This is a genomic window from Pseudomonas sp. MEJ086 (genome assembly GCF_030209025.1).
Lineage (GTDB): Bacteria > Pseudomonadota > Gammaproteobacteria > Pseudomonadales > Pseudomonadaceae > Aquipseudomonas > Aquipseudomonas fulva_A.
On the sequence record NZ_JARVSV010000007.1, the window covers coordinates 115,344 to 230,686 of the forward strand.

105 protein-coding genes, 3 tRNA genes, 1 pseudogene and 1 riboswitch (2 of these 110 cut by a window edge) are annotated in these 115,343 nt (G+C 62.6%); of the genes and pseudogenes, 50 read left to right on the top strand and 59 right to left on the bottom strand.

Annotated elements, in window-relative coordinates; translation table 11 throughout:
• From QRN22_RS04710 to QRN22_RS04720, 3 genes are all read right to left on the bottom strand, one after another.
• Positions 1-701 carry the 5' portion of an AI-2E family transporter gene (locus QRN22_RS04710; RefSeq protein WP_042552627.1) on the bottom strand. Its footprint begins 364 nt before the window's first position, so the window shows 701 of its 1,065 coding nt (coding positions 1-701); the start codon lies at positions 699-701; its stop codon lies off the left edge, out of view.
• Between the two features lie 93 nt (positions 702-794).
• The gene (gene ctpM / locus QRN22_RS04715) at positions 795-2,477 is read right to left on the bottom strand and encodes a methyl-accepting chemotaxis protein CtpM (protein ID WP_042552626.1); all 1,683 of its coding nucleotides are present in this window, start codon (positions 2,475-2,477) and stop codon (positions 795-797) included.
• Between the two features lie 118 nt (positions 2,478-2,595).
• Positions 2,596-3,918 (bottom strand): Na+/H+ antiporter family protein, encoded by a 1,323-nt coding sequence (locus QRN22_RS04720; protein WP_042552625.1) that lies wholly within the window; start codon positions 3,916-3,918, stop codon positions 2,596-2,598.
• A gap of 240 nt (positions 3,919-4,158) precedes the next feature.
• On the opposite strand from QRN22_RS04720, the gene QRN22_RS04725 reads away from it, so the two are divergent.
• Positions 4,159-4,755, top strand: a complete 597-nt coding sequence (locus QRN22_RS04725) for an NADPH-dependent FMN reductase (protein WP_042552624.1) — start codon at positions 4,159-4,161, stop codon at positions 4,753-4,755.
• 104 nt (positions 4,756-4,859) lie between these two features.
• Here QRN22_RS04725 and QRN22_RS04730 read toward each other — a convergent pair whose 3' ends face one another.
• Genes QRN22_RS04730 through QRN22_RS04745 form a run of 4 tightly spaced genes read right to left on the bottom strand, consistent with a single transcriptional unit; the run spans position 4,860 to position 7,471 of the window.
• Positions 4,860-6,182 carry a sensor histidine kinase gene (locus QRN22_RS04730; RefSeq protein ID WP_042552623.1) on the bottom strand — a complete coding sequence of 441 codons (1,323 nt, stop codon included), beginning with the start codon at positions 6,180-6,182 and terminating at the stop codon, positions 4,860-4,862.
• Positions 6,179-6,847 (bottom strand): response regulator transcription factor, encoded by a 669-nt coding sequence (locus tag QRN22_RS04735; protein WP_042552622.1) that lies wholly within the window; start codon positions 6,845-6,847, stop codon positions 6,179-6,181. The genes QRN22_RS04730 and QRN22_RS04735 overlap by 4 nt, the downstream gene beginning before the upstream one ends.
• A 1-nt stretch (position 6,848) precedes the next feature.
• Entirely contained in the window at positions 6,849-7,127 is a 279-nt protein-coding gene (locus tag QRN22_RS04740) for a PepSY domain-containing protein (RefSeq protein WP_373565145.1), read from the bottom strand.
• A 35-nt stretch (positions 7,128-7,162) separates the two neighbouring features.
• A complete protein-coding gene (locus tag QRN22_RS04745) occupies positions 7,163-7,471 on the bottom strand; it encodes a PepSY domain-containing protein (protein ID WP_042552620.1) in 309 nt (102 codons plus the stop codon).
• Positions 7,472-7,600: 129 nt separating this feature from the next.
• Between QRN22_RS04745 and QRN22_RS04750 the strand changes: the two genes are divergently transcribed.
• From QRN22_RS04750 to QRN22_RS04775, 6 genes are all read left to right on the top strand, one after another.
• Positions 7,601-8,680, top strand: coding sequence for a patatin-like phospholipase domain-containing protein (locus tag QRN22_RS04750; protein WP_042552619.1), 1,080 nt, complete (start codon positions 7,601-7,603; stop codon positions 8,678-8,680).
• Between the two features lie 344 nt (positions 8,681-9,024).
• On the top strand, positions 9,025-9,294 hold the full coding sequence (locus tag QRN22_RS04755; RefSeq protein WP_042552618.1) for a hypothetical protein: 270 nt from the start codon (positions 9,025-9,027) through the stop codon (positions 9,292-9,294).
• Between the two features lie 294 nt (positions 9,295-9,588).
• Complete coding sequence (locus tag QRN22_RS04760; protein ID WP_042552617.1) at positions 9,589-10,614, top strand: DNA topoisomerase IB; 1,026 nt, start codon at positions 9,589-9,591, stop codon at positions 10,612-10,614.
• A 93-nt stretch (positions 10,615-10,707) separates the two neighbouring features.
• Positions 10,708-11,718: a GlxA family transcriptional regulator gene (locus QRN22_RS04765; RefSeq protein WP_042552616.1), complete on the top strand. Its 1,011-nt coding sequence runs from the start codon at positions 10,708-10,710 to the stop codon at positions 11,716-11,718.
• A complete protein-coding gene (locus tag QRN22_RS04770; protein ID WP_042552615.1) occupies positions 11,711-11,962 on the top strand; it encodes a DUF1272 domain-containing protein in 252 nt (83 codons plus the stop codon). The genes QRN22_RS04765 and QRN22_RS04770 overlap by 8 nt, the downstream gene beginning before the upstream one ends.
• On the top strand, positions 11,949-13,112 hold the full coding sequence (locus QRN22_RS04775) for an MFS transporter (protein ID WP_231570114.1): 1,164 nt from the start codon (positions 11,949-11,951) through the stop codon (positions 13,110-13,112). Before QRN22_RS04770 ends, QRN22_RS04775 begins: the two co-directional genes overlap by 14 nt.
• A 4-nt stretch (positions 13,113-13,116) precedes the next feature.
• Here QRN22_RS04775 and QRN22_RS04780 read toward each other — a convergent pair whose 3' ends face one another.
• The 5 genes from QRN22_RS04780 to QRN22_RS04800 all read right to left on the bottom strand — a co-directional run bounded on the left by QRN22_RS04780 (position 13,117) and on the right by QRN22_RS04800 (position 19,474).
• Entirely contained in the window at positions 13,117-14,073 is a 957-nt protein-coding gene (locus QRN22_RS04780) for a GGDEF domain-containing protein (RefSeq protein ID WP_042552613.1), read from the bottom strand.
• 5 nt (positions 14,074-14,078) lie between these two features.
• A complete protein-coding gene (locus QRN22_RS04785; RefSeq protein WP_042552612.1) occupies positions 14,079-15,080 on the bottom strand; it encodes a response regulator in 1,002 nt (333 codons plus the stop codon).
• 202 nt (positions 15,081-15,282) lie between these two features.
• A complete protein-coding gene (nfuA, locus tag QRN22_RS04790) occupies positions 15,283-15,867 on the bottom strand; it encodes a Fe-S biogenesis protein NfuA (RefSeq protein ID WP_042552611.1) in 585 nt (194 codons plus the stop codon).
• Between the two features lie 71 nt (positions 15,868-15,938).
• The gene (locus QRN22_RS04795; RefSeq protein ID WP_042552610.1) at positions 15,939-16,958 is read right to left on the bottom strand and encodes an acyltransferase family protein; all 1,020 of its coding nucleotides are present in this window, start codon (positions 16,956-16,958) and stop codon (positions 15,939-15,941) included.
• Between the two features lie 236 nt (positions 16,959-17,194).
• Complete coding sequence (locus tag QRN22_RS04800; protein WP_042552609.1) at positions 17,195-19,474, bottom strand: fatty acid cis/trans isomerase; 2,280 nt, start codon at positions 19,472-19,474, stop codon at positions 17,195-17,197.
• 197 nt (positions 19,475-19,671) lie between these two features.
• Between QRN22_RS04800 and metH the strand changes: the two genes are divergently transcribed.
• From metH to QRN22_RS04815, 3 genes are read left to right on the top strand one after another with little or no spacing between them, the layout of a single operon-like run.
• Complete coding sequence (metH, locus tag QRN22_RS04805; protein WP_156152660.1) at positions 19,672-23,388, top strand: methionine synthase; 3,717 nt, start codon at positions 19,672-19,674, stop codon at positions 23,386-23,388.
• A complete protein-coding gene (locus tag QRN22_RS04810) occupies positions 23,385-23,705 on the top strand; it encodes a DUF5629 family protein (RefSeq protein WP_042552608.1) in 321 nt (106 codons plus the stop codon). The genes metH and QRN22_RS04810 overlap by 4 nt, the downstream gene beginning before the upstream one ends.
• Positions 23,706-23,731: 26 nt before the next feature.
• Positions 23,732-24,151, top strand: a complete 420-nt coding sequence (locus QRN22_RS04815; protein ID WP_042552607.1) for a hypothetical protein — start codon at positions 23,732-23,734, stop codon at positions 24,149-24,151.
• Between the two features lie 38 nt (positions 24,152-24,189).
• On the opposite strand, the gene QRN22_RS04820 is transcribed toward QRN22_RS04815, so the two are convergent.
• The 3 genes from QRN22_RS04820 to QRN22_RS04830 all read right to left on the bottom strand — a co-directional run bounded on the left by QRN22_RS04820 (position 24,190) and on the right by QRN22_RS04830 (position 26,312).
• Positions 24,190-24,492, bottom strand: a complete 303-nt coding sequence (locus QRN22_RS04820) for a DUF1883 domain-containing protein (protein ID WP_042552606.1) — start codon at positions 24,490-24,492, stop codon at positions 24,190-24,192.
• A 39-nt stretch (positions 24,493-24,531) separates the two neighbouring features.
• A complete protein-coding gene (locus tag QRN22_RS04825; protein ID WP_042552605.1) occupies positions 24,532-25,242 on the bottom strand; it encodes a substrate-binding periplasmic protein in 711 nt (236 codons plus the stop codon).
• Positions 25,243-25,385: 143 nt separating this feature from the next.
• Positions 25,386-26,312, bottom strand: a complete 927-nt coding sequence (locus QRN22_RS04830; protein ID WP_042552604.1) for a ZIP family metal transporter — start codon at positions 26,310-26,312, stop codon at positions 25,386-25,388.
• A 634-nt stretch (positions 26,313-26,946) separates the two neighbouring features.
• On the opposite strand from QRN22_RS04830, the gene QRN22_RS04835 reads away from it, so the two are divergent.
• Together QRN22_RS04835 and QRN22_RS04840 are read left to right on the top strand one after the other, a co-directional pair.
• On the top strand, positions 26,947-28,605 hold the full coding sequence (locus QRN22_RS04835; protein ID WP_042552603.1) for a nitrite/sulfite reductase: 1,659 nt from the start codon (positions 26,947-26,949) through the stop codon (positions 28,603-28,605).
• On the top strand, positions 28,589-29,086 hold the full coding sequence (locus QRN22_RS04840; protein WP_042552602.1) for a DUF934 domain-containing protein: 498 nt from the start codon (positions 28,589-28,591) through the stop codon (positions 29,084-29,086). Before QRN22_RS04835 ends, QRN22_RS04840 begins: the two co-directional genes overlap by 17 nt.
• 50 nt (positions 29,087-29,136) lie before the next feature.
• Here QRN22_RS04840 and QRN22_RS04845 read toward each other — a convergent pair whose 3' ends face one another.
• Complete coding sequence (locus QRN22_RS04845; protein WP_042552601.1) at positions 29,137-29,355, bottom strand: hypothetical protein; 219 nt, start codon at positions 29,353-29,355, stop codon at positions 29,137-29,139.
• Positions 29,356-29,600: 245 nt separating this feature from the next.
• On the opposite strand from QRN22_RS04845, the gene QRN22_RS04850 reads away from it, so the two are divergent.
• The gene (locus QRN22_RS04850; protein ID WP_042552600.1) at positions 29,601-31,979 is read left to right on the top strand and encodes a catalase; all 2,379 of its coding nucleotides are present in this window, start codon (positions 29,601-29,603) and stop codon (positions 31,977-31,979) included.
• Between the two features lie 138 nt (positions 31,980-32,117).
• Here QRN22_RS04850 and QRN22_RS04855 read toward each other — a convergent pair whose 3' ends face one another.
• Entirely contained in the window at positions 32,118-33,110 is a 993-nt protein-coding gene (locus tag QRN22_RS04855) for a YhdH/YhfP family quinone oxidoreductase (RefSeq protein ID WP_042552599.1), read from the bottom strand.
• A 37-nt stretch (positions 33,111-33,147) separates the two neighbouring features.
• A complete protein-coding gene (sohB, locus tag QRN22_RS04860; RefSeq protein ID WP_042552598.1) occupies positions 33,148-34,167 on the bottom strand; it encodes a protease SohB in 1,020 nt (339 codons plus the stop codon).
• A gap of 209 nt (positions 34,168-34,376) precedes the next feature.
• On the opposite strand from sohB, the gene QRN22_RS04865 reads away from it, so the two are divergent.
• The 4 genes from QRN22_RS04865 (at position 34,377) to QRN22_RS04880 (ending at position 37,501) form a co-directional block, all read left to right on the top strand.
• Positions 34,377-35,075, top strand: coding sequence for a histidine phosphatase family protein (locus QRN22_RS04865; protein ID WP_042552597.1), 699 nt, complete (start codon positions 34,377-34,379; stop codon positions 35,073-35,075).
• 57 nt (positions 35,076-35,132) lie between these two features.
• Positions 35,133-35,444 (top strand): SCP2 sterol-binding domain-containing protein, encoded by a 312-nt coding sequence (locus QRN22_RS04870; protein ID WP_042552596.1) that lies wholly within the window; start codon positions 35,133-35,135, stop codon positions 35,442-35,444.
• A 197-nt stretch (positions 35,445-35,641) separates the two neighbouring features.
• Complete coding sequence (locus tag QRN22_RS04875) at positions 35,642-36,709, top strand: phosphotransferase family protein (RefSeq protein WP_042552595.1); 1,068 nt, start codon at positions 35,642-35,644, stop codon at positions 36,707-36,709.
• A 24-nt stretch (positions 36,710-36,733) separates the two neighbouring features.
• Positions 36,734-37,501, top strand: coding sequence for an SDR family oxidoreductase (locus QRN22_RS04880; RefSeq protein ID WP_042552594.1), 768 nt, complete (start codon positions 36,734-36,736; stop codon positions 37,499-37,501).
• An 11-nt stretch (positions 37,502-37,512) separates the two neighbouring features.
• Here QRN22_RS04880 and QRN22_RS04885 read toward each other — a convergent pair whose 3' ends face one another.
• Positions 37,513-38,160: a hypothetical protein gene (locus QRN22_RS04885; RefSeq protein WP_042552593.1), complete on the bottom strand. Its 648-nt coding sequence runs from the start codon at positions 38,158-38,160 to the stop codon at positions 37,513-37,515.
• 98 nt (positions 38,161-38,258) lie between these two features.
• Between QRN22_RS04885 and QRN22_RS04890 the strand changes: the two genes are divergently transcribed.
• On the top strand, positions 38,259-39,044 hold the full coding sequence (locus tag QRN22_RS04890; protein ID WP_042552592.1) for a TSUP family transporter: 786 nt from the start codon (positions 38,259-38,261) through the stop codon (positions 39,042-39,044).
• On the opposite strand, the gene nudC is transcribed toward QRN22_RS04890, so the two are convergent.
• From nudC to QRN22_RS04925, 7 genes are all read right to left on the bottom strand, one after another.
• Entirely contained in the window at positions 39,012-39,842 is an 831-nt protein-coding gene (nudC, locus tag QRN22_RS04895) for an NAD(+) diphosphatase (protein ID WP_042552591.1), read from the bottom strand. The genes QRN22_RS04890 and nudC overlap by 33 nt on opposite strands.
• Entirely contained in the window at positions 39,842-41,500 is a 1,659-nt protein-coding gene (locus tag QRN22_RS04900) for a FimL-related protein (protein WP_042552590.1), read from the bottom strand. The genes nudC and QRN22_RS04900 overlap by 1 nt, the downstream gene beginning before the upstream one ends.
• 38 nt (positions 41,501-41,538) lie before the next feature.
• Positions 41,539-42,351 (bottom strand): crotonase/enoyl-CoA hydratase family protein, encoded by an 813-nt coding sequence (locus tag QRN22_RS04905; RefSeq protein WP_042552589.1) that lies wholly within the window; start codon positions 42,349-42,351, stop codon positions 41,539-41,541.
• Between the two features lie 201 nt (positions 42,352-42,552).
• Positions 42,553-44,811, bottom strand: a complete 2,259-nt coding sequence (locus tag QRN22_RS04910) for an Orn/Lys/Arg family decarboxylase (RefSeq protein ID WP_042552588.1) — start codon at positions 44,809-44,811, stop codon at positions 42,553-42,555.
• A gap of 115 nt (positions 44,812-44,926) precedes the next feature.
• Positions 44,927-45,670: a DNA polymerase III subunit epsilon gene (dnaQ, locus tag QRN22_RS04915; RefSeq protein WP_082045724.1), complete on the bottom strand. Its 744-nt coding sequence runs from the start codon at positions 45,668-45,670 to the stop codon at positions 44,927-44,929.
• The gene (gene rnhA / locus QRN22_RS04920) at positions 45,663-46,115 is read right to left on the bottom strand and encodes a ribonuclease HI (RefSeq protein WP_042552587.1); all 453 of its coding nucleotides are present in this window, start codon (positions 46,113-46,115) and stop codon (positions 45,663-45,665) included. Before rnhA ends, dnaQ begins: the two co-directional genes overlap by 8 nt.
• Before the next feature lie 45 nt (positions 46,116-46,160).
• Positions 46,161-46,922 (bottom strand): class I SAM-dependent methyltransferase, encoded by a 762-nt coding sequence (locus QRN22_RS04925; protein WP_042552586.1) that lies wholly within the window; start codon positions 46,920-46,922, stop codon positions 46,161-46,163.
• Between the two features lie 102 nt (positions 46,923-47,024).
• Between QRN22_RS04925 and gloB the strand changes: the two genes are divergently transcribed.
• The 7 genes from gloB to QRN22_RS04960 all read left to right on the top strand — a co-directional run bounded on the left by gloB (position 47,025) and on the right by QRN22_RS04960 (position 56,968).
• Complete coding sequence (gene gloB / locus QRN22_RS04930; RefSeq protein ID WP_042552585.1) at positions 47,025-47,798, top strand: hydroxyacylglutathione hydrolase; 774 nt, start codon at positions 47,025-47,027, stop codon at positions 47,796-47,798.
• A gap of 99 nt (positions 47,799-47,897) precedes the next feature.
• Positions 47,898-49,454 carry a LysM peptidoglycan-binding domain-containing protein gene (locus tag QRN22_RS04935; RefSeq protein ID WP_042552584.1) on the top strand — a complete coding sequence of 519 codons (1,557 nt, stop codon included), beginning with the start codon at positions 47,898-47,900 and terminating at the stop codon, positions 49,452-49,454.
• A gap of 107 nt (positions 49,455-49,561) precedes the next feature.
• Positions 49,562-51,394, top strand: a complete 1,833-nt coding sequence (locus QRN22_RS04940) for an extracellular solute-binding protein (RefSeq protein WP_042552583.1) — start codon at positions 49,562-49,564, stop codon at positions 51,392-51,394.
• Between the two features lie 23 nt (positions 51,395-51,417).
• The gene (locus QRN22_RS04945) at positions 51,418-53,241 is read left to right on the top strand and encodes an extracellular solute-binding protein (protein WP_231570113.1); all 1,824 of its coding nucleotides are present in this window, start codon (positions 51,418-51,420) and stop codon (positions 53,239-53,241) included.
• The gene (locus tag QRN22_RS04950; RefSeq protein ID WP_042552581.1) at positions 53,242-54,330 is read left to right on the top strand and encodes a microcin C ABC transporter permease YejB; all 1,089 of its coding nucleotides are present in this window, start codon (positions 53,242-53,244) and stop codon (positions 54,328-54,330) included.
• 3 nt (positions 54,331-54,333) lie between these two features.
• A complete protein-coding gene (locus tag QRN22_RS04955; RefSeq protein WP_042552580.1) occupies positions 54,334-55,353 on the top strand; it encodes an ABC transporter permease in 1,020 nt (339 codons plus the stop codon).
• Position 55,354: 1 nt separating this feature from the next.
• On the top strand, positions 55,355-56,968 hold the full coding sequence (locus QRN22_RS04960; protein ID WP_042552579.1) for an ABC transporter ATP-binding protein: 1,614 nt from the start codon (positions 55,355-55,357) through the stop codon (positions 56,966-56,968).
• Between the two features lie 131 nt (positions 56,969-57,099).
• On the opposite strand, the gene QRN22_RS04965 is transcribed toward QRN22_RS04960, so the two are convergent.
• The 9 genes from QRN22_RS04965 to QRN22_RS05005 form a co-directional block, all read right to left on the bottom strand.
• Positions 57,100-58,959 (bottom strand): SurA N-terminal domain-containing protein, encoded by a 1,860-nt coding sequence (locus QRN22_RS04965; protein ID WP_042552578.1) that lies wholly within the window; start codon positions 58,957-58,959, stop codon positions 57,100-57,102.
• 217 nt (positions 58,960-59,176) lie between these two features.
• Complete coding sequence (gene hupB, locus QRN22_RS04970) at positions 59,177-59,449, bottom strand: nucleoid-associated protein HU-beta (RefSeq protein ID WP_003239952.1); 273 nt, start codon at positions 59,447-59,449, stop codon at positions 59,177-59,179.
• 136 nt (positions 59,450-59,585) lie between these two features.
• Entirely contained in the window at positions 59,586-61,982 is a 2,397-nt protein-coding gene (gene lon / locus QRN22_RS04975) for an endopeptidase La (protein WP_042552577.1), read from the bottom strand.
• 149 nt (positions 61,983-62,131) lie between these two features.
• On the bottom strand, positions 62,132-63,412 hold the full coding sequence (clpX, locus tag QRN22_RS04980; RefSeq protein WP_042552576.1) for an ATP-dependent Clp protease ATP-binding subunit ClpX: 1,281 nt from the start codon (positions 63,410-63,412) through the stop codon (positions 62,132-62,134).
• Positions 63,413-63,523: 111 nt separating this feature from the next.
• Positions 63,524-64,159 carry an ATP-dependent Clp endopeptidase proteolytic subunit ClpP gene (gene clpP / locus QRN22_RS04985; RefSeq protein ID WP_042552575.1) on the bottom strand — a complete coding sequence of 212 codons (636 nt, stop codon included), beginning with the start codon at positions 64,157-64,159 and terminating at the stop codon, positions 63,524-63,526.
• 94 nt (positions 64,160-64,253) lie between these two features.
• Positions 64,254-65,564, bottom strand: coding sequence for a trigger factor (tig, locus tag QRN22_RS04990; protein WP_042552574.1), 1,311 nt, complete (start codon positions 65,562-65,564; stop codon positions 64,254-64,256).
• A 126-nt stretch (positions 65,565-65,690) separates the two neighbouring features.
• A tRNA-Leu gene (locus tag QRN22_RS04995) sits at positions 65,691-65,775 on the bottom strand.
• A 63-nt stretch (positions 65,776-65,838) separates the two neighbouring features.
• Positions 65,839-65,914, bottom strand: a tRNA-His gene (locus QRN22_RS05000).
• A gap of 39 nt (positions 65,915-65,953) precedes the next feature.
• Positions 65,954-66,030, bottom strand: a tRNA-Arg gene (locus QRN22_RS05005).
• Positions 66,031-66,298: 268 nt separating this feature from the next.
• Between QRN22_RS05005 and folD the strand changes: the two genes are divergently transcribed.
• Positions 66,299-67,153, top strand: a complete 855-nt coding sequence (gene folD / locus QRN22_RS05010) for a bifunctional methylenetetrahydrofolate dehydrogenase/methenyltetrahydrofolate cyclohydrolase FolD (protein WP_042552573.1) — start codon at positions 66,299-66,301, stop codon at positions 67,151-67,153.
• 44 nt (positions 67,154-67,197) lie between these two features.
• Here the strand turns inward: folD and QRN22_RS05015 are convergent, their stop codons facing one another.
• From QRN22_RS05015 to QRN22_RS05025, 3 genes are all read right to left on the bottom strand, one after another.
• Entirely contained in the window at positions 67,198-69,120 is a 1,923-nt protein-coding gene (locus tag QRN22_RS05015) for a UvrD-helicase domain-containing protein (protein WP_042552572.1), read from the bottom strand.
• 79 nt (positions 69,121-69,199) lie between these two features.
• Complete coding sequence (gene cysS, locus QRN22_RS05020; protein ID WP_042552571.1) at positions 69,200-70,585, bottom strand: cysteine--tRNA ligase; 1,386 nt, start codon at positions 70,583-70,585, stop codon at positions 69,200-69,202.
• The gene (locus QRN22_RS05025) at positions 70,586-72,265 is read right to left on the bottom strand and encodes a glutamine--tRNA ligase/YqeY domain fusion protein (RefSeq protein WP_042552570.1); all 1,680 of its coding nucleotides are present in this window, start codon (positions 72,263-72,265) and stop codon (positions 70,586-70,588) included.
• 180 nt (positions 72,266-72,445) lie between these two features.
• Here QRN22_RS05025 and QRN22_RS05030 point away from each other — a divergent pair, with 180 nt between their 5' ends.
• Both QRN22_RS05030 and lpxH read left to right on the top strand, forming a co-directional pair.
• Positions 72,446-72,940, top strand: coding sequence for a peptidylprolyl isomerase (locus QRN22_RS05030; RefSeq protein ID WP_042552569.1), 495 nt, complete (start codon positions 72,446-72,448; stop codon positions 72,938-72,940).
• Positions 72,937-73,659 (top strand): UDP-2,3-diacylglucosamine diphosphatase, encoded by a 723-nt coding sequence (lpxH, locus tag QRN22_RS05035; RefSeq protein WP_042552568.1) that lies wholly within the window; start codon positions 72,937-72,939, stop codon positions 73,657-73,659. The genes QRN22_RS05030 and lpxH overlap by 4 nt, the downstream gene beginning before the upstream one ends.
• 77 nt (positions 73,660-73,736) lie before the next feature.
• Here lpxH and QRN22_RS05040 read toward each other — a convergent pair whose 3' ends face one another.
• Together QRN22_RS05040 and copM are read right to left on the bottom strand one after the other, a co-directional pair.
• Complete coding sequence (locus QRN22_RS05040; protein WP_042552674.1) at positions 73,737-74,345, bottom strand: MiaE family protein; 609 nt, start codon at positions 74,343-74,345, stop codon at positions 73,737-73,739.
• Between the two features lie 162 nt (positions 74,346-74,507).
• The gene (copM, locus tag QRN22_RS05045; protein ID WP_042552567.1) at positions 74,508-75,179 is read right to left on the bottom strand and encodes a CopM family metallochaperone; all 672 of its coding nucleotides are present in this window, start codon (positions 75,177-75,179) and stop codon (positions 74,508-74,510) included.
• A 161-nt stretch (positions 75,180-75,340) separates the two neighbouring features.
• Here copM and QRN22_RS05050 point away from each other — a divergent pair, with 161 nt between their 5' ends.
• Positions 75,341-76,204: a universal stress protein gene (locus QRN22_RS05050; RefSeq protein WP_042552566.1), complete on the top strand. Its 864-nt coding sequence runs from the start codon at positions 75,341-75,343 to the stop codon at positions 76,202-76,204.
• On the opposite strand, the gene QRN22_RS05055 is transcribed toward QRN22_RS05050, so the two are convergent.
• Complete coding sequence (locus tag QRN22_RS05055) at positions 76,205-76,438, bottom strand: DUF3820 family protein (RefSeq protein ID WP_042552673.1); 234 nt, start codon at positions 76,436-76,438, stop codon at positions 76,205-76,207.
• A 114-nt stretch (positions 76,439-76,552) separates the two neighbouring features.
• Between QRN22_RS05055 and QRN22_RS05060 the strand changes: the two genes are divergently transcribed.
• The gene (locus QRN22_RS05060) at positions 76,553-76,921 is read left to right on the top strand and encodes a glutathione S-transferase N-terminal domain-containing protein (RefSeq protein ID WP_042552565.1); all 369 of its coding nucleotides are present in this window, start codon (positions 76,553-76,555) and stop codon (positions 76,919-76,921) included.
• A 64-nt stretch (positions 76,922-76,985) separates the two neighbouring features.
• Here the strand turns inward: QRN22_RS05060 and cadR are convergent, their stop codons facing one another.
• Entirely contained in the window at positions 76,986-77,432 is a 447-nt protein-coding gene (gene cadR / locus QRN22_RS05065) for a Cd(II)/Pb(II)-responsive transcriptional regulator (protein WP_042552564.1), read from the bottom strand.
• Positions 77,433-77,847: 415 nt separating this feature from the next.
• Here cadR and QRN22_RS05070 point away from each other — a divergent pair, with 415 nt between their 5' ends.
• Positions 77,848-79,962: a heavy metal translocating P-type ATPase gene (locus tag QRN22_RS05070; RefSeq protein WP_499115822.1), complete on the top strand. Its 2,115-nt coding sequence runs from the start codon at positions 77,848-77,850 to the stop codon at positions 79,960-79,962.
• A 271-nt stretch (positions 79,963-80,233) separates the two neighbouring features.
• Here QRN22_RS05070 and QRN22_RS05075 read toward each other — a convergent pair whose 3' ends face one another.
• Complete coding sequence (locus QRN22_RS05075) at positions 80,234-80,836, bottom strand: glutathione S-transferase family protein (RefSeq protein ID WP_042552563.1); 603 nt, start codon at positions 80,834-80,836, stop codon at positions 80,234-80,236.
• 23 nt (positions 80,837-80,859) lie between these two features.
• On the bottom strand, positions 80,860-82,026 hold the full coding sequence (locus QRN22_RS05080; RefSeq protein ID WP_042552562.1) for an aminotransferase-like domain-containing protein: 1,167 nt from the start codon (positions 82,024-82,026) through the stop codon (positions 80,860-80,862).
• Positions 82,027-82,107: 81 nt separating this feature from the next.
• Between QRN22_RS05080 and QRN22_RS05085 the strand changes: the two genes are divergently transcribed.
• From QRN22_RS05085 to dapF, 4 genes are all read left to right on the top strand, one after another.
• A complete protein-coding gene (locus QRN22_RS05085) occupies positions 82,108-82,554 on the top strand; it encodes a MarR family winged helix-turn-helix transcriptional regulator (protein ID WP_042552561.1) in 447 nt (148 codons plus the stop codon).
• A gap of 96 nt (positions 82,555-82,650) precedes the next feature.
• Complete coding sequence (locus QRN22_RS05090) at positions 82,651-83,265, top strand: LysE family translocator (protein ID WP_042552560.1); 615 nt, start codon at positions 82,651-82,653, stop codon at positions 83,263-83,265.
• Positions 83,265-84,458 (top strand): benzoate/H(+) symporter BenE family transporter, encoded by a 1,194-nt coding sequence (locus QRN22_RS05095; protein ID WP_042552559.1) that lies wholly within the window; start codon positions 83,265-83,267, stop codon positions 84,456-84,458. The genes QRN22_RS05090 and QRN22_RS05095 overlap by 1 nt, the downstream gene beginning before the upstream one ends.
• A 29-nt stretch (positions 84,459-84,487) precedes the next feature.
• Complete coding sequence (gene dapF, locus QRN22_RS05100; protein ID WP_042552558.1) at positions 84,488-85,348, top strand: diaminopimelate epimerase; 861 nt, start codon at positions 84,488-84,490, stop codon at positions 85,346-85,348.
• Here the strand turns inward: dapF and QRN22_RS05105 are convergent.
• Positions 85,345-86,241, bottom strand: a complete 897-nt coding sequence (locus tag QRN22_RS05105) for a bile acid:sodium symporter family protein (protein WP_042552557.1) — start codon at positions 86,239-86,241, stop codon at positions 85,345-85,347. The genes dapF and QRN22_RS05105 overlap by 4 nt on opposite strands.
• 195 nt (positions 86,242-86,436) lie before the next feature.
• On the opposite strand from QRN22_RS05105, the gene QRN22_RS05110 reads away from it, so the two are divergent.
• The 3 genes from QRN22_RS05110 (at position 86,437) to QRN22_RS05120 (ending at position 89,620) form a co-directional block, all read left to right on the top strand.
• Positions 86,437-87,441 (top strand): NADP-dependent oxidoreductase, encoded by a 1,005-nt coding sequence (locus QRN22_RS05110; RefSeq protein ID WP_042552556.1) that lies wholly within the window; start codon positions 86,437-86,439, stop codon positions 87,439-87,441.
• A gap of 166 nt (positions 87,442-87,607) precedes the next feature.
• On the top strand, positions 87,608-88,015 hold the full coding sequence (locus QRN22_RS05115; RefSeq protein WP_042552555.1) for a hypothetical protein: 408 nt from the start codon (positions 87,608-87,610) through the stop codon (positions 88,013-88,015).
• Positions 88,016-88,480: 465 nt separating this feature from the next.
• Entirely contained in the window at positions 88,481-89,620 is a 1,140-nt protein-coding gene (locus QRN22_RS05120) for a mechanosensitive ion channel family protein (protein ID WP_042552554.1), read from the top strand.
• A gap of 51 nt (positions 89,621-89,671) precedes the next feature.
• Here the strand turns inward: QRN22_RS05120 and QRN22_RS05125 are convergent, their stop codons facing one another.
• The 6 genes from QRN22_RS05125 to QRN22_RS05150 all read right to left on the bottom strand — a co-directional run bounded on the left by QRN22_RS05125 (position 89,672) and on the right by QRN22_RS05150 (position 94,618).
• On the bottom strand, positions 89,672-90,058 hold the full coding sequence (locus QRN22_RS05125) for a hypothetical protein (RefSeq protein ID WP_419761274.1): 387 nt from the start codon (positions 90,056-90,058) through the stop codon (positions 89,672-89,674).
• A 67-nt stretch (positions 90,059-90,125) separates the two neighbouring features.
• Positions 90,126-91,349, bottom strand: coding sequence for an MFS transporter (locus tag QRN22_RS05130; protein ID WP_042552552.1), 1,224 nt, complete (start codon positions 91,347-91,349; stop codon positions 90,126-90,128).
• 7 nt (positions 91,350-91,356) lie between these two features.
• Positions 91,357-91,791 (bottom strand): pseudoazurin, encoded by a 435-nt coding sequence (locus QRN22_RS05135; protein ID WP_042552551.1) that lies wholly within the window; start codon positions 91,789-91,791, stop codon positions 91,357-91,359.
• Positions 91,792-91,806: 15 nt separating this feature from the next.
• The gene (locus QRN22_RS05140) at positions 91,807-92,574 is read right to left on the bottom strand and encodes an ABC transporter ATP-binding protein (RefSeq protein ID WP_042552550.1); all 768 of its coding nucleotides are present in this window, start codon (positions 92,572-92,574) and stop codon (positions 91,807-91,809) included.
• Entirely contained in the window at positions 92,571-93,605 is a 1,035-nt protein-coding gene (locus QRN22_RS05145) for a FecCD family ABC transporter permease (RefSeq protein WP_042552549.1), read from the bottom strand. The genes QRN22_RS05140 and QRN22_RS05145 overlap by 4 nt, the downstream gene beginning before the upstream one ends.
• The gene (locus QRN22_RS05150; protein ID WP_042552548.1) at positions 93,602-94,618 is read right to left on the bottom strand and encodes an ABC transporter substrate-binding protein; all 1,017 of its coding nucleotides are present in this window, start codon (positions 94,616-94,618) and stop codon (positions 93,602-93,604) included. Before QRN22_RS05150 ends, QRN22_RS05145 begins: the two co-directional genes overlap by 4 nt.
• Positions 94,619-94,793: 175 nt before the next feature.
• Positions 94,794-94,989: riboswitch (cobalamin riboswitch) on the bottom strand.
• A 280-nt stretch (positions 94,990-95,269) separates the two neighbouring features.
• On the opposite strand from QRN22_RS05150, the gene QRN22_RS05155 reads away from it, so the two are divergent.
• Both QRN22_RS05155 and ykgO read left to right on the top strand, forming a co-directional pair.
• Positions 95,270-95,530 carry a type B 50S ribosomal protein L31 gene (locus tag QRN22_RS05155; RefSeq protein ID WP_042552547.1) on the top strand — a complete coding sequence of 87 codons (261 nt, stop codon included), beginning with the start codon at positions 95,270-95,272 and terminating at the stop codon, positions 95,528-95,530.
• A complete protein-coding gene (gene ykgO, locus QRN22_RS05160; protein ID WP_042552546.1) occupies positions 95,527-95,682 on the top strand; it encodes a type B 50S ribosomal protein L36 in 156 nt (51 codons plus the stop codon). The genes QRN22_RS05155 and ykgO overlap by 4 nt, the downstream gene beginning before the upstream one ends.
• 750 nt (positions 95,683-96,432) lie before the next feature.
• Here ykgO and QRN22_RS05165 read toward each other — a convergent pair.
• From QRN22_RS05165 to QRN22_RS05200, 8 genes are all read right to left on the bottom strand, one after another.
• Complete coding sequence (locus tag QRN22_RS05165; protein WP_042552544.1) at positions 96,433-96,726, bottom strand: DUF971 domain-containing protein; 294 nt, start codon at positions 96,724-96,726, stop codon at positions 96,433-96,435.
• On the bottom strand, positions 96,723-97,703 hold the full coding sequence (locus QRN22_RS05170; RefSeq protein ID WP_042552543.1) for a HEAT repeat domain-containing protein: 981 nt from the start codon (positions 97,701-97,703) through the stop codon (positions 96,723-96,725). Before QRN22_RS05170 ends, QRN22_RS05165 begins: the two co-directional genes overlap by 4 nt.
• Positions 97,700-98,554 carry an ABC transporter ATP-binding protein gene (locus QRN22_RS05175; RefSeq protein WP_042552542.1) on the bottom strand — a complete coding sequence of 285 codons (855 nt, stop codon included), beginning with the start codon at positions 98,552-98,554 and terminating at the stop codon, positions 97,700-97,702. Before QRN22_RS05175 ends, QRN22_RS05170 begins: the two co-directional genes overlap by 4 nt.
• Complete coding sequence (locus tag QRN22_RS05180) at positions 98,554-99,336, bottom strand: ABC transporter permease (RefSeq protein ID WP_042552541.1); 783 nt, start codon at positions 99,334-99,336, stop codon at positions 98,554-98,556. The genes QRN22_RS05175 and QRN22_RS05180 overlap by 1 nt, the downstream gene beginning before the upstream one ends.
• 50 nt (positions 99,337-99,386) lie before the next feature.
• Positions 99,387-100,793: an ABC transporter substrate-binding protein gene (locus QRN22_RS05185; protein WP_042552540.1), complete on the bottom strand. Its 1,407-nt coding sequence runs from the start codon at positions 100,791-100,793 to the stop codon at positions 99,387-99,389.
• 261 nt (positions 100,794-101,054) lie between these two features.
• Positions 101,055-101,300, bottom strand: a complete 246-nt coding sequence (locus tag QRN22_RS05190) for a 4Fe-4S dicluster domain-containing protein (RefSeq protein ID WP_042552539.1) — start codon at positions 101,298-101,300, stop codon at positions 101,055-101,057.
• 128 nt (positions 101,301-101,428) lie between these two features.
• The gene (locus tag QRN22_RS05195; protein WP_197076959.1) at positions 101,429-103,153 is read right to left on the bottom strand and encodes a fumarate reductase/succinate dehydrogenase flavoprotein subunit; all 1,725 of its coding nucleotides are present in this window, start codon (positions 103,151-103,153) and stop codon (positions 101,429-101,431) included.
• 2 nt (positions 103,154-103,155) lie between these two features.
• Positions 103,156-103,905 carry a GntR family transcriptional regulator gene (locus QRN22_RS05200; RefSeq protein ID WP_042552537.1) on the bottom strand — a complete coding sequence of 250 codons (750 nt, stop codon included), beginning with the start codon at positions 103,903-103,905 and terminating at the stop codon, positions 103,156-103,158.
• Positions 103,906-104,128: 223 nt separating this feature from the next.
• On the opposite strand from QRN22_RS05200, the gene QRN22_RS05205 reads away from it, so the two are divergent.
• From QRN22_RS05205 to QRN22_RS05250, 10 genes and pseudogenes are all read left to right on the top strand, one after another.
• Positions 104,129-105,022 (top strand): LysR family transcriptional regulator, encoded by an 894-nt coding sequence (locus QRN22_RS05205; protein ID WP_042552536.1) that lies wholly within the window; start codon positions 104,129-104,131, stop codon positions 105,020-105,022.
• A gap of 356 nt (positions 105,023-105,378) precedes the next feature.
• Positions 105,379-106,578 (top strand): acyl-CoA dehydrogenase family protein, encoded by a 1,200-nt coding sequence (locus tag QRN22_RS05210; protein WP_082045723.1) that lies wholly within the window; start codon positions 105,379-105,381, stop codon positions 106,576-106,578.
• Positions 106,575-107,525 (top strand): D-isomer specific 2-hydroxyacid dehydrogenase family protein, encoded by a 951-nt coding sequence (locus QRN22_RS05215; RefSeq protein ID WP_042552535.1) that lies wholly within the window; start codon positions 106,575-106,577, stop codon positions 107,523-107,525. The genes QRN22_RS05210 and QRN22_RS05215 overlap by 4 nt, the downstream gene beginning before the upstream one ends.
• Positions 107,526-107,556: 31 nt before the next feature.
• On the top strand, positions 107,557-108,351 hold the full coding sequence (locus QRN22_RS05220) for a class II aldolase/adducin family protein (protein WP_042552534.1): 795 nt from the start codon (positions 107,557-107,559) through the stop codon (positions 108,349-108,351).
• A gap of 82 nt (positions 108,352-108,433) precedes the next feature.
• Positions 108,434-109,192: pseudogene (locus QRN22_RS05225) on the top strand (ABC transporter permease); the annotation flags it as partial.
• A 3-nt stretch (positions 109,193-109,195) separates the two neighbouring features.
• Positions 109,196-109,990 (top strand): ABC transporter ATP-binding protein, encoded by a 795-nt coding sequence (locus QRN22_RS05230; protein WP_042552532.1) that lies wholly within the window; start codon positions 109,196-109,198, stop codon positions 109,988-109,990.
• A gap of 15 nt (positions 109,991-110,005) precedes the next feature.
• Positions 110,006-110,137, top strand: coding sequence for a hypothetical protein (locus QRN22_RS05235; protein ID WP_257026851.1), 132 nt, complete (start codon positions 110,006-110,008; stop codon positions 110,135-110,137).
• Between the two features lie 202 nt (positions 110,138-110,339).
• Positions 110,340-112,847 carry a TonB-dependent receptor plug domain-containing protein gene (locus tag QRN22_RS05240; RefSeq protein ID WP_042552531.1) on the top strand — a complete coding sequence of 836 codons (2,508 nt, stop codon included), beginning with the start codon at positions 110,340-110,342 and terminating at the stop codon, positions 112,845-112,847.
• An 86-nt stretch (positions 112,848-112,933) separates the two neighbouring features.
• Complete coding sequence (locus QRN22_RS05245) at positions 112,934-114,562, top strand: ABC transporter substrate-binding protein (RefSeq protein ID WP_042552530.1); 1,629 nt, start codon at positions 112,934-112,936, stop codon at positions 114,560-114,562.
• Positions 114,559-115,343, top strand: the 5' portion of a protein-coding gene (locus tag QRN22_RS05250) for an ABC transporter permease (RefSeq protein ID WP_042552529.1). The gene runs 166 nt beyond the window's last position; 785 of the gene's 951 nt are visible here — the first part of the coding sequence; its start codon is at positions 114,559-114,561; the stop codon falls past the right edge of the window. Before QRN22_RS05245 ends, QRN22_RS05250 begins: the two co-directional genes overlap by 4 nt.

A 115,343-nucleotide genomic window follows, 5' to 3' on the forward strand; every position in this document is an offset into this window, starting at 1 on the left:
CCCAGCACCCAGAAGATCAGACCACCCAGGGCGCCCTGTACCGCAGCGACCACGATGTTGCCTTTGACCGTAGCGCGAACCACTCGGGTGAATTTGATCTGCAAGCGACGTTTGGTGTTGTCGCCCAGCGGGACTGCCATGCGGATATCCCGCACCAGTTCCTGGCCATCGCGCAGCAGGAAAAACAGCAGATAGAGCATGATGAAAAAGCTGATCACGAACTGAATGGTGCCCTGACCAATGGAGAACACCTTGGTCGCCAGGTACTGGCTGCCCGCCGCGGCGCCGCTGGAAATCTGCTCACGCAGGCCGTCCAGATTACCCATACCGATACGATCGATCTGCTGCTGCATGAACGCGGGGAGCATCTCCTTGGTACTGGTGACGTAGGCGCCGACATCCAGATCGCCCGATTCGATGCGCTGATAGATGCTGGTGCCCTCGGCAACCATCGCCGAGGTGATGAAGATCACCGGTAGAATCGCCACCAACAGGCAAATGACCAGCGTCAGCAAGGCCGACAGGTTGCCGCGCCCGCCAATGCGCCGGGCCATGCGCCGCTGCAGGGGGGCGAACACCACCGCCAGCGCCACCGCCCAGAACACCGCCCCGTAGAACGGCAGCAGGATCCAGATGAAAGCGATCGTCACCAGGACGAGCAGCAGGATGAAGGTTTTCTTTTCGAGGGAGGTAGTCGGCATGGTCGGATCACAGGAGGGGTATGCCCGTTAGTGTGCTGTGGTCCGAACAAAGTGCGAGAAACTTCTCGAGAAGGGCATCCCTGCCCACGCTACTCAGATTCTGAACTGGCGTACCAGTTGCTCCAGGCCCTGCCCCAGCTGTGCCAGGCTGCGTGCGGTCTGTGCGCCCTGGCGGGTTTCGTCGGCGACGCTGTCCACTGCGCCGGCAATCTGATGCACGCTGCGGTTGATCTCCTCGGCGACCGCGGTCTGCTCTTCGGCGGCGCTGGCGATCTGCGCGTTCATGGCGTTGATGGTGCCGATCAGCCCGGCGATGGCGTCCAGCGAGGTGCCGGCCTTGTTGGCCTGTTCGCTGGTGATATCGCCGGCATCGCTGGACTGGCGCATGGCGTTGACCGCATCGCGGGTGCCGCTCTGCAGGCGGTCGATCATGCCCTGAATCTCCTGGGTGCTTTGCTGGGTACGGCTGGCCAGCGCCCGAACCTCATCGGCGACCACGGCGAAACCTCGGCCAGCCTCACCCGCACGCGCCGCCTCGATGGCCGCATTGAGGGCCAGCAGGTTGGTCTGTTCGGCGATCGAGCGGATCACGTCGAGCACGCTGACGATGGAGTGCACGTCCTTCTGCAGGTTGTCGAGTGAAGTGCCGCTGCCGCGAATGTCGCCAACCAGAGAGTGGATGCGGGCGATGCTGCCGTCGACCACCTGCTTGGCCGCCTGCCCTTCACGATCGGTCTGCTGGGCAGCCTCAGCCGCACCCTGGGCGCTTTTCGCCACCTCGTGGGCAGCAGCGGACATCTCGTTGATCGCCGTGGCAACCTGATCCGTCTCATGGCGCTGACGCTCCATGGCCTGTTCGGAACGTTGCGCCTGGGCGGCAACCTGGCCGACCAGTTCGGTCAGTTGCCCGGTCATGTCGACGATCTGCCGTACCAGGCCATGCACCTTGTCGACGAAACGGTTGAACGAGCCGGCCAGCTCGCCCAGCTCGTCGCGGCTGGTTACCGGCAGGCGACGGGTCAGGTCGCCATCGCCAGCCGCGATGTCGTCCAGATTGGCCTTGATCTGCTGCAGGGGGCGCAGGAAGGTGTTGGCGAGAATCGCCCCGATCACGCCGAATACCACCAGCAACACCACGGCGATTACCAGGATGCTGGTGATGATGGTGCTCACGCGCTGATCGATGCCCTCGCGAACGGTCGTGATCTGCGCCTCCACACCGTCCAGATTGATCGCCGTGCCCAGGGCCATGTCCCACTTCGGCAGGTAATAGCTGTAGGCGAGCTTGGGCACCTGAATCGATTCGTTACCCGGCAGCGGCGAGGAATAGTTGACGTAGTTGCTGTTGTCCTTGGCGACGCGCACCAGCTCGCGGTTGACGTAGACGCCGTTGACGTCACGCCGATCGTTGAGGCTCTTGCCGACATCCACGGGGCTGTCGCTTCTGAACAGCCGGACCACGTTGGAGTCATGCCCGAAGAAGTAACCATCCTGGCCGTACTTGATCTTCGACAGGATGGCGATGGCCTGCGCTCGGCTGGCCAGATCCCCCTGGGGAGCGGCATCGTAGAGCGTCTGTACGGCGCCCATGGCGATCGAGCTGTAGTTCTTCAGTTCGTTGCGCTTCTCGTCCAGCAGGCGAGCACGGGTCTCGGTGACCTCCTGCTCCGCCAGACCGTACAGCACCTTGGCGGCAGCGCCGCTGAGCACCAGGGCGAACAGCAGAACCGGAACCAGTGCCAACAGCACGACTTTGGACTTCAAGGTCAGGCGCATTTTTATTTTCCTTGTGGCCAGGCGAAGCCAAGGGGAGAAGGCTTCTACTCAGGTCATCGGCAGGCCCCAGCGAAACCTTAAGCTCGCCAGTGGCCGTCTGGAAATTGCGCCTGCGGCGTTACAGCACCATCGCCGCAACCCAGCCGAACACCAGCAGCGGCAGGTTGTAGTGCAGGAAAGTGGGCACCACGGTGTCCCAGATATGGTTGTGCTGGCCGTCGACGTTGAGGCCGGCCGTCGGGCCGAGGGTCGAGTCCGACGCAGGCGAACCGGCATCGCCGATGGCGCCGGCAGTGCCGACGATGCACACCGTGGCCAGCGGGCTGAAGCCCAACTGCACGCACAGCGGCACGAAGATCGCGGCAATGATCGGCACCGTGGAGAACGACGAGCCGATGCCCATGGTCACCAGCAGGCCGACCAACAGCATCATCAGCACACCCAGGCCCTTGCTGTCGCCGATCCATTCGGCGCTGGCGTCTACCAGCCCTTTCACCTCTCCCGTCTCGCGCATCACTTCGGCGAAACCCGAGGCGGCGATCATGATGAAGCCGATCATCGCCATCATCTTCATGCCTTCGGTGAACAGGTCGTCGGTTTCCTTCCAGCGCACGATGCCCGAGGCGGAGAACACCACGAAACCGAGCAGCGCGCCGATGATCATCGAGTCGAGCCACAGCTGTGCGCCGAACGCGATGGCCACCGCAATACCTGCCACTGCCAGGCTACGGCGGTTGTAGGCGACATCCACACGTTCGGTTCGCTCGACCAGGGCCAGGTCGTAACTGCGCTTGCGCCGATAACTGTACAGCGCCAGCAACAGGCCGGTGACCATGCCCATGGCCGGGATCAGCATGGCGTGGCTGACGTTCACACCGGTCACGTCCACGCCACTGCGCACCACGTTGGCGAGCAGAATTTCGTTGAGGAAGATGTTGCCGAAGCCCACCGGCAGGAACATGTAGGGAGTGATCAGGCCGAAGGTCAGCACGCAGGCGATCAGCCGGCGATCGAGCTGCAGGCGAGTGATGACGTACAGCAGCGGTGGTACTAGCAGCGGAATGAAGGCGATGTGAATAGGCAGGATATTCTGCGAGGAGATCGCTACCACCAGCAGTAGTCCCACCAGCATCCACTTCAGCGAACCGCCGCCACCACCGCGTGCGTCCTGACGGCCGACCAGCACCAGCGCCTTGTCGGCCAGGGCATGGGCCAGCCCGGATTTGGCGATGGCCACGGCGAAGGCCCCGAGCAAGGCGTAGGAAAGCGCTACGGTAGCGCCGCCACCCAGTCCCTTGTTGAACGCGGCGAGGGAACCCTCTATGCCCAGACCGCCGATCATCCCGCCCGCCAGCGCACCAACGATCAGCGCCACCACCACGTGGACCCGGCAAAGGCTGAGGATCAGCATGATGCCGACGGCGGCGATAACTGCGTTCATTGATGGCTCCTGGAATCGCCGCGCAAGCCACGGCCCATTGGGTGACCGCCAAGGAGCGGCAGGCCACAAAAAGCGTCGCACTCTGCCGGAAGCTGACCTGGGTGTCAAAAAACCGAGCGTGCGCTTGCAGCTGGATCGATGCGGCCGATTCGAGAACGGTTCTAAGCAAATAGCACAAACGTCCTTTGCGATTTCAGTCGCGAAGGTTAGCCTCACGCCTTTTACCCATGGAGGATGCACATGCTCGATATCGTTCTGGTTGCCGGCTCAAGCCGCCCTGACAGCCAATCCGCGAAGGTTGCCCATTTTCTGCGTCAGCGTCTGATTGCACTGGGCAAGACCCGCGCCGAGCTGAGCCAGGTCATCGATCTGGGCACCGGCCCCCTGCCCTTGTGGCCAGCCGAAGACAACGGCACCTGGCCGGATTACAGCCAGCGCCTGAAAAGCGCCGATGCGGTGGTGGTGATCGCCCCCGAGTGGAACGGCATGGCCGGGCCGGCGATCAAGAACTTCTTCATCTACGCCAGCAAGGCCGAGCTGGCCCACAAGCCGGGTCTGCTGGTGGGGGTCTCTTCGGGCATTGGCGGCGGCAGCCCGATCGCCGAGCTGCGCAGCTCGAGCTACAAGAACTGCCGCGTCAACTACCTGCCGGAACACCTGATCATCCGTCAGGTGACCAAGGTGCTCAACGACGAACAGCCAGCCAGCGAAGACGACGGCCGCATTCGTGCACGTATCGACTACGCTCTGGACATCCTCGCCCAGTACGGTGAAGCGCTTAAGCCGGTACGGGCCAATATCGACCTGAGCGATCCGGCGTTCACCAACGGCATGTAAGCAACAGCGAGGTATTCGTCGATCGATGCCTCGCACTGCAACCAGGCCAGGAGCCGGGTTGGAACCGAGGAAAACCCTGGTCACAACGCTCAGTGCAATAGCGATCAGCGGCCGCGCAGCGGCAACTCGATTCTCACCCGCAGCCCACCCAGATCACTGTCGTGCAACGATATCGTGCCGCCCCAGGCGTCGACGATATCACGCACGATGCCCAGCCCCAGGCCGTGCCCGGCTGTCTGCTCATCCAGACGAATGCCGCGGCTGAGCACCTCCTCGCGCCGCTCGCTGTCGATCCCCGGGCCATCGTCGTCGACATCCATCACGTAGGCGTCGGCCGTGCGCCCGATATGCAGGCGCACCTGGCTGTCTGCCCACTTGCAGGCGTTGTCCAGCAGGTTGCCGAGCAGTTCCAGCAGATCTTCGCGGTCCCGTGGCAGACGCAGGTCCGGCGGCGAGGCCTGCCAGCTCAGGTCCAGGCCGCTATCGTGGATCATGCCCAGGGTGGCGAACAGCCCAGGCAACTCTTCTCTGCAATCGAAATGCGCGCCGGGCAAGGCCTCTCCGGCCAGCCGGGCACGGCCCAGCTCGCGGGCGATACGCTGCTCGATCTGCTGCAGGTGTTCGATCAGGTTGTCGCGCAGCTCCGGATGGGCGCGCAGTTCTTCCCGCGAAGCCAGGTTGACCAGCACCGCCAGCGGCGTTTTCAGGGCATGCCCGAGGTTGCCCAGGGCATTGCGTGAACGCTTCAGGGTTTCTTCGGTGTGGGCCAGCAGATGGTTGATCTGCTCGACCAGGGGCTCGAGTTCCTCGGGTACCTGCTCATCCAGTTCCGAACGCTGGCCTTGCTGGAGTTGGGCGATTTGCACCCGGGTCTGCTCCAGCGGGCGCAGTGCGCGGCTGACGGCAAGCCGTTGCAGCAACAGGATCAGGGCCAGGCTGCCCAGGCCCAGGCCCAGGCCGATGCGCTGCACGCGCCGGAAGCTTTCCAGAACCGGTGTGTAATCGCGAGCCACTGAAATGTTCAGTTGCTGGCCAAAACGCCGGTAATCGCCGCGAAATGTCACCAGCAATTGCCCCTGGGGGCCATCCTGCAGCTCGGGCTGCAGGCCATCCACATCGCTGGGCTGCAATTCGCTGTCCCACAGCGAACGCGAACGCCAGCTCTTGTCGGCGAAGTCGATGCGAAAATAAAGGCCGGAGTATGGGCGCTGGAACGCCGCACTGAGCCGCGACTCATCCAGCTGGATGCCGGAGGGCCCTCGCACCAGTGCAACGAGAAGCGATTGCGCCTCCTCCTCCAGGCCGGACTGCATGTAGCGCCGCAGGCTGTTGTCGAACAGCCACAGGCAGGTCTGCGCCAGCAGCAGGCCGATGATCAGCAGGACGCTGATCAGGCCGAGACTCAGGCGCCGCTGTATCGACCTCAAGCGGCGCTACCGCTGAACCGGTAGCCCTGGCCGCGTCGGGTTTCGATCACTTCGCGGCCGAGCTTGCGGCGCAGGTGATTGACGTGAACCTCGATGACGTTGGAGTCACGCTCGGTTTCACCATCGTAGAGATGCTCGGCCAGGTGACTCTTGGAGAGAATCTGCCCGGCGTGCAGCATGAAGTAGCGCAGCAGGCGAAACTCTGCAGCGGTCAACTCGATCTCCTGCTCGCCACGGCTGACGCACTGCCGGCCTTCATCCAGGTGCAAGCCGGCAGCCTGCAACTGTGGCTGGTTGGCCAGCCCGCGGGCACGGCGCAGCAGCGCCTGAATGCGCAACTGCAGCTCTTCGGGGTGAAACGGCTTGGTCAGATAATCGTCGGCACCGACCTTCAGCCCTTCGATACGCTCGGCCCAGGAGCCACGAGCGGTGAGCACCAGCACCGGGGTGGCAAGGCCACCCTTGCGCCATTCCTGCAGCACCTCTAGCCCCGGCTTGCCAGGCAGGCCGAGGTCGAGAATGATCAGGTCATAGGGCTCACTGGCCCCCTGATAGACGGCATCGCGGCCATCGGCCAGCCAGTCGACCGCGTAGCCCTGGCGGGTCAGCGAAGCGATCAGCTCATCGGCGAGCGGTACATGGTCTTCCACCAGCAACAGGCGCATGTCAGTCGTCTACCTCATCCTTCAGTATCCGCCCGTCGTGGGCGTCCAGTTCCAACTCGCGAACCACGCCCTCCCGGGTCAGCAGTTCCACTTCGTAAACGAAGACATCGTCCTCTTCCTCCAGCTCGGCCTCGAGCAGGGTCGCGCCGGGATAACGCTCCAGCGCTTCACGCATCAACTGGTCGAGCGGCAGGATCACGCCGCTCAAGCGCAGATCCCGCGCCTCGTCCTGATCGAGGTCACGCGCACTGGCGGCGCAAGTCAGCGTCACCAGCAGCATGATGGAAATGAAGCGTAAAAGCGGATTGCCTTTCATCAATCATCCTGATGGTTCTTGAGGATGGTGCCATTGGTCGCGTCGAGTTCGACATCCCATTTGCGGTTCTGGGCGTCACGCACTTCTACCTGATAGAGGTAGCGACCATATTCTTCCTCGAGTTCGGTGCCCTCCAGTTTACCGCCCGGATGCTCGGCAAGGGCAGCCTCATTGAGTTTTTCGAAGGACTGGATGGTACCGGCGTCACGCAGCTTGAGTGCCTCGTCCGGACCCAGGTCACGGGCCTGGGCGATCCCGGCGGTGGCGATGAGAGCGGCAGCGGCGAACAATGCGGTCAATTTCTTCACGGTTAACTCCTTGGTGAACTGTTTCGACGGTGTTCAGATTAAGGGAAGCGACTTAACTCAAACTGAATTGCTGCACAGACCGGCCGGCACCGCACGCCTTATACTGGCGCCTTGCCGCCGGAGCCCCCCATGAGCGCCATTCAGATCAAGTACCCTGCCCTTACCCTCAAAGCGGGCCGCCGTGCCTTGGCGCGCATTCGCGAGCGTCATCTGCAGCCAGCGGATGTCGGCACCCTGCCCGGTGCCGCAGGTGGCCCCAAGGCGCTGGGCATCCAGGGGCTGGATATCGCGCTGTTCGGCGACTGGCTGGCGCGTGCCCCGCGGGAGCGCTCGCTGATCGGCGCCTCGATCGGCTCCTGGCGCTTCGCCAGTGCGTGTCTGCCAGAGCCAGCGGTGGCCTTGCGACGCCTGGGCGAGCTGTACACCGGCATGCGCTTCGCGAAGGGCGTGAGCATGCTCGAAGTGTCCCGGCGCTGTGCGCAGATGCTCGATGAACTGCTGCAGCAGCAAGATGCTGCAGTGCTCGACAATGCCCACTACCGGCTCAATATCGTGGTGGTGAAAAGCCACGGTCGGCTTGCCGAAGATGGCCGACGCGCGCTAGGGCTGGGCCTGTCGTCGGTGATGGGTAGCAACATCCTCGGGCGCCCGCGTCTGGCCCGCCACTTCGAACGGGTGATTCTCCACGACGCGCGCCTGGCACCACCGCTGCACCCGCTCACCGATTTTCCTTCACGCTGCCTGCCGCTCGATGTCGGCAATCTGCGCCATGCCCTGCTGGCATCCGGCTCGATCCCCTTCGTGATGCAGGGCGTACGCGACATTCCTGGTGTTGGGCCAGGCACCTATCGCGATGGCGGCCTGCTCGACTATCACCTGGACCTGCCATACAGCGGTGACGACATCGTGCTGTACCCGCACTTCACCGATCGCGTCATTCCCGGCTGGTTCGACAAGGGCATGCCCTGGCGTCGCGGTGACGCCACACGCCTGCAGGATGTCCTGCTCCTGGCGCCATCGCGGGAATACCTGGCGCGCCTGCCCTTCGGCAAGCTGCCGGACCGCAAGGATTTCAGCCGTTTTCTCGGCGATGACGCCGGGCGTGAGCGCTACTGGCGCCTGGCAATGGACGAAAGTCAGCGCATGGGCGATGAATTTCTCGAACTGCTCGAGACCGGCAGCCTGGCAGACCGACTGCAGCCGCTCTAGGCGGTAGCGGCATGGACGCCGGAAAACCGGCAGAAAATCTTCCGCTGCGCTTAAGCGCTTGCCGTTGTTGATAAAAAATACGGAACCAAACGGAACCGAATACCCGGGTTATTTTCCTATTAACTGTTGGTGTCGTTTCAATGGTCGGTACGTAACTACGTACAGGAACCCTTGAAAACTTTGATGCTCGTCAACTTCACAATTTAATTTTCGGTTTTTTGAAAAATTAATTGATTCGGATGTGACTTGCAGGGCTCATCGAAACATCAACAGCTATGAACGTCAGCGTTAACACACGATGCTGACACTATGAATCATTGGGAAAACCTCGGAGAACCGACCCCATGAACGCTTCGCTGCGTTTCAATGATGCACTGCTGATTGCCGATCGTGCCTTTCAACCTTTTCACTGTGTCGCCTGGGCTCCCCAGGACGGTACCGGCGTGCTGAGCCTTACGGTCGTAGACCGCACCAGCACTCGCCTGATCGATCGTACGCAACTCACCAGCAGCATTTACAGCGATCCGCTAGAACTGGCCAAGGCACTGAAAAAGTCCCGTGACGAGCTGAGCAGCAAAGGCTTCGACCTCGCCCCGTGGAGCATGCCGGAATAGAGCGCCAGTCGCTGACTTTCGTTATTGCCATGAAAGTTGCCGCACCTCGGGTGCGGCAACTTGTCTCTGGATTGAAACATCCCCCTTCCGCGTTATCCGCCCCACTCACCGTATCGGTAAAAGACTGAACTTCCTGTCGTGTTCGGCTGGCTAAGTCTTTATCCGTCGCAACGAGCTGGCCGGCATGCATTACGTCGATGAAGTACAGCGGTTTCCGGTGACGTATTGCGTCGCCCTCCCCTTGGTTGGCATCACGCTCACCACCTTCTCCGTTGCCGCAGCGGAGGGCCGTCGATGAGCGATTCGTCGTTGATCCCCGAGCTACCCAACGACCTGCACTACGTCGATGACGGCGGCCCGGGGATCACCCGGCGCAAACTGCGCGGCAAGTTCTGCTACTTCGAGCCTGGCGGTGAACGCATCCGCAATGCCGAGCAAATCGCGCGCATCAACGCACTGGCCATCCCGCCCGCCTACGTCGACGTATGGATCTGCCCGGATCCCAAGGGCCACCTGCAGGCTACCGGCCGCGACGCGCGAGGTCGCAAGCAATACCGTTATCACCCCCGCTGGCGCGAAGTGCGCGACACCGACAAGTACGCCAATCTGCTGCTGTTCGGCAAAGCCCTGCCGAAACTGCGCCAGACGGTGGAGCAACACCTGCTGTTGCCCGAGCATGGTCGGGAAAAGGTCATGGCCACGGTCATTACCTTGCTCGACAACACCCTGATCCGTATCGGCAACGTACGTTACGCCAAGGAAAACCGCTCTTACGGCCTGACGACCCTGCGCAACCGCCACGTCGAAGTACAGGGTAGCGCCATACGTTTCCACTTCCGCGGCAAGAGCGGCATCGAGCACGAGGTGGAGGTCAGTGACCGGCGCCTGGCACGCATCATCCGCCGTTGCCTGGAGCTGCCGGGGCAGCATCTGTTCCAGTACCTCGACGCGAATGGCGAACGCCATACCGTGACATCGACCGACATCAACAACTACCTGCGCGAGCTCACGGGTGCCGATTTCACCGCCAAGGATTACCGCACCTGGGCGGGAAGCGCTCTGGCGCTGACCCTGTTGCGTGAACTGGAGTGGCAGCCGGAGAGCTCGGCCAAGAAGCACGTGGTGGCGATGGTCAAGCAGGTTGCCGAAGAGCTGCGCAACACGCCGGCGGTGTGCCGCAAATGCTACATCCACCCGGCCTTGATAGATGCCTTCCACTGCGGTGAGCTCGCCGATTTGCGCCTCGCTGCGGCGCGCAAGGGGCTGCGATCAGAGGAAAGCCTGCTGATGCGGTTTCTGGAAAAGATCCCAGTGCCCTGAGCCCCTTCAATGTGGCGAGATATGTGGGAATAATGTCATTGCCGCCACTCTCTCGCCCGCGCACACTGCGTCCATGTTCCCCGAGGGATTGTCATGGACGAAAGCAGATGCATCGCCGCACTGGTCTACACGGACTTCATGAGTCTCGACGTGGTCGGCCCCTTGCAGGTATTCGCCTCCGCCAACGTTGAGCGCAATCGCCAGGGGCTGGGCGATGCCTACCGCTTGCTGATGCTCGCCGAGCAAGCCGGGCAGGTGCGCAGCTCTTCTGGCATGCGCGTGGTGGCAGACGCCGCCTGGGCCGACTGTGACCCCGCCAGCCTGGACACCCTGCTGATTCCCGGTGGTATCGGTGAAACCGTTCAATGTGAAAACCAGGCCCTGCTGAGCTGGCTGCGCGGTGCCGAGCCCAGCATACGCCGCCTGGGATCGGTCTGTTCGGGCGCACTGATCCTGGCGCGTACCGGCCTGCTCGACGGCCAACGGGTGACGACGCACTGGGCGGATATAGACACCCTTCGCCAACACGGTAAGTTACGCGTCGACAGCAACTGCCTGCACACCTACGACCCCGCTGGCGCCGGTGGCAGCGGCCATCTGTTCACCTCCGCCGGCGTCACGGCCGGTATCGATCTGGCCCTGGCGCTGGTGGAGGCCGACCTTGGCCGCAGCATGGCACTGGCCGTAGCGCGCCGCCTGGTGATGTTCCTGCGCCGCCCTGGCGGCCAGGCGCAGTTCAGCGCCCTGCTCGCCCCGGAACCCAGCCGCACGCCTAGGCTTGCCGAGCTGCTCGACTGGATTCCCGCCAATCTGGGGGCAGACCTGTCACTGGAGGCGCTGGCCAGCGAAGCGAAGATGGCGCCACGCACCCTTTCCCGGGTTTTCGCCAGGGAGCTGGGCACCGGCCCGGCACGTTACGTGGAGCGCATTCGCCTGGAAGCCGCCCGCGCGCTACTCCAGGACGCCCAGGCCTCCGTGGCGACGGTCGCACGCCTTACCGGCTTCGGCCACCCGGAGAACCTGCGCCGGGTCTTTCAGAAGCACCTTTCCATCAGCCCCCAGGAATACGCCGAACGTTTCGGCCAGGAGACATCCCATGCTTGAACTGCGCCCCAACTGCGAATGCTGCGACCGCGACCTGCCACCCGAGTCCTGCGACGCGCGCATCTGCTCGTTCGAATGCACCTACTGCAGCGATTGCGCCGACACCCACTTGCAAGGCCACTGCCCGAACTGCTCGGGCGAACTGGTCCGCCGCCCGATCCGCCCGGCCGCGAAGCTGCCTGCCAACCCGCCGTCGACGTTGCGGGTGCTCAAGGCTGGAGGATGCGATGCTGCTACTGCGTAACCGCGCGCTACTGATCCTGTTCTTCGCTCAGGCGCTGTATTGGAGCTGCTCGCTGATTGGCATCACCCTCACCGCCCTGATCGGTATGCAACTGTCTCCGTACAACAGCCTGGCGACATTGCCGCTGGCTCTGCTGGTGCTGGGCAATCTGCTGGCCACTCATCCGCTGTCGCTGTTCATGCAGCGTCATGGCCGCCGTCCCGGGCTGACGCTCGGCGCCGCAGCCGGAATTCTCGGCGGGCTGATCAGCGCCCTTGGCGTGTGGTTGGCGGATTTCAATCTGTTCTGCCTGGGCGCCTTGCCAATCGGGGTCTACCAGGCGTCCGCCATGTACTACCGTTTTGCTGCGCTGGAAACGGTGGATGAGGCACACAAGGGGCGCGCTGCAGCCTGGGTGATCGGTGGCGGTGTCTGTGCCGCCCTGCTTGCCCCTACCTTGACGCTATGGGCACGCAATGCATTGAGCACGCCTTTCGTCGGCGCTTACCTGCTGCTTGCGGTGCTGGCATTGCTGGGGTTTTTGCTGCTGAGCGCACTGCGCGAAGGGGCAATCCCCGCCGCTCCTCGTGGCAATATGCGCGAGCTGCTGGCTCGCCCGGCAATCCGCTCTGCGCTTGCCATTAGCGCCATCGGTCATGGCCTGATGATTCTGGTGATGAATGCCACACCGCTGGCCATGAGTTTTTGTGGTCTTTCAGTGGAAAGCGCGGCGCAGGTAATCCAGTGGCACATGCTAGGCATGTTTCTACCTGCGCTGATCGCTGGGCCGCTGGTGGACCGTCTCGGTGGCCGACGTATCGCGATGACTGGTGTCGCGCTGCTCAGCAGCAGCGCCTTGATCGCACTGACCGGTGAGACACAGCCATATTTCCTGATTTCATCGCTGCTACTTGGGATCGGCTGGAATCTGATGCTGGTAGCCGGCACCACGTTGCTGGTCAGCGCTCACAGCGCCGAGGAGCGTGGCAGGGCTCAGGGGTTGATGGAGCTGGCCAATGGCAGTGTTGCCGCCTGTGCGGCATTCGCATCCGGTGCGCTGATCACCGGACTGGGTTGGAGCCTGGTCAACCTGGCCATGCTGCCGGTGCTGGCAATAGCCGTCGTGGCGTTGCTGGGCCGATCGGCTCCAAGAGCGCCACTGGCAGGCTGAGCCATCAGGCACCGAAAACGGTCACCTGGTTACGACCGTTGCGCTTGGAGGTGTAAAGCGCCTGATCGGCCCACTGCAGCAGTTGCAGGTGGTCGTGGCTGGGTTCGCTCAGGTCTGCCACGCCAAGGCTGATGGTGAAGGGAATCACCTGCCCCTCGTGACTGATCTGCAGATGCTCGACCACGCCACGCAGGCGCTCGGCGAAGACTCGCCCACCTGCACAGTCGACGTCAGGCAGCAATACCACGAATTCCTCGCCACCGTAGCGCCCGGCAATGTCGGTATCGCGGATCTGCTCGCTGACCACCTTGGCCAGGCCCTGAATCACCGCATCGCCTGCCTGGTGGCCATAGGTGTCGTTGACCTTCTTGAAATGATCGATATCGAAGATCACCAGCGAGGCACTGCTGCCGTAGCGACGATGGCGGGCATGCTCGCGCTTGAGCTCTTCTTCCCAGTGCCCGCGATTGTTCAGGCCGGTCAGTCGGTCGGTACGCGACAGGTGCTTGAACTGATCGCTCATCGACTGCAACTGGCGCTTGTTCACCGCGACGCTGGTAACGTCATAGATGATCAGGCACAGGTGCTCGATCTTGCTGTTGGTGGCCTGCAGCGGCAGCACGGTGGTGTTCTGGTACATGAAATCTTCCAGGCCGGTAATCGGCTGGTAGTTCTTGAAGCGCACCAGATAAGGCCGCTGCTCCCAGATGGTGAAAGCCGGCGTGCCAAGGGTGGCGACGCTATCCACCTTGCGGCGAAACCAGCCTTCCTCGACCTCGGGAAACAGTTCGAAGAAAGAGCGCTCGGCAGCATCCTGCGCGGTACGCCCGGAGTGATTCTCCATGAAGCTGTTCCATACCTCGACCCGGTAGTCGCGATCCAGCACCACCACACCGACGTCGATGCTCTGCACGATCGCCAGCAGCCAGTGGAACTCGTTGAAATCCATGTTCGCGACCATGTCTGTCATTCCATCAGGTAGGCGAGTTTTTTGGTCAGCAGCGGCACCGAGTCCTCGGTGAACAGCAACAGCAGGTCGAAGTGGATATTGTGCCCTTCGATGCTGTAACTGACTTCCACGGCTAGGGTCTTGCGCCAGCGCTGACCGTTGAGGCGGATCAGTTCGTCGATCGAGGCATGCTCACCGAGCACCTGCGGGTGGCCCTGGGAGAAGCTCACGTCGAGCTGCTCGGCGATGCCGCTCAGGCACGCGCCGATGATCACGCTGGACATGTCCAGGAGCATTTCCATGGACGAATAATTCTGCTGCTGCCACTGCATCAGCCTGGCCATGTCCCCTACTTCCGAGTCATGGAAGATGAGCAGGGCTTCACCGCTGATGCCGCCACCGATATAGCCCTGGCACACCGCAGTCAGCCCGTTGCCGCGCTGGGCATCGGCCAGCGCCATGTGCAGCTCGCTGACTTCGAGAATGTTCACGTTGGGGATCGGCAACTGCACGAACACACCCAGTACCCGCGCCAACAGCGCTGCCGCCTGGCCCATGGCGACGTTGACCACTTCGCGGAAAGCGTCGCGGAACGATACCTTGGGCTCTCCCAGCGCTGCCACGGGCGCCGTGGCCGGCGCGGAAGGCGCGCTGAGGAAGCCCAGACGGTCGAGGGTCTGGCGCAGCAATTCGGGATCGGCAGGTTTTTTCAGAAAGGCCAGCGCGCCGAGCTCCTGAACCCGGCGCACGGCTTCTTCCTGAACGTCACCGGAGACAACGATGACCTTCTGGGCAAGACCTTCGGCCTTGAGCGCGGCCAGCACGCCATAGCCGTCGAGCACCGGCATGGTCAGGTCGAGCAGCAATAGATCGAAATGCGCCGCACGAAGCTGCTCGAGGGCTTCCTCACCATTGCTGGCCTGGCTGACCGTTACCGGCCAATCCGTGGGCAAGGCGCGCAGCAGTTGCTTGCGTGCCATGTTCGAATCGTCGCAAACGAGAAGAGATGCTTCCGGCATCGGTACGCCTCGAGAAGGTGAGCCAGTTCCGGCTTGTTACGCTGCGGTGAAATGCCGACAACGATGGCGCCATCCTAGAGCGTTCCTGACAATCTATAGCAGAATGCCATTACGCTTTTGTTTTTTTATCCTGCTTTCGTGAACCGTAGCACCCTGAAAACGGACAAGGCGACCGAAGTCGCCTTTTGCAGCAAGCCGATGATCAGTAGTACGCGTTTTCGCGATTGCTGTGATCGGTCACGTCACGCACACCCTTGAGCTGCGGAATGCGTTCGAGCAAGGTCTTCTCGATACCTTCCTTGAGGGTCAGGTCGGCCTGGCCGCACCCCTGACAACCACCACCGAACTGCAGTACGGCGATGCCTTCGTCGACCACGTCGATGAGCGTCACCTGGCCGCCGTGGCTGGCCAGACCGGGATTGATCTCGGTTTGCAGGTAATAGTTGATACGCTCGTTGAGCGGGCTGTCTTCGTTGACCATCGGCACCTTGGCATTTGGCGCCTTGATGGTCAGCTGGCCACCCATGCGATCGGTGGCGTAGTCGACCACGGCGTCTTCAAGAAACGGCTCGCTGACGGCGTCGATCCACGCGGTGAAGCTAGCCAGGCCGATGGCCTGATCTTCCGGCTTCTGCTCACCGGGCTTGCAGTAGGCGATGCAGGTTTCCGCGTACTGGGTACCGGGCTGGGTGATGAAAACGCGAATGCCGATTCCCGGAGTATTCTGCTTGTTCAGCAGGTCTGCCAGGTAATCATGGGCGGCATCGGTAATGGTAATAGTGCTCATGGCAACTCCTCACGGTCATGTGCTGAATTGTACGCCAAATGGCGGCCCCGGACAAAGTCCTACTATTTTACTCAGGATAGCGCCTGAACACGGCCGCTGCCCGTGCGTTCGGCGATCCATACCTTGGCCTGCACGAAAAAGCGCTTTTCGATCAACTCGTAGCTGCCCCAGGACGCCAGGGCGATCAGCGGCATGCACGCGGCGATCACCACATAGGGATTGAGATCCAGGCTGGCCTGTAGGTACCAGCCCAGCGACAGCACGATCACGTGCAGCAGATACACCGAGTAGGAGCAGTCGCCCATTCGCGCCAGCAGGCGATTGTCCTTGAACCAGGGCTCCATGGCGATGCAGGCGGCGACGATCAGCGCACTCGGCACGCCCCAGTGCAACAGGCGCATGGAGTTGTCCAGGTGATAGATGGCCAGCAGCGAGCCGGCGATGAGCAGCAGTGGCAGCCACAAGCCCTGGCGGATCCAGCCGCGGTTGTAGACCATGCCCAGCAGCACGCCGAAGAGAAACTCGTAGACGATGCTGTTGCGGTAGAAATCGCTGACCCAGGGCTGCGTCGCCAGTAGCCCGAAAACCAGCAAGGTGCTGGTGATCAGCAGCAGGCGAAAGCGCTCTGGAACCATGAAGGCCAGCGCGAACAGCAGGTAGAAGAACATCTCGTAGTTCAGTGTCCAGCCGACGTTGAGCGTGGGGTACAGACCGAAACCAGCGGGGTTTTCTGCGGGGATGAACAGCAGCGACATCATCAGGTGCTGCATATCGAATGCCTGGGTCGGCATCACCGGGTTGGCGAAGGCGATGATCAGGGCTGCGATCAGCGAATACAGCCAGTACGCCGGGACGATACGCAGCGCGCGGTTGAGCATGAAGCGCCAGGGGGTGATGCTCTTGCCCTGGGTAGAGAGGTAGATCACCAGCCCGCTGATGACGAAGAAGATATCGACACCGACGGCTCCCTTGTCGGTGAACAGATAGCCCAAGAAGCTATCTGCCTTGAAATCGAAGAACACCTGCATGACATGGTGAAAGACCACTACCCAGGCTGCCAACGCCCGCAATGCCTGCACTGAAATCAGCATAGAACCGCCATTCTCCCTCTCGTTGAAACCGATACGGGTGGCCCGGAATCAGACCACCACAGGGTCCGACCGCAGCGGTTTGAGAAAGGTCGAGAGAAATGCCCCTAGGTGCCCGGCAGGCCACGGCTGCCCGCCGGATTCCACGCTGCGCAGGTGCAGCTCGGAGGCGACGGCGCTGGCGATGCGGCCCGTGCTTTACAGGCATTGCAGCGCTCGGCGCCAAGCGCTGCACGGGGTCAGAGGTTCTCGTAGCGATTCATGTCCAGCACGCCGGCTTCCACTGGATCGTGCTCGCGGATATGCGCGCTCAGGTCGTGAAAATACCGCCAGAACTGCGGATGGGTACGACGAATGCCCCAGCGCTCGACCATCTTGTCGAAGCTGGCGGAATTGTCGACCTGCTCCAGAGCGTCAACGAAATCCGCCACCTGACTGGCCTGCACCGAGAACATGAAGTTCGGGTAGCTGGTCATCACCTCCGGATAGAGGGTCAGGGTGTCCAGGCGTGGCTGGTAACGCAGATCCTCGCCAAGCATGAAGGCCACGTTGCTGTGCGCGCGGTTGCGCAACAGACTGTAGACCTCGCGGCGGCCATTGCCAGCCTCGACACGCAACACGGTCGCTTCCGGCAATTGGTGGATCACCTTGAGTTGCGAGGCAGGCCTTGAGGCCAGGCGACTCAGTGCCTGTTCCGCCTGCTGCAGGTCGGCTGGCAGGCCATCGCGATGGCAGTGCTGACCGGTACAGCGATTGATCGGGTCAGGCCGTGCATTGAGGGCGGCGAAGCGCTGCAGCAACTGCTCGGCGAACTGCCGCTTGGGATCCTCGCCGGAGAGTGGCAGGCCACTCGGGGTTTTCCGGTCCAGCGGGTAGTAATCCATCCACGCCTTGAGCTTGCCGCTCTTCTGATACCAGTCGCCGAACAGCCCGGAACGCGCGTCGGCTGGCATCAGGCGCAGGAAATTCTGCTCCGCTCCGTTGCGGATCAGGTCGAAGTACAGGCGAGTCTGCGCCTGATGCGAGACATTGCCGAATACATCGAAATTCACCACCAGTTGGTAGTAGGTACGCTCGAGCAGCGGGTAATCCATCCACCACAGGGTCTGCGGAATTTCACCGACCAGCCCTTTGCGAACCGAGGCGCTGTCGTGCTGACGGAAGATCGACAGCAGCGCGTTGTCGTTGCCGCGCCAGATGTGTGACCAGTCAGGCGCAGGCGCCTCGGCATAGCCGGAGGTGCGCAGGGCCTCGTAATCGTTGCGCTTGTTGCGGTAGGCGCGCCACAGGCCCAGCAGGTCGCCGATCTGGTCGAGCTGGCCAGGCATGGACAGCAACGGTGTCGTCTCGCCCCGATAAGCTGGGTCGGTGATGTACAGATCATGCTGCGGGTCCTGGAAGACCACCCAGAAGTTGTCGCGAATCACGTCGGTAGCGATCTGCCCACGGCATACCGGCCCGCGGATGAAGGTGCGCACGAAGTATTCGGCGTTATCGAGCATGAACTGATAACGCGCCTGAGCCGGAATCGCCTCGAAGGTTTCGAACGGGTTGGAGCGGCGCTGCACCCCGTAGCCCGGCACCACGCCCACCTGCCAGTCGCTACCGAAAAACAGCGATTTGACCCGGGCCAGCTTCTCGGCGCTCAGCGGGTAGGTGATGTGAGTCTTGTGGACGATCACGCCCTGGATCGGCATCAGGCGGTAATGGACGGTGGTACCGGGATCGTCATTGGGACGTCGGGTGGCGATGATGTCCACCGGCTGGCCGCTGGGCGTGCGCGAACGCACCAGCTGGAAGAAGTGCCCGGGCTCGCCACCTTTGAAATGCAGGTGCGCGAGAAACAGATGCTCATACAGCCAGCGGCTGACCAGGCCCTGCTCGTCACCCGGGGCGTTGAGAAAACGCTCCCACTCGGCGATCTGCCGCGCTTCGCCTGCACTGGGTTGCAATGCCTGCTCGTCGAGCGGCGCGCCCTGCTCCAGCCAGCGCTGCACCGTTTGGTAGTCCTGCGCGGTCAGGCCGGTGACCGCGAACGGCATGCCGGCCATTGGGTTCTTGGCCGCGAACGCCTCGAACTCGCCGGGCAACGGACACTGGTTTTCCCGGTCGATGCCAATGGCCAGGTCCTTGGGCAGCTTGCTGTTGGCGGGTAAAGGCGTGGCATGCCCGAGCTCGAGCATGCGCGCCATCAACGCAGCCTGGCCGCCCTGCTGTTCGAGTACCGAGTGGAAATCCTTGCGGCGCCAGGCCGGCTCGCCGTGGGCGTCCATGAACAGCCGTGTGGTGGCCTGGGTCTTGGTGCGCGTGCCGTCATAAACGGTGGCCTTGCTGGCACCGCGCTCGACGCCTTCGCCACTGCCCAGGTTGAGCTGGCACGGCGCGTCGTAACAGGCATGACAGGCCACGCAGTTCTGGGTGAAGATCGGCTGGATGTCGCGGGTATAAGAAACCGACTGCGCCACCGCCAACGGGCTGATCAAGGCAAGACAAACACTCAACAGCAGCCGGTAGCGCATGGTCGCAAATCCAAAAAAATAGCCAGCCATTCTAGCCGTCTCGCTTGTGCTATCGCTATGCCTGCATCGAGCGAAAATGGCAGGTCCGCCCCCGCGAACATGAGCATATTTCATGCACAACCGCGCAGCGCAGAAAATCCGCCAAGGTTTGTTATCATCTGCGGTCTTGTCGTAGCCTCCCGTTCAGAGCCTTTTCCATGCCCTTGTCAGATCGTAACGCCCGCTTTCAAGCACTTCAGCAAGCCCTCAAGAATCGCATCCTGATTCTCGACGGCGGCATGGGCACCATGATCCAGAGTTACAAGCTGGAAGAAGCCGATTACCGCGGCGAGCGCTTCGCCGACTGGCCGAGCGACGTCAAGGGCAACAACGACCTGCTGCTGCTCAGCCAGCCGCAGATCATCGCGGCCATCGAGAAGGCCTACCTGGATGCCGGCGCGGACATCCTCGAAACCAACACCTTCAACGCCACCCAGGTGTCCCAGGCCGACTACGGCATGGAGTCGCTGGCCTATGAGCTGAACCTGGCCGGAGCCCGGGTGGCCCGCGAGGTGGCCGATGCCAAGACCCTGGAAACCCCGGATCGCCCGCGTTTCGTCGCCGGCGTACTGGGCCCTACCAGCCGCACCTGCTCGATCTCTCCGGACGTCAACGATCCGGGCTACCGCAACGTCACCTTCGACGAGCTGGTGGACAACTACACCGAGGCCACCCGCGGCCTGATCGCGGGCGGCGCCGACCTGATCCTGATCGAGACCATCTTCGACACCCTCAATGCCAAGGCGGCGATCTTCGCCGTACAACAGGTGTTCGACGAGGATGGCGTCGAGCTGCCGATCATGATCTCCGGCACCATTACCGACGCCTCCGGCCGCACGCTGTCCGGGCAGACCACCGAGGCGTTCTGGAACTCGGTCGCCCACGCCAAGCCGATTTCCGTGGGCCTCAACTGCGCCCTCGGCGCCGCCGACCTGCGGCCCTATCTGGAAGAGCTATCGAACAAGGCTGGTACTCACGTTTCCGCGCACCCCAACGCCGGTCTGCCCAACGCGTTCGGTGAATACGACGAGACCCCCGCGGAAATGGCCGCGGTGGTCGAAGAGTTCGCCGCCAGCGGCTTCCTCAATATCATCGGTGGTTGCTGCGGCACCACGCCTGGGCATATCCAGGCCATTGCCGAGGCGGTCGCCAAGTACCCGCCGCGGCCGATCCCGGATATTCCGAAGGCCTGCCGTCTGTCCGGCCTGGAGCCGTTCACCATCGACCGCAAGTCGCTGTTCGTGAACGTCGGCGAGCGCACCAACATCACCGGTTCGGCCAAGTTCGCCCGGCTGATCCGTGAAGAGAATTACACCGAGGCACTGGAAGTCGCCCTGCAGCAGGTGGAAGCCGGCGCCCAGGTGATCGACATCAACATGGACGAGGGCATGCTCGATTCCAAGGCGGCCATGGTCAGGTTCCTCAACCTGATCGCCGGCGAGCCGGACATTTCCCGCGTGCCGATCATGATCGACTCGTCCAAGTGGGAAGTGATCGAGGCAGGCCTGAAGTGCATCCAGGGCAAGGGCATCGTCAACTCGATCTCCATGAAGGAAGGCGTCGAGCAGTTCAAGCACCACGCCAAGCTGTGCAAGCGTTATGGCGCTGCCGTCGTGGTGATGGCCTTCGACGAGGTCGGCCAGGCCGACACCGCCGCCCGCAAGCGCGAGATCTGCCAGCGCAGCTACGACATTCTGGTCAACGACGTGGGCTTCCCGCCGGAAGACATCATCTTCGACCCGAACATCTTCGCGGTCGCCACCGGCATCGAGGAGCACAACAACTACGCCGTGGACTTCATCGAAGCCTGCGCCTTCATTCGCGACAACCTGCCCTACGCACTGAGTTCGGGCGGGGTATCCAACGTGTCGTTCTCGTTCCGTGGCAACAACCCGGTGCGCGAAGCGATCCACTCGGTGTTCCTCTACTACGCCATCCAGAATGGCCTGACCATGGGCATCGTCAACGCCGGCCAGCTGGAGATCTACGACGAGATTCCCAAAGAGCTGCGCGACAAGGTCGAAGACGTGGTGCTCAACCGCACCCCAGGGGGCACCGATGCGCTGCTGGCGATCGCCGACAACTACCGGGGCGGTGGCGCGACCAAGGAAGTCGAGAACGAAGAGTGGCGTTCGCTGCCGGTCGACAAGCGCCTGGAACACGCCCTGGTCAAGGGCATCACCGCGTTCATCGTCGAAGACACCGAGGAGTGCCGTCAGCAATGCACGCGGCCGATCGAAGTCATCGAAGGGCCGCTGATGAGCGGCATGAACATCGTTGGCGACCTGTTCGGCTCGGGCAAGATGTTCCTGCCCCAGGTGGTGAAGTCCGCCCGCGTGATGAAACAGGCCGTCGCCCACCTGATTCCCTTCATCGAAGCCGAGAAAGGCGACAAGCCGGAAGCCAAGGGCAAGATTCTCATGGCCACGGTAAAGGGCGACGTGCATGACATCGGCAAGAACATCGTCGGCGTGGTGCTCGGCTGCAACGGCTACGACATCGTCGACCTTGGCGTGATGGTGCCGGCAGAGAAGATCCTGCAGACCGCCATCGCCGAGAAGTGCGACATCATCGGCCTGTCCGGCCTGATCACCCCGTCGCTGGACGAAATGGTGCACGTCGCCAAGGAAATGCAGCGCCAGGGCTTCACCCTGCCCCTGATGATCGGCGGCGCAACTACCTCGAAAGCGCACACCGCGGTGAAGATCGACCCGCAGTACAGCAACGATGCGGTCGTCTACGTCACCGACGCCTCACGCGCCGTGGGCGTGGCGACTCAGTTGCTGTCCAAGGAACTCAAGCCCGACTTCGTGCAGCGCACTCGCGACGATTACGTGGTGGTGCGCGAACGCACCTCGGCCCGTGCCTCGCGCACCGAGCGCCTGAGTTACGACAAGGCCATCGCCAACAAGCCAACGTTCGACTGGGCCGGTTACACCGCGCCGAAGCCGAGCTTTACCGGCGTGAAGGTGCTCGATGACATCGACCTCAACGTGCTGGCCGAGTACATCGACTGGACGCCTTTCTTCATCTCCTGGGACTTGGCCGGCAAGTACCCGCGCATCCTCACCGACGAGGTGGTCGGCGAAGCGGCCACCAGCCTGTTCAATGACGCCAAGGTGATTCTCAGGAAGCTGATCGACGAGAAGCTGATCAAGGCCCGCGCCGTATTCGGCTTCTGGCCGGCCAACCAGGTACGCGACGACGACATCGAAGTCTATGGCGACGACGGCCAGCCGCTTGCCACCCTGCACCACCTGCGCCAACAGACCATCAAGCCCGACGGCAAGCCGAACCTGTCCCTGGCCGACTTCGTCGCGCCGAAGGACAGCGGCATCAGCGACTACGTCGGCGGCTTCATCACCACCGCGGGCATCGGTGCCGAGGAAGTGGCCAAGGCCTACGAGGCCAACGGCGACGATTACAACTCGATCATGGTCAAGGCGCTGGCCGACCGCCTCGCCGAAGCCTGCGCCGAATGGCTGCACGAATGCGTGCGCAGGGAGCACTGGGGCTATCAGCCGGATGAGCACCTGAGCAACGACGATCTGATCAAGGAAGCCTACAAGGGCATCCGCCCTGCCCCCGGTTACCCGGCTTGCCCGGATCACACCGAGAAACGAACCCTGTTCAACCTGCTCGACCCGGAGGCCGACTACCACAAGGCGGGCCGCAGCGGCGTGTTCCTCACCGAGCACTACGCCATGTTCCCTGCAGCGGCTGTCAGCGGTTGGTACTTCGCCCACCCGGAGGCCCAGTACTTTGCCGTCGGCAAGGTCGACAAGGACCAGATCGAGCAGTACAGCGAGCGCAAGAATCAGGACATTACCGTCAGCGAACGCTGGCTGGCACCCAACCTGGGATACGACGAATGAGTGATCAACCTTACCTGCTCGACCAGCTGGAAACCGCCGACATGCTGGAGATCGACGGCCTGCATGTCTTCGACTTCCAGCTCGACGACAGGTTGCTCGACCAGGCCGAGGCTGCCGCCGAAGCCGATCAGCCGTTCGCCAGCGAAGCCACCGTCCTGACCATCGAGGTGCAGGACGGTCGTGAGCGCAAACGCTGGCAGTTCAGCTATAACGCAGTGATGGAGGCCGAGTATCGCTCTGCCAATGACAGCTGGACGCTGGGTGATCATCAGCTCCGCTGTTTTGCCGCGACCGCAGCCAGCAGCGACGACGAGTAGCAGCCCACCCTCAAGGAGAAGCCCACGTGCTGAAGATGACCCGCATCGACCCGCCGCACTGGGCTCCCGACTACGCACGCCACGTGACCGACTACCTCGGCGATGATGGCGAGGCCAGCCAGCGGGCTTTCGAGCCGCTGCTGGAGCGGATTCACGCCAGCCTGGACGAGCGTATCAATGCGTTCGTCAACGACCCTCGGCAGTGCTTTGGCGATGAGGAGCAATTCCCCAGCCGCAGCCGTCTATCGGGCCAGTACTACATTGGCTCGCAAACGTTCGAAGGCTATCGCGATGACGGTGACTACCAACTGTGGATCCAGATCCGCTGCCTCGAAGAGGACGCTCACGAGTCGGCCGATTATCTCGGGCTGGAAGTTATCTGCAGCTTCACGCCCGCCACGGGTGAACTGCTTATCGAGGAAGGCTTCAATACCAGCGTGATTTAGGGCCTCGCCGCCAGGCTGCATGGCGAGACCTGGCGGTATCAGGACAGATCGGAAGAAGAGCGGCGCACGATCTTGATGGAATGCTTCAGCGTCGGCTTGCGGGTGACGCTGATCGCCTTGCGGGTCACGGTATCGATGGTGATATTCCAGAAACCACTGCTGGGCACGGTGATCTTTGCAGGGAATTTATCGAAAGCCCCGCCGTGATAGGTATGCCGGCCACCATTCTTGAAGCTGCGAAAATTCGCGTCGCTCATCAGGCGGATATTGCAGGGTTGCGAGCATTCGATGACGACCAGATCGTCTTCGTTGAGGTGCTCGCGCTGGTGTATGAACTTCATCAGGCGCTCCACGCGGTGTTTTCAGGGCGATAGCATGACTCACCAGCCGTCCGACAGCAAAGTCTGTGACTTTTCCAGGCCCAGATAGCTCGCCAATATGCGCTGCCAACTGCCGTCGCTGCGCATTTGCGCGAAGGCGTCGCTCATTCTCTGGCGCAAGGCTTGCGCGCCATCGAACCTGAGGCTGGCGGCGATATGGCTGCGCGTCTGGCTGAGTGGCTTGCCGAATAACAGCGGCGCCTCGTACCCCAACTCACGCCACAGATACAGCGCACGCAGGTCGATCTCGAACCAGGCGACCACCCGGCCGCTGTGCAGCAGCTGAGCAGCCTGCTGTGGATCGGTGACTTCGACGACCCGCTGCCCCGAGGTACGAATGGCATTGATATCGTTGGCTCTGGGTGTCCCCCCCATGACCGCTACCGGGCCAGCCTTCAGCGCCTCGGCCAGGCTGTTGTAAGGGTGATCGACGCTGGCCAGCACGTAGGGAGTGGGCAGCACATCGAGCAGCCAGGCGAAATCGCCCTCACGCTCGGCAGTACGCCCGAGGTTCAGCACGATGCCGTGCTCATCGTCGCTCGCCTCGCTCAACACCCGGCGCCAGGGTACGCTGCGAAAAACGCATTGTTGCTCGGTACGAGCGCACAATTCCCGCATCAGATCGCCAAACAGCCCCGCTCGGTCGGCCACGCCATCGGCGAATGGCATCTGCCCCTGACCGACATAGATATTCAACGGCTCGGCTTGCACGCTGCCTGCACCCCATAGCGCACCGACAACCAGGAGTGCGCAGCCAGCCCGGAGACAGCACGCCCTCACATCACTTATCCGCACACGCGCCCCCCTATCCGACCGCTCGGCTGCAGTGTGCATCAGGTGCGCAGAAACGCCAATCAGCCCAGTGCCGTATCCAGGAACATCATCACAGCAAATCCGCCCATCAATCCGAGTGTCGCAGGCGTCTGATGACCGTTGCGATGGGTTTCCGGGATGATTTCATGGGACACCACGAACAGCATGGCCCCGGCAGCCAGCCCCAGGCCGATCGGATAGGCGAGCGCATAGCTGCTGGACATGCCAACGCCAACCAGAGCCCCCAGTGGCTCCATCAGTCCACTGGCCGCCGCGATCAGCGCCGCCTGCCAGGCCGACAGGCCGGTGGTACGCAGCGCCAGGGCGACCGCAAGGCCTTCGGGAATATCCTGAATGGCAATGGCGGTGGCCAGAGGAATCCCCACTTTCATGTCGTCGCCGGCGAAACCGACACCAACCGCCATACCTTCCGGCAGGTTGTGCAAGGTGATGGCGAAGACGAATAGCCATACGCGGTTCAAGCGTTCGCTCTGCGGCCCGAGCGGCCCGGTACTCTCGTGCTCGTGCGGGGTGAAGTGATCGAGGCCCAGCATCAGCAGGACACCAAGGGCCAAGCCGACCACCACGGTGGCGGCGCCGAGCATGCCGCTGCCGGTGATGCTTTCGGCAGCCTCCAGGCCCGGGATGATCAGCGAGAAGGAACTGGCGGCGAGCATCATGCCCGCGGCGAAGCCAAGCAGGCTGTCCTGGGTTCTTACGCTGATGGTGCCAAGCGCCAGCGCCGCCAACGCCCCCAGGGCGGTGGCGGCGAAGCCAGCTCCGCCACCGTATAGCGCATGACGCACACGCTCGGGGTGCCCGTCTTCGTATACGTTGAAAAGGCTGCTTATCAGTAACCAGAGCACGACCAGCAGGGCAACCGCGAGCCCGGCGGCGACCCAGGGCGATGCCCGCACCTGAGTGAGCCAGGCCTGCAGAAAACTGGTGGGCTGCGAAAGCGTTTGCATGTAACCCCTCTGACCGAATGAACGAAGACGTTGATATCCACTTGATAGCTGCGACAGCCCGATGATCCGCGGCGTTTCATCTTAACGTTGCATGCCGGCCGTCTAACCGGAGATCAGCGCACTATCTTCAAGCCAGGGTCGGCGTATGATCGAATCGGCATCCACCCGATCATCGGTTGCCAGCATCTGCTGACTCCCAGGCGATGGACATGCTGCTCGGGGTCACCGGACAGTCTGTTCGCCAGATCTGCAAGCGCTTGTTTTATCGGGCTATTGCGAACCATTCCCGAGTGGCGCCCGACCAGGGCGAGCGATTCGGCCCGGCCCCGGTGCTGGCTCGCCCCGTGCAGTTATGCATGCACTGTTGCTTAGTACCAAAAGTTCTTTTCATATATTAAAACGTCACTTTTGCGCATAAACCTGAACTGGTATCTTCCCCCGGCTCCGCCTGGAGTGCGCGGCCGTGCGCGCAGATTTGCTGTAACAGGTCATCGAGAACGTTGCGAGCGACGGCTAGCCAGGAACGGAATCAGTAAACGGACGGTTAACCGTCGCGACGCCGATTCCAATACCGCACAGCTGCGCGCAGTAGCCTTTCACCGATCTGGCAAGCAGCCTGATAACAGGATTCTCCATGTACGTATACGACCAGTACGACCAACAAATCGTCGAGGACCGCGTCAAGCAGTTCCGCGATCAAACCCGCCGGTATCTCAGTGGCGAACTGAGCGGTGAAGAATTCCGTCCGTTGCGCTTGCAGAACGGTCTGTACATTCAGCGTTTCGCGCCCATGCTGCGCGTCGCCGTCCCCTACGGCCTGCTGTCTTCCACGCAGGTGCGCAAGCTGGCACAGATCGCCCGCGATTACGACAAGGGCTATGCCCACATCAGCACCCGTCAGAACGTCCAGTTCAACTGGCCGGAGCTGGAAGACGTGCCTGAAATTCTCGCCGAACTGGCTACCGTGCAGATGCACGCGATCCAGACCAGCGGCAACTGCATCCGTAACACCACCACCGACCAGTTCGCCGGTGTTGCCAAGGACGAACTGATCGATCCACGCCCCTGGTGCGAGATCATCCGTCAGTGGTCGACGTTCCATCCCGAGTTCAGCCATCTGCCACGCAAGTTCAAGATTGCCGTCAATGGCTCGACCAGTGACCGTGCGGCCATCGAAGTGCACGACATCGGCCTGGAAGCGGTGAACAACGAAGCCGGTGAGCTGGGCTTCCGCGTAGCAGTGGGCGGCGGTCTCGGACGTACCCCTATCGTTGGCAGCTTCATCAACGAATTCCTGCCGTGGAAGCATTTGCTCTCCTATCTCGACGCCATCCTGCGTGTGTACAACCGCTATGGCCGTCGTGACAACAAGTACAAGGCGCGCATCAAGATCCTGGTCAAGGCGCTGACCCCCGAAGTGTTCGCCGAACGCGTGAACGCCGAGTGGGCGCACCTCAAGGACGGCCCGACCACCCTGACCGATGCAGAGGTGGCGCGCGTCGCCGCTCACTTCGTCGACCCGGCCTACAAGGCGCTGCAGGATCAGGACGCCCTCCTCGCTGGCCATGACGCCGAGCATCCAGGCTTCGCCCGCTGGCGCGAGCGCAACACCTTCGCCCACAAGAGGCCGGGTTACGTCGCCGTGACGCTGTCGCTCAAGCCGACTGGCGTAGCGCCGGGCGACGTGACCGACAAGCAGCTCGAGGCCATCGCCGAGCTGGCTGACCGTTACAGCTTCGGTGAGGTGCGCAACAGCCACAACCAGAACATCATTCTCGCGGACGTCGAGCAGGAGCAGTTGTTCACCCTGTGGGGCGAGCTGCGCGAGCAGGGTTTCGCCACGCCGAACGTGGGCCTGCTGACCGATATCATCTGCTGCCCGGGTGGCGACTTCTGCTCCCTGGCCAACGCCAAGTCGATTCCGGTCGCCGAAGCCATCCAGCGGCGCTTCGACAACCTCGACTACCTGTTCGACATCGGCAACATCGACCTGAACATCTCCGGTTGCATGAATGCCTGCGGCCACCACCACGTGGGCCACATCGGCATTCTCGGCGTGGACAAGAAAGGCCAGGAGTTCTACCAGGTGTCGCTCGGCGGCAGCGCCGGGCGTGACGCCAGCCTGGCGCAGATCCTCGGCCCGTCCTTCGCTCAGGACGACATGCCGGACGTGATCGACAAGATCGTCAACGTCTACGTCGAACAACGTACCGAAGAAGAGAGTTTCCTCGACACCTTCCGCCGTATCGGTGTCGCCCCGTTCAAGGAGCGCGTATATGCAGCGAATCATTAAGAACGGCCAGATCGTCGACGAAAGCTGGCACCTGCTGCCGAAGGAAACCACCTTCGAAGAGCTGTCCAACTGCGACGACCTGATCGTCCCGCTGGCACTCTGGCTGGAGCATGGCAACGCGCTCAAAGCGCGCGACGGCGGCTTGGGCGTGTGGCTGGATGCCGAGGAAGAGATCGAGTCCATCGTCGACGCGCTGGACGATTTTCAGCTCATCGCGCTGAACTTCCCGGCCTTCACCGATGGTCGCCACTCCTCCTCCGCCTACCTGTTACGCACCCGCTACGGCTTCAAGGGTGAGCTGCGCGCCATCGGCGATGTGCTGCGTGACCAGTTGTGGGCGCTCAAGCGCTGTGGCTTCGATGCCTTCGCCCTGCGCGAAGACAAGGACCCCGAAGACGCGCTGAAAGCCTTCGAGGAGTTCGCCGAGGTCTATCAGGCCTCCAGCGACCAGCCGGTACCTCTGTTCAGGCGCCGCGCCTGAAACCAGGAGCCCCGCCAATCGGCGGGGCTTTTTTCTGTGCGCTGTCCGCCCTACCGATCCAGCTTGCCGAACTGCTCGGCAAGCTCATCGATTCGTTCGGGAATCTGTGGTTGCCTGGAGAGGATGAAGGCTTTCTGGTTGCCCACCAGGGTCTCCAGAAGATAGAGCCTGTCACCCACGTCGACGCCAAGTTCCTGCAACGCCTCATCGGGCAGCCGTATGGCACCGTCGCCATCCCAGTCCTCGATCGTAACCGCCATCGTATCCATGGTATTTCCTGTATCGGTGAATAATCGTGCGGGGGGCATCGTTGCATCCTCTCCAAGGTGGCACAAGGCCGGTGACCGTTGAGGACTTTACCCTGAACCTAACTCGCGTCAGGTCATTCGTACCCATAGGCCTACCAAGGCCATGGGCGTCGAGCCAGAGCAACTACTACAAATCGCTCGGCCGCCCTTGTCTGCAATTAGCTGCGCACAACCGATGCGTGGCAGCCCTGATGAGGATAAAGCAAATGGCTTCGCGCAAAACCTCCACCCCGAAATCCTCCGCCGCCGACAGCGCCTATCTGAAAAGCGATAGCGCCGCCGCTGCGGCGCCGCCTGCCGGAACCGGCAAGGCAGTCATCGAACAGAAGCGTGCCACCGGCGAAACCGTCGATGCCATGCCGCACAACGCCAACAAGGCCGATGAATACGGTGAGGCCTCCAGCAAGCCCCGCCAGGGTGCTGCGGTCGGCTGCCCCTTCAGCGTGGGCGCCAGCACCGTCAGCGAGACCAATACCAACGAGAAGACCGGTGACGCGCCCGAACAGGGCGTCAATGCCGCCAGTGGCCATTTACCGAGAGTCCGTGCCGACAGCGGCGGCCAGGGCATGACCACCAACCTCGGCGTGCCCATCGCGGACAATCAGAGCTCGCTCAAGGCGGGGCTGCGTGGCCCGGCGCTGCTCAAGGACTTCATCCTCCGCGAGAAGATCACCCATTTCGACCATGAGCGGATTCCGGAGCGCATCGTCCACGCTCGCGGCTCGGCAGCCCACGGCTACTTCGAGAGCTACGATTCGCTGCAGGACCTGACCTGCGCCTCGCTGTTCGCCGAAGCCGGCAAGCAGACTCCGGTCTTCGTGCGTTTCTCCACCGTGGCCGGCGAGCGTGGCTCCAAGGACACCGCCCGTGATGCCCGTGGTTTCGCGGTGAAGTTCTACACCGACCAGGGCAACTGGGATCTGGTGGGCAACAACATCCCGGTGTTCTTCATTCAGGACGCGATGAAGTTTCCCGACCTGGTCCATGCGGTCAAACCCGAACCCCACCACGGCATGCCGCAGGCAGCGTCGGCCCATGACACTTTCTGGGATTTCATCTCGCTGATGCCGGAGTCGGCGCACATGATCATGTGGGTCATGTCCGATCGCGGCATCCCGCGTAGCTACCGGATGATGCAGGGCTTTGGCGTGCACAGCTTCCGTTTCGTCAACGCCGCAGGGGAATCGCACTTCGTCAAATTCCACTGGAGCCCGAAGCTCGGCACCCACTCCCACGTGTGGGACGAGGCGGTGAAGATTTCCGGCGCCGACCCGGACTTCCACCGCCGCGATCTCTGGGAAGCCATCGAGGCCGGCGAGTACCCGGAATGGGAGCTGGGCGTACAGGTCATCTCCGAGGCCGAGGCGGAATCCTTCAGTTTCGACATTCTCGACTCGACCAAGCTGATTCCCGAGGAACTGGTACCCGTGCGCCCGATCGGTCGCATGGTACTGAACCGCAACCCGGACAATTTCTTCGCTGAAACCGAGCAGGTGGCCTTCTGTACCGCACATGTGGTGCCAGGCATCGACTTCAGCAACGACCCGCTGCTGGCCGGGCGCATCCACTCCTACGTGGATACCCAGATCACTCGCCTGGGTGGTGCCAACTTCCAGGAGTTGCCGATCAATGCCCCGGTTGTGCCGGTACACAACAATCAACGCGACGGCATGCATCGGCAGACCATCCACCGTGGTCGGGTGGCCTACGAGCCGAACTCCCTGGCGGGTGGCTGCCCGTTCCAGAACGGCGAGATGGGCTTCGTCCCCTTCCCCGAGCCGATTCAGGGTGACGAAGTGCGTGGCAAGCCAGAGAAGTTCGCCGAGCACTACAACCAGGCCAGCCTGTTCTTCAACAGCCAGGCGGACCACGAGCAACAGCACATCATCGATGCGCTGCGCTTCGAATTGAGCAAGGTGACTGTGCCTGGTATTCGTAACCGTACCCTGGCGATGCTGCGCAATATCTCGGAAACCCTGGCCCAGGGCGTCGCCGATGGTCTCGGCATGCCATTGCCGGAGCCGTTGCCAAAGGCCAACCCGCAGCCCATAGCGGCTGAAATAGAGGACTCTCCTGCCCTGTCGCTGCTGGCACGACCAGGCGATGGCAGCATTCGTACCCGCCAGGTGGCGATTCTTCTGGCTGCCGGTGTAGACGCCACTTCACTGCATGCGGTGTCTAGCGCCCTGCAGGCCGAAGGCGCGGTGGTACGCCTGGTTGGCCCACGGGTAGGTCCGTTCAACGCCGCTGACGGCAGTGTCATCGAAGCCGACTGCTCGCTGGAAAACCAGCCGGCACCGCTCTTCGATGCGCTGGTGGTACCCGATGGCCAGGATGCCAGCACCGCATTGCAAGCGGATGGGCGCGCGCTGGAGTTCGTGCGTGACAGCTTCCGCCACGGCAAGAGCATTCTCGCCATCGGTGCCGGCACTCAGTTGCTCGAGAAAGCCGATGTGCCGCTGCAGAGCGCGCCTGCCGGGGTCTACGACGGCAGCAGTGCGGATCAGACGCTCATCGATCAACTGATCGCCGGTATCGCCCAGCACCGCCATCCATCCCGCGAGACCAACCCACCGCAAGTCTGATACCCGCACCATCTAGCCCGGCACCCGCCGGGCTTTTTTTGCCCTGATCCGCGGCGCGGATCGACGCAACCCGCCACAGGGCAGTTGACATGAAAACGCCCGGCGATACCGGGCGCTTCGTTCACAAAGCCGCTGACGTCAGTCCAGCCTGACCAGTATCCGCCCGACCTGACCACCTTGCAGAATTCGCTCGATCGCCTCGGGCAACTGCGCCAACCCCACTTCGCTGACCAGATCATCGAGGTTCGGCAGTTTCCACTGCAGCGACAGCTTGTCCCACATCGATGCCTTGACCACCAGTGGCAGCTCGACCGAGTCGACGCCCAGCAGATTCACACCACGCAGGATGAAGGGCAGCACGCTGGCCTGAAATTCGACGCCCGCAGTCAGCCCGCAGCAAGCGACGCTGCCGCCGTACTGGGTGGCCTTGAGAACGTTGAAGAGGATGTCGCCCCCGACCGTATCCACCGCACCGCTCCATTGTTCGCGCAGCAGCGGTCGATCGGAGCCTGCCTGCAGCTCGAGACGCGGAATCACCTGGGTGGCACCGAGGCGGGTCAGCAGTTCGCTTTCCTGCGCCTTGCCGGTCGCCGCCGTCACCTGATAGCCCAGCTTGCTCAGCAACATCACCGCGATGCTGCCCACACCGCCCGTAGCGCCAGTCACCAGCACCGGACCGTCGTCCGGGGCTAGACCGGCACGTTCCAGCTTGTCGACGCACAGGGCGGCAGTCAGGCCTGCGGTACCGAGAATCATCGATTCACGCAGTGACAGCCCCTGGGGCCGCTTGATCGCCCAGCCGGCGGGAATACGGATGTATTGGCCAAAACCGCCAGCGGTATTCATGCCGAGGTCGTAGCCGGTGACGATCACCTCGTCGCCCTCGTTGAATTCCGCGGCGCTGGAATGCTCCACCACACCCGCCGCATCGATGCCCGGGGTATGCGGGTAATGACGGCTGACACCCCGCTGCCCACTGGCCGAGAGCGCGTCCTTGAAGTTGAGAGAAGAGTACTGAACGCGGATCAGCAGCTCGCCCGCCGGCAAGTCGGCGACATCGCGCTCGACCACCTGCTGGGCGAAGGTGCCACTTGCATCCGGGGCTGCCTGTAGAGCGAAAAAACTCGTCATCCAAACCTCCTTCATCCGCCTTGGCGGAACGTAGCGGTTACCAGAAGCGTTGCTGACCGAGACGGCCTAGCCAGGTCAGTGCAAAGCGATCCAGCGCCACGCTGGCAGCCAGACCGACACGCTCCTGCAGGGATTTCTTCTGCACGAAGTGCAGTTGGAACAGATCGGCGTCGCGGGCACGCTCGGCCAGGTACTCGTCACTGGTTTTCAGCTCATCGACCAGCTGTTTCTCCAGTGCAGCCATGCCCAGCCAGACTTCGCCGGTGGCAATTTCATCGATCTCCAGCTGTGGGCGGTAGCGAGCGACGAAGTTCTTGAACAGCTCGTGGGTGGTTTCCAGGTCTTCCTGAAACTTCTCCCGGCCCTTTTCGGTATTTTCGCCGAACACCGTGAGGGTGCGCTTGTATTCGCCAGCGGTCAGCACCTCGAAGTCGATATCGTGCTTCTTCAGCAGGCGATTGACGTTCGGCAACTGGGCGACCACGCCGATGGAACCGAGGATGGCGAAGGGTGCGGAAATGATCTTCTCGCCAATGCAGGCCATCATGTAGCCGCCGCTGGCCGCGACCTTGTCGATGCACACCGTCAGCGGCACGCCGGCCTGGCGGATACGCGCCAGCTGCGAGGATGCCAGCCCGTAGCTGTGTACCATGCCGCCGCCACTTTCCAGGCGCAGCACGACCTCATCCTGAGGCGTGGCCAGGCTCAGCAGCGCGGTGATTTCGTGCCGCAGGCCGTCGGTCGCCGAGGCTTTGATGTCGCCATCGAAATCCAACACGTAAACCCGGGACTTCTGCTGCGGCTTCTTCTTGGCAAGTTTGGCCGACTTGGCTTCCTCCTTGCTCAGGGCCTTGAGTTGATCCTTGTCCAGGATCGACTGCTCCAGGCGCTGACGCAGTGCCTTGTAGAAATCGTTGAGTTTGACCACCTGCAGTTGGCCACCACCACGGCGACCACGGCTGCGCACTGCGACGAGGGCGACCAGTACGACGATGAAGGCCACCACCAGCGTGACCGTCTTGGCCAGAAACCCTGCGTAATCAGCAAGAAACTCCACACACTTCCCCTCTATCCAATCGATGGCCTCTCATAGAGACCTTGCGTTACCCAAGCATACCGGCGCCACCTGGGCACGGCCAGACAGCTTCGCGGCTTTCAGCGGATGCATGCCATACGAATTCAAACAAACGTATGAATTTTCGTTGACAGCCTCGGGCCACCCTCCTACCCTCGGCAAACATTCAAGGTTCCCGGGTTGCAGCGGACGTGGGCAGCATCTACCTGATTCGACATGGCCAGGCTTCGTTCGGTGCAGAGGATTACGACGTTCTCTCGCCCTTGGGCGCGCAGCAGTCCAGCCTGCTTGGCAGCCACCTGGCGCAAACCGGGCTACGCCTTGATCGGGCGATCAGCGGCAGCCTGCTGCGCCAGTCCCACACCGGGCGGTTGGTACTCGAACAACTGGAGCAGGCTCCTGCGCTGGAAACCGATCCGGCATTCAATGAATTCGATGCCGAGGGCGTTATCCGCGCCCTGCTCCCGGCACTGCTACCCCATGAGCCGAAGGCCGTCGAGATCATGCGTGACGCCGCGCACAACCGCGCCGAATTCCAGCGCCTGTTCGTGCGGCTGCTGGAAACCTGGATAGGTGGCGATTACGACGCCCCGGCGCTGCAAAGCTGGCAGGCTTTCGTCGACCAGGTGGACGGCGGCTTGCAGCGCCTGCTCGGCAGTGCAACATCCAGAGAGAAAATCGCCGTGTTCACCTCCGGCGGCACCATCACCGCGTTGCTGCACCTGCTGACCGGCATGCCGGTCGCCAGTGCCTTCGCGATGAACTGGCAAATCGTCAACACCTCGCTAAGCTGCCTGAAGTTTCAGGGCGAGCGGGTGACCCTGGCTTCGTTCAACAGCCACGCCCATTTGCAGCTGTTGAATACACCGTCGCTCATCACCTATCGCTGAGCTTCGGTCAACGTACCCGCGAGGGTGCAGAACACCCCGAAAACAAAGGAAACCACCATGAGCGTCGCAGACATCGTCCAAACCATGCAGGCCAAGTTCAACCCCAGCGCCGCCGAAGGCCTGGACCTGGTCTTCCAGTTCAATATCGAAGATGCCGACAACCACTACCTGATCGTCAAGGACGGCACCTGCGACGTCAAACAGGGCGACAGCCCGGACGCCAACGTCACGCTGATCATGGACAAGGAAACCTTCAAGGGCATCACCACCGGTGAAACCGACGGCATGCAAGCATTCATGGCCGGCAAGCTGCGCGCCGAGGGCGACATGATGCTGGCGCTCAAGCTGAGCGAACTGTTCCCGGTCTGAGACCGCAGCGACAGGTTCGGCAGCCAAAACCGGAGTCTTGCGATTCCGGTTTTTTTTCGTCTGCCAGGGACGCATCAGCGGCCTTGATCCGCTACCAACAGCCATATCGATAAGCCGGTGATGTGCTTGTGGCCCCGGGCCGGGCTGATTAGATTGGCCAGATCATCACCGCCAACGACAACTAGAAAGGGATAGGGATGACACTCACCGACCGATCCAGTGCCATTCGCCAGGGCGAGGAACTCGACGCCACTGCCATCGACGTCTATCTCAAGGCGCATATGCATGGTTTGAGCGGCACACCGCAAATCAGCCAGTTTCCCGGCGGCGCCTCGAACCTGACCTACCTGCTGCGCTATGCCGATCGGGAACTGGTGCTGCGTCGCCCGCCGTTTGGCAGCAAGGCGAAGTCGGCCCATGACATGGGCCGCGAATTCCGCATTCTCAACAGGCTCCGTGACGCCTTCCCCTATTGCCCACAAGCCTTCGTGCACTGCACCGATCCGTCGGTCATCGGCGCCGAGTTCTACGTCATGGAGCGGGTCGAGGGCATCATCCTGCGCGCCGATCTGCCTGCCGAGCTGCAGTTCACGCCTGCGCAGACCACCACCCTGTGCGAGAGCTTCATCGACCGTCTCGTGGAACTCCATCAGGTCGATTATGCCGCCTGCGGCCTGGCCGATCTCGGCAAGCCGGACGGCTACGTGGCGCGGCAGATCAGTGGCTGGAGCGAGCGCTACGATAACGCCCTGACACCCGACGCACCGCTCTGGCAAGAGGTCAGGCGCTGGTTGCAGGAGAAGATGCCGGCCGACCACCCGCAACCGGCAATCGTGCACAACGACTATCGCTTCGACAATGTGATTCTCGATCCGCAGGATCCCATGCGCATCATCGGCGTGCTCGACTGGGAACTCACCACCCTGGGCGACCCGCTGATGGATCTGGGCAACACCCTCGCCTACTGGATCGAGGCAGACGACCCGCCCGCCGTGCAGATGATGCGCCGCCAGCCGAGCAATGCCCCCGGCATGCTGACTCGCCAGGCCTTCGTCGATTACTACGCGCAACGCGCCGGCATCGAGATCGAGTGCTTCGACTTCTATTACATCTACGGCCTGTTCCGCCTCGCCGGAATCGTTCAGCAGATCTATTACCGCTACTACCACGGTCAGACCGCCGACAAGCGCTTCGCCTCCTTCGTGCAGATGAACGCATTGCTGGAACAGATGGCTCTTGGGGTCATCGCTCGCTCGTCACTTTGACGTCACCCATTCAGAGAGGCTCACATGTCCAAGACCCAGTTGTTCGACCTCGATGGCAAGATCGCCTTCGTATCCGGTGCCAGCCGCGGGATCGGTGAAGCGATCGCCCATCTGCTGGCCCAGCAAGGCGCCCAGGTGATCGTCGCCAGCCGCAAGCTGGACGACTGCCAGACGGTGGCGGATGCCATCATTGCCAAAGGTGGCAAGGCAGTGGCGATGGCTTGCCACATTGGCGAGATGGAGCAGATCCAGGCGGTATTCGCACAAATCCGCGAGCGTTTCGGCCGCCTCGACATTCTGGTCAACAACGCCGCGACCAACCCGCAGTTCTGCAACGTGCTGGATACCGATCTCGGCGCCTTCCAGAAGACGGTCGACGTGAATATCCGTGGCTACTACTTCATGTCCATCGAAGGCGGCAAGCTGATGAAGGAAAGCGGCGGCGGCAGCATCATCAACGTGGCATCGATCAACGGCGTATCACCGGGTGAGTTCCAGGGCATCTATTCGGTCACCAAGGCTGCCGTTATCAGCATGACCAAGGTGTTCGCCAAGGAATGCGCGCAGTTCGGCATCCGTTGCAACGCCCTGCTCCCCGGGCTCACCGATACCCGCTTCGCCTCGGCGCTGACCAAGAACGAGGCGATCCTCAACTTCGCCCTGCAGCGCATTCCGCTCAAGCGCGTCGCCGACCCGAGCGAAATGGCCGGCGCGGTGCTCTACCTGGCCAGCGACGCGTCGAGTTACACCACCGGGGTGTCGCTGAATGTCGACGGTGGCTTCCTGTCCTGAGGCTACGCGCCCTACTGCCAGTCCTGCAGCGCCTGGTGGGCGGCCTGATTCATCGGCTGGGCCAGCAACCCGGTAGGCGTCAGGCTGATGTTGAATACCGCCCCATCGGCCATCGGCAGATAGGTTACACGGCGGGCCTGGGCATCGAACATGAACAGATCATGCTGGCCCAGGCGCAGCCAGCGCCACAGATCGACGCCATACAGGCTCTGGGTCAGCTCCACCTGGGTGTAGCGAGCCTGGCTCTGCTGCTCGATGGCCAGGAAACGGCTGTTGAGCTTCTCCAGGCGATAGCCCGGCTCGAGGCCGATCAGGTCCGCCAGCCCCTTCCATTGCAACAGGCGCGCATCCAGCTGCCACAGGTCGCCCTCCAGATTGACGCTGCGCTGGGCAGCGCCCTCGGTGATATCGACCTGATAGACATTGCCCGCACGATGAAAACTCAGGGTCAGCAGTGGCTTGTCCGCCGGCCATGGTTCGTAACGGCTCAGGTCGTAGGCCACCAGCCCGACCAGCACTGCGGCGAGCAGAAATACCAGCCCGCAGGTGCCGCGTAGCCAGGCCAGGAACCAGCGCCCGCCGAACAGGATACGCACCGCGACGAAGAGCACCAGCAACGCCAGCAGAGCCGTCGCCCAGGCAAGACCGTTGTACTGCATGGAATCAATTCCTTGTACGTGAAAATGTCGGCATTATGCGCAGCGCATTCGCATGCGAATAGCGCCGACACCGCACAATCGGATACAGGTCGCCTTTTATGTCCCTCCCGTTCGAAATGGCCGTCGATCCCACGACGTTGCTGCTGCTCGCCCTGGTTGCCTTCATCGCCGGATTCATCGACGCCATCGCCGGGGGCGGCGGCCTGCTGACCATTCCCGCGCTGCTCACCACCGGCATGCCACCGCACCTGGTGCTGGGAACCAGCAAACTCTGTGCGACCTTCGGCTCCGGTACTGCGGGCTATACCTTCTATCGGCGCAAGCTGTTCACCCCGGCCAAGTGGCGCAACGCGATGATCGGCACGGCCATCGGCGCCATTGCCGGTGCCGTGCTGGTGCACTGGATGCCCGCGGAGTGGATCAACAAGATGCTGCCGGTGGTGGTGTTCGCCTGCGGCCTCTATCTGCTGTTCGGCAAGACCCCCAGCGCTCCGCTGGACGCCGACCTGCCGATCGCTAAAAAACGCCAGTGGCCGCAGAGCCTGACCCTGGGTTTCTACGACGGCGTGGCCGGCCCCGGAACCGGTGCCTTCTGGACGGTCAGTACGCTGCTGATGTACCCGCTGGATCTGGTCCGCGCGAGCGGCGTGGCGCGCTCGATGAACTTCATCAGCAATGCCTGTGCGCTGGCGGTGTTCATCGCGGCGGGTCAGGTAGCCTGGGTGCTGGGGCTGTGCATGGGCTTCTCGCTGATGGCCGGCGCCTTTCTCGGCGCGCGCACCGCCATAGGCGGCGGCTCCCGGTTCATCCGCCCGGTGTTCATTCTGGTGGTTCTGGGGCTGACTACGCGGCTAGTCTGGCAGAACTGGTTCAGCGCGGCCTAAGCGGCGCGCCACATACAGATCGATCAGGTATCGAGCGATGGACCGAGACGCCGGTAATGGTGGCAGCTCATGCACCGAGAACCATTGCGCGTCCTCGATCTCCTCCTCCTGTCTGACGATCTCGCCACTGGCATAGCGAGCATGGAAGCCGAGCATCAGCGAGTGCGGAAACGGCCAGTTCTGGCTGCCCTGGTACTCGATGTCGCACACCTCCACACCCACCTCTTCGCGCACTTCCCGGGCGACGCACTGCTCCACCGACTCGCCGGGTTCGACGAAGCCGGCCAGGGTGCTGTACACGCCGGTGACGAAGCGCGGTGAGCGCGCCAGCAAGACCTGGTCACCGCGCGTGACCAGCACGATCATGCTCGGCGACAAACGCGGGTACTGACGAAGGTTGCAGCGCGGGCAGTGCATGGCCCGCTCGCCAGCGACGGATTGCATGGCCGTGGCACAGCCACCACAGAACCGGTTGTCACTGGCCCAGGTGCCGATCTGCGCCGCATAGCCGAGCATCTGGAACAACTCGGCGTCGCCTTCGAGCATGACCTGGCGCAGGCCCTGCCAACTGCACCCCGGCAGCTCCGCCTTGCCATCGAGCTCGAGGAGGTAGAGCGGCTCACCGCGAAAATGGCCGAGACCATGCTCGGCGATCACCGGCAGGCTCTGACTCTTCAGCCAGTCACGGGGAAACAGCAGGCCATGGGCGTCGCCCAGAAAATGCTGGCGATGGTGTGCCAGCACCAGGCCGCCAGGCTGCCGGCAATCCAACAGTTGAGGAACCCAGCCCGAACGCATCAGGCGGCCACCGGCTGACCCAGGGCGCGCACGCTTTCCGTGGCCAGATCCAGCACGCTTGGCTGCGCCAGACCGTTGTCGGCTTCCAGGTAGTATTCGAGGCTGCTCAGCGCGTCGGCGAGCACCTCCAGGCGTGTTTCGGCAGGCATCTGCTCGGCATCGAGCATCTGCGTCTGGATGTAGTCGGCACAGGCACCCACCAAGGCCGCAGCGCGTTCCTGGCCGAGGAACCACAGGCCGCCGCGAACCGCCTGCAGGCTGAACGGCACGTTGGCCAGGTGCATGCGATCACCGGCGGCTTCGAGGTAGGCAGTGATCGCACGCTTGGCCAGGGCGAGACCGGCACGCGCCTCGTCCAGCACCACGATGCGCGCTTCGAAGAGCTGATGCTGCGCGAAGGTGCATACTTCTGGCTCCGGCCGTGGCGTGACCACTCGCTCGCCACGTTCGAGGGTGGCCACCATCCCTTCGACATAGAGCACGGCATCGGCCAGGGTGATCAATTCGTCCGGCTGGGCCGCAGCGCCTTCGCACCAGGCAGCGACAGTTGGCAACTGGTTGGCCAGGGAGTTGCCTGCGGAGCTGAGGCCGACCATGGCGAGGGTCTTGCTCAGCTTGCCCAGCAGCGCATGCAAGCTGCTCAGCCCGTCACCCTGCAACGTACCGCGCTCGATCAGATCGAGCAGGTCCTTGACGCTGGCCAGCTCTTCACGGATGGCCGAGCTGAGCGAACGCATGACCGCCTTGCCGGGCCCGGATAGCCGTTGATATTCCTCTTCCAGCAGGTGATCGGTGAACGGCAACGGAGTGATGCCGAACAACTCGCGCACCTCGGCTGCCAGTGCCCCTTGGCCGCCGGACAACGCGACCAGGTAGAGCAACTCCTTGAGCAGGCTGCGCGGCGGTTCGTAGGCACCGTTGGCGAGGATCTGCCGCAATTCGCGGTCGATCCGCGAGAACAGCTGCTTGCGCGATTTGCGCGGCAACAGCTGACCATCGTTCTGAGCCTCCAGGGCAGCCGCCCCCAGCCAGCACAGACGACCGCGCGGTTCGTTGGCGAACAGCCCGTCAAGGCGGCTCATCGCGCGGCCCATCAGGCGCATGCTGGCGGCCGGGTTCTGTTCGCGGATGAAGCCAAGCAAACCGACCTGGTACATCTGTCGCAGGCGGCGGCCTTCGTTTTCCTTGGCGGCTGCGTCCAGCGCAGGCGGCACCATGCGCGGCCTGGCCTGGTCGAGGCGTACGCTGAAGAAGAAGCTCTCCGGTAGCGGCGGCTGCTTGCAGGCGTGGCGCAGATCGTTGATCGCCGGCAGCAGCAGTTCGGGCATTTCCTGGCGATGCGCGTCAAGGCCTTCCAGATACCGACGCAGCACATGCAGAGCATTGCTCAGCGCCGCCAACTGGGCGTCACGTTCAGGGCCCACACCAGCGGGAATGTCTGTGGCCTGGTCGAGCACTTCCTGGGCCAGCAGCTCGGCACCGGTGAGCTCGATCAGGTTGAGCGTGCCACGCACCTGTTGCAGGTTGTCCACGGCCTGTTGCAGCAAGCTGCCGTTATTACGCTCGACGATGAACTGTTCGAGGCTCGCTTCGGCCTCTTCGATCGTGGCGAACAGTTCGTCGCGAACCAGCCCCAGTGACGATGCTCCAGAAACCATTCGCTATTGTGCCTCCCGCACAGGTGATAGAACCGCAATCAATCAGCGAACTCGGGGTTCTGCTTGTTCATATGGGCCGCCATGGCCACACGCAGGTCAGCGGATTGCAACATGGCAGCATTCCAGGTGGCGACGTATTCGAGGCCGTCGTCGACGCGATGATCGCGCATATAGCGGATCATTTCCTTGGTGCCGCGCACGGCAACCGGCGATTTTGCGGCGATCACGCGCGCAATGTCCATCACCCCGGCGAGCAATGCGTCGAAATCGCCGTATACCTGGTTGACCAGGCCAATCTCCCGGGCCTCTGCCGCGCCCACGCTACGCCCGGTGAACGCCAGCTCGCGCAGCATGCCATCACCGATGATCCGTGGCAGACGCTGCAGGGTGCCGACGTCGGCGGCCATGCCGATATCGATCTCCTTGATGGCGAACTGGGCATCCTCGGCGCAGTAACGCATGTCGCAGGCCGACACCAGATCGACCGCGCCGCCCAGGCAATAACCGTGAATGGCGGCCAACACCGGCTTGCTGCAGCCGTCGACGGCATTGAACGAGGCCTGCAGGTCGAGAATCTTGCGTCGCAGCGTCCGCGCGTTACGGCCGGGGTCCTTGCCCAGCTGCGTGCCGACCTGGGCCAGCAGGCTGAGATCGATGCCCGAGGAGAAGTGCTTGCCGGCACCGGACAACACCACAGCTCGAATTTCGTCGGTCTCGTCGATCCAGCGGAAGATCTCGATGATCTCCGTCCAGAAGGCGGCATTCATCGCATTGATCTTGTCGGGGCGGTTGATCACCACGTGGGCGACCTTGTCCAGCAGCTCGACACGAAAGGCCTGATATTCGGGCATTGCAGTCATCCTCGGCAGACGGCGCTGGGCGCCCGGGGTACGTTGAACGGATTCTTGTCAGCGGCTCTGAGAGCGCCGCCAAGGCAGCTGCTTGCAAACCGGGCAACTATAGCAAGCAGCGCCTGAAAGTCGATCACGCCCGGTGTGACGTGGAGCACGCCTGGCCCAAGCGGGTGTTTCAGCATGACGGCTGCGCCCGGTTCATGCCTCGATGATGCAATCCACGGTGTAATAACTGCCCTGCTCGCCCTCGTGACGCTGCAGCCCATGCACATCGGCGTCGAAACCCGGGAAGCGCTGCTCGAAGGCCTGTGCGAAGCGCAGGTAATCGATGATCGAGCGGGTTTCCGTGGTGAATCGCTCACCCGGCATGATCAGCGGAATACCCGGCGGATAAGGCACCAGCATCACTGCAGCGATGCGCCCCTGCACGTCGTCGACCAGCACCTCCTCGACCTCGCCACGTACCAACTGGTTATAGGCATCGGCGGGCTTCAGGGCAATCTGCGGCAACACGGTGTACATACGCTTGAGAGATTTGGCGGTGGCGTTTTCCCGGTAGCAGTCGTGCAAGGCGTCGCACAGATCACGCAGGCCCATGCCCTGATAGCGGCCTGCGCCTTCCCGGGCGATGGACGGCAACACGGCGCTCAACGGCAGGTTGGCGTCATAGCTGCGCTTGAATTCCAGCAACTCGGTCAGCAGGGTGCTCCATTTGCCCTTGGTGATCCCCATGGAGAACAGCACGAGGAACGAATACAGCCCCGTCTTTTCGACCACCAGGCCACGCTCCCAGAGAAACTTGCTGACCACCGCGGCAGGAATACCACGCTCGTCGAGACGACCGCCTGCGGTCAGTCCTGGCATCACCAGCGTCACCTTGATCGGGTCGAGCAGCACGTAATCCTCGGCCACATCGCCGAAACCGTGCCAGTCGGCCTCGGGCTGCAGCAGCCAGTCGGGCGTCGACACGTCGTCGGCACCTTCGGTCTGCGGCGGCTGCCAGATGCTGAACCACCAGTCCTCGCTGCTCAAACTCTGACCGAGGTTGGCCAGCGCGCGACGGAAACTCAGGGCTTCGTCGAAGGTTTCCTGGATCAGCGAGCGCCCGGCCGGCCCTTCCATCATCGCCGAGGCCACGTCCAGCGAGGCAATGATGCCGTACTGCGGCGACGTGGAGATATGCATCATGAACGCTTCGTTGAAGCGGTCACGGTCGAGCTTGCGCACGCCACCATCCTGCACGTGAATCATCGACGCCTGACTGAAGGCCGCCAATAGCTTGTGAGTCGAATGGGTGGTGAACACCATGGGCCCACCCGCCTCACGGGTGGTGCCCATACCGTAGCGACCGGCATAGAACTCGTGGAAGGCGGCGTAGGCATACCAGGCTTCGTCGAAGTGCAGAACCTCCACCGAATCGCCCAGGGTGCGCTTGATCAGCTCGGCGTTGTAACACAAGCCGTCGTAGGTCGAGTTGGTCACCACCGCCAGCTTGACCCTGGGCGCACGGCCCCGAGCCAGCGGGCTGGCATCGATCTTGGCCTGGATCGACTCGCGGGAGAACTCGCTCAGCGGAATCGGCCCGATGATGCCCAGCTCGTTACGTTCCGGCGACAGGTACAGCGGAATGGCGCCGGTCATGATGATCGCGTGGAGAATCGACTTGTGACAGTTGCGATCGACCAGCACCAGGTCATCGCGGCCGACCATCGAGTGCCAGACGATCTTGTTGGCGGTCGAGGTGCCGTTGATCACGAAGTAGGTGTGATCGGCGCCGAAATTGCGGGCGGCCCGCTCTTCGGCGGCGGCCAGCGGGCCGGTGTGATCGAGCAGCGACCCCAGCTCGGGCACCGACACCGAAAGGTCGGAGCGCAGGGTGTTCTCCCCGAAGAACTGGTGAAAGGCCTGCCCGACCGGGCTCTTGCGATAGGCCACGCCACCACCATGGCCCGGTGTGTGCCAGGAATAATTGGACTGCGAGGTGTGCTGCACCAGGGCCTTGAAGAACGGTGGCAGCAGGCCATCGAGGTAATTACGGGCAGCACGTGCCACCTGGCGGGCCAGAAACGGCACGGTGTCTTCGAACAGATAGAGAATGCCGCGCAGCTGGTTGAGGTCAGCCATGGCTTCGGCCGGTGCATTTTCGATGGTGACCTGCTCGCCGAGCGCGAAGATCGGCAACTGTGGCGCACGCCGACGGGCGATGCGGATCAGCGCGACCATGTCCTGAAGCAGATGGCGATTTTCCCCGGCGCCCTCGGCGGCAACGAGGATGCAGGCCAGGCCATGATGGGTCGAGGCGACGATGTGCCCTTCCGCCGAGCTGGCGGTGGAGAGGATGGTGAAACCGTCCTGCTCCAGTTCCTGGGCGATGGCCCGTACCCGCTCGCCGGCCACGGTATCGGCCTTGATATCACGATGAACGATGAGTACGGGGAACTTGAGGTCTTTGTACATCAGCAACACCTGAGGTCACACGGGATTGGCCCGCTGTGCCCTCAGGGTAGAGGCTCGCCGGAAAGGACGGAACCCCTCGCGGGCGCGGCTATACGAAAAGGTCGCAATTCGCCGCTCAGGAGGCGGAAGTGTCCTGCTCCATCTGCGCCCATACGGCCGGCGCACCAGCGGATTTCTCGATGGCGGCCAGTCGTGCGACATGTGCGGCAAGGTCGTCGGCGCTGGCGGCGATCACCGCCCCCCGAGCACGGTCGGCCGGTAGGCGACGGATCGGCGTCGGCTGCTGACGGCCATTGCCGTCGCCTTCGGAACCATCACCCGCCAGGGACAGGTTGGTCTGCCCACCGGTCATCGCCAGGTAGACGTCGGCGAGAATCTCCGAGTCGAGCAAGGCGCCGTGCAGTTCGCGGCCGGAGTTGTCGACGCCATAGCGCTTGCACAGCGCATCGAGGCTGTTGCGCTGCCCCGGATGACGCTCGCGGGCCATTTGCAGGCTGTCGAGCACGTCGCAGTAGGAGGCCAGATCGGCGCGATCGTGCTGACCGATCAGGGCGAACTCGTTATTGAGGAAGCCCACGTCGAACGGCGCGTTGTGGATGATCAGCTGCGCGCCCTTGATGAACTCGTAGAACTCGTCGGCGACTTCCTTGAAGCGCGGCTTGTCCTTGAGGTCTTCGCTGGTGATGCCGTGAACCGCGATGGCGCCTTCGTCGATCTCGCGATCCGGCTGCAGGTATACATGGAAGTGGCGTCCGGTCAGGCGGCGACCCTCGACCTCGACGCAGCCGATCTCGATGACCCGGTGGCCATCGCTGACCGGCATACCGGTGGTTTCAGTATCCAGTACGACTCTACGCACGCTTCATGCTCCTGATGTCTTCGACGCCGCGGTTGGCCAGTTGGTCCGCACGTTCATTGCCGGGGTGGCCGATGTGGCCGCGCACCCATTGCCAGGTCACGTTGTGCCGGTTCACCTGCTCGTCGAGTTGCTGCCACAGGTCGGCATTCTTCACCGGCTCTTTCGCGGCGGTTTTCCAGCCACGCTTCTTCCAGTTGGGCATCCATTCCTGAATGCCCTTCATGACGTACTGCGAGTCGGTGACCAGGCGTACGTCACAGGGGCGCTTCAGTTCGGCCAGGCCGCGGATCGCGCCCATCAATTCCATGCGGTTGTTGGTGGTCACGGCTTCACCGCCCCACAACTCCTTCTCCACACCCTGGAACACCAGCAATGCGCCCCAGCCACCGACGCCGGGATTGCCCTTGCAGGCACCGTCGGTGTAAAGCTCAACTTGTTCGGACATTCAGCGCCTTTCTATCTATGGTCTGATTCGAGAATGCAACAGCGCTCAGGGCGCGTCGCTATCGCGACGGCTGACCTTGGCTACCGGCATGGGCACCAGCTTGCCCATCGGCTCGCGACGGGACTGGCGCAGCGGGCGCAGGCCGACCACCAGCTTGCGCGCTACCAATACGTAAAAACCGCCACCCGGCGACTGCCAGGCTCCGCCCCAGCGTTCCAGAGGGGCTAGCCGAGCCTGCCAGGCAGCGGAAGCAAGCGGCGGACGATAACATCCGAAGCGCCGTTTCTCCAGCGCGAAGCCAAGCAGGTTGAGCCAGTCGCCAAGGCGCCTGGGAGCGATGCAGCGCGCGTCGTGGAGGATGTCATGGGCGAACAGATGGCGTACTCCCCAGGCACTCAGCGGGTTGATCCCCACCACCAGCAGATGGCCGCCAGGGCGCACGCTGCGTGCAGCTTCGCGTAGCAGCCCATGGGGTGACTGGCAGAAATCCAGACCGTGCTGCAGCACCACCACATCGGCGGCATGCTCGACCAGCGGCCAGGACTGTTCCTCGCAGACGATCTCGACCCCCGCGAATGGCGCACCAAGGCGCACGCTGCGCTGAATCTGCTGGGTTTCGATGGCGGTTTCGGCACAGGGGCCGTAATGCACCAGATAGCCGCCGAAGAAGCGTGCCAGTTCTTCATCGAGCAGGCGCTGCTCCTGCTCCAGCAGCAGACGCCCCAGCGGGCTGGTGAACCATTCTCGGGCAGCACCGATCAGCTGGAGCCAATCGGCATCGGCCTGGGCAAAGGGATTGTCGCTCATGGACGCTTGCTCACGGACTCTTGTTCATAGGGATCACCTGCATGGCCATCTTCAACAATGACACCTAAGATGCACCTTTGTCCCCAACTTGGCGACCACCTGATGATCAAGATCGAAGCCCTGAGTGCATTCTCGGACAATTACATCTGGCTGCTCCAGGATGAGCCGCGCAAGCGTGTCGCCGTGGTCGACCCCGGTGATGCCGCGCCCGTGCAGGCCTGGCTGCACGCTCATCCCGACTGGACCTTGAGCGACATCCTGATCACCCACCATCACCCCGACCATGTTGGCGGCGTCGAGCAATTGCGCCGTGACAGCGGTGCCCGCGTCTATGGCCCTGCCAGGGAAAACATCCCCGCCCGCGACCAGGCGCTGGTCGATGGCGAATGTATAGAAGTGCTTGGCCTCTGCTTTCAGGTGATCGACGTACCGGGCCATACCCTTGGCCACATTGCCTTCTACCAGGGCGACCATCACTGGCTGTTCAGTGGCGACACCCTGTTCGCGGCAGGCTGTGGCCGGCTGTTCGAAGGAACGCCAGCGCAGATGCACCATTCGCTGCAACGCCTCGCCGCATTGCCGGATGACACCCTGATCTACTGCGCCCACGAATACACCCTGAGCAACCTGCGCTTCGCCCACGCGGTCGAACCCGAGAATCCGGCGATCTCCGAACGCCTGCAACAGGTCACCGAATGGCGTGAGCAGGGTCGTATCAGCCTGCCTTCCTTGCTGGAACTGGAACGGGCGACCAACCCCTTTCTGCGCGGCGCTGAAACATCGGTTAAAGAAATGATCGCCAGCCGCGAGGGTCGCCCGATCGACAGCGAGGCCGAGGTTTTCGCCGCGTTGCGCGCCTGGAAGGATCGCTTCTGAAGCGCCGACTGAGCCGCAAAATTCTGGTCAAAACTTGACCACCCCTGGATCGGTTTCTAGAATCCCCCGACTTTCGATCCAGGACGCCCCCACCAACCAATGCCTTCGCAACCTTGTAACTCATTGAATTCAAAGGCATTGGCCTTGCGCTACCCGGCGCTCGCCGTGGCCATCTGTGCCGTTCTCAGCGGCTGCCAGAGCCTGGATCAACAGAACGTTGACTCAGCCCCAGCGGTCGATTTGAGCGGCAGAACGCCGCATGAGCCCCTTTGGATCAATGGATCGGCCCAGGCCGAGCAGCCCAAGGACATCTGGGAGCGGGTACGCGCGGGTTATCAGTTGCAGGACAACATCGGCGTCAACCCGCGTATCGAGCAACAACGCCTGTGGTTTGCCAGCAACCCGTCGTTCGTCGAGAAATCCGGCGAGCGCAGCAGTCCCTACATCCATTACATCGTCGAGCGCCTGCAGGAGCGCAACATGCCGATGGAGCTGGCGCTGCTGCCGATGATCGAAAGCGCTTACAACCCCTTCGCCTATTCCCCAGCCGATGCGGTGGGTCTGTGGCAGTTCATCCCCTCCACGGGGCGCAACTTCAACCTGCGCCAGACCAGCTGGTACGACGGCCGTCGCGACGTCACGGCATCCACCCAGGCCGCCATGAACTACCTGGCCCGCCTGCACGAGATGTTCAACGGTGACTGGCTGCTGGCCCTGGCTGCCTACAACGCCGGTGAAGGTCGAGTCAGCCGGGCCATCGAGCGCAACCAGAAGCTTGGCTTGCCCACCGATTACTGGAACCTGTCGCTGCCTCAGGAAACCCAGAATTACGTGCCCAAGCTGCTTGCCCTTTCTCAGGTGATCATGGCACCCAACGCTTACGGCGTGAGCCTGAGCCCGATCGCCAACGAACCCTACTTCGAGGAGGTGGAGCTCAAGCAGCGCATGGATCTTTCCCGAGTCGCCGCACTCGCCGAAGTCGATGAAGACGAGCTTTACCTGCTCAACCCGGCCTTCAAGAAGCGCATCACCGTCGACGGCCCACAGCATCTGCTGGTGCCGACGCAGAAAGTCGAACTGCTGACTGCCAACCTGTCGACTCTCAAGCCCGAGGATCTGCAGAACTGGCAGGAGTACGTGGTGCGTCCGGGCGATAACCTGCACGGCATCGCCAACCGCTACGAGCTGAGCGTTGCCAGTATCAAGGAGCTCAATCAGATCGCCGGCAACACCCTGCGCGTCGGCCAGCACCTCAATCTGCCCAGCACGGCGCAACCGGCACCGGACTCGACGCCGCAACGCACGGTCAATACCGCCATCGCCTCGCGCAGTTATCAGGTGCGCAACGGTGACAACCTGTGGCAGATCGCCAAGGCTCACAATGTCTCGGTTACCGACATCCGACGCTGGAACGCGCTCAAGGGCAACGCCCTGCGCGTCGGCCAGGACCTCAAGCTGCAGGGGGGCGCGAGCACCCAGGCAGTCGCCCGCGCCGAGCGCGACGACGTGACCTACTACAAGGTACGCAAGGGTGATTCGCTGCACCTGATCGCCAAGCGTTTCAACGTGCAGATGAAGAACCTGCAGAGCTGGAACCCGAGAACCGGCAAGGCGCTCAAGCCAGGCCAGGTCCTGACCCTGCGCCTGCCTGACTGAAGCGCATTGCAACACACTTGATGCACACCGCCGGGGCCGGTCTTTTTCCTGTACAGACAAGCTGTTACTGTACGGAGACCTTTGCCGCCCCGGACCGGATATTGCACTTGAGACGCCCTCTCCTCTCGCTGATTTTCGGCCTGGCCACCAGCTTCCCGGCCCTGGCAACGCTCAGCGAAAGCCACGGGTATGCGCAGTTCGGTGCGCTCAAGTATCCAGCCAGCTTCACCCACTTCGACTGGGTCAACCCCGAGGCCCCCAAAGGCGGCACCTTGCGGATCATGGCATCCGGCAGCTTCGACACGCTCAATCCCTACACCTTCAAGGGCACCAGCCCGGTCGCCACGGCCAACTTTCTGCAATATGGCGTGAACGAACTGAACGAGCCGCTGATGGTCGGCACCGGAATGTACGACCCCTCCGGTGATGAACCCGCGTCCAGTTACGGGCTGATCGCCCAGTCGGTGGAGTACAGCGAGGATCGCAGCTGGGTGGTGTTCAATCTGCGTCCGGAGGCACGCTTCCATGATGGCAAGCCGATTACCGCCTACGACGTGGCTTTTTCGTACCGCCTGCTGCTCAAGGAGGGGCACCCGCAGTACCGCACCAACCTGCAGGAAGTGAAGCGGGTCGACATCCTCAATCGCCATCGCGTGCGTTTCGTTCTCAAGCGCTCGAACAATCCGCTGCTGATCCTGCGCCTGGGCGAGTTGCCGGTGCTGCCGCAGCATTACTGGAAGGACCGCGATTTCAAAGCGACCACCTTCGAGCCACCACTGGGCAGCGGCCCTTATCGAATCACCCGGGTCAACCCCGGACGCAGCCTGAGCTTCGAGCGGGTCGAGGACTGGTGGGGCGCCTCGTTGCCGGTCAACCGCGGCAAGTACAACTTCGATCGCGTCGAGGTGGATTTCTACCGCGACAGCCATGTCGCCTTCGAAGCCTTCAAGGCCGGTGAGTTCGACCTCTACATCGAACAGCAGGCGAAGAACTGGGCCAACAGCTACCGCTTCCCCGCCGTCACTCGTGGCGATGTGGTACGTGCGGAAATTCCTCACCAGATCCCTACTCAGACTCAAGCGCTGTTCATGAACACGCGCCGTGGCACTTTCGAAGACGTGCGAGTCCGTGAAGCCCTGGGCCTGATGTTCGATTTCGAGTGGACCAACCGCACGCTCTTCAACAGCTCCTACACCCGTGCAGCAAGCTACTACCCGAACAGCGAGTTCTCTGCCAAGGGCAAGCCGGAAGGAGCAGAATGGCTGCTGCTGTCGCCCTTTCGTGCACAACTGCCGCCGAAGCTGTTCACCGAACCGTTCCAGATGCCGGTCACCGATGGCCGCGGCATCCCCCGCGAAACCTTGCGCCATGCCCTCGGTCTATTGGCCGACGCTGGCTGGAAACCCTCTGGCCAACGCTTGCTGAACGACAAGGGACAGGCGCTGCGTTTCGAGATCCTGCTGGTCAATCCCAACCTCGAGCGTATCCTTCAGCCCTTTACCGAAAACCTCGCGAGCATCGGCATACAGGCCAACCTGAGAACCGTGGATCGTGCCCAGTACAAGCAACGTCTGGATCAGTTCGAATTCGACATGATATTGCTGACCCTGCCGCAAACCCTCAGCCCAGGCCTGGAGCAGTCACTGTACTTCCACTCCAGCCAGGCCAGCGTCAAGGGCGGGAAGAATTACGCAGGCATCAACGACCCGGTGGTCGACGCCCTGCTGGAAAAACTGCTCTCTGCCCGCAGCCGCGACGAACAGGTGGCCGCTACCCGCGCCCTGGATCGGGTGATGCTCTGGCAGTACTACACCATTCCAAACTGGTACATCGACTATCACCGCCTGGCGTACCGCAATCGCTTTGCATTCGTCACCACGCCGCCCTACACGCTGGGGCTGCGCACCTGGTGGCTGAAAACCACGGAGAACGCCCGATGACGCATCCACTGCGCTCATTTCTGATGCATGGCAGCGCCCTGCTGCTGCTTGGCCTTGCCAGCCTGTCCCAGGCTGCCCCACAGCATGCCCTGACGCTTTACGGCGAGCCGCCGAAGTACCCGGCCAACTTCAAGCATTTCGACTACGTCAATCCCGATGCGCCCAAGGGTGGCATCCTGCGTCTGCCAGGCCTCAATGGCTTCGACAGCTTCAACCCGTTCATCCCCAAAGGTAACGCGGCCGACCGTGTAGGGCTGATCTACGACACCCTCACCTACCACTCGCCGGACGAGCCTTTCACCGAGTACGGGCTGCTGGCGGAAAAGGTCGAAAAGGCCGCAGACGACAGCTACGTACGCTTCTTCCTCAATCCCAAGGCGCGCTTCCACGACGGAGAGCCAGTGACCGCCGAGGACGTGATCTTCACCTTCAACGCGCTTCTCGAACATGGCGACCCCATGTACCGGCACTATTACGCCGATGTCGCCAAGGTCGTCGCCGAGAACGAACGCACCGTGCGCTTCGACTTCAAACACGCCGGCAACCGCGAGCTGCCGCTGATTCTCGGCCAGTTGGCGGTGCTGCCCAAGCACTGGTGGGCGGAGCGTGACTTCTCCCGAGGCAGCCTGGAAATTCCTTTGGGCAGCGGCCCGTACCGCATCGCGGGTTTCTCGCCGAACAGTTCGATCCGCTTCGAGCGCGTCAAGGACTGGTGGGCCAAGGACCTGCCCGTGGCCCGCGGCCAATACAACTTCGACGAGATTCGCATCGAGTACTTCCGCGACATGGCGGTGGCCCTCGAGGCGTTCAAGGCTGGCCAGTTCGACGTCAACCTCGAGTACTCGGCCAAGGATTGGGCCACCGGCTACAACTCACCGGCCCTGCGCGCCGGGCGCTTCGTGCAGGAGGCTTTCCCCAACCGCAATCCGGCCGGCATGCAGGGTTTCGTGTTCAACATCCGTAAGCCGATGTTCCAGGATCCACGCGTGCGTGAGGCGATCGCGCTGCTGTTCGATTTCGAGTGGGCCAACAAGCAGCTGTTCTACGGCGCCTACAAGCGCACCAACAGCTACTTCGAGAACTCGGAAATGGCTGCCACCGGTCTGCCCAGCGAAGCTGAGCTGAAGCTGCTGGAGCCACTGCGCGGGAAGATCCCGGAAAAGGTGTTCACCGAGACGTTCAAATCACCGGTCAGCGATGGCAGCGGCATCATCCGTGACCAGGCGCGCCGCGCGTATCAGTTGCTCACGGAGGCAGGCTATCGCATCGAGAACGACAAGATGGTCGACGCCAACGGCAACCAGCTGGCCTTCGAGTTTCTCAATCACCAGGCCAACTTGGAGCGGGTGATCCTGCCGTTCAAGCGTAATCTCGCGGAGCTGGGCATCGACCTACAGATCCGCCGCGTCGACGTATCCCAGTACATCAACCGCCTGCGCTCGCGGGACTTCGAAATGACCTCGACGATCTGGCCGCAGTCCAGCTCTCCAGGCAACGAACAGCGCGAATTCTGGCACTCCAGCAGCGCCGACAACCCAGGCAGCCGCAACGTCATCGGCTTGCGCGATCCGGCAATCGATCAACTGGTAGACGGCTTGATCCGCTCCGACTCGCGGGCGTCGCTGATCACCCATACCAGAGCGCTGGATCGCGTTCTGCTATGGGGCAACTACGTCGTGCCCAACTATTACGTCGACGCCTACCGCGTGGCCTACTGGAAGCGCTTCGGGCATCCGGAAAAATCGCCGTTGTACGATTACGGCCTGATGACCTGGTGGCAGGAAAAACCCGTCGGCGAAGTGGTCACCCCTGAAGAAGCGCCCACCACCGAGCAGGAAGAACGCTAGATGCTGTCCTATATCCTGCGGCGCCTGCTGCTGATCATTCCGACCCTGTTCGGCATTCTGGTGATCAACTTCGTGATCATCCAGGCCGCCCCCGGTGGCCCGGTCGAGCAGATGATCGCCAAACTCGAAGGTTTCGATGCCGCCTCCGGTGGGGCCACCGGAAGAATCTCCGGAGGCGGCGGTGGCGAGGTGTCCACCGCCGGTTCCAATTACCGCGGCGCGCAGGGCCTCGACCCCGAGCTGATCGCCGAGATCGAGAAGATGTACGGCTTCGACAAGTCGGCGCCCGAGCGTTTCTGGATCATGCTCAAGAACTACGCCCAACTGGATTTCGGCGAGAGTTTCTTCCGTGACGCCAAGGTCATCGACCTGATCATGGAGAAGATGCCCGTATCCATATCCCTCGGGCTATGGAGCACCCTGATCATGTACCTGGTATCCATTCCGCTGGGCATTGCCAAGGCCACCCGACACGGCAGCGCCTTCGACGTCTGGACCAGCTCGGCGATCATCATCGGCTACGCGATTCCGGCATTCCTGTTCGCCATCCTGCTGATCGTGCTGTTCGCTGGTGGTAGCTATTACGACTGGTTCCCGCTGCGCGGACTGACCTCGAGCAACTTCGACGAACTGAGCTTCAGCGGCAAACTGCTGGACTACTTCTGGCACCTGGCACTGCCGGTCACGGCGCTGGTGATCGGCAACTTCGCCACCCTCACCCTGCTGACCAAGAACAGCTTCCTCGACGAGATCAACAAGCAATACGTGACCACCGCCAGGGCCAAGGGCCTGAGCAACACCCGCGTGCTCTACGGCCACGTGTTCCGCAACGCCATGCTGCTGATCATCGCCGGTTTTCCGGCCGCCTTCATCGGCATCTTCTTCACCGGATCCTTGCTGATCGAGGTGATCTTCTCTCTCGACGGCCTCGGCCTGCTGAGTTTCGAGGCGGCGATCAACCGCGATTATCCGGTGGTCTTCGGCACCCTGTTCATCTTCACCTTGCTGGGACTGGTCGTGAAACTGATCGGCGACATCACTTACACCCTGGTCGATCCGCGTATCGACTTCGAAAGCAGGGAGGCCTGACTCATGGCCCTTTCCCCGCTCAACCAACGCCGATTCGAACGCTTCAAGGCCCACAAACGGGGCTGGTGGTCGCTATGGATCTTCCTTGCGCTGTTCTTCGTGACCCTCGGCGCCGAGCTGATCGCCAACGATAAACCACTGGTGGTCAGCTATGACGGCGAGCTGTATTACCCCGTGCTCAAGCGCTACCCGGAAACCACCTTCGGTGGCGAGTTCCCGCTGCAGGCCAATTACAAAAGCCCGTATATCCGCGATCTGATCGAGCAGAAGGATGGCTGGATGGTCTGGCCGCCGATTCCCTACAGCTACTCCAGCATCAATTACGACCTCAAGGTACCCGCCCCCGCACCGCCCTCGGCGGACAACTGGCTGGGCACCGATGACCAGGGGCGTGACGTGCTCGCCCGGGTGATCTACGGCTTCCGGGTGTCCGTGCTGTTCGCCCTGACCCTGACGCTGGCGAGCTCGGTGATCGGCGTTGCCGCGGGCGCCTTGCAAGGCTTCTATGGTGGCTGGGTCGATTTGACCGGGCAGCGCATTCTGGAAATCTGGTCAGGCCTACCGGTGCTGTACCTGCTGATCATCCTCGCCAGCTTCGTGCAGCCCAACTTCTGGTGGCTACTGGGGCTGATGCTGCTCTTCTCGTGGATGAGCCTGGTGGATGTGGTACGGGCTGAATTCCTCCGTGGCCGCAACCTGGAGTACGTGCGCGCTGCCCGTGCGCTAGGCATGCGCAATGGCTCGATCATGTTCCGACACATCCTGCCCAACGCCATGGTGTCGACCATGACCTTCCTGCCCTTCATCCTCACTGGCGCCATCGGCACCCTCACCGCGCTGGACTTCCTCGGCTTCGGCCTGCCTGCCGGCGCCCCGTCGCTTGGCGAGCTGGTCGCCCAGGGCAAGTCCAACCTGCAGGCGCCATGGTTGGGGATCAGCGCCTTCGCCGTGCTGGCCATCATGCTCAGCCTGCTGGTGTTCATTGGTGAGGCCGCTCGCGATGCCTTCGACCCGAGGAAATAAGATGACCCATCCCGAAAACCTCGTCGAAGTCCGTGACCTGTCCGTTGCATTCGTCAATGGCGACAGCCACCGGCAGGTGGTCAACACCATCAGCTTCGACATTCGCCGGGGCGAAACCCTGGCTCTGGTCGGTGAAAGCGGCTCTGGCAAATCGGTTACCGCCCATTCGATCCTGCGTTTGCTGCCCTACCCGCAGGCGCAGCACCCCAGTGGCAGCATTCACTACGCCGGTGAGGATCTGCTCAAGATCAGCGAGAGAAAGCTGCGCGGCATTCGTGGCAACCGTATCGCCATGGTGTTTCAGGAACCGATGACCTCGCTGAACCCGCTGCACAGCATCGAGAAGCAGATCAACGAGGTGCTTGCCCTGCACAAGGGCCTGAGTGGCAAGGCAGCCACACGGCGCACCCTGGAGCTGCTCGAGCTGGTCGGCATACCGGAGCCGCAGAAGCGCCTCAAAGCCCTTCCCCACGAGCTCTCTGGCGGGCAACGGCAACGGGTGATGATCGCCATGGCCCTGGCCAACGAGCCGGAGCTGCTGATCGCCGACGAGCCGACCACCGCCCTCGACGTCACCGTGCAATTGAAGATTCTCGAATTGCTCAAGGAGCTGCAGGCGCGTCTGGGCATGGCCATGCTGATCATCAGCCACGACCTCAACCTGGTGCGACGTATCGCTAACCGCGTCTGCGTGATGCAGAACGGCGAACTGGTCGAACAGGCTCAATGCGAGGCGCTGTTCACGAGCCCGCAACACCCCTACACCCGCGAACTGCTGGCCGCTGAACCGGATGGCAACCCGGTGGCCACGCAAGCCGCCGAAACCATGCTCGAAGTGGATGACCTGCGCGTCTGGTTTCCGATCAAGAAAGGCCTGCTGCGCCGCACCGTCGATCATGTAAAAGCGGTGGATGGCATCAATTTCAGCCTGCAGCGCGGCCAGACGCTGGGTATCGTCGGCGAAAGCGGCTCCGGAAAATCCACGCTGGGGCTGGCCATTTTGCGTCTGATCGGCAGTCAGGGCGGCATACGCTTCGACAAGCAGTCACTCGATGGCTTGTCGCAAACGCAGGTGCGTCCATTCAGGCGACAGATGCAGGTGGTGTTCCAGGATCCCTTCGGCAGCCTCAGCCCGCGCATGACGGTGGCCATGATCGTTGGCGAAGGCCTGCGTATCCATGGCATCGGCAATGCTGGCGAACAGGAGCAGGCGATCATCGACGCGCTTCAGGAAGTCGGTCTGGATCCCGAAAGCCGCCACCGCTACCCCCACGAGTTCTCCGGTGGACAGCGGCAACGTATCGCCATCGCTCGCGCCCTGGTGCTCAAACCGGCGCTGATTCTGCTGGATGAACCTACGTCGGCACTGGATCGTACCGTGCAACGTCAGGTCGTCGAGCTGCTGCGTTCGCTGCAGACCAAGTACAACCTGACCTACCTGTTCATCAGCCATGACCTTGCAGTGGTACGAGCGCTCAGCCATCAGTTGATGGTGGTCAAGCAGGGTCAGGTGGTCGAGCAAGGCGACGCCGAGGCGATCTTCCGGGCACCACAGCACGCCTACACCCAGCAACTGCTGGAAGCGGCGTTTCTGTCGCCGGCCAACAGCGCATAAACCTGCGGTAATGCAACGCAAAAGGCCCCGCTGTCCTGCGACGCGGGGCCTTTTCTTTGCGCCGAGACAGGTCGGCAGAAACACAAAGGCCCCGAAAACCGGGGCCTTTGCTCACTGGCGGACAGCGGCGCTTAGAAGCGCTCGATGTCTGCCTTGCTCTCCAACTGCTTGCGGAAGGCTGCAAAGTCCTGCTGGCCACTGCGCGAAGCGAGGAAACGGCGGTACATCGCCTTCTCCTCATCACTCAGTGCCTGCTCAGGCTCGCTGACACCCTTCAGGCGTACCACCACGAAGTCACCATTGCCCAGCGTAACGCCAGTGAACTCGGAAGCGTCACCAGTCGGCTTGGGCATGCGGAACAGCGCCTGCAGCACGGCCGGGTCGACACCTTCCTGGTTACGGGTAGCGGCTTCCACCACCTGCCAGTCACCGCCCTCTGCCTGCGCCTTGCCGTCACGCAGCTCGGCGACCAGCGCCTCGCCAGCGGCCTTGGCCGCTTCGCTGGCACGGGTCTGGGTCAGTTGGCCACGGATGCTGTCGCTCACCTGCTCCAGCGTCAGCTGTTGCGGCTTGCGGTGCTCCTTGACGCGAACGACCACCAGTGTGCTCGGGTCGAGCTCGATGGCACCGCTGTTGCTGCCATCTTCCAGGACTTCCTGACTGAATGCAGCCTGCAGCACCTGACGGTTGCTGGCGAGGCCCTGGCCACCCTGACGACCGAACGGCTCGCTGGTCTGCACTTTCAGACCGAGTTCCTGAGCTGGCTGAACCAGATCGGAGGACTCGAATGCGGCGTCTTCCAGCTGCTTGGTAGCTTCGACGAAACGCTGCTCGACACGCTGCGCCTTGAGATCGGCCTCGAGCTTGTCCTTCATGCTGGCGAGCGTCGGGACCTCAGGCGCCTGTACGCCCAGCAGCTTGATCAGGTGCCAGCCGAATTCGCTGCGTACCGGTGCCGATACTTCGTCCTTGTTCAATGCGTACAGGGCATCCTCGAAGGCAGGGTCGTAGACACCCTTGCCTGCGTAACCGAGATCACCACCTTCGTTGGCGGAACCCGGGTCCTGGGAGAACTCCTTGGCCAGCGCAGCGAAGTCTTCGCCTTGCTGCAGACGCTTCTGCACGTCGTCGATCTTGGCTTTGGCCTGCTCGTCGCTGATGTCGCCGCCGACCTCGATGAGGATATGGGCTGCCTGGCGCTGCTCTGCCAGGTTGGCGATCTCCGACTCGTAGGCAGCCTTCAGCTCTTCGTCGCTGACGGATATTTCCGAGAAGAAGGCATCCTTCTTCAGCTCGACGTACTCGAGTACCACCTGCTCCGGGCTCATGAACTGAGACTGCTGGGCGTCGTAGTAAGCTTTGACGTCGTCGTCGCTGACCTGCACCGAGCCGGCATCCACCTTGATGGTGCGGGTGGCGAAATCGCGGGTCTGCTTTTCCAGGCGAGCGAATGCCGTCACTTCTTCATCGGTGACGAAACCGCTACCGGACAGACCTGCACGCAGCTGGCCGATCAGCATTTCCTGCTCGAGCATCTGACGGAACTGCATACGGGTGTAGCCAAGCTGGCGGATCACCTGATCGAAACGCTCGGCGTTGAAGCGGCCATCCACCTGAAATTCAGGTGTCTGCACGATTACCTGATCGAGAGCGGGTTGAGAAAAGGCGAATTTGGCATCCGCAGCGCCCTGCAGCAGCAGAGAACGCTCGATCAAGCCTTTCAGCGAAGCCTCACGCAGCAGATTTTCGTCCAGCAGAGATGGGTCGAATTCCTGGCCGAGCTGCTGCAACAGCTGACGGCGCTGCATTTCCACAGCTTGATTGAGTTCGTTCTGGCTGATCGCCTGGCCATTCACTTCGGCAGCATTCTGGCTGTTGCTGGCACCCGTGATGATGGCGTCAACGCCGGTCAACGCCATGAGGACGACGATCAGGCCGATGATGGTTTTGGCAATCCAACCCTGTGAATTGTCCCTGATATTTTGCAGCATGCTTCCCCCAGAACGACCACGTACTAAGAATGGCCGCGCAGCGTGGGTAAAATCCGGATAGAAGAAAGGCGCATCCTGGGATGCGCCTTCTCGTAACGTGCGAAGCGGATCGGGATCATCAATCTACAATCCCCGGCGTTACGGACCAGAAGGTCCTATTGCCGCTCCGCAACCGAGCCGGGGTTAACCGACCCGGCGGGCAAAAGCCCGAAGACGCTTAGTTGACGGCGTCTTTCAGTGCTTTACCAGCTTTGAAACCTGGGATCTTGGCAGCAGCGATGCTGATCGGCTTGCCAGTCTGCGGGTTACGGCCAGTACGAGCAGCGCGCTCTTTGACAGCGAAAGTACCGAAGCCTACCAGTACCACGGAGTCACCAGCTTTCAGAGCGCCAGTAACGGATTCAATCACTGCGTCCAGCGCACGGCCAGCAACAGCTTTCGGGATATCAGCAGATGCAGCGATGGCATCGATCAGTTCCGACTTGTTCACTCTAAGTCCCCTTAATTTCGGTTGAGTTTGTTTCTTGATTTTAATGGAAGCGAATCGGGTGCTGGATGGCTCTGCCGACACGATAAGAGCCGCTTTATAACAAGGGCTCTAAAATTGTGTCAAGGAAGCCGCCCGGCTAATGCGTGCTGATTCGCTCCTTGGAATCAGACTCGCGTTTTTCATCCTTTGCAACCAACTCCGGAGCCGCGTCTGGCAAGGGCTCCGGGGCGTATTGCAGCGCAATTTGCAGGACCTCGTCAATCCATTTAACCGGTTTAATCTGCAGGTCCTGCTTGATGTTCTCCGGAATCTCCTTCAGATCGCGAACATTCTCCTGGGGAATGATCACGGTTTTGATTCCACCACGGTGCGCCGCGAGCAGTTTTTCCTTGAGGCCACCGATCGCCAGAACCTGCCCGCGAAGGGTGATTTCCCCGGTCATCGCCACATCGGCGCGGACGGGAATCTGGGTCAGAGCGGACACCAATGCGGTGCACATGCCGACGCCCGCACTGGGGCCATCCTTCGGCGTAGCCCCCTCGGGCATGTGGATGTGAATATCGCGTTTCTCGTAGAAATCCGGGGCCACTCCAAGGCTCTTGGCACGGCTGCGGACCACTGTTTGCGCGGCTGTGATCGATTCGACCATGACATCGCCAAGCGAGCCGGTCTTGATCAGATTGCCCTTGCCGGGCACCACTGCCGCCTCGATCGTAAGCAGCTCGCCGCCCACCTGAGTCCATGCCAGACCGGTTACCTGGCCGATCTGATCCTGCTGTTCGGCAAGGCCATAGCGGTGCTTGCGAACGCCCAGGAAGTCCTCGAGCGAATCGGCCGTGACCAGCACATGGAAGCGTTTTTCCTTCGCGTGTTTCTTGACCGCACGCCGGCAGACCTTGGCGAGTTGCCGCTCGAGACTACGCACACCCGCTTCTCGCGTGTAGTAACGAATGATGTCGCGGATCGCCGCTTCCTCGAATTCCAGCTCGGTTTTTTTCAGGCCATTGGCCTGAATCTGCTTGGGCGCGAGGTATTTGACGGCGATATTGACCTTTTCGTCCTCGGTGTAACCGGGCAGACGAATCACCTCCATACGGTCCAGCAGTGCCGCCGGAATGTTCATGGAGTTGGCGGTACACAGGAACATCACGTCGGACAGGTCGTAATCGACCTCGAGATAATGGTCGTTGAAATTGTGGTTCTGCTCGGGATCGAGCACTTCGAGCAGCGCAGAGGCAGGATCGCCGCGCATGTCCTGGCCCATCTTGTCGATTTCATCGAGCAGGAACAGCGGGTTGCGCACGCCGACCTTGGTCATTTTCTGAATCAGACGACCAGGCATCGAACCGATGTAGGTACGGCGATGGCCACGAATTTCCGCCTCGTCCCGTACGCCACCCAGGGCCATGCGCACGAACTTGCGGTTGGTGGCGCTGGCGATGGACTCGGCCAGCGACGTCTTGCCCACGCCAGGCGGGCCTACGAGGCACAGAACGGGGCCCTTGAGCTTCTTCACGCGCTTCTGCACGGCAAGATACTCGAGGATACGCTCCTTCACCTCCTCGAGGCCGTAATGGTCGGCATCGAGAATGTTTTCGGCACGGGTCAGGTCCAGGCGCACCTTGCTCTGGGCCTTCCAGGGCACGTTGACCAGCCAGTCGATGTACGAACGAACCACCGTGGCCTCGGCGGACATCGGCGACATCTGCTTGAGCTTGTTCAGTTCGGCCTGGGCCTTGCCGTAGGCTTCCTTGGTCAGCCCGGCGTTCTCGATGCGGCGCTTGAGCTCATCGAGCTCGTTGTGCCCCTCTTCGTTGTCACCCAGCTCCTTCTGAATGGCCTTCATCTGCTCATTCAGGTAGTACTCGCGCTGGCTGCGCTCCATCTGCTTCTTGACGCGGCCACGGATGCGTTTCTCGACCTGCAGCAGGTCGATTTCGGCATCCAGCAGGGCCAGTACGTGCTCGACACGGGTCGGTAGATCGACGATCTCGAGGATTTCCTGCTTCTGCTCGATCTTCAGCACCATGTGGGCAGCCATGGTATCGACCAGACGGCTGGGCTCATCGATGCTGTTGAGTGACGACAGCACTTCGGCAGGCACTTTCTTGCCTAGCTGTACGTATTGTTCGAACTGGCTGAGCAGGCTGCGGGTGAACACCTCGGCCTCACGCTCCGGCGCGTCGATCTCGTCGAGTAGCTGGACCTCGGCACGGCTGTAGCCGTCGGCCTCGAAGAACTGCTCGATCTCGCCGCGCTGCTCGCCCTCGACCAGCACCTTGACGGTGCCATCGGGCAGCTTGAGCAATTGCAGCACGGTCGCAACGGTGCCGACTCGGTAGAGCCCTTCCTCACTCGGTTCATCGTCAGCGGGATTCTTCTGGGCCAGCAGTAGGATCTGCTTTTCCCCGTTCATCGCCGCTTCGAGTGCTTCGATGGATTTCTCGCGCCCCACGAAAAGCGGGATGACCATGTGCGGATAGACCACGACATCGCGCAAAGGCAGGAGAGGCAATTCGATGGTTGTCTTCATGATTTTGGCTCTACAGCGGCCTTGCGGCCGTAAACGGTGGGATTACCCTTGGCCCTAAGATGGGGGTAGCCCCAGGAAAAAACAAGCACTGCTGTCGGCAAAAACAAAGGGGCCCGCAGGCCCCTTGCTTTCAACATATGACAAACGCGTTATGCGTCTGGTGCTGCCTTGGCAGGCGGCTCGCTGTTTTCGTAGATCAACAGCGGCTTGGAACTGCCGTCGATGACACTCTCATCGATGACCACCTTGCTGACGTCCGATTGCGACGGAATCTCATACATGGTGTCGAGCAATACGCCTTCGAGAATCGAGCGCAGGCCACGGGCACCGGTCTTGCGTTCCAGCGCCTTGACAGCGACGGCCTTGAGCGCGTCGGGACGGAACTCGAGATCCACCCCCTCCATCTCGAACAGCTTGCCGTACTGCTTGGTCAGTGCGTTCTTCGGTTCGGTAAGAATCTGCACCAAAGCAGCCTCATCGAGCTCTTCGAGGGTCGCGATAACCGGCAAGCGGCCTACGAACTCGGGAATCAGACCGAACTTGACCAGATCATCCGGCTCGATTTCACGCAGCGATTCACCGATTTTCTTATCGGCTTCCTTGCTGCGCACTTCAGCCCCAAAACCGATGCCACCTTTGGTGGAACGGTTCTGAATGACCTTCTCGATTCCGGCGAAAGCACCACCGCAGATGAACAGGATATTGCGCGTGTCGACCTGCAGAAACTCCTGCTGCGGATGCTTGCGACCGCCCTGCGGCGGAACCGAGGCAACGGTGCCCTCGATCAGCTTGAGCAGCGCTTGCTGAACACCCTCCCCCGACACGTCGCGGGTAATCGACGGGTTGTCAGACTTGCGGGAAATCTTGTCGATTTCGTCGATGTAGACGATGCCCATCTGGGCCTTCTCGACATCGTAGTCGCACTTCTGCAGCAGCTTCTGGATGATGTTCTCGACATCCTCACCCACATAGCCGGCTTCGGTCAGCGTGGTAGCGTCAGCGATGGTGAACGGTACGTTGAGCAGACGCGCAAGCGTTTCGGCTAGCAGAGTCTTGCCCGAACCGGTCGGGCCGAGCAGCAGGATATTACTCTTGCCGAGCTCGACATCATCCTTCTTCTCGCGCTGATTGAGGCGTTTGTAGTGGTTGTACACTGCGACTGCCAGGATTTTTTTCGCGCGCTCCTGACCGATCACGTACTGATCGAGGATCGAGCTGATTTCCTTGGGAGCCGGCAATTTGTGCGCGTTATTCTCGGCCTGTGCTTCCTGCACCTCCTCGCGGATGATGTCATTGCACAGGTCAACGCACTCGTCGCAGATAAAGACGGAGGGTCCGGCAATCAACTTGCGCACTTCATGCTGGCTTTTGCCGCAGAAGGAGCAATAAAGCAGCTTGCCGTTGTCTTCGCCATTGCGGGTGTCAGTCATTCGTTCGATCCAAATCCGATAGGCTTACACAGAAGATGAAGGCTCTTGCGGGCTTTTTCAAGCCCGCAAATGATCAGACTAGCCGATCAAATCCATTCTGAACGGATTGAGTCAGGCTGGCCGCTGAGCGATGACTTCGTCGATCAGCCCATACTCAAGAGCGGCATCCGCACTCAGGAAGTAGTCACGGTTGGTGTCGCGCTCGATTTCTTCAAGCGTACGCCCACTGTGCTTGGCCATCAGCGTGTTGAGGCGCTCACGGATGAACAGGATTTCCTTGGCGTGGATTTCGATATCCGACGCCTGCCCCTGGAAACCGCCCAGCGGCTGGTGAATCATCACGCGCGAGTTCGGCAGGCAGTAACGCTTGCCGGCTGCCCCAGCGGTCAACAGGAATGCACCCATGCTGCATGCCTGACCGATACAGGTGGTCGAGACATTCGGCTTGATGAATTGCATGGTGTCGTAGATCGACATACCAGCTGTCACCGAACCGCCTGGCGAGTTGATGTAGAGGTGGATGTCCTTGTCCGGATTTTCCGCCTCGAGAAACAGCAGTTGCGCACAGATCAGGTTGGCCATGTAGTCCTCTACCGGTCCAACCAGAAAGATCACGCGCTCTTTGAGCAACCGCGAATAGATGTCATAAGAGCGCTCACCACGGGCGGACTGCTCGACAACCATAGGGATCAGACCGCCAGCGGCCTGAATATTGGGCATTTGCTGCATGAAAGGATTGTGCGACATTTCCAGCACTCGCTCCCTAATAAAAGTCATGTCTCGAATACGCATAAGCCAGCACTGAGGCTGGCTTATGGTTTTCTCGAACGAGGTGAAGAAATCAGGCGGCTTGTGGAGCTTCTGCCAGCTTGACTGCTTCTTCGTAAGAGACCGATTTGTCAGTCACATTGGCCTTCTGCAAAACAGTATCTACAACTTGCTCTTCCAGTACAACCGAACGCACTTCGTTCAGCTGCTGGTCGTTCTTGTAGTACCACGCCACGACCTGCTCTGGCTCCTGGTAGGCCGAGGCCATTTCCTGGATCAGCTCACGGACGCGGGCGTCATCCGGCTTCAGTTCGAACTGCTTGACCACTTCGGCGACGATCAGGCCGAGGGACACGCGGCGCTTGGCCTGCTCTTCGAACAGCTCAGCCGGCAGTTGGTCGGGCTTGATGTTGCCGCCGAACTGCTGAACGGCCTGCACACGCAGGTTGTTCACTTCGTTGGCGATCAGCGCTTTCGGCACGTCGACCGGGTTGGCAGCCAGCAGGCCTTCCATTACCTGGTTCTTGATCTTGGACTTGATGGCCTGACGCAGCTCACGCTCCATGTTCTTGCGAACCTCGGTACGGAAACCTTCCAGGCCGCCTTCCTTGATACCGAACAGGGTGAAGAACTCATCGTTCAGCTCTGGCAGTTGCGGAGCGGAGACGCTGTTCACCTTGACGGTGAATTCGGCGGTCTTGCCGGCCAGATCGAGGTTCTGGTAGTCCTCGGGGAACGTCGGGTTGATCACGCGCTCTTCACCGGCTTTGGCGCCGACCAGGGCGTCTTCGAAGCCAGGAATCATGCGGCCGGAGCCCAGAACCAGCTGAGTGCCGGTAGCGGAACCGCCAGCGAAGGCTTCACCGTCGATCTTGCCGACGAAGTCGATGTTCAGCTGGTCATCTTTCTCGGCAGCACGCTCGACAGCTTCGAAACGGGTGTTCTGCTTGCGCAGGATATCCAGCATGTTGTCTACGTCGGAATCGGCAACGTCAGCCTGCTGACGTTCGATGGCGATGCCCTCGAGGCCACCGACCTTGATTTCCGGGAACACTTCGAACGTGGCGACGAACTCCAGGTCCTTGCCCTTCTCCAGCACTTTAGGCTCGACCGAAGGCTGGCCGGCTGGAGCGAGCTTCTGCTCGGCAATGGCTTCATAGAAGGAGGACTGGATGACGTCACCGACCGCTTCCTGACGCGCGTCAGCTTCGAAACGCTGACGGATCACGCTCATTGGCACTTTGCCAGGACGGAAACCGGGGATCTTGGCCTTCTGTGCAGTCTGCTGCAGACGCTTGTTGACCTGAGTCTCGATACGCTCGGCCGGCACAGTAATGCTCATGCGGCGCTCGAGAGCGGAAGTGCTTTCAACAGAAACTTGCATGGATATTCCTCGTTGCACAGACGTATGCCGGCCGTTTACCGGCCCCATTCAAGGGCATGCATTCTAGAGGGAGGTGTTGCAGAAGTCACCCTAGATGCAGGTGGCAAACGGGAGGGGCGCTAAATATGGTGCGGACGGAGAGACTCGAACTCTCACGCCTTGCGGCGCTGGAACCTAAATCCAGTGTGTCTACCAATTCCACCACGTCCGCGTGGTAATACATTTTTTACAAACAAAAACGCCAGGCTTTTTAGGGCCTGGCGCTTTCAGAATATGGGGTGGACGAAGGGGATCGAACCCTCGACACCAGGAGCCACAATCCTGTGCTCTACCAACTGAGCTACGCCCACCATATTGCTTTACCGCTTCACTTGTGCCGATTCACCTAGTGGCGCACCCGGCAGGACTCGAACCTGCGACCATCCGCTTAGAAGGCGGATGCTCTATCCAGCTGAGCTACGGGCACTTATCCATCCACTAGAGCAGACTTCAAGCTTCGACTGGAGCGGCGACTTTCGTTGCTGCCTTTGCCGCTTTACCCTGTCACTTGCTGTGCTCGCCAAGTGGTGCGCATCTTATAGAGGCACCCCAAAGCCGTCAACACCCAAATCTAAAAAAATTCAGTTAGATAAAGGAGTTACACCAAATCTGCTGTCTGGCGCCTTTGCCCTTCCTTAATGCCATGCGAGAATGCGCGTCCTTTTTCACTCCCCTTCAATGGTTAATCGAGCGCAATGACCGCACAACTGATAGATGGCAAAGCGATTGCCGCCAATATCCGCCAGCAGATCGCCCAGCGCGTCGCCGAACGGCGCCAGCAAGGACTGCGTGCGCCCGGCCTGGCAGTGATCCTGGTCGGCAGCGACCCCGCCTCTCAGGTTTATGTCGCGCACAAGCGCAAGGACTGCGAGGAAGTCGGTTTCGTTTCCCGCGCGTATGACCTGAGCGCCGAAACCAGCCAGGACGAACTGCTGGCCCTGATCGATTCGCTGAATGACGACGCCAGCATCGACGGCATTCTGGTTCAGTTGCCGCTGCCGGCACACCTCGATTCCTCGTTGCTGCTCGAGCGCATCCGTCCGGACAAGGACGTCGATGGCTTCCATCCCTATAACATTGGCCGCCTGGCCCAGCGCATGCCGCTGCTGCGCCCCTGCACCCCCAAGGGCATCATGACCCTGCTGGCGAGCACCGGCCAGGATCTCTACGGCCTGCACGCCGTGGTGGTAGGCGCTTCGAACATCGTTGGTCGGCCAATGGCCATGGAGCTGCTGCTGGGCGGCTGCACCGTGACCGTCACGCACCGTTTCACCAAGGATCTGGCCGGCCACGTGGCCCAAGCCGATATCGTCGTGGTGGCGGCCGGTAAACCCGGACTGGTAAAGGGTGAATGGATCAAGGAAGGCGCCATCGTCATCGACGTGGGCATCAACCGGCAGACGGACGGCAAACTGATTGGCGACGTGGTGTACGAAACCGCCCTGCCCCGTGCGGGCTGGATCACCCCGGTGCCAGGCGGCGTAGGCCCGATGACCCGCGCCTGCCTGCTGGAAAACACCCTGCATGCAGCGGAACACCTGCACGCCTGATGGCGTTTCGCAGCAATGAAAACGGCGCCTTCGAGGCGCCGTTTCTATTTCAGTGCACCCGTCGCTCCCTGCGGCTTGCGCACGAACCACAGTACCCGGCTGACACCGCGGGTCACCGCCACATAGCCCAGGCGCAGACTTTCATCGGCCATGGCCTGATCGTAGCTGTTGGCGAAGAAGCCACAATAGGCGTACAGCGCGTTGCGCAACGGATGAGGCGTTGACGGCAGGCAGTCGTCGATGATGATCGCCACCTCGGCCTGCAGGCCCTTCGCGCGATGGATGGTGTAGGCCTTGACCGGGAGCTTGCGATCGAGCCCGGCCTGCACCTCCTTGAGGGTCTCGTTACGCCGCCCCAGTAGCAGCACCGCGGTGCGCTCCCCGGAATCGATGGAGCTGGCGTATTCACACTGGGCGGCGATTTCCTTCAGCAGATCGGGCATCTGCCGGGCCAGATCGAATGGCGTCACCAGTTGCACGCCATGCCCGCCGGGCGGCGTGGCCCTGATCGCTTCGGTGGTCTTATCCTGCTTCACGGCCACTTCGCGCAGTATCGACTCGGCGTCACGGATCACCGGCTGGATCGAGCGGTAATTGGCCAGCAGCATCAGCACCGCGCTCTTGCCCTTGCCTTTGCTCGGGAAGTGCCGATCGAAGGCCATGAACAACTCCGGCGAACTGCCGCGCCAACCGTAGATCGACTGCCAATCGTCACCGATGGCCATCAGGCTCACCGCCACCGAAGCGCCGGCCAGGCGCCGATGCACGGCCTGCAGCCATTGCACGATCTGCGGTGAGACATCTTGGAATTCGTCGATCAACAGGTGGGTGAAGCTGGCCAGCGCCTCGGCGGGCAGCCGCTCGTCGCCGTCCTCGAGCATCTGCGTCAGTTGTTGAAAGGCGCCGTTGAAAGTCATCAGGCCCTGCTCGCCAAGACGCTGCCGCAGTGCCTGCCAGAAAGCCTGCAAGGCGAGGAGAAAAAGGCGCTCCTGATCCGAACAAGGCACCGCGGCCACCGCCAGCTGGTCGATACGAATGCCGATGCTCTCGATAAAGCCCGCCTGCCCGTGGAACACCTCGAACAGTGGTGCGGCATGCAGCTCGCCTGCCAGCCTGAATGGTTGCATTGGCGCTTTGGGCAAAGGCTTCTGCTCATCCGGCGCTGGCGAACCCAACAAGGCGTGAACCTGCGAGCGAAACGCCGGACTCTCGGCGTAGCACGCCTGGTAGACCTCTTTGAGCAGCCGCCCCTGCGCAGCCCCCAGACGCCCGCCGGCCAGCGGATTATCGGGCTCGCCGGGCGAGGCCTGTCGATCACCGAGCTGCTCGAACCAGCCTGGATTGCCCAATACCTGACGGGCCAGCACGCCCATGGCGGAGTGAAAGGTACGCACGCACTGCTGTACAGCCCGCTCGTCGACCGGCGACGACCAGAACCCCAGCACCTTGAGCAGCCGCTCGCGCAGCTCGACGCAGGATGCGTTGGTAAAGGAAATCACCGTCAACCGCTCGGGCTCGATGTTCAGGTGACAGAGCATGAAGACCACACGCAGCACCAGCGTCGTCGACTTGCCCGATCCTGCACCGGCAAAGATGCGCGTCAATGGCGCGCGCCCCAGGATCATCGCCCACTGCTCGTCGGAGGGCGCACCGACCACTCCGGCCGCTACGGCTCGGGCGACGGTGTCACGCATGGCCTGCTCCTGAGCCAAGCTGATTTTCATCGCTGCAGCCGAGTAGATACCGGCGCTCGTGCGCCTAACGGGCTTTTTTGTTGCGGAGCTTGCGCCCTTCCCTGCGCGTTTTGGAGCTGCAGCTTTTTTGGCAGCGGTGGTTTTTCCTTTGGCTTTCGGTGCAGCCTTCAGGCGTTCGGCCGCCGCATGCTTCTCAGCCTCGAGATAAGCGGCGGTACGCGGAAAATAGCGGGCCAGCGTGGTGGACAACAGAAGTTTGTAACGCGTCAGCATGGTTTTCCCATAGCGAATTGGATGCAGGCTTCTGGAAACGAAAAGGCCGCATCAGCGGCCTTTTCGTTGCGACGCTCGCTTACTCGGCGAGTCGCCAAGTGGTGCCACCTTTGCCATCCTCGAGCACCACGCCCAGCGCAGTGATCTGATCACGGATACGGTCGGACTCGGCCCAGTTCTTCTCGGCACGAGCCTGCAGGCGCGCAGCGATCAATGCCTCCACTTCGGCCGCATCGACCTTGCCTTCGGCGCCGGCCTTGAGAAACGCATCCGGCTCCAGTTGCAGCACCCCCAGCAGACCAGCCAGCTGTTTGAGCTGAGCGGCCAGACCAGCAGCGGCCTGCTGGTCGCTTTCGCGCAGGCGGTTGATCTCGCGGATCAACTCGAACAGCACCGCGCAGGCTTCCGGCGAGTTGAAGTCGTCATCCATCGCCGCGCCGAAACGCTCGACGAACGCCTCGCCACCGGCCGGAGCGACGTCGGGCAAGCCTTTGAGACCGTTGTAGAAGCGCTCCAGGGCGCCCTTGGCTTCCTTGAGGCTTTCTTCCGAGTAGTTGATCGGGCTGCGGTAATGGCTGGACACCAACAGGTAGCGGACCACCTCCGGGTGGTACTTCTCCAGCACCTCACGGATGGTGAAGAAGTTGCCCAGGCTCTTGGACATCTTCTCGCCATCCACACGCACCGCGCCAGCGTGCATCCAGGCATTGGCATACTGCTTGCCGGTCGCCGCTTCGCTCTGCGCGATCTCGTTCTCGTGGTGCGGGAAGACCAGGTCCGGGCCGCCGCCGTGGATGTCGAAGGTCTCGCCCAGGCAGCAGGTGGACATTACCGAGCACTCGATGTGCCAGCCCGGCCGGCCGGCGCCCCAGGGCGACGCCCAGCTCGGCTCGCCCGGCTTGACGCCTTTCCACAGGACGAAGTCCAGCGGGTCCTGCTTGATCTCGTCGACCTCGATGCGCGCGCCGATTTTCAGGTCTTCGATCTTCTTGCGCGACAGCTTGCCGTAGCCGACGAACTTGCCGACGCGGTAGTACACGTCACCATTTCCCGGCGCATAGGCATAGCCCTTGTCGATCAGGGTCTGAATCATCTCGTGCATGCCGGCGATATGCCCGGTGGCACGTGGCTCCTGGTCCGGGCGCAAGACCGACAGGCGCGCTTCGTCTTCGTGCATCGCCGCGATCATACGCTCGACCAGCGCCTCGAACGGCTCGCCGTTCTCGTTGGCACGCTTGATGATCTTGTCGTCGATGTCGGTGATATTGCGCACGTAGGTCACGTCATAGCCGCGATGACGCAGCCAGCGGGTGACCACGTCGAACGCGACCATCACCCTGGCATGGCCGATATGGCAGAAGTCGTAGACCGTCATGCCGCACACGTACATGCGCACGTGATTGCCGACCAGCGGCTTGAAGGGCTCTTTGACCTTGCTCAGGGTGTTGTAAATGCTCAGTGCCATTTACTGCCCCCAGGAATCGCGCAGGGTGACGGTGCGGTTGAAGACCAGAGCCTCCGGCTTGGAGTCCTTGGCGTCCAGGCAGAAATAGCCTTCGCGCTCGAACTGGAAGCGATCTTCGACAGCAGCCTGGGCCAGCGACGGCTCGGCGCGGCACCCCTTGAGCACCACCAGGGAGTCGGGGTTGATGTTGTCAAGAAAGCTGCCGCCTTGCTCGCCGTCTTCACCGGCCTTCTCCGGGTTGGCCGAGCGGAACAGGCGGTCATACAGGCGCACCTCGCACTCGACGCTCTCGGCCGCCGGGACCCAGTGGATCACGCCCTTGACCTTGCGGCCTTCCGGGTTCTTGCCCAGGGTGTTTTCGTCGTAGGAGCAGCGCAGCTCGACGATATTGCCGGCGGCATCCTTGATCGCTTCGTCGGCGCGAATCACGTAGCTACCGCGCAGGCGCGCTTCGCCGCCAGGAACCAGGCGCTTGAAGCCGTCCGGCGGGGTTTCTTCGAAGTCGCCGGCGTCGATGTAGATCTCGCGGGAGAAGGGCAGCGCGCGGGTGCCGATATCCTGCTTGGGATGGCGCGCCAGCTCCAGGTTCTCGACCTTGTCTTCCGGGTAGTTGGTGATCACCACCTTGAGCGGCTTGAGCACGCACATGGCGCGCGACGCGTTGGCGTCCAGGTCTTCGCGGATGGCGAACTCGAGCATGCCGATGTCCACCAGGCCGCCGGCGCGGTTGACGCCGATCATGTCGCAGAAGGTGCGGATCGAAGCCGGCGTGTAACCACGGCGACGGTAGCCCGAGAGCGTCGACATGCGCGGGTCATCCCAGCCATTGACGTGCTTCTCGTCGACCAACTGCTTGAGCTTGCGCTTGCTGGTGATGGTGTAGTTCAGGTTCAGCCGGGCGAACTCGTACTGACGCGGCTGCGCCGGCACCGGCAGATTGGCCAGGAACCATTCGTACAGCGGGCGATGGTCTTCGAACTCCAGGGTGCAGATGGAGTGGGTCACGCCTTCGATGGCATCCGACTGACCGTGGGTGAAGTCGTAGCTCGGGTAGATGCACCACTTGTCACCGGTCTGGTGATGATGGGCGTGGCGGATGCGATAGAGAATCGGGTCGCGCAGGTTCATGTTGCGCGACGCCATGTCGATCTTGGCGCGCAGGGCGCGGGCACCATCCGGGAATTCACCGGCTTTCATGCGTGCGAACAGATCGAGGTTCTCGGCGACCGAGCGCTCGCGGTACGGGCTGTCCTTGCCGGGCGTATTCAGGGTGCCGCGGTATTCGCGGGCCTCGTCCGGCGACAGGTCGTCGACATAGGCCTTGCCCGCCTTGATCAGTTCGACGGCCCAGTCATGCAGCTGGTCGAAGTAATTGGAGGCATAACGCTCCTCGCCGGCCCATTTGAAGCCCAACCACTCGACATCTGCCTTGATGGCATCGATGTATTCCTGATCTTCCTTGGCGGGGTTGGTGTCGTCGAAACGCAGGTTGCACTCGCCACCGAACTCCTCGGCCAGGCCGAAATTCAGGCAGATCGACTTGGCATGGCCGATATGCAGGTAGCCGTTGGGCTCCGGCGGGAAACGGGTGATGATCTTGGCGTGCTTGCCAGCGTCCAGATCAGCCTGAACGAGGGGACGCAGGAAGTTGGCGGCTTTTTCGACGGTGGGCTTGCTCATGGTGTCCTTAGCGCGTGCGGATTGCGGCACAGGGTAGGCCGACTAAAACAAAGCGCTTATCATAGCCCAAGCTGTCAACCCCCTGACAGGCCTTGGTGCCTGCTCCTGACCTTCGGGCGACATAAATGTCCGTACCGAACCGGGAGCAGCCCGCGATTTTCTCGACAGAGCGATAACCACATGATCAAGCTGCACACCAACCACGGCGTCATCACCCTCAACCTGTTCGAAGACAAGGCGCCGGAAACCGTCGCCAACTTCAAGGAATACGTGAAGAGCGGCCATTACGACGGCACTGTGTTCCACCGCGTGATCGGCAACTTCATGATCCAGGGTGGCGGTTTCGAACCGGGCATGAAGCAGAAGCCGACCAAGGCGCCGATCAAGAACGAAGCCAACAATGGCCTGAGCAACAAAACCGGTACCGTGGCCATGGCTCGCACCATGGAACCGCATTCGGCGTCCGCGCAGTTCTTCATCAACGTCGCCGACAACACGTTCCTCGACCACACCGCACAGACCGTACAGGGCTGGGGTTATGCCGTGTTCGGTGAAGTGGTCGAAGGCCTGGACGTGGTCGAAGCCATCAAGGGCGTCGCCACCACCATGAAATCCGGCCATCAGGATGTTCCGGCTGAAGACTTGATCATCGAGAAGGCCGAGATCGTCGAGTGATCCTGCTGATCTCCGACCTGCATCTTGAAGAGGAGCGCCCGGATATCAGCCGGGCGTTCTTGCATTTCCTCGCCCACCGGGCGCCCCAGGCCGAGGCGCTGTACATCCTTGGCGATTTTTTCGAAGTCTGGATTGGCGACGACGCCATGACCCCCTTTCAGCGCGGCATTGCCCAGGCGCTGCGTCGCTTGAGCGACAGCGGCACGCGGGTCTACCTGATGCACGGCAACCGTGACTTCCTGCTTGGCAAGGCTTTCTGTCGCGAGGCCGGCTGCACGCTGCTCGGCGATCCTCACGAAGTGCGCTTCGCTGGCGAGAAGGTGCTGCTCATGCACGGTGACAGCCTGTGTACCCTGGATGTCGGCTACATGAAGATGCGCCGCCTGCTGCGCAACCCCGTCAGCCTGTTCATCCTGCGCAACCTGCCGTTGAGCACCCGCCACAAGCTGGCGCGCAAGCTACGCTCGGAAAGTCGCTCGCAGACCCGCATGAAGGCCAGCGACATCGTCGACGTCACGCCGGATGAAGTGCAGCGGGTGATGGCGGCCCATGGCGTACGGACACTGATCCACGGCCACACCCACCGCCCTGCCACCCACGACGTGCTGATCGATGGCCAACCGGCACGGCGAATCGTCCTGGGTGACTGGGATAAACAGGGCTGGGCGCTGCAGGTCGATGAAAACGGCTTCAACCAGAGCGCCTTCGCCCTGGATTGAAACGACAGGTAGCCCGGCGTAGAGCGAAGCGATACCCGGGAATGACCTCTCATACCCGGGTGATGCGCAAGACTGATCTACGCCTGCGGGACGCCACTGTGGAAGCGAAACTCCGTATCGGGTGATTCGATGAGCTCCTGCTCGACCGCCCTCACCCGCTCGATGGCCTGATCGACATCCGCCGCATCGCCATATTGATAGGCGAGCTTCAGGTAACCCTGAAAGTGCCGCGCCTCGCTTTTCAACAGGCCGAAGTAGAACTTGCCGAGCTCTTCGTCCAGATGCGGCACGATCGCTTCGAAACGTTCGCAACTGCGTGCCTCGATAAAGGCACCGACCACCAGGGTGTCGACCAGCTTGTACGGCTCGTGATTGCGCGTCACCTTGCGCAGGCCCGAAGCGTAGCGCGCGGCGGAAACCGGACGCAGGCCGATCCTGCGGCGTTTCATGATGCGCAGCACCTGCTCGTGGTGCACCAACTCCTCACGGGCCAGGCGCGACATCATGGTGATCAAATCCGCGTGGCAACTGTACTTGGCGATCAGGCTGAGCGCCGTGCTGGCGGCCTTGAACTCGCAGTTCTTGTGGTCGATCAGCATGATTTCCTGGTTGGCCAGGGCAGCATCGACCCAGGCCCGAGGCGTGCGGCAACCGAGAAATTCATGGATTTCCGGCAGGTTCGGCATGGCGCTGCGGCGGCTGGGCGATGGCTGATCGGGAGCAGTGGCTGGAAACAACACGGGTCTGGGCTCTGGCGGCTGGTTAGTCGATAAGCCGGCCATTATAAGGCCGCCAGAGCGGCGCGTCCTGCCTATCGACCCGCGCAGAGCGTGGATTGGTCGAACGGCTCAGTTTTCCAGCCAAGCCTTCATCTGGGTGATTTCCTGCTCCTGCGCGGCGATGACCTGTTTGGCAAGCTTCAGCACTGCCGGGTCGGAACCGTAAGCCAGTGCGACCTTGGCCATGTCGATGGCGCCCTGATGGTGCGGAATCATCCCGCGCATGAAGTCCTGATCGGCGTCACCGCTCAAATCAACGGCCATGGCACCGTGCATACGATGGTTGACGGCCTCGAACGCGGCCTTGACTTCAGCGCTCCTGCCGGCGTCGACGGTAGCCTCGTATCGCGCCGCGTTAGCGGCCAGCCACTCGTTCATCAGGCCGATCTCCTGATCCTGCGCGGCAATGACCTCGCTGGCCAAGGCACGCACCCTTGCATCGCTGCCGTACTGCAGCGCGACCTTGGCCATCTCGATGGCGCCCTGATGATGGGGAATCATGCCGCGCATGAAATCCACGTCGGCACTGCCCGTCAGGGTGACGGCCATCGCCTTGTGCATCCTGTCGTTGATCGCCCGGTAGGCGGCCGTCGAGGCACCGGCCTTCGCCGACGCGACCTCGGCCGAGTGTGCGGCATGCCCGCCCGCATGACCATTGGCGGCATCTTGAGCGGCCGCCAGGCCGGCGGTCAGTGCGGACGCCCCGGCAAACAGAAGTAAACCCAGCGCTTTGGCTTTCATTGACGGTCCTCGACCATTGATAGGAGCTCAGAACCTACACCTTGCCACGACGGGAAGGTCAAGATGCAGCCTGCCGCCGCAGCTTGCGCCACCGAGCCACGGTCCGAGGCGCATCAAGCCATCTATAGTGAATAGGGCGAGCCATACGCCGAGGAAACCCCATGCAAGCCATCCGCAGCATTCTCGTTGTCATCCAGTCGGATCATCTGGAGGCGCTTGCCCTGAAACGCGCCAAGCTGATTGCTGGCGTGACACAGTCTCATCTGCACCTGCTGATTTGCGATGAATCGGGCGAACATCACGGCCACCTGCGGCTGCTCAGCAATGCACTGCAGCAGGATGGCTACAGCGTCAGTACCGAGCAGGCGTGGCATGGCAGCCTGCATGAAACGGTCAGTGTCGTGCAGCAAGCCGAGGGCTGCGGTCTGGTGATCAAGCAGCACCTTCCTGACAACCTGCTGAAAAAGGCCCTGCTCACGCCCGATGACTGGAAGCTGCTGCGCTACTGCCCCTGCCCGGTGCTGCTGGTGAAGACTCAGACGCCCTGGATCGGCGGCACGGTATTGGCAGCCGTCGACGTAGGCAATGCCGACAGCGAGCACCGGGCGCTTCACACCCGTATCGTCGACCACGGATATGACCTCGCCAACCTGGCGAAAGCCGAACTGCACGTGCTCAGCGCCCATCCATCGCCCGTGCTGGCGGCCGCAGACCCGACCTTCCAGTTGCGCGAAACCATCGAGGACGGCTACCGCGAACAGTGCCTCGCGTTCCAGCAGGCCTACGACATCGATGACCAACACCTGCATATCGCCGAAGGCCCGGCCGACGTACTGATCCCCCACTTCGCCCAGCAGTTGCAGGCGGCCGTGACGGTGATCGGCACCGTCGCGCGTACCGGCTTCAGCGGTGCGCTGATCGGCAACACCGCCGAGGTGATCCTCGACAGCCTGGAAAGCGATATTCTGGTGCTCAAGCCCGACAGCATCATCGAGCATCTGGAACAGCGGCTCAGCGAGCGCTGATCACTCGCGAAACGGCTGCCGCGGTTTGCTGCGCAAGGGATCGAGCAGCGATGACAGGCCGTTGTGATCGATTTCCTGCATCAACGCCAGCAACTGACCGATCTCGCCCTTCGGGAAGCCCTCACGGGCGAACCAGTTCAGGTAATGCCCCGGCAGATCGGCGATCAGCCGCCCCTTGTATTTGCCAAAGGGCATTTCTCGGCTCACCAGCAATTTCAGGTCTTCGGGTTTCATCACATCGGCCATCGGAGTTGCATGAGCGGGGCATTATGCCGCAACCGCCAGGCGGTTGGGCCGACCGCTCAACTCGGGTAAGCTGCGCGCCGTTCACATCTGCAGGTACTCTCCATGATTATCAAGGCACTGCGCCTCGGCCTAGGCCAACTGATCGTTCTCGGCGACCTCGCCACCCGTCCGGCCAAGATGAAGCGTGCACCTGAAGCACAGGCTGCCGTCGACCAGGCCGCAGGTGATCTGGCGCTCTACCAGTTCAAGGCCTGCCCATTCTGCGTGAAGGTTCGCCGCAAGCTGCACACCCTCAATGTGCCTGTCGCCCTGCGTGACGCCAAGAACGACGCCACCTCGCGCCGCGAACTGGAGAGCCAGGGCGGCAAGATCAAGGTGCCGTGCCTGCGTATCGAGGAAAATGGCCAGAGCACCTGGCTGTATGAATCCAAGGCCATTGCAGCCTATCTGGATCAGCGTTTCGCGGGGTGAAGCGTTCGTAGGGCGCCTTTAGCAGTCCAGGCTTCTTCCAACCCAGGTGGTTCCTGGACGCACCTCAATGCTGATGGCTGCGCCCGACATGGGACACATCCTTCTCGGCATGCAGGTTGTCGCTGGTGCTGAGCTGGCGAATGATCTCGCAGGGCGACGATTGCTGATCCGCCAAGCAACTGTTGCGCAACTCGACCAGTTGCCCCTGCAACGACTGCAGGCTGGCGATGCGTGCACTGACGTGTTCGATGTGTTCATCGATCAGGGTATTGATGGCTTCGCAGTTTTCCGATGGACGGCCGCGCAGGCTGAGCAGCTCGCGAATTTCGTCGAGGGTCATGTCCAGGGTGCGGCAATTGCGGATGAAGGTCAGCCGTTCGACGTGCTCCGGCCGGTACAGCCGGTAATTACCCTCGCTACGCTGCGGCGCAGGCAGCAGCCCTTGGTGCTCGTAAAATCGAATGGTCTCCACCTGGCACCCGGTGACTGCCGCCAATTCGCCAATTTTCATGATCCGATCCTCGAATGCTTGACCCTATAGTGGCTACAGGGTGTTCACTCCGCAACAGGTTATTCGGAGAAGCACCATGACCAACTGCTGCGATCACGACAACACCCCCAAGCCCGTTCGCCCCCAGGACGCTTGCTGCGCGGGCGACAACACATCGCCTTGCTGCGACTCGGGCAACCCATTGATCACCGCAATCGCTGAGCCCGTGGCCGCCCACACCGGCCCGGCGATGGAGAGCAGTAGCTTGCGCATCGAGCAGATGTGCTGCCCTACGGAGGAAGGTCTGATTCGCGGCAAGCTGCAGCATCTGCCCGAAGTGCACGCCATGCAGTTCAATCTGCTCAACCGCACGCTACTGGTCGAGCACCAGGCGGGCGCGGCCCCCTTGCTGGTCAAGGCCATCGCCAGCCTGGGCATGCAGGCATTGCCGCTGGCAGCACAGACCCGGGTGCGCATCGAGCAGATGGACTGTCCCACCGAGGAGCGCCTGATCACCGACAAGCTCGCCCGTCAGCCCGGTATCGAGGCCCTGCAGTTCAACCTGATGCAGCGGGTGCTGACCATTCGTCATCGTCCGGACGCCCTCGAGCCAGCGCTGCAGGCCATACGTGAACTGGGGTTCACCCCGCAGCCCGAAGGCGATGAAAGCCAGAGCGTAGTTGCCGAGCAACCCCATGATGGCCTGCCGTGGCGACTGATAGTGGCTGGCGTGGCGGCATTCATGGCCGAGCTGGTGCACTTCACCGACACCGCGCCGGAGTGGGTGGTCGCGCTGATCGCGCTGGGTGCGATCCTTACGGCCGGGCTCGATGTCTACAAGAAAGGCTGGATCGCCCTCAAGAATTTCAACCTGAACATCAATGCGCTGATGAGCATCGCCGTGACTGGCGCCGTGCTGATTGGCCAGTGGCCCGAAGCGGCAATGGTCATGGTGCTGTTCGCCATCGCCGAGCGGATCGAGGCGAAATCCCTGGATCGCGCGCGCAATGCCATTCGTGGCCTGATGGCACTGACCCCGGAGCAAGCCACGGTGCGTCAGGCAGACGGCAGCTGGCAGACAATGGACGTCACACAGGTGGCCATCGGCAGCGTGGTTCGCCTGCGCCCCGGCGAACGCATCGGCCTGGATGGCCAGGTGCTCGATGGGCACTCCACGGTCGACCAGTCACCGATCACCGGGGAGAGCCTGCCCATCGAGAAAAGCGTGGGCGACACCCTGTTCGCCGGCACCATCAACCAGAGTGGCGCGCTGGACTACCAGGTCAGCGCTGCCGCCAGCAACAGCGCCCTGTCACGCATCATCAAGGCCGTGGAAGAAGCCCAGGGCGCGCGGGCACCGACCCAGCGTTTCGTTGACCGTTTCGCACGCATCTACACCCCACTGGTGTTCCTGCTCTCCCTCGCCGTGGCCGTGGTACCGCCGCTGCTGCTCAATGGTGACTGGTTCGAGTGGGTCTATCGCGCGCTGGTCCTGCTGGTGGTCGCCTGCCCCTGCGCCTTGGTGATTTCCACGCCAGTGAGCATCGTCAGCGGTCTGGCGGCGGCGGCGCGCAAGGGCATTCTGGTCAAGGGCGGCGTGTACCTGGAGAACGGCCGGCACATCACCCACCTGGCGCTGGACAAGACCGGTACCCTGACCCACGGCAAACCGGTGCAGACCGACTATCAGGCCCTGCAAGGCGATGCCGATGCCTGCCGCAAACTTGCGGCCAGCCTGGCCGCTCGCTCCGATCACCCGGTGTCCCAGGCGGTGGCCAAGGCAGCCGAGGAGCAAGGTATCGCGCTCGACGACGTGCAGGCATTCGAGGCGCTGCCCGGGCGCGGGGTGCGCGGCGTGATCGACGGCCAGCGCTACCAGTTGGGCAACCATCGCCTGCTCGAAGAGCTGGGTCTGTGCTCGCCGGAGATCGAAGCTCGGCTCGACGCACTGGAACGTGAGGGCAAGACGGTGATTCTGCTCAGCGACGATAAACGCGCCCTGGCGCTGTTCGCGGTCGCCGACACGCTCAAGGCCAGTAGCCGTGAAGCTATCGCCACCCTGCATGAAATGGGTATCAAGACCCTGATGCTCACCGGTGACAATCAGCACACCGCCCAGGCCATCGCCGCTCAGGTGGGCATCGATGAAGCACGCGGCGACCTGCTGCCCGCCGACAAGCTGGCCACGGTGGAGGGCCTGCTCGGTCAGAAGGGCGTGGTCGCCATGGTCGGCGACGGCATCAACGACGCCCCTGCCCTGGCCCGCGCCGATGTCGGCTTCGCCATGGCGGCGATCGGCACCGACACGGCCATCGAAACCGCCGACGTGGCGATCATGGACGACGATTTGCGCAAGATCCCCACGTTCATCCAGCTGTCCCGGCAGACCGCTGCGATCCTCAAGCAGAACATCGCCCTGGCCCTGGGCATCAAGGCGATCTTCCTGGCGATGACCGTCACCGGGCACGCGACCATGTGGATGGCGGTGTTCGCCGATGTGGGGGTGAGCTTGCTGGTGGTCTTTAACGGGTTGCGGTTGTTGCGAAAGTAGCAGCGCCCACGTATTCATTGTGGGAGCGCGCCATGCGCGCGACAGCTTCCTGGATGCGGGCTAATGGATTGGGCCGCGTAGGTGAAACCCATAAATAAGGTGATGGGTTTCACCCATCCTACTCGGCTGCCTACTCCACATTTCCCTTGTGGGAGGGCGCCATGCGCCCGATTCGCGGGCATGGCCCGCTCCCACAGGATATTGTCCGCCGCGAGACCACTCAAAACGCAGGATGGACGATGGGTTGCGCCCCCACCCTCCGCAAAGCCGATCAGCCCAGCATGGTCACGTGCTGCGGGTGGCTGGCGACACGATCGAGCCAGGCGTTGACCGCCGGGTAGCCGCTCAGGTCGAAACCGCCCTCGTGAGCCACGTGGGTATAGGCGTACAGGGCGATATCGGCGATGGAGTAGCGGTCACCGACCAGATACGGAGTCTGCTCCAGCTGGCGCTCCATGACCCGCAGCGCCTTGTGGCCGCGCACCTGGCACACCTTGTACTCCTCGGCGCGTGCCGCTGGCATGCCTTCGAGCCACTGAATGCGACGAGCCACGGCAATGTAGGGCTCATGGCTGTACTGCTCGAAGAACTGCCATTGCAGCACCTGAGTGCGCAGGCGTGGTTCGGTCTGCAGGAACTCGCTGCCATCGGCGAGGAAATTGAGAATGGCGTTGGACTCCCAGAGGTACGAGCCGTCCTCCAGTTCCAGCACCGGAATCCTGCCATTGGGGTTCTTGGCCAGGAACTCGGGGCTCTGTGTCTCGCCCTTGAAAATATCGATGGGCACCCATTCGAACGGTTTGCCGAGCAGGGTCAGCATCAGCTTGACCTTGTAGCAGTTGCCGGAACGGTAATCGCCATACACCTTGTACATGTTCAAGTCCTCTTGTCCGATAGTCACGCCGCGTTCGCGGCCAGTCCCTGCCGCACCACACCCGCCAGCCGACGCAGCCCTTCCCCCAGGCGTTGCGGTGCCACGTGGCTGAAGTTCAGCCGCAGGTAACCATGCTCGCGATCCGGGTCGATGAAAAACGGCTCGCCCGGCATGAATGCCACGTTCTGTGCCAGCGCCGCGTCGAGCAGCAGCCGGGTGTCCTGGGGCTGCTTGAGGCGCAGCCAGAAGAACAGACCGCCCTGGGGAATCTGCCACTCGGCCAGGTCGTTGAAATGTTCGACGAGCGCCGCCTGCATCGCATCACGCCGCAGGCGATAGAAATCTCGCAATTCAGCCAGATGCTCGCTGTAGCGCTCGGTACCCAGCCATTGCAGCGCCTGCCACTGACCTACGCGATTGGTATGCAGATCCGCCGACTGCTTGAGGCGCAGCAAATGCGGGTACAGATCCGCCGTGGCGATCAGGTAACCGACGCGCAGCCCCGGCAACAGGGTCTTGGAGACGGTCCCCGTGTAGATCCAGCTGGCCTTGCGCAGGCGGCTTACGATCGGTGTGGCGCTGCCTGCATCGAACACCAGTTCGCGGTAGGGCTCGTCCTCGATCAGCGTCACCTGGTAACGGTCCAGCAGGGCCGCCACGGCGTCACGTTTGGCCTCGCTGTAGCGCACGGCACTGGGGTTCTGGAACGTCGGAATCAGGTAGGCGAAAGCTGGGCGCTGGCGTTCCAGCTGCTCTTCGAGCGCCTGCAACTGCGGGCCATCGGCCTCCTGCGGCACGGCGATGCAGTCGGCGCCGAACAGCTGGAAGGCCTGCAGCGCAGCCAGGTAGGTTGGCGCCTCGAGCAGCACCTTGGTACCTGGGTCGATGAACAGCTTGCTGGCCAGGTCGAGGGTCTGCTGCGAGCCGCTGACGATCAGCACCTGGCTCGCCTCGCACGGCACGCCCAGGGCACGGGCTTCGGCGGCGATGGCTTCACGCAGCGCCGGCTCCCCCTCGCTCATCCCGTATTGGCCCATGCTGGTAGGCATCTGCGACCAGTCGAGCGTGGGCAGCATCTCTTCGGCAGGCAGGCCACCGGCGAACGACATCACCTCCGGACGCTGGGCAGCAGCGAGAATCTCTCGGATCAGGGAGCTTTTCAGGCGGGTGATGCGTTCGGAGAAGGCCATGGAGGTCACCGGGTGATAAGTCGGGAAAATTGAGTCAAACTGGTTGACCGAAAGTACGACGCCCGAGATATATACGTCAACATGATTGACCTTAAAAATTCAGCTGCTCAGCAAGCGGCCATGGAAGCCTTCTTCTTCGGTTACCAGGCGTTCACCGCCAAGGCCGACGAAATGCTCGCGCGCCGGGGGCTGTCGCGGGTGCACCAGCGCATCCTGTTCTTCATCGCCCGCCATCCCGGCTTGAGCGTCAAGGAACTGCTCGGCTACCTGGGGGTGAGCAAGCAGGCACTGAGCATTCCCCTGCGCCAGCTGCTGGAGATGCACCTGGCGCAGAGCGTCACCGCCGAAGATGACAAGCGCAAACGCCTGCTCGGCCTTACCGCCGAAGGCGCCAATCTGGAGCGGGCCTTGCGCCGGGAACAGGTAAAGCTGCTGCAGCGCGCCTTCGATGACAGCGGCAAGCACGCGGTCGAGGGCTGGCTGGCGGTGAACAAGGCATTGAGCGGTACAGGTCGCACAGCCGAGTAACCCGGGCGCGACTGTATGGCTGCTTATAGCGGCCTCTGTACCGCGACGAACGCGCTGGCAGCCCCTATCGTGGCAACTCAACCACGAGAATTCGCCATGACACCGGAACTGCTGATCGCCTTCATCGCCTTTGCCTTCGTCACCTCGGTGACACCTGGCCCCAACAACATGATGCTGCTCGCCTCCGGGGTGAACTTCGGCCTGCGCCGCAGCGTGCCGCACATGCTTGGTATCAGCCTCGGTTTCATGGTGCTGGTGATGTGCGTGGGGTTCGGTCTGGGTCAGGTATTCGAGCAGGTACCGGCGCTTTACACCCTGCTGCGCTACCTGGGGGCGGCCTATCTGCTCTACCTGGCTTGGAAGATCGCCGGCTCCGGCGCTCCGGACAGCACGACGGGCGAACGTGGCAAGCCCTTCACCTTTCTTCAGGCCGCCGCTTTTCAGTGGGTCAATCCCAAGGCCTGGGTGATGGCCATCGGCGCCATCACCACCTACACGCCGCAGGAGAACTTCCTGGTCAACGTGCTGCTGATCGCCGGGTTGTTTGCGCTGGTCAACTGCCCCAGCGTGGGGCTGTGGACGGTGGCCGGCTCGCTGCTGCGCAACTGGTTGCGCAACCCCCGTGTACTGCGTGCCTTCAACATAGGCATGGCGGTGCTGCTGGTGGCCTCGCTGTACCCGATCTTCGCCGACATGAAAGGAGTGCTGTGATGCTCGAGAGCAGCCATGCGCGCCTGCGTCCGCTGGCCGACACCTCGACCTCCGCCGTGGTGGCCGGCTTCATCGGCATGCTCACGGGCTACACCAGCTCGCTGGTGCTGATGTTCCAGGCGGGCCAGGCTGCCGGGCTCAGCGCCGGGCAGATTTCCTCGTGGATCTGGGCGCTGTCGATCGGCATGGCGGTGACCTGCATCGGTCTGTCCCTGCGCTACCGCGCGCCGATCATGGTCGCCTGGTCGACCCCCGGCGCGGCACTGCTGATCACCAGCCTGCCCGGCGTGCCTTACAGCGAGGCGATTGGCGCCTATATCCTGTGCTCCGCGCTGATTCTGATCTGCGGCCTGACCGGCAGCTTCGACCGCATCATGCGGCGCATCCCCGGCTCCATCGCCGCCGCCCTGCTGGCCGGCGTGCTGTTCAAGATCGCCCTGGAAATCTGCGTGGCCGCCGAGCAGCAACCGTTGCTGGTGATCGCCATGCTGTTCGCCTACCTGCTGGGCAAACGCCTGCTGCCCCGCTACGCCGTACTGGCGGCGCTGCTGGTCGGCTGCGTGCTGGCTGGCACCCTGGGGCTGCTGAATTTCTCCCAGTTCGAGTTGCAACTGGCGACGCCGGAATGGACCACACCCAGCTTCTCCATCGCCGCGGCGATCAGCATCGGCATTCCTTTGTTCATCGTCGCCATGGCCTCGCAGAACCTGCCAGGCATGGCGGTGCTGCGCGCCAACGGCTATGACGTTCCGGCATCGCCACTGCTCAACACCACCAGCCTGGTGTCGATCCTCTTGGCACCGTTCGGCTCCCACGGCATTCACATGGCGGCCATCAGCGCGGCGATCTGCGCTGGCCCCGAGGCCCATGAGGATCCACGCAAGCGTTACACGGCGGCGATCTGGTGCGGGGTGTTCTACGGCATCGCCGGGCTGTTCGGCGCCACCCTCGCCGCCCTGTTCGCTGCACTGCCCAAGGCGCTGATCCTGTCCATCGCCGCCCTGGCACTGTTCGCCTCGATCATCGGCGGCCTGACCCAGGCCATGAGCGAACCCAAGGAACGCGAAGCGGCGCTGATCACCTTTCTCGTCACCGCATCGGGAATGACCCTGTTCGGCGTCGGTTCGGCGTTCTGGGGCATCGTCGCCGGCTTGCTGACTCTGGCGCTGCTCAATGGCGGCAAACGTGTCTGAGCGGCGATGAACATATCGAGGCCCCTGGCATGCCGTTGAGCTTTCACAAGATGCACGCCAATGGCGATGACTTCGTGGTGGTCGACTCACGCAACTCGCTCAACCCGATAACAAGCGCCCTGGCTCGACGCCTGGGCGATCGCAAGCGCGGTATCGGCTTCAGTCAACTGGCTGTGATACTCGATTGCGCTGATGCCGACGCACGCCTGACGTTCTGGAACGCCGATGGCTCGATGCTGGATGCCTGTGGTAGCGCGACGCGGGGCGTTGCGGACCTGCTGATGCGCGAGTCGAGCGTCACCAGGCTGGTACTGCGCAGCAACCGGGGCTTGCTGACCTGCGAACGTACCAGCAATGCAGCCATTGCCGTGAGCATGGGGGAGCCGCTGTTCGGCTGGGCGAATATCCCCCTGGCCGAGGAGCACGACACAGTTGCCTTACCGCTCGCCGGCACCCCAGCGGCCTGCAGCATGGGCAATCCGCACTGCACCTATTTCGTCGATGACCTGACAGCGCTGGATATCGCCACACTCGGCCCGGTGCTGGAGATCAACCCACTGTTCCCCAGCAAAACCAATGTGCACTTCGTGCAGATCATCGACCGCAAACGCATCAGGCTGCGCATCTGGGAACGCGGCGGCGGCATTCCCCTCGGCTCGGGGTCCTGCTGCTGCGGCGCCGCGGTCAACGGCATGCGTCGCGGCCTGCTGGACGACACCGTCGATGTCGAATGCGATGGCGGCACGGTGACGGTTCACTGGGATGGCAGCGGCCCGGTATTTCTCACCGGACCGGTAGCGCACAGCTTTTCCGGCGTTATCGCGGATAGCGTATTGTCCACGACCAGCACCGGACTACCTGAACCCGCGACCCGAAGCGCCCGCCTCTAGGCACTACGCTCGGCCTCCGTCGCCAGCTGCTTGCCATGGGCCGCATTGACCCACCAGCCGAATGCGGCGGCGGTGAAGAACATGATGATGCTGTACAGCGCCGCGGGAATCGCCATGGTGCTGTTGTTCAGCAATACCGGGCTGAGCGCCAGGGCGATGGCCAGGGTGCCGTTGTGGATGCCGATCTCCATGCCGATGGCGATGGCCTGCCGCAGGCTCAGTTTGAGCAGGCGCGGCACGAAGTAGCCCACCGCCAGGCTCAGCAGATTGAATGCGAGGGCCGCCGCACCGACTACCGGTGCGTAATCGAGCACGGTCTGCCAGTCCTTGACCAGTGCCAGGACGATGATCAGCAGCAGGAACAGCGCCGAGATGATCTTCACCGGGTTTTCCATGCGCAGGGCGAAGCCTGGAAAGCGGCTACGCAGGAACATGCCGATGGCCACCGGCCCCAGTACGATGGCGAAAACCTGCACCACCTTGGCGAACTGCAGCGGAATCGCCTGGTCGCCCTCCATGAAGTAGGCCAGCGACAGGTTGACGATGAAGGGCATGGTCAGCACCGCGACAACCGAGTTCACCGCCGTCAGGGTGATGTTCAGCGCCACGTCGCCATGTGCCAGGTGGCTGTACAGGTTGGCGGAGGTGCCACCAGGCGACGCGGCCAGCAGCATCATGCCCACGGCCAGGGCAGGCGCCAGGCCGAATGCCTGCACCATGAAGAAACAGGCCACCGGTAACAGCAGCAGTTGGCAGAACAGGCCGATCAGCACCGGTTTGGGGTACTTCACCACCCGGGCGAAATCCGCCAGGGTCAGGGACAAGCCCAGGCCGAGCATGATGATGCCCAAAGCCAGGGGAAGAAACACGCTCAGCAAAGGACTTGCAGTCATCGGTACATCTCCGCGGTCTGACTTCCGTGATCCTGATCCACACTGTAGCGGGCAATCGCCGGCCTGCGCATGAGGCGCGGCAGCAAACCCAGCCCCATCAGTTCGATGGATCGACAGACATTCGGCCACTGCGACATCCTTGTCCAATACCCCGGCGAGGATTATCACCACTGCTTATTTCAACGGAGGTTTTCCATGTCCACTCAGCTCAACCGCCAGTTTCTGCTCGCCAAACGCCCGACCGGTATGGTCAGCCGCGATACGTTCGATTACGTGGAAAAACCGGTCGGCGAACCTGGCAGCGGGCAGATCCTGGTCAAGAATCTCTATCTGTCGCTGGATCCGGCCATGCGCGGCTGGATGAACGAAGGCAAGTCCTATATCGCGCCGGTTGGCCTGGGCGATGTGATGCGCGCACTCGGCGTGGGTGAAGTGATTGCCTCCAACCACCCGGACTACGCAGTCGGCGACCACGTCAACGGCGCCCTGGGTGTGCAGGACTACTTCCTCGGCGAGCCGAAGGGCTTCTACAAGGTCGATCCGCAGCGTGCACCCCTGCCAGTCTACCTGTCGGCCCTCGGCATGACGGGCATGACCGCTTACTTCGCCCTGCTCGACGTCGGCGCGCCGAAGAGCGGCGACACCGTGGTGCTTTCCGGTGCAGCCGGAGCGGTAGGCAGCATTGCCGGGCAGATCGCCAAGCTCAAGGGCTGCCGGGTCATCGGCATCGCCGGTGGCGCGGAAAAATGCGCCTACCTGACCGATGAACTGGGCTTCGATGCGGCCATCGACTACAAGAGCGAGTCGCTGCCCGAGGCACTCAAGCGCGAGTGTCCGAAAGGCATCGACGTGTACTTCGACAACGTCGGTGGCGACACCCTCGATGCGGTACTCGGCCGCCTGGCTCCCAAGGCGCGCATCGTCATCTGCGGCGCCATCAGCCAGTACAACAACAAGGAAGCGGTCAAGGGCCCGGCCAACTACCTGTCCCTGCTGGTCAACCGCGCACGCATGGAGGGCTTCGTGGTGATGGATCACGCGGCCAACTTCGCCAGTGCAGCGGCTGAAATCGGCGGTTGGCTGGCCAGCGGCAAGGTCAAGTCGAAGGAGCACGTGGTCGAGGGCCTGGAAACCTTCCCGGAAACCCTGCTCAAGCTTTTCAAAGGGGAAAACTTCGGCAAACTGGTGCTCAAGGTCTGAGCCATTCGGCGAGCGGCCCCCTGCCGCTCGCCGTCAGTGATCACAGACCAAAAAAAGATGGCCATAAGCCAGCAAATGACTTGAGTCGTTGTAGACAGTTCGGGTAGTTTCGCCGCCATGCTGTTCGCCCACCGGGGCAGGCTGATCCTTCACGCCAGGAGCCCTGATGGAACTTGTCTTCACTGTCATAGCGATCGTGCTGGTCGGCACTGCCTATCTGCTGTTACAGCACTTTCGCGGAGGCGCGGCGCAGTGCCGCCGCCCCATCGGCGAGTGGTTGTCCAGCTACCAGGCACGGAGCCCGGTCGAGCAGCACGAAATGGCTGAAATGCTGCTGCGGCGGTCCATACGCCTGGCTGCCAACATGGGCGTGCAGATCAACCTCGACGAACTCCTCGGCAACGGCGCGGAGCCAGCCGACCTGATCGCTGCCTGGCAGGTTCGACTGCCCGGCGTCATACCGGCAGCCTATCTGCCAGGCACCCCGGCGAGCACCGTCGGCGCCCTGCTGTTGATTCAGCAGGTCGAACCGTCGCGCTTTCATGAATTGCTCGGGCAATCCGCTGCTGGCTGAAACGAGCCAGCCCCTGCCCATCGCCAACCACAGCGAACGCAGTTCGGATGCGTCGATCCGCCAGATGGTCGGCCAGCGGAACGATGATTGCGCAGCAGGTCAGAGGCTGCGCATGAGGATGATCGGCAAGGCAGTGAACAGTGCGGTAACCAGAAGCAGAATCAGCAGCAGATCCAGGCTATAAAAAGTCACGTCATCCTCCAGGCGAGCATACTTGGTGCTCGCATCGGGTTTAATAGCATCTACGGCAAGGTTGTCGTTTGTCGCGCTGCACGGCCGCGCCCGGCCGGCGTCGCTGATGAGCGCCCAGAGCCCTTACCGATCGCTGCCTCTACACCATAGCTCAGACCTTCGCTCGTGACACGCGGTGTGCGGCGGTAGTGCAGAACCCGCGGACCATTGAGGGGGAACTTCTCCGCCCTGAGGCCTACAGAAAACTGTATTGGCTTTTTCAGGGGACCCGAAATGGAACAGTGGAACATCTGGCTCGATCGCGAATTATGGCTCGGCGTCGGCATCGTCGTGATCGCTACTGCACTGATCTACACCGTGCTGCGTACCGTGGTGGGCATCGTGCACAAGCGCCTGACCACCTGGTCGAAAGGCCAGGACGGTAATTGGCAGCACTTCGTCGCGGTGGTGATCGGGCGTACCAGCCGCTTGCTGCTGCTCGCCTTCTCGCTGCTGCTGGCACTGCGCCTGCCGGACCTGCCCGGCAGTTGGCAGGCAGCCCTGAGCCACACCTGGTTCGTTGCCCTCGCCCTGCAGATCGCCTTGTGGGTGGATACCGGCGTACGCCTTTGGGCACGCAGCCTGGTGGTCGGCAAGAACGGGGGCGGCAGTTTCAACCCGGTAATGACCACCATCGTCAGCATCATGGTGCTGATCGTGGTGTGGTCGGTGATGCTGCTGTCGATCCTCGCCAACCTGGGTGTGGACATCACCGCGCTGGTGGCCAGTATGGGGGTTGGCGGTATTGCCATCGCCCTGGCAGTGCAAACGGTGCTGGGCGACATATTCGCCTCGCTGTCGATTGGCGTCGACAAACCGTTCGAGATCGGCGATTTCGTGGTTTTCGGAGAAGTGGCCGGGAGCATCGAGCATATCGGCCTGAAAACCACGCGCATCCGCAGCCTCAGCGGCGAACAGGTGGTGTGCGCCAACGCCGACCTGCTGCGCCAGATCGTGCACAACTACAAGCGCATGGACACGCGGCGCATCGTCTTCAAGTTCGGCGTCAGCTACGACACCCCGAGCGACAAGGTTCGCCAGGTATCGGAGAAGGTCGGCGACATCATCCGTGCGACCCCGAAGGCCAAGTTCGACCGTGCGCACTTTCTCGGCTTCGACGAGAGCCAGCTGACCTTCGAAGTGGTCTACATCGTGCAGAGTTCCGACTACAACCAGTACATGGATATCCAGCAAGAGATCAACCTGCAGTTGCTCGATGCCCTGCGCGAACTGGATGTGCGCTTCGCCCTGCCGCGTCGCGATCTGCGTTTGGTGGGTGAAAAAATGCCGACGCTGAAAGTTGCCGGGTTACCGCAGCACGAACAGCAGGACGATTCGGCCGAGCGCGACCAGCGCCTGCCTCGGTTCAGCTGACGCCAGGCTGGGCGCAGAGCGTGAGGCCGTCCACTCGAAGGCAACGGCTGCCTATCGGCAGCCCATCATGCGGTTGCAGTTGACCCGCTCCCGCTCGCCCTTGGAGCTGGAAAGCCGGCTGACCACGTTCCAGCCGATGCGCCTGCTGGAGCCCACCCACAGCTCGCCATTGCTGGCGACGCCGGTGAACAGCTGCAAGCGGCCATAGGTGGTGCTGGTCTGCGCCCAGGTCTGCCCGCTGATGGCGTCGAAGCCACGCATCAGCGTGTCGTTACCGCGCTGAGCGATACCGTAGTGGTTGCCGAAACGATCCGCGCAATTGAGCAGCGTGGCGCTGCGGGTGCAGCGCATGGCATCGCCGGGCAAGGTGAAGGCGGCCTGCACCGGCACGGCCCAGGACAGGGCCAGCAGGCACCCGGCAGCGAGTTTCAGACGGATCGACACGGGTAGCTCCAGCAGTGTGAATCGCCCCATGCTACCGCACCCTGCATGCTGGCTTGGCGGCTCATGGTTGCGCACTGTTACGGCTCAAACCGGCCATGTGTCGGGCCAAGCCGAAAGCCGCAGCCAGGCCAATGCCGACCAGCGCCCACCAGAGTACCTGTGGCGGCGCCTGCTCAGCGGGCAGCAGCCGGCCGATCAGCACATTGCCGAACAACGCCGCCAACCCGCCCACACCGGCGAAGAAGCCGTAATAGGCGGCCAGTTGCCCGCGCCGGGCGTAATGAGGCACGTGGGCCGACAGCAGCGGCAGCACCAGCAGGCTGCCGAGGCTAAGCAAAGCGGCCATCAGCAGAACCGCCCAATATGGGCTCAACAGACTGGCGAAAGGTTCGGCCAACAGCGCGTAGCTGACCGCCATCAACGCCAGGCCGAGGCCCATGCCCTGCCCCTCGCTGAGCCAACGCTGGCGTAGCGCGCTGATCGGCATCTGCAGCAGCACGCCAACCAGCGCAGTGATCACGAATACCCGTGTGATCCACGCCTGGCCGCCGCCGTGGGCGTGGCTGTAGGCCGGGATCGCCAGATAAAGCGGATGGAACAACAACGGATAGGCTGCAGCCAACAGGGCGAAGCGCAGGAATGACCACTGCTGGAGCATGTCCAGACACTGGCGCAGCATGGTCACCGGCTCGTCACCGGAAACCAGCTCCTTGCTCGGCAGAAAGCGCCACTGCACCAGGGTCATGAGCAGAAACAGCCCGGCTGCCACACTGCCGGATACCGCGAAATCGATGCCGATCAGCAGCAGGCCTGCCAGCGGCCCGAGCAGCATGCCGGCGGTGCTGGCCATGTTCTGCAGGGCGAAGGCGCGCTTGCGCTGCTGCATGTCCTGGCACTCATCGGCCAGGTAGGCCTGGGCACAAGGCGTGAACAGCGCACCGGCAAAACCGCTGACGCAGGCGGCCAGCAGCAGAATCGCCAGGCTTTCCGAGAAGCCGAGCACGGCAAACCCCACGCAGCGCACCAGGCAACCGATGAGAATGGCGCGACGGTAGCCGATGCGGTCACCCAGCAAGCCGCCGAACAGGAACAGCCCCTGCTGGCTGAACACACGGATGCCGAGCACCAGGCCCACCGCCCAACCCGCCAGCCCGAGGCTCTCGCTGAGGTGCCCGGCCAGATACGGCACCAGCATGTAGAAGCCGAAGTTGAACGCCAGGCTGTTGAGCACCAGCACCCGTGCGGCGGGTGACAGGCTGGCGAAGGTACCCAGCACCCGGCTCATGGCTGGCTCATTCGCTCGCACGCTGGACGATCTGTTCCAGACGCTGCCTGGCTCGCGCCGGCAGTTGCGCGGGAATCTGCGCCGCGCTGACCGGCTGATCACCGACCTGAATGAGCATCACCATGCCCATCGCCAAGTGCGGAATGCACTGGATGCCATAGAGCCCTGCCTCATTGAAAGTCACCTCGATCTCTTCGTTGATCTTGCCCTTGAACGGCTCGGCGCCCTCCGGCAGGAGGCCGGGGATGCTGGCAGCGTTGTGGGTCGGGTGAGTGGCGATGAACGTCACGCTGTCACCGGGGGCGATGGCCAGGAAATCCGGTTCATAGACCATCGAACCGGACTCCCCACGGTTGAGCATTTTCACTTCGTGGGTTTCGGCCAATGCCGGAGCTGTGAACACAAGCGTAGCGAGCAAAGCGAAGAGCGGCGAAAAACGCATGACAAAAGACTCGTCTCAGATAGGTTGAAAGCGCAGTACCCGGGCACCGTCTTCAGGGTCGACCAGGTAGCGGGCGCGTACGCCGAAGGTGTCGCGCAAACGCTCGGTGGTCAGCACCTCGGCCGGTGCCCCCAGCGCCACCAGTCGACCGCGCTCCATCACCCCGAGGCGGTCGCACTCAAGGGCCTGGTTGAGGTCATGCAAGGCGATCAGGGTGGTCACCGGCAGCGTTCGTACCAGATTGAGGATCGACAGCTGGTGCTGGATATCCAGATGGTTGGTGGGTTCGTCGAGTAGCAGGATCTGCGGTTTCTGCGCCAGTGCCCGAGCGATGTGCACGCGCTGGCGTTCACCGCCCGACAGGGTGCTCCAGGCTCGCTCCGGCATTTCGGCCATGTCCACATCGGCCAGTGCCTGAACGACGATCCGTTCGTCCTCCGCCGACCAGGGCTGCAAGGCCGACAGCCAGGGCGTGCGGCCCAGTTCGACGGCATCGCGCACCGTCACCGCGTCACCGGTGTCGGCCTGTTGCTCGACGAATGCCAACTGGCGGGCGACATCCCGGCGACTCAGGCCACCCAGCGGCTTGCCCTGCAGGTGCACCTGGCCGCTGCCCGGCGTGCGGATGCCGGACAGCAGCTTGAGCAAGGTCGACTTGCCCGAACCATTGGGACCGATCAGGCCGAGCGTCTCGCCCTGACGCAGTTGCAGATCGACGCCGGCGACGATCGCCCTACCCTTCACCGACCAGCCCAGGTCGCTGCACTGCAACACCGTACTCACCGCGCCCGCCTCCCGCGTACCAGAATCACCGCGAAGGCCGGCGCGCCGATCAACGCGGTGACCACACCGATGGGCAGTACCTGGCCCTTGATCACCGTACGCGACAGCACGTCGGCGGCGATCAGGAACACCGCACCAGTCAGGGCGGCGACCGGCACCAGCCGGCCATGCCGCACGCCGACCAGCAGCCGTGCAGCGTGAGGGATCACCAGACCGACGAAGCCGATGGAGCCGACGATCGACACCATCACCGCCGTGACCAGCGCCGCGCAGGCGATCAGCGTGGCCTGTACCCGACGCACCGGCACGCCCAGCGACGCAGCCGATTCGGCACCGAAGGTGAAGGCATCCAGCGCGCGAGTATGCCAGGCCACCAGCAGCACCCCGGCCAGCGCCACGGGCACGGCCAGGGCGACATCGTGCCAGTTGACGCCGCTGAGGTTGCCGAGCAGCCAGAACATGATGCCCCGGGCCTGCTCGGCGCTGGCCGACTTGGTGATCAGGAACGAGGTCAGCGCGTTGAACAGCTGGGAGCCGGCGATACCGGCAAGAATGATCTGCCCGGTGCCATTCAGCGCACCGCCGCCCGCAGCCCTTGCCAGCAAGGCGACCAGGCTGAAGGCGGCGATCGCACCGATGAAGGCGCCCATGGACAGCGACAGCATGCCTGCGCCGAGCCCCAGCAGCGCCACCGAAACCGCTCCAGTGGAGGCACCTGCGGAAATCCCCAGCAGATAGGGATCGGCCAGCGGATTGCGCAACAGCGCCTGCAGCACCACACCGGAAACCGCCAACCCGGCGCCGCAGCAGGCGGCCACCAGGGCCCGGGTCAGGCGGTAGTTCCAGACGATTCCCTCGTCGATCGGATCGAGCACGAAGCCCGCCCCGAACAGTTTGCTGGCCAGCACCTGAAAGACCACCGACAACGGGATGCGGGTTTCACCCAGCGCCACACCGACGACCACCGCCACGGCCAGCAACAGCAGGCAGACGATGGTCAGCAGGAACAGGCGGGAGCCACGGGCAATCATTTCTGCAGATCGAACCCGTCAACGGCCTTGGCCAGGGTTTCGATGCCGGTGATCATGCGCAGCGAAGCCTGCATGCCGTCGGCATCGAGAATCACGATGCGGCCGTTCTTCACCGCATCCATGTGCTTGGCGACCGGGTCATTGCGCAGGAACTCGAGTTTCTTCTCCACGTCGTCAGCCGGGAAACGGCGGCGATCCATGCGCGCAAGCACCAGCACGGTCGGGTTGGCCTTGGCCAGGGTTTCCCAGCCGACGGTTGGCCACTCTTCGCTGGACTCGACCACGTTTTGCAGCCCCAGCGACTTCATCATGTAATCGGCAACGCCTTTCTGACCGGCCATGTAGGGGTCGAGATCCAGGTCGGCGCTGGAGAACCAGAACGCGGCGGAGATCTGCTTCGCCTGGCGCTGCTCGGCATTTGCAACCGCCTTGCCGAGTCGCTCCTGCAGGCTGCCGACCAGCTTGTCGCCCTCAGCCTGCACGTCGAATATCTGCGCCAGCTGCTGAATGCTCTTGTACAGGCTGTCGATCTGGAACGGCTGCAGGCGAGTACCGTCGGCACCTACCAGATTGTCCTTGCCCTCGCAGTCGGACGGCATGATGTAGGTCGGAATCTTCAGCGCGTGAAACTGCTCACGGGTGCCGACCACGCCCTGCTTGCCCACCATCCACTCGAACTGCACGGCCACCAGCCCGGGGCGCTTGTTGATCACCGACTCGAAGCTCGGGTCGTTATCGGCCAGGCGCTCGACCTTGGCATTCTGCGCCTCGAACTCGGGCAGCACGTTGCTGAACCACAGCGAGGTACCCACCAGACGGTCGCCAAGCCCGAGGGAATAGAGAATTTCGGTGCCGGCCTGACCGATGGTCACGGCGCTCTTCGGCGCAGCGGCGAAGCTCAGCTCATGGCCGCAGTTCTCGAGGGTCAGGGGGTAACGAGTCGGGGTGGCGGCCAGCGCCATCGAAGACAGGCCAAGGGTGGCGGCCAGAACGGCAAAACGAGACACGGTCATGCGGGTGATCTCCCAATCAACAGATACGCATAAATGGCAGTGCGCAGGCTGGAGAACACATCACGCCAAGCGGCCATGGCCGCACCTGTCCATGAGGAAGGTGATTACGGATGCCCCCTCCCGGACACCCCGCCGGCTGGTTCGATTGCAGTGTCCAAACACAGCTGGATTGCAGCTGATCGGACCGACGCCGGCAGGTCTCCTGACTGGTACGTCGCGGCAGCGCTGTGGCCTTCCCGGGGTCGCCCCCAGTGACACGAATGCAGCGCTGCTCGGTACCTACAGTTGCGGGGGCAGTTCCGTTTGGCCATTAGAAATGGCGACGGATTCCCTATTAATTCCTCGCGGAAACCGGCGGGCGGCATCTTAAACGATTAGGTCGCTGCCCTGCAGCGCTTCGCTGCAGTTTCTGCGCATTCATCTCGACATACCGAAGCCGTTGCAGCACCTGTGCGGCTAATGCTGGCGGCCATTATTGTTACAATATAACAATTTAGCAAGTCGAGTTGAGTGCTCGCTTCAGCTCCTGATCGAAAGATCCATGGAGCCGATCGACACCGTGGTGGAAAAATTCGGATTCGGGCTTGAAATGAGAACCAAAATCAACAAGACTTGATATTGTTACCTTATAACGTATTTATTGGAGTGCTCATGAAACCTGGTATCCACCCCGACTACCGCCCCGTGCTGTTTCACGATGTCTCGGCCGACACCTATTGGCTGATCGGTTCCACCGTCAGCACCGACAAGACCCGCGAGCACAGCGACGGCAACACCTATCCCTACGTCACGCTCGATATCTCCAGCGCGTCGCACCCGATCTACACCGGCCAGCAGCGCCAGACGGCAAGCGAAGGTCGGGTGGCCGGCTTCAACAAACGCTTCGCCGGTTTCGCAGGAGCCCGCTCATGAAAGTCGTCGCCTCGCTGAAACAGGCCAAACTGCGCCACCGCGATTGCCAGATCGTCAAGCGCCGGGGTCGCATCTACGTGATCTGCAAGACCGAACCACGCTTCAAGTGCGTGCAAGGCCGGCCCAAACCGCAGCGCAAGAACAAGGGCTAAGCGCCTGCATCAGCCTCTCGGCGCGGCGCGATCACAGCCGTTTCCCCAGGTCTGTGGCGCGACAACCATTCGCCCGCAAGCGGGCTCCTACAGTATCGAGGCGCCTGCGAAATGGTTGGGGCGAAGTCACTCCGGTAGGAGCGCCGCCCTCGGCGCGAATGCGATGGTAGCCATTCTCTGCATCCGCGCCGTACCCACCATTCGCCGCGTGGCACGGTCCGACAGTATCGAGGCGCCTGCAAAATCGTTGGGGTGAAGCCATTCCGGTAGGAGCGCCGCCATCGGCGCGAATGCGATGGTAGCCATTCTCTGCATCCGCGCCGTACCCACCATCCGCGCGTGCCGCGGTCCGACAGCATCGGGGCGCCTGCGAAATCGTTGGGGTGAAGCCATTCCGGTAGGAGCGCCGCCCTCGGCGCGAATGCGATGGTGGCCGTTCTCTACCTCCGCGCCGTGCCCACCATTCGCCGCGTGGCACGGTCCGACAGTATCGGGGCGCCTGCGAAATCGTTGGGGTGAAGCCATTCCGGTAGGAGCGCCGCCCTCGGCGCGAATGCGATGGTGGCCGTTCTCTACCTCCGCGCCGTGCCCACCATCCGCCGCGGCGCGCGGTCCGACAGCATCGGGGCGCCTGCGAAATGGATGCTCGACGCCATTTTCTGGTGGGCGCGTCGCCCTCAACGCGGGGCGATTTCGCTCATCCCGCGGCTGACGCCGTGACGACCAGGCCATGCGACTAGCCCGGTCAACTCAACCTGCCACCTCCCCCAGTTCACGCAAATAGCTCCATGGGTAGATGCCGCGGTCGTGGCCATCGTCGAACACCAATTGCAGCCCATAGCCCTGTGCGTGAACTGCCGTGATGCGGACGCCATCCGCTACCACGTCGATGCGCTGCGCCAGCCGAGCCGCCCGGCATTTCGAGCACGGACACCCGGCACGCAGGCGCCCGTGGGCGAGCACCTGTACCTGCCCTTGTCCCCAATCCACGCTCAATGTCGCTTGCGTGGCACTGTTACGTATCGCGACGGGTGCCTGGTTCATGACTTTTGCAGGCGCAACTGGCCGATGGCGATACGCACCGCCTTGCGCACTTCCGGGTCGGCATCGTGCTCGACGGCCAGCAATGCGGGCAGTGCCTGAGCGTCGCCCAGTTCGCCAAGCGCCAGCGCGGACTCCTTGCGCAGGTTGCTGATGGCGTGCCCAAGCAGTTCCACCAGCGCCTCACGGGCCGCGGCGAATCGCAGGCGGCCGAGCGAGCGCACCGCACGCAGCCGCACCTGCCAGTAGCTGTCGCTCAGCGCCTCCAGCAGCGCAGGGCCGGCACCCGTGTGGCCAACTTTGCCGAGGGTGGTGGCGGCCTCTTCACGCACCTGCCATTCGCGATCCTTGAGCGCCGTCTGCAGGGCTGGCAGCACGCTGTCGTCGCTGGCCAGCCCCAGCGCACCGGTGGCGGCACGGCGTACTTCGGTATCGGTATCGTCGCTGGCCAGGCGCGCCAGTTGCGGCAGCGCATCGGCCTGTTTCAACCAGCCGAGGATACCGACCGCTTCACGGCGCACGAAGGCATCGCTGTCCTGCAGCGCGGCGACGGCAGTGGGTACGCTGTCGATCAGCCGCAACTCGCGCAGGGCTCGCAAGGCACTGGCCCGCACGAACGGGTCGGCATGCCTGGCCCAGGGCAGCACCACGCGACCGGCGTCGGCGGTTTTCAACTCGCTGAGGCTCTGGGCTGCGGCGCCACGCACGCGGGCGTCGGCATCGGTCAGGGCAGCGCACAGGCCATTTACCACTTCGGGCTCCTCCCAGGCCTCCAGCAGGCGAGCCGCCTCGGCGCGCACGTCGGCAGACGCGTCCTGGGTCAGGGCATGGGTCAGCCAGGGCAAGGCGTCCGGCTCCTCCAGGTCCGCCAGTTCGATCAGGGCGATGCGGCGCACGCCGGCGTCCTCATCTTGCAGGCGTGGCAGCAGGTCGAGAATGTCGGGGTTATCGGTGCTTACATAGGTGCTCAGGTCGGTCATAGGGCAACTCGCAATGGCGGATGTTCGGTGGGCAGCCCGAGCGGGGTCAGGCGTGGCAGCTCGCGACCTTCTTCGTGGCGCAGCAGCTCCAGGCAGTGGCGCTTGAGCTGTACGAATTCCGGGCTGGTCAACAGGCCCGCATGCCGCGGACGGCGAAAGTCCAGGCGCAGGTCTTCGATGAAACGTCCAGGCCGCGGACTCATCACCAAGATGCGATCGGCCAGGAACAGGGCTTCGTCGATATCGTGGGTGACGAACACCACGGTGGTGCGCACCCTGCCCCAGATATCCAGCAGCAACTCCTGCATCTTGCTGCGGGTCTGCGCGTCCAGCGCGCCGAAGGGTTCGTCCATCAGCAACAGGCGTGGACGGTTGATCAGCACCCGGGCGATCTCGGCGCGCTGCTGCATGCCGCCGGAGAGCTGATTGGGCCAGCGCGCAGCGAAATCCTGCAGGCCGACCAGGTTGAGAAACTCACGCGCCCGCTGCTGCCGTTCAGCCTTGCCGATGCCCTGCATCTTCAGACCGAAGGCGACGTTGTCGAGCACGCTGCGCCAGGGCAACAGGGTGTGATGCTGGAACACCATGCCACGCTGCGGTGACGGGCCATCCACCGCCTGGCCGTCGACTCGCAAGCTACCGGCGCTGGGCGTCAGGTGTCCGGCCAGGGCGCCGAGCAAGGTCGACTTGCCGCAGCCGGAGGGGCCAAGAATGCACACGAATTCGCCAGCGGCGATGGAGAAGTCCAGCGCCTGCACGGCTTCGAACGCCTGCACGCCCTCGCCGAGGCGGATGGTCAGCTTCTCGATATCGATGCGTCCGGCCGACAGGCCGGTTTCATGAATGCTCATCAGCGACGCCCTCCGCTGCGATACCAGGGCGTCAGCAGGCTGCCGAGGCGCTTGACCAGCAGGCTGCTGCCCATGCCGAGCAGGCCGATCAGCAGCATGCCGACGATGATGTCCGGGTAGTTCTGGATGGTGTACGACTCCCAGGTGTAATAGCCGATGCCGAACTGCCCGGAGATCATTTCCGCGGTGACCAGGCAGAACCAGGAGGTGCCCATGCCGATCGCCAGGCCGGTGACGATGCTCGGCGCAGCGCCCGGGAGGACCACCTCACGCAGGATCGCCAGGCGCCCTGCGCCAAGGCTGCGGGCCGACGCGATCAAACGGGCATCGACACCCTCCACCCCGTGCACGGTATTGAGCAGCACCGGAAACAGCGCACCGGTGAAGGTGATGAAGATCATCGACAGTTCCGACGAGGGAAACATCAGGATCGCCAGGGGAATCCAGGCCACGGCAGGAATCGGCCGCAGTACCTCCAGCGGCGGCAGCAGGCTGTCTTCGGCCCAGCGGGAACGGCCGATGGCGATGCCCAGGGTGACGCCCAGCAGCGCTGCGATCAGATAACCGCTGAATACCCGCCCCAGGCTGGCGCCGACGTGATCCCAGAGTCTGCTGGATTCGATCAGCGCGATGGCCGCATCGACCACCGACTTGGGCGTGGGCACGTAGATGAAGGTGAGCAGCCCCAGATCCAGGCGCGAGCTGGTCGCCACCTGCCAGAACAGCAGGCAGAACGCCAACGACGCCAGGCGCAACGGCCAACGGTGTAGAGAAGTCATCATCAGGCTCCAGTAAGGTGCTGCGCCACGGGAGGCATGGCGCAGCGGGCCGATCAGCGTGCGGCTACCAGGCGCTGGTTGGCGCTGCCGAAGTCCAGCGCTTCACCACCGTGAGCCTTGGCATAGGCTTCAGCCTGGCCCTTGAGCAGGAAGGCGTTGAGTTCGCCCTTGCCGTTGCGTACGAACCAGGCCTGGTTGGCCAGCAGCTTGATGCCGCTGTCGCTGGCCTGGGCGTAGATGGCACGGATGTCCTTGCCCTCTTCCTCGAGCTGCGCCAGCGCCTTGAAGGCCGCTTCCGGTGAGGCGTAGTGACGTACCTTGCTTTCACCACGCACCCAGATCTGCGCCACGCGCTTGAAATCGGTGATCGGCTGGCCGGTCACTGCATCATTGGCTTTCAGCGGCAGCTGTGCGTAATTGGCCAGCGCCTGCGCGTAATCACCACCTTCGGCCTTGAAGGCAGCCTTGATGTACTGATCGTCGACGAATTGCTCGACGTTCAGACCGCGGTCGGTCTTCTTCAGCAACTTGAGGGTTTCGATGGAGGTGGTGACCGCCTGGCGGTACTCGGGCTTCCAGGTCAGGTCACGGGTCTGCAACCCGAGCGGGCCGTGGAACAGGTAATTCACCTCGGCCTCGATACCGGTGACCTTCTCGATCAGCTCGCTGTACTTCTCCGGCTCGGCTGCGAACAGGCGATCCGCTTCCAGGCCGGCGCGCAGGTAGGCGGTGACCACTTCCGGGTACTTCTTGGCGTAGTCGGCATCCACCAGCGCACCATGGAAGGTGGGTGCATCCGCCTGGGAGCCGTCGTAGATCTTGCGCGCGAAGCCACGGTTGGGGAACAGTTCGGCGAACGGCACGAAGTCCGCGTGGGCCTCGATGCGATTGCTGCGCAGCGCCGAGCCGGCGATTTCCGGGGCCTGGGCGATGATGCGTACGTCCTTCTGCGGATCCCAGCCCTGGGCGGCAACGGCGCGCAGCAGCATGCCATGGGCGGTGGACGCGAACGGCACGGAAATGGTCTTGCCCTTGAGCTCGGCCAGCGATTGCACGCTGGAGGATGCCGGCACCACGATGCCGTTGCCACTGCCCTTGGTGCTGCCCGACAGCACGGTGATGAACAGGCTCTGCTTGCCGGCATCGCGGTGGGCCACACCATTGAACGAACCGGGGAAGTCAGCCATGGCGCCAAAGTCGAGCTTGCCGGCGACCATTTCGTTGGTCAGGGGCGCGCCGCTGGTGAAGTTCTTCCACTCCACTTCGTACTTGGCGTCCTTGTACTTGCCGTCGCGCGGCAGGTATTTGTCGAGCAGACCGAGCTCGCGGATCAGCAACCCGCCGGTGGCGCAGTTGATGGTGGTGTCCTGGGTGCCGATGGCGATGCGAATGGTCTCGGCCTGGGCAGTGATGCTGCCGATGGCCAGCGCGAGGCCGACCAGAGTGGTACGCAAGTGCATGGGTGTCTCCCCTCGAATCAATAGGTATTGGAATCGTCTCCGCCGGGTGGTCGGCCGGTGGGAAACGAGGGGTCTGTTGATCAGGCGTCCGGTGGTTGGCCGGATGGCGTGTTGCTTTTTTATGTTGGATATTCGGTGGATAAGCTTCGCGCTAGCTGCAGAGTCCCGAGCGTTGAAGTCCGTAGGAGCCCGCTTGCGGGCGATGCTTTCCCGTTGATCGCCCGCAAGCGGGCGCCTACAAAACTCCAGGTCGCGCTTTGTTCAACGCAGCAGATAGGGAATCTCGACGCGCACCGCATCGGTCGGGCAATCCTTCTCGCACGGCATGCAGTACCAACACTCGTCGAAAGCCATGTAGGCCTTTTGCGTCGCCGGGTTGATCGCCAGCAGATCCATCGGGCAGACGTCGACGCACACGGTGCAGCCCTTGTGGGCGATGCACTTGTCTTCGTCGATGGTCACGGGCGCATTGCTGCGAAACAGGATTTCCTGGGGCTGGAAGGCCATATCACGGTGTCCTCGGAGCCTGTGGCTCTCGTGTTTTTCTAGGATGTAGGGTGGGCCCACGGCAATCCGCTTCAGCCCACCGGGAAAGCTCAGCCTGATGCCACTTGGTGGGCCAAAGCCCATCCTGCTCACGCCGCTTCGGTCTTTACCCGCAAGCGGTTGTAGGCCTGCTGCTCTTCATCATCCAGAGCGATCAGGTAAGGTTCGACCGGCTTCTTGAAGCTGACCATCTGGCCGTGTTCGTCCTTTTTCAGGTGGCAGTGCACGAACCATTCGGCGTCATTGCGCTGCGGGTGATCGACCCGGTGGTGATACAGGCCCCAGCGGCTTTCCTTGCGAAACAGCGAGGCGCGGGCGGCCATCTCGGCGCAGTCGCGGATCACGCTAACTTCCATGGCGCGCATCAGTTCGTGGGCGTTGCTGGCCTTCAGCTCGCCCAGATCCGCTTCGATGGCAGCGAAACGCTGCAGGCCGATCTCCATCTTCCTGGTGACCTTGGGTGGCTGCAGGTAATCGTTGACGAAGCGGCGCAGCTTGTACTCCACCTGCGCCGGCGGCAGGCCGTGCTCGCGGTTCAGCGGCGCGTAGACCCGCGCCCGCTCGGCGTCGATCTGCGCCTGATCCAGTGCGCTGTGGTCGCGTTCGGCGACGAAGTCGGCAGCGTTGTTGCCCGCGAACCAGCCGTAGGTGAAGGCGCCGAGCATGTAGTTGTGCGGCACCGCTGCCATGTCTCCGGCCGAATACAGGCCCTTGACCGAGGTTTCCGCCCGCTCGTTGACCCACACGCCGGAAGCGCTGTGGCCACTGCAGAAGCCGATCTCGGAGATGTGCATCTCGACCATGCTGGAGCGGTAGTCGGTGCCACGCCCGGCATGGAACTGGCCGCGGCTGGGGCGCTCGTTGCTATGCAGGATTTCCTCGATGTTCTGGATGGTTTCCTCGGCCAGGTGATCGAGTTTGAGGAACACCGGGCCGTTGCCGCCCTCGAGTTCCTGATGGAACTCCCACATCATCTGGCCGCTCCAGTAGTCGCATTCGATGAAGCGCTCGCCCTTGTTGTTAGCGGTATAGCCCCCCAGCGGGCCGGTCACGTAGGCGCAGGCCGGGCCGTTGTAATCCTTGATCAGCGGGTTGATCTGGAAGCACTCCAGATTGGCCAGCTCGGCACCGGCGTGATACGCCATGGCGTAGCCATCGCCGGCATTGGTCGGGTTCTCGTAGGTACCCATCAGGTAGCCGGAAGACGGCAGCCCGAGACGTCCGGCCGCGCCGCAGCAAAGAATCACCGCCTTGGCCTTGATCACGTGGAAATCAGCGGTGCGGCAGTCGAAACCCATCAGGCCGTTGACCGCGCCGTCGACATCGGTCAGCAGGCGTGTGGCCACCAGGCGATTGGTTATTTCCACCCGGGCGCGCTTGAGCTGGCGATACAGCACCTTCTTGATGTCGTGCCCTTCGGGCATCGGCAGCACGTAGGCGCCCATGTGATGCACCTTCTTCACCGCGTAGTCGCCGGTTTCGTCCTTCTCGAACTTCACGCCCCAGCGGTCGAGCTGCTCGATGGTTTCGAAACTGTGGGTGGCATAGGCATACACGGCGGCCTGATTGACGATGCCGTCATTGGCCACGGTGATTTCCTTGGTGTACTGCTCGGGCGTGGCGTGGCCGGGCACGATGGCATTGTTGAGGCCATCCATGCCCATGCTGATCGCTCCGCTGCGCTTGACGTTGGCCTTGTCGACCAGCAGCACGCGCAACGCCTTGTTGCGTTCCTTGGCCTTGATCGCGGCCATGGGGCCAGCGGTACCACCGCCGATGATGACGATGTCGTATTCCTGTTCCAAGGTGTTGATGCTCATGGCTGCGCGCCCTTCTGTCGGTCGATGCGCAGGCGATACTGGAAGGCATCGCCACGGTAATAGAGGTGTTCGAAATCCAGCGGTGTGCCATCGGCGGTGTGGGTCAGGCGCTCGATACGCATGATCGGCGAGCCCTCCTCCACGGCCAGCGCCTGGGTCAGGTCGCTGTCGGCAAGCACGGCATCGATGGCCAGATCGGCATGACCCAGGGCGATGCCGCAGTCGTTTTCGAGGATCAGGAAGATGTCACGCGTGACCAGATCGGCCTTCTCCAGCTTTTCGCCCACGGCATGGGGCAGCCAGGTGATTTCCAGGGAAATCGGCTCGCGGTTGATCAGCCGCACCCGGCGGATTTCCGTGACGGTGCTGCCCTCTGCCACCTGCAGGCGCTCGGCAACCAATGCCGACGCCGGAACGTGGCGCAGGCTGCGCAACTTGTTGATCACCTCGTAGCCCATCTGCTTCATCGATTCGCCCAGGCCCTGCAGCGTGCTGACGTTCTGGAACGCCTTTGGCTTGGCCACGAAGGTGCCCTTGCCGTGGATCTTGAAGATCAGCCCTTCCTTCTGCAGGTCACCCAGCGCCTGGCGCACGGTGATGCGGCTGACGCCATAGGTCTGGCCCAGCTCGTTCTCCGAGGGCATGCGGCTGTGCGGCGCATAGGTTCCATCAAGGATGCGCGAGCGCAGCAACTCCTTGAGCTGGCTGTACAGGGGAACGGGCGAAAGCGGTATGAGCTGAGACATGTGAATCCTTTTTGATCAACTTGTCATAACAAGTAGTGACGAGAAAATAGCGAATAACCGGGCTGATCTGAAATACGATTAAGAAATAAGCTTATGGCGGAGAATTTCAGCGATCAGGATCGCCGTCGAATGCTCACGAAAAGGAAAAGGCCGTGCCCAAAATGGTTAAAGATGATTATTCTATCGAGGCATTTTTCCTGCCCTTAATATGTGAGTACCTGAGATGAAGATCGATGACATGGATGCATTCGTCGCCGTCATCCGCTGTCAATCGACCAAGCTGGCTGCCGATGCTCTGCAACTGACTCAACCGGCGATCACTCGCCGCGTGCAGAATTTCGAAGAGGATCTGGGCGCCAATCTGCTCGACCGCAATACCAAGCCGCTCAAACCGACCCCCATGGGCCTGCGTGTCTACGATCAGTGCAAGGCGATCCTGCGCGAGATCGACTCGCTGCGCGAACTGGTCGCCAGCGATGGCTCGCCCAGTGGCTCGTTGCGCCTGGGAGTGCCGCAAACCATCAGTGACGTGGTGCTGCTCGACGCCCTGCAGCAGATTCGTGAAACCTTCCCGGAACTGAAGACCCAGGTCATCAATGGCTGGGGCAGCACCCTGATCGCGCGCATGGAAAACGGTGAGCTGGATGCCGCCGCAGTACTCTTCCCGGCGGGCAAGATCTTCCCCGAAGGCATCGCCAGCCGCTCCATCGGCCGCATGCCGCTGCTGGTGGTGGCCGCCAAGGGCGCGATGCGCAAGCGCAGCTGCAAGCTCAAGGACTGCTACCAGCAGGGCTGGGTGCTCAACCCCGACGGCTGTGGTTTCCGCGCAGGCCTGCAACGCGCGCTGTCCGAACAGGGCCTGTCGTTGCAGATCAACCTGGAAACTTTCGGCACCGAACTGCAATTGGGCCTGGTCGCCAGCGGCATGGGTTTCGGCCTGGTGCCCGCGCCCCTGCTCGAGCGCAGCGGGCACCGCGAGCAACTGGACGTGATCAACGTCAGCGACTTCAAGCCGATGATCGATCTCTGGCTGCTGCACCCGCAGTACCTGGGCAACCTGCAGGACGCCGTGAACCTGTTCAGCGACGTCGCCGCGCAGCGCTTGCGCTCGCAATAGGGCCGGGCGAAGTTCCGAGCCATTATCGCGCCCTGTGATCGACGGCAGTGGCTCCTCGCCCTTTGCAACCCTCAGCGTGAGCGGCGCGAGTCGCTGACGCAGGGCCAGATCGCTGGTCGCTACTGGCCGTAAGCCGCTGGCGGCATCGACAGGCAATTCTCACGCCCCTCAAAATTCCACAAACGCATAACAACAAAATTGTTAATTCAGAAAAGCTGATAATTAGCTTAGAACCAAAAAGACTTTTACAGCGTAAAGCTATAAGAATACGGTCTCACCCAGGCCACCTCATCACCCTGGGGCGCTCAGAAATCGAACAGGCATTGCCTGCCATCTGCGCCCGTGATGAGAGACCCATGACGCAATCCGCCGACACCCTCGCCTTCCCCACCCATCGCGTATCCCCGGAGCGCGACGAGGCCCGCTTCACCCGCCAGCTCGATGAAATCACCGCGACCCTGGCCGCCAGCGCCGCGCGTTTCGATCGCAGTGGCGAATTTCCGGCCGAGAACTTCGCCCTACTGCAGCGCCACGGCCTGCTGGGGTTGACGGTGCCGAAGACGCTCGGGGGTGGTGGCGCCGATCTGCCTACCGCGCGGCGGGTGATCAGCGCGGTGGCCAAGGGTGAGCCGTCCACGGCGTTGATTCTGGTCATGCAGTACCTGCAGCACTTCCGCCTGCAGCAGAACCTCAACTGGCCCGAGCAGCTGCGTCGCCAGGTCGGTATCGATGCGGTGGAAAACGGCGCACTGATCAACGCCTTTCGCGTCGAACCCGAACTCGGCACGCCGGCGCGCGGTGGTCTGCCAGCGACCACTGCCCGGCGCACCCGCGAAGGCTGGCGCCTGAGCGGCCGCAAGATCTATTCGACCGGCAGTCACGGCCTGACCTGGTACCTAGTGTGGGCACGCAGCGACGATGCCGACCCGCTGGTTGGCGGTTACCTGGTCCATCGCGACACCCCCGGCATTCGTATCGTCGAGGACTGGGACCACTTGGGCATGCGCGCCACCTGCAGCCATGAAGTGCAGTTCGATGACGTGCTGATCCCTCTCGATCACGCCGTCAGCGTCAGCCCGTGGAGTGCACCCAGGCCGGAACTGGACGGTGAAGGCATGTTGTGGATGTCGGTATTGCTGCCCGCCATCTACGATGGCGTCGCCCAGGCGGCGCGGGACTGGCTGGTGGGCTTTCTCGAACAACGCACGCCGTCCAACCTCGGCGCACCGCTCTCCAGCCTGCCGCGCTTTCAAGAGATCGTCGGGCGCATCGATACCCTGCTGTTCGCCAACCGCACCCTGCTCGATTCGGCTGCCGCAGGCCAGGTCGAGGCAGCGCACGCCGGGCAGATCAAGCAACTGGTGAGCAGCAACGCCATACGTGCCGTGGAGCTCGCCATCGAGGCATCCGGCAACCCGGGGCTGTCACGCAAGAACCCGCTGGAGCGGCATTTCCGTGACGTGCTGTGCAGCCGCATCCATACCCCGCAGGACGACGTGGCGCTCAGCGCCGTCGGTCGTAGCGCCTTCGCCCAGGCCCGGGAGGCAGCGCAATGAGCCAGACCATCGTCAGCCAGCTGGATACCGAGGCCAATGCCTATCTGCGCGAGCGCCTGCCGCAGCAGCGCATCGTCGAAATCCCCTTTGGCCCGGAAGGCCTGGCGCAGATTCCCGCTGACGCCAGCACGCTGATCGTACGCCCCATCAACGTCCGCGGCGTCGAACTCAAGGAAGCGCCAGCCGGCTGGCCGTGGTCGTTGCAATGGGTGCAACTGGCCTCCTCGGGCATCGATTTCTACCCGCACTGGCTGTTCGACGTAGAGCAGGTTGCCAGCGCCAAGGGTGCCAACGCCAACCATGTCGCCGAATTCGCCCTGGCGGCGATCTTCAGCGCAGCCAAGCAGCTTCCGGACATCTGGGTAAAGAACGACGATTGGCATTTCACCTACCTGCAGCCGGTCAAGGGCGCGACCCTGGGTATTCTGGGCCTCGGCTCGATTGGCCAGAGCCTGGCGCACAAGGCGCTGGCCCTGGGCATGCGCGTCATCGCCCTGGGTCGCCCTGGCCACGCCATCGCCGAAATCCCCGGCATCGAGGCCGCCCGCGACATTCACCATCTGTTCGCCGAAGCCGACCACCTGGTGGTGGTTGCGCCGCTGACCGCGGATACCCGCCACCTGCTCGACCGCGACGTGCTGGGCAGCGCCAAACCTGGCCTGCACCTGATCAACCTGGCTCGTGGGGGCCTGCTCGATCAGAACGCCCTGCTCGAGGCGCTGGACAACGGCAGCATCGGCCGCGCCACACTGGATGTCACCGAACCCGAGCCGCTACCGAACGATCACCCGCTGTACCTGCATCCGCGGGTACGTATCTCACCCCACACCAGTGCCCTGTCCACCGATGGAAAGCGCAAGTTCGTCGACGATTTCGTCGCCAACTTCCAGCGTTTCCAGGCGCAAGCGCAACTGGAAAACCTCGTCGATATCGGACGCGGTTACTGAACAGACAGCCCACCAGGGCCTGGAGATTGCCATGAGTTCACTCGCTACCCTGCACAGCATTCCTTCCGTCCAGGAGCGCGTCAGCCCTGAAGAATGGGAAGTGCGCGTCAAACTGGCTGCCGCCTACCAGTTGGCTGCGCTGTTTCGCTGGACGGATCATATCTACACGCACTTCTCCGCCCGTGTGCCGGGGCCGGACGAACACTTCCTGATCAACGCCTTCGGCCTGCTGTTCGACGAGATCACCGCGTCCAACCTGGTCAAGGTGGATGTCGACGGCACCATCATCGACGACCCGCTGAACCTGGGTATCAACCAGGCCGGTTACGTGATCCACAGCGCCATCCACCGCGCGCGCCCGGATCTGCAGGCCGTGCTGCACACCCATACCCGTGATGGCGCAGCGGTATCCGCCCAGCGCGGCGGGCTGCTGCCGCTCTCGCAGCATGCCCTGGGCTTCTACAGCCGCGTGAAGTACCACGACTACGAAGGCGTGGCGCTGGATCTGGACGAGCAGGAGCGCCTGGTTGCCGACCTCGGCGACAGCAACATCTTCATCCTGCGCAACCATGGCCTGCTCACCGGCGGCATCAGCGTCGAACACGCCTTCCGCGAGCTGCATGGGCTGGAACGCGCCTGCAACATCCAGATCGCCGCACAGGCCGGCGGCAATGCCGATCTGCTGCATGCCCCCGCCGAGGCCATCGAGAAGGTTCGCCAGCAATCGGCGCGTTTTTCCGATGGCAAGGGGCCGGGCATCAAGCTGCACTGGGACGCGCTGATTCGCCAGCTCGAACGGGCTTCAGGCCAGAGCTACAAGCACTGATCAGCGGGAGACCTCCATGACCAACGCCAGCACCATCACCGTGAGCCGTACGGTACAGCCCGCTCGCCGCAGCAAATGGACCACGCCGGATTTCGTTCTGCGCCTGATCAGCCCCCTGGCCATTCTGCTGCTCTGGGAAATCGCCTCGCGGGCCGGATTGATTCCAGCCCGCGTGATCGCCGCCCCCAGCGAGATCAGCGGCACGCTCTGGGAATTGACGCGCAGCGGTGAACTGCTGCGCCACCTGCTGGTGTCCCTGCAGCGCGCCGTGACCGGCCTCGGCATCGGCGTGGCGATCGGCGTTACCGCAGCGCTGATCACCGGCCTGTCGAAACGTGGCGAAATCGCCCTCGACTCCCCCATGCAGATGCTGCGCACCATCCCGTCTCTGGCCCTGGTGCCGCTGTTCATCCTGTGGTTCGGCATTGGTGAATTCACCAAGGTGGCGCTGATCGTCATGGGCACCACCTTTCCGATCTACCTCAACCTGTTCGCCGGCATCCGCAATATCGACCCGAAGTTGATCGAAGCGGCCAATACCCTGGGGCTGAACCGTCGCGAACTCATCTGGCACGTGATTCTGCCTGGCGCCCTGCCCTCGTTCTTCGTCGGCCTGCGTTACTCCCTGGGGATTTCCTGGCTGGCTCTGGTGTTCGTCGAGCAGATCAACACCACCGCCGGTATCGGCTTCCTGGCCAGCGATGCCCGCGACTTCATGCGTACCGACGTGATCGTCATCTGCCTGCTGATCTACAGCCTGCTGGGTCTGCTCATCGACGGCCTGATTCGCACCCTGGAACGCCTGGCTCTGGCCTGGCGCCCCTCGTTCATAAGGACCTGAAGCATGAATGCGCACAGCAAGATCGACTACTCGCCGGCCGTCAGCCTGCGCGGCGTGGTGCGTCAGTTCGGGGACAACCGGGTGATCGATGAACTGAACCTGGACATCGCCCCCGGCGAATTCGTCGCCCTGCTCGGCGCCAGCGGCTCCGGCAAGACCACCCTGCTGCGCTCCCTGGCAGGCCTGGACCCCATCGACGGCGGCGAGCTGATCGCCCCGCAAGCCCGCGCGGCGGTATTTCAGGAGCCGCGGCTGATGCCCTGGAAGCGCGCCTGGAAGAACGTCACCCTCGGCCTGCGCGTGGCCAACCCCAAGCAGCGTGCTATCCAGGCGCTGACCGAAGTGGGCCTGGCCCATCGCCTGGAAGCCTTTCCCGCCACCCTGTCCGGCGGTGAATCCCAGCGAGTGGCATTGGCGCGCAGCCTGGTTCGCGAGCCCAAACTGCTGCTGCTCGACGAACCCTTCGCCGCCCTCGATGCGCTGACCCGCATCCGCATGCACCGCCTGATCATCGACCTGTGGCAAAAGCACACGCCAGCCGTTCTGCTGGTCACCCACGATGTCGACGAAGCCATTCTGCTCGCCGACCGCATCATCGTGCTGCAGGACGGGCGCATCGCCGAAGAACTGCGCGTCGACCTGGGCCGCCCGCGGGACAACGGCCAGGCCGGTTTCAACGATATCCGCACGCGCCTGCTGGCACTGCTCGGCGTGGAAAAGGACGACCCGGACAGCCTCGGTCGTGATCACAACCCCTTTCTCGCGTCGGGCTACCCGCTCAGCGCCATCGCCATCTAAGGCAGGAGGTCAGTCATGAAACGCTATCTTTCCCGCCTCGCCAGTCGCCTGCTCGACAACCTGCATGGCGACAGCGTCAGCACACTGATCGGCTGGCCGGGTGTGCCGCCGGCAGACAACGGCGAGCGAATGTGCCGCCAGCGCTGATCGTCTAACCGGATAGCCCACCGGACAGGCCACGCAAGACCTGGAGCGACCTACCACCGCCTTGTCGCCCCCACCACTGCAAGACAGCCCGCACGTGAAAACGCGCGTCAGGGTTTCGTGCGCCTTGCGTACGGCAGTGGACACCTTTCCGGGCGACGCCATATTGGCTGTCGCCCCAGCCTTTCAGACAGGGACAAGCGCCATGGCAACACCTTTTTCCAGCACACGCCTGCGCCATCTGCGCAGCGCCCCGGCTCGCGCAGGACTGACCTTCTCGGTACTTTCACTGGCCTGCCTGTTGGCGCCCAGCGTGCAGGCGCAGAGCAGCGAAACACGCCTGGAAACCGTCAACGTGATCTCCACCGGCATCCGCGGGCAGCAACGCACGGTTGCCGACAGCCCGACGCCAATCGACATCATCAACAGCGAGCAGCTGCTCAAGACCGGGCGCGCCGAACTCTCCGAAGCGATTTCCAAGCTGCTGCCCTCGTTCAACTTCGGCACCAACATCGCCGGGGTCAACTCCTCGATTCGCCCGCTGAGCAACCGTGGCCTCGGCCCGGCCTACACGCTGGTCCTGGTCAACGGCAAACGCCGTCATAACGGCGCTGCACCCGCCAATGGCAGCACCGATAACAGCGGCGCGAACGCCGTGGACATCGATCAGATCCCGGTCAGCGCCGTCTCGCACATCGAAGTGCTCAAGGACAGCGCCGCCGCCCAGTACGGCTCCGACGCCGTCGCCGGGGTGATCAACATCATCCTCAAGGGCAATACCTCTGGTGGCCATGTGGAGACCAGCTACGGGAAGCTCTTCTCCGGCCAGGGCGAAACCATCAAAACCGCCGCCGACCACGGCTTCGCGCTGGGCAACGACGGGGGCTTCGTGCACCTTTCCGCAGATGCGCGCAAGCGCGGTACGGCGACCTGGGTCGGGAAGTCGCCGAGCACCGTCCAAGCCTATTTCGAGCCTGAACGTCAGGCCGCCTGGGATCGCGTGAGCACCAAGAATGGCGACCCCGACCTGAAGGCCTTCAACCTGGCTTACAACGCCGAGCTGCCATTGGCCGATGATCTGAAACTGTACTCGTATGCGACCTACGGCGAGCGCAAAACCGAGGCGCTGAATCAGTTGCGCACGGCCAGGGGCGCGGCCTCGATCCCCGAACTGTTCCCCGACGGCTACTACCCGCTGAACAACCTCAAGGACACGGATTACCAGTTTCTGTTTGGCGGCAAAGGCAACGTGGCGGACTGGGATTGGGATCTGTCCACCACCTACGGCCGCAACAAGATCGAGCATTCCAGCGACCTGACCATCAACCCCACCTATGGCGCCGCATCGCCCACCTCCTGGGATGACCTGGCCAGCCTGCAGTTCGAACAGTGGGTCAACAATTTCGATGTCACCCGCTCTTTCGACGGGTTGTTTGGCCTGTCTCTACCGACTCAGGTCTCTGCAGGCGTGGAGCATCGCTGGGAGCGCTTCCAGACTTTCGCAGGCAGTGATCCACGTGCCTGGAGCGTCGGCCCCTACACCTTTCCAGCCGGCAGTCAGCAGAATGCCGCCAACGGCGCGCAGCCATCGGTCGGCGCCCAGGCTGTCGTGGCCATTCGCCCGGAGGATGAAGCCGACATCAAACGCAACAACCTCGCAGGCTATCTGGATTTCGGCTTCGACCTCAGTGATCGCTGGTACCTGGGCCTTGCAGGCCGCCTCGAGCACTATGACGACATCAAGGAAAACACCTTCAGCTTCAAGCTCAATTCGCGCTACGAATTGACCGACCAGGTAGCGCTACGCGGGACGGTTGGCTCGGGCTTCAGGGCGCCGTCTCTGACTCAGTTGGGCTATACCGTCTCCGATAACCGCACGGCTGCAGATGCCAACGGCAACGCGGTCCCGGCCCTGCGCTATACCGCCACGCCGGATAGCGCTCTGGGCCAAGCCTTGGGCGCATCCGATCTGAAGCCGGAAAAGTCGCGCAACCTGGGTTTGGGCGTGACCTGGCAGCCAGCCCCACGCACCAGCTTCACTGCCGACGCCTACCTGATCGACATCGACGACCGCATCGTGCTCAGCGACAACATCGCAGCGCCGGGCGGCGGCGCCGGTCCAATCGGTGACATCCTCGAGTCCGCCGGCGTGGCACGCAACACCTGGGTCAGCTACTACACCAACGCGTTCAACACCCGTACCCGAGGCATCGATCTGGTGGCCGATCACCGCAGTCAGTTCGGCGCCTGGGGCGATGTGCGCTGGAGCGCCGCATTCAACTACAACAAAACCACTGTTCGCGATAAGCGAAACAACCCGTCGTTCTTGCAGAACGCCGGTATCGAGGTGGCCGGGCATGCCTCCGAAGGCCTGGTGGTCGCCGCCACGCCACGCAGCAAATGGGTGCTGGGTGCGAACTGGAGCCTGGGCAACTTCGCCGCCAACCTGCAGACCACTCGCTACGGCAAGGTCGAAACCTGGCAGCAGAATGCCGCCCAGGATCGCACCTTCGGAGCCAAGTGGATCACCGACCTCGATCTTTCCTACCTGCTGTTCGACAGCCTGACGGTCAGCGTGGGCGGCACCAACATCTTCAACGTCAAGCCTGACAACAACGGCATCACCCAGGCGGCCTTCAAATACAACTACGGCAACCCGCCTTTCCACCCTGGTGGCGGCTTCTGGTACACCAAACTCGCTTACGACTTCTGACTGCAAGGCCGCATTGCCCAAGAGCAGTGCGGCCATTTTGCCTGGAATCCCTGCATGCACCTCATTCGAAACAGTGGGAAGAAGAGATGAAGAAAACCCGCCTTGCGACGCACCTGCTGGCCTCCTGCGCCCTTGCCCTCAGCCTGATCGGCTGCTCGCCCTCCGCTGATGAAGCCGCCAGCAAAACCCTGAACATCGCCTTCTTCGGCGACAACACCACCCTGGTCAGCGTCGATCCCTTCCAGGTGTACTGGCTGGAGCACCGCGTGCTGCTGCGCAACGTCGCCGAGTCGCTCACCGACCAGGATCCGGACAGCGGCGAGATCATCCCCTGGCTGGCCAAGAGCTGGGACGTCAGCGATGACGCCCTCAACTACACCTTCAGGTTGCGTGACGACGTCACCTTCAGCAACGGCGAACGTTTCGACGCCAACGCCGTGAAGGCCGCCTTCGACAGCAACAAGGCCCTGGCCACCGAGCTTCCCGCCACCTTCGGCGCCACCTACCTGGCAGGTTTCGACCACGCCGAAGTGGTCGACGACTTCACCGTCAGGCTGGTGCTGTCGCGGCCGAACGCCGGCTTCCTGCAGGCCACTTCCACCACCAACCTGGCGATCCTCGCCCCCGCCTCCTACGCGCTCAGCGCCAAGGAGCGCTCGCTCGGCAAGATCATCGGCACCGGCCCGTTCGTACTCGATCACTACACGCCCGAAGTCGGCGCCAAGCTGCTCAAGCGCCAGGGGTACGCCTGGGCGTCGGCCAACGTCAAGAACCGCGGCGAAGCCCATCTGGATGCCGTGGAAATCAGCTACATCCCCGAGGAGAGTGTCCGCAACGGCCTGTTCCTGCAGGGCCAGGCAGACATCCTCTGGCCACGCAATCCGTTCTCCGAAGTGGACCTCAAGCTGTTCCAGTCCAAGGGCGCGACCATCCAGAGCCGCTCCCTGCCGGGACCTGCGCTGAACCTCTACCCCAACACCCGCGGTGAGCGCCTGCTGGCCGACAAGCAGGTGCGCCTGGCGCTGCAGAAAGGCATCGACCGCAAGACCTACGCCAGCACCGTGTACAACGCCGACTTCCCGGTGGTGAAGGGCATCTACGATGTCACCACGCCCTACTTCAAGGACCAGGGCGACAAGCTCGCTTATGACCCTCAGGGTGCCGAACGACTGCTCGACGCGGCGGGATGGCACAAAGGCGCCGATGGCTATCGCAGCAAGGACGGCAAGCGCCTGAGCCTGAGTTACAACATTCAGGGTACGGAAACCGCCGGTGACGTGCTGATCCAGGATCAGCTGCGCCAGATCGGCATCGAGCTCAAACTGGCGGTGGTCACTCGCGCCGAGTGGGTAACCACCAACTCTCAGGGCAACTATGACCTGACTTCAACCTACATGACCCGCGCCGATCCGATCATCCTGCAGACCATCCTCGATCCGCGTACCGCCAACAGCTCGACCCTGGCCACCAACTTGTACGAGCCACAGACACTGGACAAGGCCCAGGCCCTGTTCGATGCCGGCATCACCGCCACGCAGACCGAACAACGTGCACAGGCCTATGGTGACCTGCAGGATCTGCTGGTCGACGAGGCATCCGCGTTTCCGATCTACGAGCGCGTCTGGCAGGCCGCCACGGCGCAACGGGTGAAGAACTTCCGCTGGACCGCCGAGGGCTTCGCGCTGCTCAACGACATCGAGGTCGGTGAACCATGAACCGCTACCTGATCGGCCGGGTCGGCCAGGCGCTGCTGGTGCTATGGGGTGCCTACAGCATCACCTACTTCATCCTCTACCTGCTGCCGGGTGACACCCTGTCGATCATGCTCAGCGCCTCGGGCATGGAGGCCGATGCGCTGTCGGCAGAAGATCTGGCCAAGGCACAAGCCTACTACGGCCTGGACAAGGGCATTTTCGAGCAGTACTTCAGCCTGCTCTGGAACGCCATCCAGGGCGACTTCGGGCAATCACTGTCGCTCAATCGCCCGGTCAGCGAGCTGCTCGCCGAGCGACTGCCGCAAACCCTGTCGCTGGCCGGCCTGGCCATCGTGTTATCGATGGTCGGCGGCATCGGCCTGGCCTACCTGACGGCCTACGTGCGCTGGCAGCCCCTGAAAGTGGCGATGGCCCGCCTGCCTTCCCTGGGTTTTTCGGTGCCGGTGTTCTGGATGGGTCTGCTGCTGATCCAGGTGTTCGCCTTCAGCCTCGGCTGGTTCCCGGCCACCGGTAGCCGCGGCTTCGACAGCCTGATCCTGCCGGCCGTGACCCTGGCGATCCCCAGCGCGGCGGTGTATGCCCAGGTACTGCAACGCGGCTTTCAGGGCGTGTGGCAGGAACCCTACATCGCCACGGCCTATGCCAAGGGCCTGAGTCGCTGGCAGGTGCAGGCCCGCCACGGTTTCAAGAACGCCGCCCTGCCGATCCTCACCCTGATCGGCCTGCAGGTGGGCAACACGGTGTCCGGCGCGGTGCTGGTGGAGACCATCTTCGCCCGCAA

Coding starts and splice junctions, on each gene's coding strand:
- ctpM (WP_042552626.1), bottom strand. CDS start 2,477: ATGCGCCTGACCTTGAAGTCCAAAGTCGTGCTGTTGGCACTGGTTCCG.
- QRN22_RS04720 (WP_042552625.1), bottom strand. CDS start 3,918: ATGAACGCAGTTATCGCCGCCGTCGGCATCATGCTGATCCTCAGCCTT.
- QRN22_RS04725 (WP_042552624.1), top strand. CDS start 4,159: ATGCTCGATATCGTTCTGGTTGCCGGCTCAAGCCGCCCTGACAGCCAA.
- QRN22_RS04735 (WP_042552622.1), bottom strand. CDS start 6,847: ATGCGCCTGTTGCTGGTGGAAGACCATGTACCGCTCGCCGATGAGCTG.
- QRN22_RS04740 (WP_373565145.1), bottom strand. CDS start 7,127: ATGCTGCTGGTGACGCTGACTTGCGCCGCCAGTGCGCGTGACCTCGAT.
- QRN22_RS04750 (WP_042552619.1), top strand. CDS start 7,601: ATGAGCGCCATTCAGATCAAGTACCCTGCCCTTACCCTCAAAGCGGGC.
- QRN22_RS04755 (WP_042552618.1), top strand. CDS start 9,025: ATGAACGCTTCGCTGCGTTTCAATGATGCACTGCTGATTGCCGATCGT.
- QRN22_RS04760 (WP_042552617.1), top strand. CDS start 9,589: ATGAGCGATTCGTCGTTGATCCCCGAGCTACCCAACGACCTGCACTAC.
- QRN22_RS04765 (WP_042552616.1), top strand. CDS start 10,708: ATGGACGAAAGCAGATGCATCGCCGCACTGGTCTACACGGACTTCATG.
- QRN22_RS04770 (WP_042552615.1), top strand. CDS start 11,711: ATGCTTGAACTGCGCCCCAACTGCGAATGCTGCGACCGCGACCTGCCA.
- QRN22_RS04780 (WP_042552613.1), bottom strand. CDS start 14,073: ATGGTCGCGAACATGGATTTCAACGAGTTCCACTGGCTGCTGGCGATC.
- QRN22_RS04785 (WP_042552612.1), bottom strand. CDS start 15,080: ATGCCGGAAGCATCTCTTCTCGTTTGCGACGATTCGAACATGGCACGC.
- nfuA (WP_042552611.1), bottom strand. CDS start 15,867: ATGAGCACTATTACCATTACCGATGCCGCCCATGATTACCTGGCAGAC.
- QRN22_RS04795 (WP_042552610.1), bottom strand. CDS start 16,958: ATGCTGATTTCAGTGCAGGCATTGCGGGCGTTGGCAGCCTGGGTAGTG.
- QRN22_RS04800 (WP_042552609.1), bottom strand. CDS start 19,474: ATGCGCTACCGGCTGCTGTTGAGTGTTTGTCTTGCCTTGATCAGCCCG.
- metH (WP_156152660.1), top strand. CDS start 19,672: ATGCCCTTGTCAGATCGTAACGCCCGCTTTCAAGCACTTCAGCAAGCC.
- QRN22_RS04810 (WP_042552608.1), top strand. CDS start 23,385: ATGAGTGATCAACCTTACCTGCTCGACCAGCTGGAAACCGCCGACATG.
- QRN22_RS04820 (WP_042552606.1), bottom strand. CDS start 24,492: ATGAAGTTCATACACCAGCGCGAGCACCTCAACGAAGACGATCTGGTC.
- QRN22_RS04830 (WP_042552604.1), bottom strand. CDS start 26,312: ATGCAAACGCTTTCGCAGCCCACCAGTTTTCTGCAGGCCTGGCTCACT.
- QRN22_RS04835 (WP_042552603.1), top strand. CDS start 26,947: ATGTACGTATACGACCAGTACGACCAACAAATCGTCGAGGACCGCGTC.
- QRN22_RS04840 (WP_042552602.1), top strand. CDS start 28,589: ATGCAGCGAATCATTAAGAACGGCCAGATCGTCGACGAAAGCTGGCAC.
- QRN22_RS04845 (WP_042552601.1), bottom strand. CDS start 29,355: ATGGATACGATGGCGGTTACGATCGAGGACTGGGATGGCGACGGTGCC.
- QRN22_RS04850 (WP_042552600.1), top strand. CDS start 29,601: ATGGCTTCGCGCAAAACCTCCACCCCGAAATCCTCCGCCGCCGACAGC.
- QRN22_RS04855 (WP_042552599.1), bottom strand. CDS start 33,110: ATGACGAGTTTTTTCGCTCTACAGGCAGCCCCGGATGCAAGTGGCACC.
- QRN22_RS04870 (WP_042552596.1), top strand. CDS start 35,133: ATGAGCGTCGCAGACATCGTCCAAACCATGCAGGCCAAGTTCAACCCC.
- QRN22_RS04875 (WP_042552595.1), top strand. CDS start 35,642: ATGACACTCACCGACCGATCCAGTGCCATTCGCCAGGGCGAGGAACTC.
- QRN22_RS04880 (WP_042552594.1), top strand. CDS start 36,734: ATGTCCAAGACCCAGTTGTTCGACCTCGATGGCAAGATCGCCTTCGTA.
- QRN22_RS04885 (WP_042552593.1), bottom strand. CDS start 38,160: ATGCAGTACAACGGTCTTGCCTGGGCGACGGCTCTGCTGGCGTTGCTG.
- QRN22_RS04890 (WP_042552592.1), top strand. CDS start 38,259: ATGTCCCTCCCGTTCGAAATGGCCGTCGATCCCACGACGTTGCTGCTG.
- nudC (WP_042552591.1), bottom strand. CDS start 39,842: ATGCGTTCGGGCTGGGTTCCTCAACTGTTGGATTGCCGGCAGCCTGGC.
- QRN22_RS04900 (WP_042552590.1), bottom strand. CDS start 41,500: ATGGTTTCTGGAGCATCGTCACTGGGGCTGGTTCGCGACGAACTGTTC.
- QRN22_RS04905 (WP_042552589.1), bottom strand. CDS start 42,351: ATGCCCGAATATCAGGCCTTTCGTGTCGAGCTGCTGGACAAGGTCGCC.
- QRN22_RS04910 (WP_042552588.1), bottom strand. CDS start 44,811: ATGTACAAAGACCTCAAGTTCCCCGTACTCATCGTTCATCGTGATATC.
- rnhA (WP_042552587.1), bottom strand. CDS start 46,115: ATGTCCGAACAAGTTGAGCTTTACACCGACGGTGCCTGCAAGGGCAAT.
- QRN22_RS04925 (WP_042552586.1), bottom strand. CDS start 46,922: ATGAGCGACAATCCCTTTGCCCAGGCCGATGCCGATTGGCTCCAGCTG.
- gloB (WP_042552585.1), top strand. CDS start 47,025: ATGATCAAGATCGAAGCCCTGAGTGCATTCTCGGACAATTACATCTGG.
- QRN22_RS04935 (WP_042552584.1), top strand. CDS start 47,898: ATGCCTTCGCAACCTTGTAACTCATTGAATTCAAAGGCATTGGCCTTG.
- QRN22_RS04945 (WP_231570113.1), top strand. CDS start 51,418: ATGCATGGCAGCGCCCTGCTGCTGCTTGGCCTTGCCAGCCTGTCCCAG.
- QRN22_RS04950 (WP_042552581.1), top strand. CDS start 53,242: ATGCTGTCCTATATCCTGCGGCGCCTGCTGCTGATCATTCCGACCCTG.
- QRN22_RS04955 (WP_042552580.1), top strand. CDS start 54,334: ATGGCCCTTTCCCCGCTCAACCAACGCCGATTCGAACGCTTCAAGGCC.
- QRN22_RS04960 (WP_042552579.1), top strand. CDS start 55,355: ATGACCCATCCCGAAAACCTCGTCGAAGTCCGTGACCTGTCCGTTGCA.
- QRN22_RS04965 (WP_042552578.1), bottom strand. CDS start 58,959: ATGCTGCAAAATATCAGGGACAATTCACAGGGTTGGATTGCCAAAACC.
- lon (WP_042552577.1), bottom strand. CDS start 61,982: ATGAAGACAACCATCGAATTGCCTCTCCTGCCTTTGCGCGATGTCGTG.
- clpX (WP_042552576.1), bottom strand. CDS start 63,412: ATGACTGACACCCGCAATGGCGAAGACAACGGCAAGCTGCTTTATTGC.
- clpP (WP_042552575.1), bottom strand. CDS start 64,159: ATGTCGCACAATCCTTTCATGCAGCAAATGCCCAATATTCAGGCCGCT.
- tig (WP_042552574.1), bottom strand. CDS start 65,564: ATGCAAGTTTCTGTTGAAAGCACTTCCGCTCTCGAGCGCCGCATGAGC.
- folD (WP_042552573.1), top strand. CDS start 66,299: ATGACCGCACAACTGATAGATGGCAAAGCGATTGCCGCCAATATCCGC.
- QRN22_RS05015 (WP_042552572.1), bottom strand. CDS start 69,120: ATGCTGACGCGTTACAAACTTCTGTTGTCCACCACGCTGGCCCGCTAT.
- cysS (WP_042552571.1), bottom strand. CDS start 70,585: ATGGCACTGAGCATTTACAACACCCTGAGCAAGGTCAAAGAGCCCTTC.
- QRN22_RS05025 (WP_042552570.1), bottom strand. CDS start 72,265: ATGAGCAAGCCCACCGTCGAAAAAGCCGCCAACTTCCTGCGTCCCCTC.
- QRN22_RS05030 (WP_042552569.1), top strand. CDS start 72,446: ATGATCAAGCTGCACACCAACCACGGCGTCATCACCCTCAACCTGTTC.
- QRN22_RS05040 (WP_042552674.1), bottom strand. CDS start 74,345: ATGCCGAACCTGCCGGAAATCCATGAATTTCTCGGTTGCCGCACGCCT.
- copM (WP_042552567.1), bottom strand. CDS start 75,179: ATGAAAGCCAAAGCGCTGGGTTTACTTCTGTTTGCCGGGGCGTCCGCA.
- QRN22_RS05050 (WP_042552566.1), top strand. CDS start 75,341: ATGCAAGCCATCCGCAGCATTCTCGTTGTCATCCAGTCGGATCATCTG.
- QRN22_RS05055 (WP_042552673.1), bottom strand. CDS start 76,438: ATGAAACCCGAAGACCTGAAATTGCTGGTGAGCCGAGAAATGCCCTTT.
- QRN22_RS05060 (WP_042552565.1), top strand. CDS start 76,553: ATGATTATCAAGGCACTGCGCCTCGGCCTAGGCCAACTGATCGTTCTC.
- cadR (WP_042552564.1), bottom strand. CDS start 77,432: ATGAAAATTGGCGAATTGGCGGCAGTCACCGGGTGCCAGGTGGAGACC.
- QRN22_RS05070 (WP_499115822.1), top strand. CDS start 77,848: ATGCAGGCATTGCCGCTGGCAGCACAGACCCGGGTGCGCATCGAGCAG.
- QRN22_RS05075 (WP_042552563.1), bottom strand. CDS start 80,836: ATGTACAAGGTGTATGGCGATTACCGTTCCGGCAACTGCTACAAGGTC.
- QRN22_RS05080 (WP_042552562.1), bottom strand. CDS start 82,026: ATGGCCTTCTCCGAACGCATCACCCGCCTGAAAAGCTCCCTGATCCGA.
- QRN22_RS05085 (WP_042552561.1), top strand. CDS start 82,108: ATGATTGACCTTAAAAATTCAGCTGCTCAGCAAGCGGCCATGGAAGCC.
- QRN22_RS05090 (WP_042552560.1), top strand. CDS start 82,651: ATGACACCGGAACTGCTGATCGCCTTCATCGCCTTTGCCTTCGTCACC.
- QRN22_RS05095 (WP_042552559.1), top strand. CDS start 83,265: ATGCTCGAGAGCAGCCATGCGCGCCTGCGTCCGCTGGCCGACACCTCG.
- dapF (WP_042552558.1), top strand. CDS start 84,488: ATGCCGTTGAGCTTTCACAAGATGCACGCCAATGGCGATGACTTCGTG.
- QRN22_RS05105 (WP_042552557.1), bottom strand. CDS start 86,241: ATGACTGCAAGTCCTTTGCTGAGCGTGTTTCTTCCCCTGGCTTTGGGC.
- QRN22_RS05110 (WP_042552556.1), top strand. CDS start 86,437: ATGTCCACTCAGCTCAACCGCCAGTTTCTGCTCGCCAAACGCCCGACC.
- QRN22_RS05115 (WP_042552555.1), top strand. CDS start 87,608: ATGGAACTTGTCTTCACTGTCATAGCGATCGTGCTGGTCGGCACTGCC.
- QRN22_RS05120 (WP_042552554.1), top strand. CDS start 88,481: ATGGAACAGTGGAACATCTGGCTCGATCGCGAATTATGGCTCGGCGTC.
- QRN22_RS05130 (WP_042552552.1), bottom strand. CDS start 91,349: ATGAGCCGGGTGCTGGGTACCTTCGCCAGCCTGTCACCCGCCGCACGG.
- QRN22_RS05135 (WP_042552551.1), bottom strand. CDS start 91,791: ATGCGTTTTTCGCCGCTCTTCGCTTTGCTCGCTACGCTTGTGTTCACA.
- QRN22_RS05145 (WP_042552549.1), bottom strand. CDS start 93,605: ATGATTGCCCGTGGCTCCCGCCTGTTCCTGCTGACCATCGTCTGCCTG.
- QRN22_RS05150 (WP_042552548.1), bottom strand. CDS start 94,618: ATGACCGTGTCTCGTTTTGCCGTTCTGGCCGCCACCCTTGGCCTGTCT.
- QRN22_RS05155 (WP_042552547.1), top strand. CDS start 95,270: ATGAAACCTGGTATCCACCCCGACTACCGCCCCGTGCTGTTTCACGAT.
- ykgO (WP_042552546.1), top strand. CDS start 95,527: ATGAAAGTCGTCGCCTCGCTGAAACAGGCCAAACTGCGCCACCGCGAT.
- QRN22_RS05165 (WP_042552544.1), bottom strand. CDS start 96,726: ATGAACCAGGCACCCGTCGCGATACGTAACAGTGCCACGCAAGCGACA.
- QRN22_RS05170 (WP_042552543.1), bottom strand. CDS start 97,703: ATGACCGACCTGAGCACCTATGTAAGCACCGATAACCCCGACATTCTC.
- QRN22_RS05175 (WP_042552542.1), bottom strand. CDS start 98,554: ATGAGCATTCATGAAACCGGCCTGTCGGCCGGACGCATCGATATCGAG.
- QRN22_RS05180 (WP_042552541.1), bottom strand. CDS start 99,336: ATGATGACTTCTCTACACCGTTGGCCGTTGCGCCTGGCGTCGTTGGCG.
- QRN22_RS05185 (WP_042552540.1), bottom strand. CDS start 100,793: ATGCACTTGCGTACCACTCTGGTCGGCCTCGCGCTGGCCATCGGCAGC.
- QRN22_RS05190 (WP_042552539.1), bottom strand. CDS start 101,300: ATGGCCTTCCAGCCCCAGGAAATCCTGTTTCGCAGCAATGCGCCCGTG.
- QRN22_RS05200 (WP_042552537.1), bottom strand. CDS start 103,905: ATGTCTCAGCTCATACCGCTTTCGCCCGTTCCCCTGTACAGCCAGCTC.
- QRN22_RS05205 (WP_042552536.1), top strand. CDS start 104,129: ATGAAGATCGATGACATGGATGCATTCGTCGCCGTCATCCGCTGTCAA.
- QRN22_RS05210 (WP_082045723.1), top strand. CDS start 105,379: ATGACGCAATCCGCCGACACCCTCGCCTTCCCCACCCATCGCGTATCC.
- QRN22_RS05215 (WP_042552535.1), top strand. CDS start 106,575: ATGAGCCAGACCATCGTCAGCCAGCTGGATACCGAGGCCAATGCCTAT.
- QRN22_RS05220 (WP_042552534.1), top strand. CDS start 107,557: ATGAGTTCACTCGCTACCCTGCACAGCATTCCTTCCGTCCAGGAGCGC.
- QRN22_RS05230 (WP_042552532.1), top strand. CDS start 109,196: ATGAATGCGCACAGCAAGATCGACTACTCGCCGGCCGTCAGCCTGCGC.
- QRN22_RS05235 (WP_257026851.1), top strand. CDS start 110,006: ATGAAACGCTATCTTTCCCGCCTCGCCAGTCGCCTGCTCGACAACCTG.
- QRN22_RS05240 (WP_042552531.1), top strand. CDS start 110,340: ATGGCAACACCTTTTTCCAGCACACGCCTGCGCCATCTGCGCAGCGCC.
- QRN22_RS05245 (WP_042552530.1), top strand. CDS start 112,934: ATGAAGAAAACCCGCCTTGCGACGCACCTGCTGGCCTCCTGCGCCCTT.